This window comes from Mesorhizobium sp. 113-1-2, assembly GCF_016756475.1.
GTDB lineage: Bacteria > Pseudomonadota > Alphaproteobacteria > Rhizobiales > Rhizobiaceae > Mesorhizobium > Mesorhizobium loti_C.
Genome location: NZ_AP023242.1, coordinates 7167129 through 7281335, shown reverse-complemented (window position 1 = coordinate 7281335; position 114207 = coordinate 7167129). Strand labels below are relative to the sequence as shown.

The window sequence follows — 114207 nt, the reverse complement described above, 5'->3', positions numbered from 1 at the left end:
GTCTGGACGCGTCGAAGAGCCAATGCCCTGATTTCGGTCAGCCTCCAGCACGGACAAACTGCCGCAAGGATTTCTCTGCCATCGCTTGCTATCCTGTCGAAACTTGGGATCGGTAGCGCGAGCGTAATGACAGTACGGCAAGACATTCACAGTTCCGGCATTCCCGTTCTTTGCCTGTCTTGCGCAGCACGACTTCGCGGCGTCTGCGCTGCGCTCGATCCAAACCATTTGGTTGGGCTCGCCAAAACTTCGTCGCGGCACAAGCTCGAGCCGGGGGTCGAACTGATCGCCGACGCCGAGGCCGTCGACAGCTATTCAAACTTGCTTTCAGGCGTTGTGAAGCTGACGAAGTGCCTTTCGGACGGCCGCCAGCAGATTGTCGGTCTTCGGTTCGCACCGGATTTTCTGGGACGGCCCTTCAAGGTGAAAAGCACGATCAATGTGGAAGCGGCAACCTCCGTCTCGCTGTGCTCGTTTCCGAAGGCGGCCGTTGAACGGATAATGAAGGAATCACCGGGACTCGAGCATCGCCTGCTCAAGCAGACGCTGGACGAACTCGACGAGGCACTTGAATGGATGGTGACTCTCGGGCGCAAGACCGCACCGGAGAAGGTGGCGAGCTTTCTCCTCATGATCGCCCGGAATATGGATTCCAGTATCGACCCGGCGGCTGGGTCGGCATGCTTCGATCTGCCGCTGACACGTGCCGACATCTCTGATTTCCTTGGACTGACGAACGAGACCGTGAGCCGCCAGCTTACGCGATTGCGGGCTGACGGCGTGATCCGGATCGAGAACAAACGCCATGTAACGGTCGACAGCATGAGCCGGCTGGAGCAGCGCTGCGGCGGCCGAGGCGCGCGGCAACCGGCCTTTGAATGAGACCTAAGCGTCGGGGCCTTCGTCGCTTATTACGATCCGCGGCAGGACATGCTCGCGTTCGAAAGCGATGTGTCGCCGCAAGCCTTCGAAGAAGCCGCGTAGCATGAATCCGACAGCTTCCGCGCTCTCTATCGGATCACCATGACCGATCGCTAGGAGCGTTTCGGCCACCTCGCCAGCGAAGCATTGATCCTCAAGGTGCTCGATGCGCAACCGGCTGGTAGAGGCAAGTTTGGCCTCGGCCGGGGTCAAGTGCGCCTCATACGCAGGGAAAATCACCCTCTCCTCAAACCCATGAATGTCACGGAGCAGCGGAACGATCTTCTTGGCCGTTCCAAGACATTTGAGGCGGTCGACGTTCGGCAGTGCATCGGCAATGCTTTCCAGCGAGAAGCAGAGCTCCAGCTTTTCCCGATGGGCAAGCTTCATGACCTCGCCCGGAATCGCCTCTGTGCCGGCCTGGCGCGAGAAAGCCGCACTTGTCCATGAGCGGGTTGGCCCGTGCTGCGTTTCCTTGTTCAAATCGCCACCTTCTGATTGCACCGAACTCGATGCTGCCCGAAGCAAAATCGTGCGGCTCTGACATGGATCAGGGCGAGCAGGCGGCAACTACGGAATTAATGCACCGCGGATTTGGCGTCCGCGCATTGGAATCCTGGTCGGGGACATGTCATGAAATTCGGCACGGAGATCGTCGTTCTAAGCCTGTTTGCTTTTGCGGCCCTGGTGGCTGCCGGCTTCGGCGTAGAAGGACCTTTTCGCCAGCATATGGGGGTTTTGTTCGTCGCCGTGGCTGGCTTTACCGCGATCCTGCTGCGCAACACAGATTTCAAGCCGGCGGCTCCGGTCGACACCTCCGCTTACATGGATGGCCCAATCCGCTACGGAGCCATTGCAACGGTATTCTGGGGCGTCGTCGGCATGCTCGTCGGTGTGATCATTGCCCTGCAGCTGGCATACCCTCACCTCAACATCCAACCCTGGTTCAATTTCGGCCGGCTGCGGCCGCTGCACACATCCGGCGTCGTCTTTGCTTTCGGCGGCAACGCTTTGCTTTGCACGTCTCTCTATGTCGTGCAGCGCACGTGCCGCGCCCGGCTGTTTGGCGGCAAACTGGCCTGGTTTGTCTTCTGGGGTTACCAGCTGTTCATCGTCATGGCCGCGACCGGCTACCTGCTCGGCATCACCGAGAGCCGCGAATACGCGGAACCCGAATGGTATGTGGACATCTGGCTTACCATCGTCTGGGTCGCCTATCTCATCCTGTTCCTCGGCACGATCCTGAAGCGCAAGGAGCCGCATATCTACGTCGCCAACTGGTTCTACCTGTCCTTCATCGTGACCATCGCGATGTTGCATGTGATCAACAACCTGTCGATGCCGGCCTCCTTCCTCGGCTCGAAGAGCTACTCCGCCTTCTCCGGCGTCCAGGACGCCTTGACGCAATGGTGGTATGGCCACAACGCCGTCGGTTTCTTCCTCACCGCCGGGTTCCTCGGCATGATGTATTATTTCGTGCCCAAGCAGGCGAACCGGCCGGTCTATTCCTACCGCCTGTCGATCGTCCACTTCTGGGCGATCATCTTTCTCTACATCTGGGCCGGCCCGCACCACCTGCATTACACCGCCTTACCCGACTGGGCGCAGACGCTCGGCATGGCGTTCTCGATCATGCTGTGGATGCCGTCATGGGGCGGTATGATCAATGGCCTGATGACGCTGTCTGGCGCCTGGGACAAGCTGCGCACCGATCCGATCATCCGCATGATGGTGATGGCAGTCGCCTTCTACGGCATGTCGACCTTCGAAGGTCCGATTATGTCGATCAAGACGGTCAATTCGCTGTCGCACTACACGGACTGGACCATCGGCCATGTCCATTCCGGCGCGCTCGGCTGGGTTGGCATGATCTCGTTCGGCGCAATCTACTACATGGTGCCGAAACTGTGGAATCGTGAACGTCTCTATTCGCTGCGGCTCGTCACCTGGCACTTCTGGCTGGCGACGCTCGGAATCGTCGTCTACGCCGCGGTGATGTGGGTTTCCGGCATCATGCAGGGCCTGATGTGGCGCGAATACAACGAGCAGGGTTTCCTCGTCTACTCCTTCGCCGAAACCGTCGCCGCCATGCATCCCTTCTACGTCATGCGCGCCATCGGCGGTGCGATGTACCTCACCGGCGCCCTGCTCATGGCCTGGAACGTGACCATGACCATTCTTGGCCACGAGCGCGAAGAGCAACCAATGCCAGGTTCCGAGCCCGCCCTCCGGCCTGCCGAATAGGGAGCCAGACAATGGGCTTGATGGACAAACACGCGATCATCGAGAAGAACGCCACGCTTCTTCTCGTTGGCTCTCTTCTTGTGGTGACCGTCGGCGGCATCGTCGAGATTGCGCCGCTCTTCTATCTCGACAACACGATCGAGAAAGTCGAAGGCATGCGGCCCTACTCGCCACTGGAACTCGCCGGACGCAACATCTATGTGCGCGAGGGCTGCTACCTCTGCCACAGCCAGATGATCAGGCCTTTCCGGGACGAGGTCGAGCGCTACGGCCACTACAGCCTGGCCGCCGAGTCGATGTACGATCATCCCTTCCAATGGGGATCGAAGCGCACCGGGCCCGATCTCGCCCGGGTCGGTGACCGCTATTCGAACGCATGGCACGTCGCACATCTTTCCGATCCACGTTCCGTGGTGCCGGAATCGATCATGCCGAGCTATGCGTTCCTGAAGGACGCTCCGATCGAGGTGAAGGACTTCTCGACGCATCTGGTTGCGAACGCGCGTGTTGGCGTCCCGTACTCCGATGACATGATCGCGCACGCCAATGCCGATCTGATGGCCCAGGCCGACCCGAATGCCGATGCCTCCGGCGTCGAGAAACGCTATCCGAAAGCCAAACTCGGTGATCTGGACGGCAATCCGCAGCAGGTGACCGAGATGGATGCCCTCGTCGCCTATCTGCAAATGCTGGGAACACTGGTCGATTTCAAGACCTATGACGATGCAGCCGGCTACCGCTGAGGGGGACGCAATGAGCTATAATTTGATGCGGGAATTCGCGGACAGCTGGGGTCTGCTTGCCATGGCGCTCTTCTACGTCGGCTGCATTGCCTTTTCCTTGCGTCCCGGCGGCAAAACACAGGCCGATCAAGCCGCCCAGATTCCACTCAAGGACGACTGATCATGAGCAGCGAGCATATCGATGAAGTCTCGGGCATCTCAACGACCGGTCATGAATGGGACGGGATAAGGGAACTCAACAACCCATTGCCCCGATGGTGGGTGATAACCTTCTACATCACCGTCGCTTGGGCGGTGGCTTATACAATTGCGTATCCGGCTTGGCCGATGCTGTCTTCCGCGACCAAGGGTGTGCTTGGCTATTCTAGCCGCAACGCTGTCAAGATTGAGCTGGCGGCTGCCGAAGCCGCCAAGGGCAAATATGTCGCGGCCATCCAGCAGAAGACCGTATCCGAGATCGCAGCCGACGACGCGCTGCGTGAATTCGCGGTAGCGGCCGGCGGAGCTACCTTCAAGGTCAATTGCGTGCAATGCCACGGCTCGGGCGCCCAAGGGTCGAAGGGCTTTCCAAACCTGAACGACGATGACTGGCTGTGGGGCGGCACGACCGAGCAGATCCAGCAAACGATCGCGCACGGCATCCGTTTCGCATCCGACCCGGATACTCGGCAGTCGGAAATGCCCCCCTTCGGTGACATCATCACGCCCGAACAGATCGCACAGGTCGGCGCCTATGTCGCCAGCCTCTCGGGCAAGGTCCAGGATGCAAGTCTTATCGAGCCCGGCGCCAAGGTATTCGGGGAAAACTGCGTCGCCTGTCATGGCGATAATGCGAAAGGCAACAAAGAGCTCGGCGCGCCCAATCTGACCGATGCGATCTGGCTCTACGCACCCGGCGAGACAGCCATCGCCGTCCAAGTCCGCGCGCCGAAGCACGGTGTCATGCCGGCCTGGATCGGGCGTCTCGGCGAGACCAAGGTTAAGGAACTTGCGGTTTATGTCCATTCGCTTGGCGGCGGAGAATAGGAACGGAAGCCTATTCTCGGCCCTCCCCGCCAAGCGACGGGGCCCGGCACGAGTCGGGCCCCGACACCATTCCGGCATGCGGCGATTGACCTGCAGCAAGGCGGCGCGGCCCACACGGCGAAGCGGGCTCACTGCAGACCGGACGTCTGTCGAAGCAGACAAGTCCGTCGCACAACGATGTCATAGGCCGCGCGCGAGTGGAGATGCACGTGCTGGATAAAACGCAGATGGAGCGGCTCGAGGCAAAAGCGGTCAACTCCGCCAAGACACGACAGCCGCTCTATGCTCCGCGCAAGAAAATCTTCCCTAAACGCGCCTCGGGCAGCTTTCGCCGCTTCAAATGGCTGGTGATGGCGATCACGCTGGGCATCTATTATCTGATGCCCTGGTTGCGCTGGGATCGAGGTCCGTTTGCTCCTGATCAGGCCGTGCTGATCGATCTTGCCAACCGCCGTTTCTACGTCTTCTTCATCGAGATATGGCCGCAGGAATTCTACTATGTCGCCGGCCTTCTGATGATGGCCGGCATCGGCCTCTTCCTGATCACGTCCACCGTCGGCCGCGCCTGGTGTGGCTATACCTGCCCGCAGACGGTATGGGTCGATCTTTTCCTAGTTGTGGAGCGGGCGATCGAAGGCGATCGCAACGCTCGCATGAAGCTCGACGCCGGCCGCTGGACCGCGCGCAAACTGGTGCTGCGTGTGTCGAAACACGCCATCTGGCTGGTCATAGCGGCAGCTACCGGCGGCGCCTGGATCCTCTATTTCGCCAATGCGCCGACGCTGATCGGCGACGTATTCAACGGCACCGCCGCTTCGGTCGCCTACGTCACCATCGCGGTGCTAACGGCGACCACCTACACGTTCGGCGGGCTGATGCGCGAGCAAGTCTGCACCTACATGTGCCCGTGGCCGCGCATCCAGGCTGCCATGCTCGACGAGAATTCGCTCACTGTGACCTACAATGACTGGCGTGGCGAACCTCGTTCGCGGCACGCCAAGAAGGTCCAGGCTGCGGGGCAGCCGGTCGGTGACTGCGTCGACTGCAATGCCTGTGTCGCAGTCTGCCCGATGGGGATCGACATTCGCGACGGCCAACAACTCGAATGCATCACTTGCGCGCTGTGCCTTGATGCCTGCGACGGCGTCATGAACAAGCTCGGCAAGGAGCGCGGGCTGATCTCCTATGCGACGCTGTCCGACTACAACGCCAACATGGCGGTGGCGACCGCAAGCGGCTCCGGTCCCGTGAACCCTTCACTCGTCAGAACGGCCGACAGCACATTCTCCGCCAGGTTGGCGCATTTCCATATTCGCAAGATCTTCCGGCTGAGGACCTTCTTCTACATGGGCGCGTGGACGGCGGTCGGGCTTGCCTTGATCTATTCGCTGCTGACGCGCGACCGACTCGAGATCAACGTCCTGCACGACCGCAATCCGCAATTCGTGACCCTGTCAGACGGCTCGATCCGCAACGGTTACACCGTCAAGCTGCTTAACATGATCCCCGAGCCAAGGACGATCGTCGTCACGATGCAGGGCTTGCAGGGAGCCGAAATGAGCGTCGTCGGCAGTGATCTGCCGGCAGCTCGCTTGTTCGCCATCGCGGTCGAACCCGACCGGCTGAACATGCTGAAGGTTTTCGTGCGCCAGCCAGCGGGTGAGGTTCGGCACGCTGCACAAACCTTCAAGTTCCGCGTCGAGGACAGAGCGAGCTTCGAATCGGACGAATACACCGCCACCTTCAACGCACCGGAGATCGCCAGATGAGCACCAATACGCAAAAGACGCGTGAGTTCACCGGCAGGCACATGCTGCTCACCATTCTCGGCTTTTTCGGCGTGATCATCGCGGTCAATCTCACGATGGCGACACTCGCCAGCACGAGCTGGACCGGCCTTGTCGTCGAGAACACCTATGTGGCCAGCCAGCAATTCAACCGAAAGGCCGAGGAAGGGCGCGCGCAGGCGGCACTCGGCTGGACCGGCAAACTGACGATCGCTCGGGGTGAGGTCCGCTACAGCTTGAGCGATACCACCGGCAAGCCGGTCCCGTTGCATGGCGTCAAGATACTGTTTCGTCATCCCGCCTACGAGGCTGGGGACAAGGCCGTCACTCTCGCCCTCGTCTCGGACCAGGAATTTGCCGCGCAGCACTTGCCAAGGGATGGCGTCTGGATCGTCGAAGTCGACGCCGATGCCGGTCTGACAGAGCCCTATCGCGACGTTCGCCGGATCATGATTTCGCAAGGAGCCCTGCAATGAGCTGTTGTGCACCCAGCGCGGAACTGGCGCTGGATCTGACCAGTACCACATCGGTCCTGCCGTCTAGCCAGGAGATCAGGTTGGCGAGCCGATCGCTTGGCGACAATCTTTGGCAGACCGACCTTTCAGTGCCGACGGTTCACTGCGCGGCGTGCATCCAGGCCATCGAGACGGCTCTCGGAAGGCTCGATCGCGTCGAAGGCGCTCGTGTCAACCTGTCGACGAAACGGGTCGCGATCCGGTGGCGTGGGGACTCTGTGCCTCCGTTTGTCGCCGCGCTGGGACGGCTGGGCTTTCAGGCGCACCTGTTCGAAGCCGACCCTGATAAGAAGGACAAGACGCTTGCCGAGCTGATCCGCGCGGTCGCGGTCGCCGGGTTCGCCGCCGGCAACATCATGCTTCTTTCGGTCTCGGTCTGGTCCGGCGCCGAAGGTGCTACCCGCGACCTGTTTCACTGGGTCTCTGCATTGATCGCCATCCCGGCGCTCACCTTTGCCGGCGGCATCTTCTTCCGCTCGGCCTGGAATGCACTGCGCCACGGCCGCATGAACATGGACGTGCCGATCGCGGTTGGGGTGTCGCTCGCTTATGCCATGAGCCTCTACGAGACGATCAATCATGGCGATCACGCCTATTTCGACGCGTCCGTATCCCTGCTGTTTTTCCTGTTGATCGGCCGCACCCTGGATCACGTCATGCGCGAACGGGCACGGACCGCCGTGAAAGGCCTGTCCCAGTTGGCCGCACGTGGCGCCATGGTGCTGCGCGGCGATGGCGCGCGCGACTACCTGCCGGTTGGCGAGATCGAACCGGGCATGCAACTGCTGGTCGCCGCCGGCGAAAGGGTGCCTGTCGACAGCAGGGTCATTCGCGGCGCGTCGGATCTCGACTGCTCGCTGGTTTCCGGCGAGAGCACACCGAAAACCGTGGCGTCCGGGGAACAGGTTCAGGCCGGCACGCTCAATCTTACCGGCCCGCTGACCATCGAAGCGACCGCTGCCGCAAAGGACTCCTTCCTGGCGGAAATGGTTCGGCTGATGGAAGCCGCCGAAGGTGGTCGTGCGCACTATCGGCGGATCGCCGACCGTGTCTCGGCGCTCTACGCGCCGGTGGTCCATCTCACCGCCTTCGTGACGTTCCTTGGCTGGATGGCGGTAACCGGCGACTGGCACCGGGCAGTGACGATCGCGATCGCCGTTCTCATCATCACATGCCCGTGCGCGCTCGGTCTGGCCGTGCCGATCGTGCAAGTGGTCGCGGCGCGCCGCTTGTTCGAAGCCGGCATGATGGTCAAGGACGGATCGGCCATGGAGCGCCTGGCCGCGATAGACGTGGCGGTATTCGACAAGACGGGCACGCTAACGCTCGGTCAGCCCAGGCTGGTCAACGCGTCGACCATCGATCCGGCGATGCTGGCGATCGCAGCCGACATGGCGGCGCACTCCCGTCACCCGTTCTCGAAGGCCATCGCCGCATTCGCGGGTTTTGCCGGCCAGCCGAAGCTGGAAGCCGTCAGCGAGCACCCGGGTCTCGGCATCGAAGCGACGACCGCGGACAGCACCTGGCGTCTTGGCCGGCGCGGCTGGGCCGGATGGAAAGCCCGGACCGGTGGCGAAGGCAAGTATGGCGGCTATGGCGGGACGGTGCTCTCGAAGAATGGGAGGATCGTCGCCTCCTTCACGTTCGAGGACGCTACGCGCGCCGACGCCAAGGCGGCGGTCGGGCAATTGAAGAATGCCGGCGTGTCGGTCGAAATGCTGTCCGGGGATATAGCCCATGCCTGCGGCGAGGTTGCCGGGACGTTGGATATCGAGAGTTTCGTTCCGGCGCTGCTTCCCTCCGGCAAGGTTGAGCGGATCGAGGTGCTGGCCAGGGCGGGCCACAAGGTTCTGATGGTGGGCGACGGGCTCAACGACACGCCGGCCCTCGCTGCCGCGCATGTCTCGATCGCGCCGGCAACCGCCGCCGATATTGGCCGCAACGCGGCCGATTTCGTGTTCCTGCGCGAAAGCCTGCTGGCGGTGCCCCTGGCGCTGGATGTCTCGCGGCAAGCGGGAAGGCTGATCCGGCAGAATATCGCCATTGCGATCGTCTACAACGCTGTCGCCGTGCCGATTGCCATTCTCGGGCACGTCACGCCGTTGATCGCGGCGATCGCGATGTCGGCCTCATCGCTGCTGGTCATCGGAAACGCGCTGCGCCTGCAGGGCTTTAGGCTCGCCGAGCTGACGAGGGCTTCTTCGGCATCGCATTCCGGCATTCACCCATCAGCGCGGTCATCATGACGATACTCGTCTACCTCATGCCAGTCGCCCTATTTCTTGGCGCACTGGGGCTGACTGGCTTTCTGTGGGCGTTGAAGAGTGGCCAATATGAGGATCTTGACGGAGCCGCTGAGCGCATCCTCCGGGACGACAAGCCGGAACGCTGAGCCAGACCGCTGTTCCTGACGCTGTGCTGACGCCTCCCGTCAGCCGACTCGGAATAACGATTGAAGCTCCACAACCAGTTAAGTCGCTTGACGTAGATTTGTGAAAAGCCCCTGTCCCTCGAAGGACTGCGTCGCCGGTTCCGCCCCAACATAGACGCGGCCATTGTCATAACGTACGCAAAGCTGATGTTCATGTTCACGATAGGTGCGGACACGGGGTTGCAGTTACACTTGTTTGGGTTCAACTGCAGGTTTCGTGCACCCAATTTCGTCCAGATAATCGGCCCACCACTGCATCATACTGACGCGCTTTTCCCAGTGCTCTGCCCTGGCGTAAGTGCGCCGAACGTCGTTCTTTTCAATATGGGTCAGCTGTCTCTCTTGCGTCTGGATGCCACTTGCCGCATTCATTCAACAGAGTTGATGCCGTTGCTCGGAAACCGTGAGCCGCTGCTTTTTCTTGCTGTAACCCATGCGACGCAGGGCGGCGTTAAGTGTATTGTCGGAAATCGGACGAGAACCCGATCGCACACTTGGAAACAGCAGCGCCTCGCCGCCGGAAATGTCTCTGAGATCGGTCAGGATTTTGATGACCTGCCTCGAAAGTGCAACGCGGTGCGGCCGCCGCATTTTCATGCGTGCTTCCGGGATGGTCCACACCGAACCTTTGAAGTCGAACTCTTCTTATCCGGCGGCTCGCAACTCGCCGGGGCGGGGAAACAGTAGGCGCAGTTATGCGACGCTAAGTTTCCGGAAATAGCTTAGGAAACAGTTCGTCCAACGTGTCGACCGGGAAGCGTAGCGATACCGGTCCTTTCGGGGTATCGGACGCAAGCAGGCCAAGCTCGAGCACCTCGGTAAACACGCGGCGGGCCGTACGTTCCGGCAAGCCAGCGATACGTGAGGCCTCACCGCGATCGAACTCGCCGCGCAGAAGCGCCTCCTCGAGCAGCCGGAAAGCTTCGGGCTTCAGGTCGTAGCGTTGAACGAACCGCTGCAGGCGCCGGGCTAGTTGGTTCAAATCGAACAGGCTCGACATGAAACTGACCTGGTCGATGCATACGCGTAGAAACCATAAGGTAAAATCCGCCAGCGCCCGCATAGAAAGATTGCCGCGGCCGTCGCGATCGCCTTGGCGTGGCATGTCGGCGTGATCCATCATGCGTTTATAGTCGCCGCGGCTTTCCAGACCCCGCGCCAGGCCTCGGGAAATCGACCACAGCCCATGCGCGGCGATTCCTGCCTCATGGGCCATGGCGTGACTCATCAAGCGGCTGACGCGTCCATTGCCGTCTGGGAAGGGATGAATGTAATTGAACCGATGATGCGCGGCCGGAATCGCCAATATCCTAGCCGCTTTGCCCGTACGTTGGAAGCGGTACCGGCTAGCGAAATGCTCCATGAACGCTTCGACGCGATCGCTTGACGGCGGCTGGTGGCGGCCGACAGTGACATCATGTTCAGGCTGTGATCGCCACCGACCCGGAACCATCAAGAATTCTCTGTCTGCGCCGCGAATGCGCAACATCGCCTCATCGGCGTCACGGTAGAATTCCGCATGCAGCCAGCGCAAAAAATCAAGCGAAGCCGGTTCTGGGAGCTGACCCTCTGCGGCCAGGCGATCGATTTCCCCCTGCAGTCGAACATGGGCCGCGGCTTCCACCTGCAGGTTGCGTCGTTCCTGGTCTTTGTCGAATTCGCCGGCGAGGGCGCGTTCGATGTCGCGCGGGCGTGTGTTGTGGCCCTCGATCAGGTTGCTGTAATAGGTGTTCATGATGCGCACGAGATCCGCCAGGTTCGCGGCCGTGCGCGGATGCAGCTTGGCGCCGAGAACCGCCGAGCTTGCTGACAGCTCAGCCAGCGCGTCGGAGATAGGCTCCGCAACGTCTTCCAGGCGCGCCGGCTCGATGCGCTGTACGGTCTCTTCCATGATTGGCCGATGTTAGATCGCGCTAAGTACGTATATGTCAACTGAAATTTTAGCTGAGCGCCCATAACTGGCCGATCATTTGGCCGATGTTAGGCGCTACCTCGGCTTCACCGAGACGGTTGATCGACGACGCCAATGCCGATGCCGATGATGGCCGATATTCGCTATGCTTAGCGCATTGATAGCATGTACAAATTTGCGATCGGTAGGTCGATTTGGCCGATCGCTTGGCCGAACTTCGTCGGTCGCGCTGACTAGAATATACGACCAGGAAAATACAGGCGACTCCAAATGATTTCTCCAGAGATTGCGGAAGCACGCGACGCTGCGACCCGGCTGCGCGAGGACTCGAACGAGGCAGCCCAATACCGCTGAGCTCTGCGAGAGCGTGTGGAAGCCCGATGCGGGCCGCCAGGTTCTCCCGTTTGCGTTTTCTGCATGAGTTTTAAAAAACAAGTATGGAATTACCACGGTTCCGGTCGTCGGTTACGTCAATGACGGAACCGACGACATAATGATTTCCCACGCCTGGCTGGAGTATGACGGTAAGAAGACCGATGTTAGCCTCGCCGTGACAGCACATCCAGATGTCTCGCCTGCAGGACAACTCATAATCCTCGATCGGGTGGTTAAGCGTGGACACGAGTATTCCTACCATCGCGAGATGACGACGGCTTGGCTGCTTCAGCTGCAGAAAATGCGTATGGTTGGCCAGCAAGCGCTCGTTGATCATAAGATGGAAGAGCACTCGCTCATGACAGCCCGGAGCACGCAAACTGACTTGATCCGCTCCTACCTTGACGGCGAGCCGAACGGTTTGACCTATGAGAAGATCGTTGCGTTTATCGAGTCCTGATCGGTTACCGATAAGGCCAAACTTCCATCTGTGAATCTTTTTACAGGGCGCCGCCTGGTTGTGCGTTCTATAAGCGATTGAGGCATATGCCGCGACAGTCTTGCTGCGCCATGTCATGGCACAGCAAGAACTGTGAAAAAGTAGGATAGTTCATAGCCCCGGCGCTTACTTCGTCACATCAGCTTGCCACCAAGGAGATGCGTGAATGTCGAGGGGAGATGCCAAGCAGCGCGGGCAGTGAAAAAGGTTCGCGGCAACTTCAACCCCGGTAGACGACTGGTCGCAATGCAAGCAAAACCAGATGTCACTTACCTCATGACCTAGGGGGTGTTCGGCACGGCCGGTGCTGTCTGGCACCGTTGAGCGACGAGGCCAGTCTGACGCGATTCGCGCGTGAACCAGCTTGCGCCAACCCGAAGCTATTTCGAGCGCGGCATTTCGGAAGTTTGTGTGGTCAATCGGGTTCGCTTTGAGCCTGCGATCTGTTACTCGAAAACGAGCAGGAGCTAAGGGGGCCTCGGGTAAGGTCACCTCCCAACCTCGTCCCCACATGCGAACATCGTCCGAATGCGTGCTCACCCGATAGCTGTGCCCTTGCAGTTCGCCCTCGAACTTGTCAGGGCCAAGCACGCTCCAGGGATCAGTATCTATGGAAATCAGCGGATTTTCGGCAAGCACCAGCGCCCGAGCGATAGCCAGATCCGCCTCAGACGGACGCCATCCCTTCCTTTCTGCATTGGTCAGCGCGTTCCAATGCGGGTAGCCCAATGCCTGCGCAATCACTTCCAACGCGCCTACGTGTTTTATTCGCCTGGCGCGGGCAATGTTTCGCGCAGCGGTCTTCAGTTCTTTCAGTTGATCGCTATTGCTCATGATCCATTCCTATCGTGGTAACGGATCCACCATGTGCCCACTGCTGACAGACCCGTCCCAGGAGGGAATGGTTGGTTTAATCTCAGCGACAGCGCACTGCGAGGCTTTGCATGGTGGGCACACTGGCCTGTGCGGGAGGCCATCACCAAATTGCCTTCAGCCACAAAAAACGTCAAGTCATTTACCGAGACTTGGAACGGTTGCCGCCGAATGAGTCAGGGCTGCCTCGCGTCACATACTCGGCATAGCGTCAATCGTTCAATGCCTCGCAAGCAGGCGTTCGGGGCAACGGCAGTCGAACTGTGACAGACGAGGGTGGTCACCGAATCTTAGACGAATGAGATGGCCGTTCGATCGGCGACCATGGAGACTTCAAGCGTCCCGAGACCGCTCTTCTCCTGCCTCATGTTATGATCCCTTGAAACGAAGGGGCGGCCGTGTAGCGGCCGCCCCTTCGCACCCCTGCCTAAGATTCCTCCCGCACTGTTCCTATGTCGGCGGCCTTGTGTTCTTGTTTTGTTCTGATATCCTTCCTTAACCCGCTCAGAATAATATTCTTCAATATTTTCGAAGGGGGATCGAGTTTTGCTTGTAGAGAATCTTTCTATCGGCCGAGTCGTTATGCATGAGGTATTCCAGAGGAAAGACGGGCCCAATGTAGTGCCGCCATCCTACGGGAAGGATCTCGAAATACTGGATGCCAAGGCTCTCAGTCATTTTGGGATGCGTATCACCGACGCGCTCTCCGCACAGTCCAAGAGCATAGAGATGCAGATAGTGAAGACCAATGACGCGAGCGTGGTTGGGACTGCTCGACGTCTTGTTCTCGCAACCGACACCGATTTCCCTAGCATCTCCAATCACATGGCCGATGCCCTCGCTGACGCACAGAAATCACGAGGGATTCCCGGTGGAATGCTTCTAGTCTTCGATGGGAAAGTCGGTGGCGACGGAAAGCCCTTCTTAGGGGTGATTAAAGCGGAGATGCAGTCCGGCTTTCAACGCCGACTGGCTGCGGCAAAAGTTGTGACCGAATTCCTCGAGAACATCTTCCTGACGCCAGCCACGAGACTTTACAAGCTTGCTCTGTTCATCTCTGAAGATGCCGCTGTCACGGCGAGCACAAATTGGCGATGCTTCGTATTTGATAGCAATATCACCGCCGCCCGCCGAGAGAACGCGGCCGTATATTTCTACGACGGCTTTCTTGGCTGCGCCTTTCCTGAGAGCGGGAAATATGAAACCGCGAAGTTCTTCGACCTCACGAAGGAATTCGTTCGCACCTTGGTAAATGAGCGAGATCTCCGAAGGGACCTGGGCGACGCGCTGTTCGCCTTCGTCAAGGTAGATCAGGCACCCACGTTCACCTCGCAACAGTTCGGCGACACGTATCTGCCACCCGAATTGCGTGACCCGTTTAACAAGTTCCTCGAAGCCAAGAAATTCCCGACCAATAGAGCTGTGGTTCGGGACATCAGCGAGATGGGTGGAAGGTTGCGGCGCCGGAAGTACAAGTTCGGTCCAGACATCGAGTTCTCTGCGTCCCCGGACGCGATACGGAATGGCACCGTGACAATCGAGGATGTGCCGGCAGGCGATGTTTCCGAAGGCGAGGCTGCAAGCTGGACCAGGATCACGGTCCGCAGGCCAGTCACCGAACAGCTATGACCACCGAGCTCGAGATCCTGCGACGCTGGGAGGCGGAGCAGCAGTACTACGATGCCTGGGGTAGGTTCGTCATCCACGCGGTCATCGAGGGGCTCTCGACCCAAGTGGAGGCGCCGGACCTGTTCTTGCGCCTTCCGGTTAAGCAAAGGCTGAAGGAGAGCAAGTCGCTCATCCAAAAGGCACTCTATCGCGGCAAGGGCTACGCAAGCCCGTATGACGACATGGAGGACAAGGTGGGCATCCGCTTCGTCGTGCTCACATCCGACGAAATACCCGTTGTCGAGAAGGCGATCGCCGAATTCGGCGACAAGTACTGGTTCTGGGAAAAAGCCCGGGACTTCGCCGAGGAGCGAGCCCGAAAGCCTTGGGAGTTCGGATACCAGTCGGTCCACTACGTGGTTCGGGCAAAGGCAGGGGTCGTATTCGAAGGCGTCCCTATACCGCTGGACATTCCGTGCGAGATCCAGGTCCGCACGCTGCTGCAGCATGCCTTCAGCGAAGTCACCCACGACACAATCTACAAGCCGAGCGTCAAATCGACGCCTGAGATGATGCGGGCTGCGGCAAAGGCGATGGCGTTGATCGAAGCGACTGACGACTACTTCCGCCAAGTCGGCAACCTCATCGACGCATCGGTCAAGAGCGTCAAGGCTCTGATCGACGCCTTGTCCGTGTACTACCGAGACAAGATCGGTGTGGACGCGACTGTCACCACTCTCGACGGTGAGTTGATCGACGCGTACCTCCCACTGGCCGGCGAGAGCTCAATTGAAGACATCCTCCTTTGGCTGAACACCAAGGATTTCATCATGGAGCGCATCAAGGGCCGGCGAGAGGCCCAGACCCTGTTCGCCTTGCCCTCGATTTTGTTGCTCTACTTCGTGGTGGGCAATTTTCCGAGCATCGCCACCTCGCCAGGTTTACTGACCGATGAGGAACTCGGGCCGATATACTCCGACCTTGGCTTGGCCCTTCCGCAGTAGGCCACAAAGCAGTCCAAGGCGTCGACGCTCAAGTCAAGAGAGGTTGGCCTTGAGAAAAAATCGTCGCTCAGAACGGAACCTGCGCTGGAGCACCGGCTGATCAGTCGCCCATTTCCCGCTGAGAGACGCTCACCGAAGAGTTGTGTCGACAGAAGTTCGCCAAGCGTGACGTTGACGGGCGGCCACTATCTTGGTTCTCGAATTTGACGGCGAGTAACCACAATGAGGTCGCCTCCAGAACGGCTGCTTATCGCTAATCCTAGCCGAAGCCCGCCAGGCTGGTAACGGCCCTAAACCAGCCACGTTCGTCACGGGTTAATCGACCCTTCTTGTGGGACGACGAGACACCGCAGAGGGAATACTAGTCCTCCTCCTGGTCCTTAGGTTCGCCGGACCACAGGAGAGAATACGAAGGAAATGTGTGGCCAACTTATTGATTTCCTGTGGAAAACGATGACCCTCCGGCATGCAACATTGGTCGCCCAGTTTCGGTGTTTTCGACGGGGTTCAGTGTGATTTTCGGAGGTTGGAGGTTCGTCTCGTCGTTTGGCGAACCGTCGCTGTTGGCTTCCAAACTAGACCCTCGCGAGGATGTATGGACAGCAGGCTTGCCTCGTGTCCCTCGATTGAGATCACCCGCGAGTTTTTGCTCTCGAGTTCATCCAGATAATCGGCCCACCATCGCATCATTCTGACGCGCTCTTCCCAGTGCTCTGCCCGGGCGTAGGCGCGCCGAACGTCGTTGTTCTCAATGTGGGCCAGCTGCCGCTCTACGGCGTCCGGGTGCCACTTGCCGCATTCGTTTAGCAGAGTTGATGCCGTTGCTCGAAAACCGTGCGCGGTAGCTTCTTCCTTGCGGTAGCCCATACGGCGCAGGGCGGCGTTGAGCGTGTTGTCAGAAATCGGGCGCGAACCCGATCGAACACTAGGAAACAACAGCGATCCACCACCAGAGATTTCTCTAAGTGAGGTCAGGACGCTGACGGCCTGCGTGGAAAGAGGTACGCGGTGCGGCCGTCGCATCTTCATGCGTCCTTCAGGGATGCTCCACACCGAGCTTTCGAAATCGAACTCGTCCCATCCGGCCGCGCGCAGCTCGCCGGGGCGGGGAAATAGCAGGGCCATCAGCTTCAGAGCGGCTCGGGTTGTAGGCTGTCCGTCAAATGCATTAATCGCCCTCAGCAAGCCTCCCAAGGCCTTAGGATCGGTAACCGCGGCACGGGGCGTGACCGTCGGACCGACGAGTGCGCCCCTCAGGGCGATCGTCGGATCTACATCGGCGCGTGCGGTTGCGATTGCATATCGAAACACGCTGCCGATGGTGGAGCGCATTCGCCTGGCCGACTCGTATCGACCACGAACCTCCACGCTGCGGAGAGCGGCAAGAATTGTAGCCGGATCGATCTCCCGAACGCTTTTGTCCCCAAACGTTGGATAGGCAAAGTCGAGCAGCCATTTGACCTTGGTGATGGTCCGGTCGGCACGTCCCTCCTTCTTCAGCTTGTCGACATAGTCCTCCGCGATTGAGCGAAAGGTGTCCTCCGCCGAAGCCTTTTGCGACTTACGCTCCTGTGCGGGGTCGATGCCACGTAGGAGGAGACGTTTGGCGGTATCGCGCGCCTCGCGTGCCTCAGCGAGGGAGATGAGGGGATAGCTGCCCAACGCCAGAAGCTTCTGCTTGCCGCCAAAACGATAGGCGAGGCGCCATAGGCGAGATCCGGTAGGCTGCACCCAAAGCTGGAGCCCGCCACCGTCAGACAATTTCACGAGCTTGGAAGCGGGTCGGGCATTACGGCATTTTACGTCGGAAAGAGCCATTTTCGGGACCTCCATTTGGCTGCATCGATACCATCAGGATCTCCAATACCAGCGAAAATACCAGCCCCCCGCCTCGTTGGACCAACTGCGCCGAAATTCCACGAAACCCGACCACCCGCGCTTTGGGAACCGAAATCAGTAAGTATTTCAGCTAGTTGCCGAGACAGAAGCGTAGAGCCTTCGGCGAAAGAGACTGTCGGGAGAAGAGGGGATGGTGCCCAGAGGCGGATTCGAACCACCGACACGCGGATTTTCAGTCCGCTGCTCTACCAACTGAGCTATCTGGGCCTGTTCCGGCAAACGAAAACGCGTAAACCGGATTTCATCAAGGCGCCGTGGGCGCCCCTTGAAAGCGCGTGGGTTATAGCACGGGAATTTAGCCTGTCCAGCGCCCAGCTGTCGATTTCCGGCAGGAAAAGCGAGGCTGTGGAAAGGCCGGCTTTGTCAGGCGCTTTCATTGCCGGAATGGCGCCCGCAAGCTGGTCCTTTGGTCTCCAGCGTCTTTATCCACGCCACCAAGGCGCGCGGAAATTGGCGCAATCCGTTCTTAGCCGACGATCGAGATGCCGCAGTGCCAAAAGGCAAGGGCAACGGCCTGTGGCCTCTACCTGGCGCCTCCGGCCACACCCTTGCGAAAATCAGACGGCGTCATGCCGGCCAGCTTACGGAACGACTTGTTGAAGGCGCTGAGCGAGCCGAAACCGGAATCCATGGCGACGCGCAGCACATTGGCGTCCTGATGCATAAGCAGCGCCTGCGCGTAGCTCAGTCGCAACAGGTTGACATATTCATTGAGCGTCATGCCGGTCGATTTCTTGAACAGGCTCATGGCGTATTTGGGATGGATATCGGCGGCGGCCGCGATGTTCATGCAATCGATGTCGTAGAGGAAATTCTCGGCGATGAAATCGCACATGCGCCCGACATTGCGCGACGATTGCTGGTCGAAGGCACTGCCGGCTTCCTGTCCGGCCGCCGTTTCGGGCACCAGCCGGTAAGGCTCGAACCGCACCCGCTCCAGCCGCAGCAGAAGCTCGTTGACGGCGTGCTCGGCCTTGGCCGGATCGCCCGAGCGGGCGTAGCGGTTCCAGCGGGCGAAATTATCGTTGTCGGATTGATCGGTGGCGGCGGTCACCAGCGTCGCGCCCGTCATCAGCCGGTGGCGCACATCCGCCGGCAGATGCAGCCGGAAGAAATGCACCAGGGGCAGATGCGCGCCGGCATAGATGGCGTCGTCGCTGAGATCGTCCATCTGGTGCGGCAGACCGCCCCAGAAGAAGCACATCTCGCCGGCCGAAAGCGAGATTTCGTGCTCGTTCATGCGGTAGTGCACGCTGCCGCGCACGATGAAATTCACCTCCACCTGGGCATGCCAATGCGGCTTCAGCATCACCAGCGGAGCGGTGTGAAACATCTGCAGGAGCAGCGGGAGGCCTTCGACGCTGCTGGCGCCCGGCTGGTAAAACGGCCGTTCGGGCATCTTACTTTCCGCCAATTTCGTATTCCCTTTGTCGGCGACAAGCCTTCCGCGCTGCATAGTCTAGCCACGCTCGCAGAGAGAGCAAATGAAATGGGAGGATTTCAATGCGCATCACACTGACCTGCGCCGCGCTCGCGCTTGCCCTGGGCTCAGCCCCGGCCTTTGCGCAGTCCGGCGAAATCACCATCTGGAGCTGGAATGTCGCCGCTTCGTCGCTGAAGGCAACGGTGGCCGGCTTCAACAAGCTGCATCCCGACATCAAGGTCACCGTCCAGGATCTCGGCAACCAGCCGACCTACGACAAGTCGATCGCCGGATGTGCCGCCGGCGGCGTCGGCCTGCCCGACATCGTCACCATCGAGAATGGCGAGGCGGAGAATTACTGGAGCCAGTTCCCCGACTGCTTCGTCGACCTGCACACGTTGGGCTACACGGCGGAAGACCAGAAGAAATTCCCCGATTTCAAACGCACCGAGCTCGAGGTCGGCGACAAGGCCTATGCCATGCCGTGGGATTCCGGCCCGGTCGCCGCCTTCTATCGCCGCGACTTCTACGAGAAGGCCGGTGTCGACCCGGCGTCGATCAAGACCTGGGACGATTTCATCGCCGCCGGCAAGAAGATCCAGGCCGCCAATCCGGGCGTCTCGATGACCAACGCGGATTTCAACGGCGACAGCGAATTCTTCCGCATGATCTCCAACGAACAGGGCTGCGCCTATTTCTCCGAGGACGGCCAGTCGATCACGGTCAACCAGCCCAAATGCGTCGACGCCATGATCAAGGTCAAGGAGATGAAGGACGCCGGCATCGTCTCGTCCGCCGACTGGGGCACCAAGATCACCAACAACACGGCCGGCACTGTCGCCACCCAAATCTATGGCGGCTGGTATGAAGGCACCATCCGCACCGAATCGGCCGGTGAAAACGGCAAATGGGGCGTCTATCTGATGCCGAGCCTCACCGCTGACGGCCCGCGTGCTGCCAATCTCGGCGGGTCGTCGCTGGCCATCACTTCGGCCTCGAAGAACAAGGAAGCGGCCTACGAGTACCTGAAATATACGCTCGGAACCAATGAAGGCCAGATCACCATGCTGAAGGAGTTTGGCCTCGTCCCCTCGCTGGTCTCGGCGCTGAACGATCCCTACGTGAGCCAAGGCCTGCCCTATTGGGGTGGCCAGGCGGTGTGGAAGGATATTCTGGGCACCTTGCCCAAGGTCGTCCCCAGCCGCGGCACGCAGTTCCAGAGCGACGCCGAAATCATCGTTCGCGCTGTGCAGACCAAATATCTGGGCGGCGGCTATCCCGATGCCAAGGCAGCGCTCGACGACGCCGCAAAACAGATCGCCGCGGCGACCGGATTGCCCGTCAAATCATAACCTCCCAGGGACGGGGTCCGGGACGGCTCGTGCCGCCCGGACCCTGCGCCTGCGAGCTTGTCTGAAACATCGGATATGAAGGAGGAGGAGGAAGATGCGCAACCGCAACGCCACGGCCTATCGTTTCCTCGCCCCCTATCTGCTGATCTTTTCCGTCTTCTGGGTGTGGCCGATCATCTCTTCGTTCATAATCTCGTTCCAGGCGACACGCACCGTGCCCTGGCGCTTCGCGCCCGGCTTCAACTGGGGCCGGCTGATCGGCGATCCGGCCTTTTTCAATGCGCTGAAGAACACGCTGCTCATCCTGGTCATCCAGGTGCCGGTGATGATCGCGCTCGCCATGGTGATGGCGGTGCTTTTGAATTCGCCGCTGCTGAAGGCGAGGGGTCTCTACCGCTTCGCCTTCTTCGCTCCGGTGGTGGTCGGCGAGGTCGCCTATTCGGCGGTGTTCCGGCTGATGTTCAGCCTCGATTTCGGCATCGTCAACAAGCTCCTGAACAGCGTCGGGCTGCCCAAGATCGACTGGTTCTCCAATGTCACGCCGGCCATGGCGCTGATCATGATCGCGGTCACCTGGCGCTGGGCCGGCTACAACGCCATCATCCTTCTGGCCGGCATGCAGTCCATCCCCGAGGATGTCTACGAGGCGGCGACGCTCGACCGCGTCAGCAAGCTCAAGCAGTTCTTCTACATCACTCTGCCGCTGTTGAAGCCGGTTATCGTCTTCTGCCTGGTGCTGTCGATCATCGGCACCATGCAGCTGTTCACCGAGCCCTTCCTGATCACCGAGCGCGGCGGGCCGGGTGGCGGCACCGAGACACTCGGCCTGCTGCTCTATCGCCAGGGGTTCCGGTCGCTCAATTTCGGCTATGCCTCTGCCGTTGCCTACACCATGGCGGCGCTGGCGATCGCGATCACGCTGGTGGAGCTGTGGCTGACGAGGGAAAAGCAATGAGTTCGCTCTCTTCCGCCCGCCTGCGGCGCAGCATCGCATTGCATCTTTTCCTCACCCCGCTGGCACTGATCTGGCTGTTTCCGCTGTGGATGATGGTGGTGTTCTCGACGATGCCCGACAACGGCATTTTCAGCCCCGGTATCGAGCTCCTGCCGCACGGCAATTTCGTCGACAATTTCAACAATCTGCAGCGCGACACCAACTTCGTCGGCGCCATCGGCATCTCCGTCTCGGTGGCGGTGACCTACACCATCCTGTCGGTGCTGTTGACGTCGATGGCCGGCTGGGCGCTGGCCCGCTACCAGTTCTTCGGCAAGGGGGTGGTCGTCGGCATCATCTTCGGCACCATCACGCTGCCCTATGCGGTGGTGCTGATCCCGCAATTCATCATGGTGGCGCGCGACTTCCAGCTCGCCAACACCTGGGTGGCGCTGATCGTGCCGCCGCTGTTCAATTCGCTCGGCGTGCTGTTCATGCGCCAGAGTTTTTCGATGATGCCGGACGATCTGTTCGATGCCGCCCGCGTCGAAGGCGTGAAGGAATGGCGCATCTTCCTCTTCGTCGCGCTGCCGCTGGCGCGGCCGATGCTGGCCGCGCTCGCCATCATCCTGTTCCTGGCTTCCTGGAACAATTACCTCTGGCCGCTTTTGATCAACAGCCAGCCTGGTTCGATGACGGCGCCGGTGGCGCTCGGCACGCTGATCGGGCTCACCAAAGTGTCGTGGGGCGGCATCATGGCGGGCGCGGTCATGCTGACCGTGCCGATGCTCATCGTCTTCGTGCTCCTGCAGCGCCATTTCATCGCCGGCATCGCCGCCGGCGCAGTCAAGTAAGAGGCAGCATGGCAACCGTTACGCTGAGCAATGTGGTCAAGCGCTTCGGCGCCTTCGAAGTCGTTCATGGCGCCAACATCGACATCAAGGACGGCGAGTTCGTTGTCTTCGTCGGCCCGTCCGGCTGCGGCAAGTCCACTTTGCTCAGGATGATCGCCGGGCTCGAGGACATCAGCGGCGGCGAGATCGCCATCGGCGGCAAGCTGGTCAACGATGTCGAGCCGGCCGACCGCGGCATCGCCATGGTCTTCCAGTCCTACGCGCTCTATCCGCATATGAGCGTCGAGCAGAACTTGTCTTTCGGCCTGCGCATGACCGGCAACCCCAAGGCCGATACCGACCGGCGGGTGAAGCGCGCGGCGGAAATCCTGCGCATCAGCGAATTGATGGACCGGCGTCCGAAGAAACTCTCGGGCGGCCAGCGCCAGCGCGTCGCCATAGGCCGCGCCATCGTGCGCGAGCCGCAGGTGTTCCTGTTCGACGAGCCGCTCTCCAATCTCGACGCCGAACTGCGCGTCCAGATGCGGGTCGAAATCTCGCGCCTGCATAAGGAACTCGGCGCGACGATGGTCTATGTCACGCACGACCAGACCGAGGCGATGACGCTCGCCGACCGGATCGTCGTGCTGCGCGCGGGCCATATCGAGCAGATCGGCCGGCCGCTCGATCTCTATGACGATCCCGACAATCTGTTCGTGGCCGGTTTTGTCGGCTCGCCGAAGATGAACTTCATCAAGGCGCAAATCGTCGGGCACGATGCGCGCGGGGTCGTGATCGAACTGGCGGGCCAGCAGAAGACCCGTATCATCCAGCCGCTGACAGGCCCTGCGCCTGACGCGGACAGCAAGGTCATCGTCGGCGTGCGGCCCGAGCATTTCGGCAGTGCCGGGGAGGGCGACACCGACCTTGTCGTGACCATCGACGTGGTCGAGCACCTGGGCGGCACGAGCTTTCTCTACGCCCGAACGGCCCATGGCGAAGATGTGGTGATCCAGCGCGACGCGGCGAAGGTTCCCACCACCTCCGAGGTCACCGTCTCCATCCGCAAATCCTATCTGTTCGACGAAAACGGGTTGCGGCTGCGCTGACCGGCCGCCCCTTCCAGCTTTCAAGGAGAATGACAATGACCGTAACCACGCCCATTCGCTGGGGCATTCTCGGCCCGGGCAGCATCGCCCAGGCCTTCGCCGGCGGCGTGGCCGCTTCGCGCACCGGAAGACTGGTCGCCATCGGCGCGCGCAATCCCGGCAAGCCGGGCCTCGCCGAGAATTTTCCCGGCGCCCGCATCGTCGACGGGTATGAAGCGCTGCTCGCCGATCCCGACATCGATGCCGTCTACATTGCGGTTCCGCATCCCGGCCACGCGCAATGGGCGATCCGGGCGGCGGAAGCGGGCAAGCACGTGCTGTGCGAAAAGCCGCTGGCGCTGACCGCCTTCGAGGCCGACGCCATGATCCATGCCGCGCGCAAGGCCGGCACCTTTCTCGGCGAAGCCTTCATGTACCGGCTGCATCCGCAGACACTGAAGCTGGTGGAACTGATCACGTCCGATATCATCGGCGAGATCAGGATGATCAAGTCGAGCTTCGGCTTCGCCATGCCGCGCTTCATGCCGGAGCACCGGCTCTATGCCAACGAAGCTGCCGGCGGCGGCATTCTCGACGTCGGCGGCTATACCGTCTCGATGGCGCGGCTGATTGCCGGGGCGGCGGCAGGCCTCCCCTTTGCCGAGCCGGACAAGGTGGTTGGCACGGCCCATCTTGGCCAGTCCGGCGTCGATGAATGGGCTTCGGCGCTGCTGCACTTTCCCGGCGGCATCCTCGCCGAGGTCTCCTGCAGCATCTCGCTCAACCAGGACAATGTGCTGCGCATCCTCGGCACCAAGGGCCGTATCGAAGTGCCGGACTTCTGGTTCGCCGGGGGAAATCGCGATGTCGGCCTCGGCCGGATCGACGTGATCGGCGCCGACGGCGCGCGCCAGACGATCAGCGTCGACGAAAAGCGCCATCTCTATTCCTTCGAGGTCGACGGCGCCGGCGAGGCCATCCTCGCCGGGCGGCAGGAATTTGCTTGGCCGGGCATGGACTGGGCCGACAGTCTCGGCACCTTGCGCGTGCTCGACAGATGGCGCGCTGCGGTCGGACTGGAATATGAGATCGAAAAGGCCCCGCTGCGCACCAGCACCATATCCGGCCGGCCTCTGCGATCCGGCGGCACGGCGATCGGCAAGCGCGCCATTCCGGGCCTGGCGAAGCCGGCATCGGTGGTGGCGCTCGGCTTCGAGGATTTCCGCACATTCTCCTCGGGTTCGATCCTGCTCGATGCCTTCTTCGAGGCTGGCGGCAATCTGTTCGACACCGGTTTTGTCTACGGCGCCGGCTACACCGAAAAGCTGCTTGGCGAATGGCTGAAAAACCGTGGCGTGCGCGAGCAGTCGGTGATCATTGCCAAGGGCGCGCATTCGCCGCTCTGCTATCCCGACGTGATCGGCAAGCAGCTTGCCCAGTCGCTCGACCGCCTGCAGACCGACCATGTCGACATCTATTTCATGCACCGCGACAATCCGGACGTGCCGGTCGGCGAATTCGTCGATGCGATGGATCAAGAGGCTAAAGCAGGCCGCATCCGTGGCCCGTTCGGCGGCTCGAACTGGACGATGCAGCGCATGGACGAGGCGATTGCCTATGCCGAGAAGAACGGCAAGCAGAAGCCCGGCGCACTCTCCAACAATTTTTCGCTGGCCGAAATGCTGGAGCCGATCTGGGCGGGTTGCGTCACCTCGTCCACTGATGACTGGAAGGCCTGGCTGACATCCAGGCAGATGCCGAATTTCGCCTGGTCGAGCCAGGGACGCGGCTTCTTCACCGAGCGCGCCGGGCGCGACAGGCACGACAGCGAGGAACTGGTGCGGGTCTGGTATTCGGAGCGCAATTTCGGCCGTCGCGACCGCGCCATCGAGCTCGCCGCCAGGCTGCATAAAAGCCCGATCCAGATCGCTCTGGCCTATGTGCTCAACCAGCCCTTCCCGTCGGTTCCGCTGATCGGGCCGCGCACGCTGGGTGAGCTGGAAGACAGCCTGCGGGCGCTCGACATCGCGCTTTCGCCTGCCGATCTCGAGTGGCTGGACGGCGGCAGCCTGCACGCGGCCTGATAGAACAGGCCGCAAAGCGGCGTCAGGTTTCGTCGTCCGGCACCTTGACGCCGCCCCTGGTCGGGGTTCGCAGACTGGCATACATGCCGGTGGTGCGGAATTGGCTTGGCGTGGTGCCGTAGAGGCGGCGGAAGACCTTCGAAAAATAGTTCGCATCCTCGAAGCCGCACAGGATGGCGACTTCCTTCACCGGCAGGAAGTCCGCCTTGGTCAACAGCTTTGCCGCCCGCTGCAGGCGCTGTTGCAGCACGAATTCGGCCGGCGGCAAGCCTTCGCTCTCAGCGAAGCAGCGCGAGAAATGGGCGCGGCTGAGGCCGCTGATCTGGACCAGCTCCGCCACCGGCAGCGGCTTGTCGAGATTGGAGTTTATATGGTCGATGACCGGCTGCATGGCGCTCTGCTTCTCGGCAAAGGCGTGCGAGCCGAAGACATCGTCATAGAGCGCCATCGCCGCCTCGTAGGCTACGGCGGAAGCGGCACCTGGCGAAGCGGCCCCCTTGATGAGGCGCAGGCTGCAATCGGCAAGGTGGTCGACCGTCGCCGGCTTAAGCCGAAACACCGGACCGGAGACGCTGAGGATCGACTTGTGGATGCGCAGCGCCTCTTCGCCGTTCATCGAAATCCAGAAATATTCCCAGCGCTCGTCCTTGGCCAGCCAGTAGCGGTGGTTGTGCGGCACCAGCACCAGCAGCGTGTCGTTCTCTTGCAGGCGGTAGTTGCGGTTCTCGTAGCGCAGCCGGCCTGTGCCGCTGATCGTGTGCTGGAGCACGGTGAACGGCGTCTGGCCGCGTTTGCGTCCGTCCCAGTCGTAGGTCTCGTCCTCGCGCACCTCATAGCCCGTGCTTGTCGGCATGGCATGCAGGCGTTGCCGGCCGCGCGGCAGCGAGATCGTGCGCATCGACTGTCCGTTGGTGATCAAATCTCGTAGCACAAAATTACCCTTGAAAGCATAATCCTTCTCTGGTCGCGCTCATGAATAAGGGCATAATCCCCCTCGAAAAGCGAGAGAGATCCGCAGGCGAGGAGCGGACAGGGAGGTTGGCAGGCCGGAATCCGGCTTGTCGCGCGCACATGCCATGGCATGCGGCTGCAACCCACCCCTGTCATTCCCGACCTGTCATTGGAATAGGATGAGGTGCGGCTGATGAGTTTCAAAATCGCTATCATCGGCGCCGGCAGCGTCGGATTCACCAAGAAACTGTTCACCGACATACTGTGCGTGCCCGAATTCAGGGATGTCGAATTCGCGCTGACCGACCTCAGCGAGCACAATCTCGGGATGATCAAGGCGATACTTGACAGGATCGTCGAGGCGAACGGATTGCCAACAAAAGTGACGGCGACAACGGATCGCCGCAAGGCGCTGGAAGGCGCACGCTATGTCATCAGCTGCGTGCGGGTCGGTGGTCTCGAAGCCTATGCCGACGATATCCGCATCCCGCTGAAATATGGCATCGACCAGTGTGTCGGCGACACGATCTGCGCCGGCGGCATCCTCTATGGCCAGCGCAACATTCCGGTGATCCTCGACTTCTGCAAGGACATACGCGAGGTCGCCGCGACGGGCGCCAAATTCCTCAACTATGCCAACCCGATGGCGATGAACACCTGGGCGGCGATCGAATATGGCAAGGTCGACACGGTCGGCCTCTGCCACGGCGTCCAGCATGGCGCCGAGCAGATCGCCGCGGTGCTGGGCGCGAAATCGCCCAAGGAGCTCGACTATGTCTGTTCGGGCATCAATCACCAGACCTGGTTCATCGATCTGCGGCTGAACGGCCGCAAGGTCGGCAAGGACGAGCTGGTTGCCGCCTTCGAGGCGCATCCGGTTTATTCGCAGCAGGAAAAGCTCCGAATCGATGTCTTGAAGCGCTTTGGCGTCTATTCGACCGAAAGCAACGGGCATCTCTCCGAATACCTGCCCTGGTACCGCAAGCGGCCCGATGAGATCACGCGCTGGATCGACATGTCGGATTGGATTCACGGCGAGACCGGCGGCTATCTCCGCTACTCCACCGAAACCCGCAACTGGTTCGAGACGGAGTATCCGCAATTCCTCGAAGCGGCGTCGAAGCCGCTCGATCCCACGAAGCGCTCCAACGAGCATGCCAGCCATATATTGGAGGCGCTGGAGACCAACCGTGTCTATCGCGGCCATTTCAACGTCAAGAACAATGGCGTGATCACCAATTTGCCGCAGGACGCCATCATCGAATCGCCCGGCTTCGTCGACCGTTTCGGCATCAACATGGCCGCAGGCATCACACTGCCCGAAGCCTGCGCGGCGACCTGCATGGCCTCGATCAATGTCCAGCGCATGTCGGTCCATGCCGCGATATCGGGCGACATCGATCTCTTGAAACTGGCTGTGCTGCACGACCCGCTGGTCGGTGCGGTGTCGACGCCGGAGGAGGTCTGGCAGATGGTCGACGAGATGGTCGTCGCCCAGGCCGCCTGGTTGACACAATATGCGCATGCGGTTCCGGCCGCCAAGGAACGGCTATCGAAATCGCAGGTGAAGACCCGCGAATGGGCCGGCGCCGCACGGCGAAACGTGCGCTCGATCGAGGAATTGCGCGCCGAAAAAGCCGCGCTCAAACAGGCCGGCTGAAATCTCGGGCGCAGCGACGGACCTTGGGAGGCAGGTCCGCCGCAGTCAGCCGTCCAGGCAGAAGACGCGCAGCAGCAAACGTCTGAACACGAGGGAGGAGATAGATAATGAGGAATCTACGCAGCATTGGCATTGCCGCCGGACTGGCGCTGAGCGTCTCCGTTCCGGCACTCAACGCTTTCGCATCAGAGCCGACAGTCCCGCCGGTGCCGGCGACCTTTCCGGCCGAGGGCAAGATCAAATACGTGGCGCGCGACTCCATTCTGGAGTTCAAGGCGTTGCCCGAATATCACGAGCCGGATTGGGTGACCGAAAAATACGTCAAGACCGGCAAGCTGCCGCCGGTGAAGGACAGGCTGCCGAAGGAGCCGCTGGTCTTCAAGACGGCCAACATGCCCGACGGCATCGGTGTCTATGGCGATACGATGCGCCATGTCATCGGCGGGCGGCCGGAAGGCTGGAACTACGGCGCCGGCCAGACGCAAGGCTGGGGCGGCATCGATATCGGCCTCTCCGAATGCCTGACGCGCACCGCGCCGCTGTTCCAGGTCGAGGCCAAGGATACCGAGCCGCTGCCGAACCTCGCCAAGAGCTGGGAGTGGTCGAAGGACGGCCACAAGCTGACCATGCATCTCATCGAAGGCGCCAAATGGTCCGATGGCGTGGCCTTCAACGCCGACGATGTCATGTTCTACTGGGATGACGAGGTGGTCGACCCGAACGTCTCGCCGCTCAATGGCGCGACCCCGGAAACCTTCGGCGTCGGCACGACGCTGAAGAAGATCGACGACTACACCGTCGAGTGGACGTTCAAGGATGCCTTCCCGAAACAGTACCTCTACGCCATGGCCTACGGTACCTTCTGCCCCGGCCCCGCGCACATATTGAAGCCGCAGCATCCGAAATACTCGAAGAACACCTACGACCAGTTCAAGAACGCTTTCCCGCCGGAATATATGAACATGCCGGTCATGGGCGCCTGGGTGCCGGTCGAATACCGGCCGGACGACATCATCGTCATGCGCCGCAACCCCTACTACTGGAAGGTCGACGAGAAGGGCAACCAGCTGCCTTACCTCAACGAGCTGCAGTACAAGCTGTCGACCTGGGCCGACCGAGACGTCCAGGCGGTTGCCGGCTCGGGCGACTTCTCCAACCTCGAGCAGCCGGAAAACTTCGTCGCTTCGCTGAAGCGCGCGGCGGAGGCCAATGCGCCGGCACGGCTCGCCTTCGGTCCCCGGCTCATCGGCTACAATCTGCGCCTGAACTATTCCGCCAATGGCTGGGGCAACCCGGACGAGCGAAGCCAGGCGGTCCGTGAGCTGAACCGCAATGAGGATTTCCGCAAGGCCGTCACCATGGCGCTCGACCGCAAGGCGCTGGGCGACTCCCTCGTCAAGGGACCGTTCACCGCCATCTATCCCGGCGGCTTCTCCTCGGGCACCAGCTTCTATGACCGCAAGTCGACCGTCTACTATCCCTTCGACCTCGCGGGCGCCAAGGCCGAACTCGCCAAGGCCGGCCTGAAAGATACGGACGGCGACGGTTTCGTGAACTTCCCGGCCGGCACCGCGGGCGGCAAGAACGTCGAGATCGTCATGCTGGTCAACAACGACTACGGCACCGACAAGAGCCTCGCCGAAGGCGTCGTCGCGCAAATGGAAAAGCTTGGGCTGCGGGTCGTACTGAACGGCCTCAACGGCACCCAGCGCGATGCCTCGCAATATTCCGGGCGTTTCGACTGGCTGATCCGGCGCAACGACCAGGAACTGACCTCGGTCGTGCAGAACACGGAGCAGCTCGCGCCCGTCGGTCCGAAGACCAGCTGGAACCACCGCGCGCCGGAAAGCGGCGAAGTCGACCTGATGCCTTTCGAAAAAGACCTTGTCGACATCGTCAACAAGTTCGTCGCGTCAGAGGACAATGACAAGCGCGCCAGTCTGATGAGGGAGTTCCAGAAGATCTCGACCGAACATGTCTACAATGTCGGCCTGACGGAATATCCCGGCGCGCTGATCGTCAACAAGCGCTTCTCGAACATTCCGCAGGGCACGCCGATCTTCATGTTCAACTGGGCCGAGGATTCGATCGTCCGCGAACGCGTCTTCGTCGCGGCCGACAAGCAGGCCAAATACGAGTTGTTCCCGCAAGAGCTCCCCGGCAAGCCTGGAGACAAAGGTCCGATGTAAGTTTACCTCCCCTGACCAAGAGAGACCCGGCCGCGCTGCTGGCGCGGCCGGGTGAACCAACCCTCCGAACGGCCCTCAACGGGAGCGTCCGGCGAAAACGAGGAAGCAGACCGACCATGTTGCGATTCTTGGCTATGCGCATAGCGTCGGCAATTCCGGTCCTCGCCATACTGAGCCTCGTCACCTTCGCCATCATCCAGGCGCCGCCTGGCGATTATGCCGACTACATCCGCTCGCAGCTGATCAACCAGGGCGGCGCTTCCTTCGCCGAGGCCGATGCGCAGGCACAGGCCTACCGTGTCGAACACGGCCTCGATAAGCCGTTGCCCGTTCAGTATCTCAACTGGATCGGCGGCATCATCACCCGAGGCGATTTCGGCTACAGCCTCTACTACAACAAGCCGGTGGCCGATGTCGTCGGCGAACGGCTGCCACGCACGCTGCTCCTGGCGCTGGTCTGCCATCTGCTCGCCTCGGTGCTGGGCATCACCTTCGGCATATGGGCGGCGACAAGGCAATACTCCTGGATCGACTCGACACTGTCGGCCATCTCCTTCCTCGGCATGACGGTGCCGCGCTTCCTGATGGCGCTGATCATCGTCTACCTGCTGGTCTTCCAGTTCAACGTGTCGGAGATCGGCTCGTTCTTCTCGCCGCAATATGGCGGCGCGCCATGGTCGTGGGCGAAGTTCGTCGACCTCGTCAAGCATGTCTGGCCGGTGGTGGCGATCGCCACTTTCGGCGGCCTCGCCTACAATATGCGCGTCATGCGCGGCAATCTGCTGGACACGCTCAACGCGCAATATGTCGAGACCGCGAGAGCCAAGGGCCTGACCGGCAGCGCCGTCGTCATGCGCCACGCCGTGCCCAATGCGCTGCATCCGCTCGTCATGTATCAGGGCGTGGTGTTGCCCTACATGCTCACCGGCGAGATCGAGACGGCGATCATCTTCGCGCTGCCGACCGTCGGCCCGGCGGTTGTCGGCTCGATGGCGGTCGGCGATGTCTATGTCACCGCCACCTTCATGATGGTGCTGGCGGCGACGCTGATCGTCGGCAACATCATCGCCGACATGCTGCTCGTCCTCCTCGACCCGCGCATCCGCCAATACGGAGAGAGCTAGATGCTGGCCCGCGATCCATCGCCCCCGCCGCTGCCGGCCGAAGGACCCATCGTCGCCAGACCGGCGCGCGGCAATGAGAGCTATATCGCGCTCGTCTGGCGCCGGCTGAAGCGCTCCTGGACCGGCATGGCCGGGCTTTGGCTGGTTGTGCTGCTGCTGGTGATGGCCGTCTTCGCCGAGTTCCTGGCGCCGATGGATCCAAAGGCGACCGATGTCGGCTTCGCGCCGCCGCAACTGCCTTCCTTCCACGACAAGGACGGCAATTTCGTCATGCGGCCGCGGGTCTATGCGCTGGCCGATTCGGCCGACCTCGATCCGGTCACCTTCCAGCCCGTCGTCGGCCCCGACTATGACCATCCAAGGCTGCTTGGCTTCTTTGTCGAGGGTGCACCCTACAAGCTCTTCGGGCTGATCCCGGCGGACCGGCATTTCTTCGCCTCAACGGACGGCCAGCCGGTGCATTTCCTCGGCACCGACAAGTTCGGCCGTGATGTGCTGTCGCGCGCCATACATGGCTCACGGGTCTCGCTGATGATCGCGCTGACGGTGGTCTTCATCATCACCGTCATCGGCACCACCGTCGGCATGGTTTCGGGCTATTTCGGCGGTCGGTTCGATATCTGGACGCAGCGCTTCGTCGAACTGGTGCTCGCCTTCCCGCAGCTGCCGCTGTATCTGGCGCTGACGACGCTGATCCCCGTCACCGCGCCGACCAATGTCTTCCTCGCCTTCGTCATCATCGTCATGTCGGCGCTGGGCTGGGCGCAGATGTCGCGCGAGGTGCGCGGCAAGACGCTGGCGCTGGCGCGCATCGAATATGTGCGTGCCGCCATGGCGGTCGGCGCCACCGACCGGCGCATCATCCTGCAGCACATCTTGCCCAATGTGATGAGCCACGTGATTGTCGCGGTCACCTTGGCGATTCCGACCGTGGTGCTGCTCGAATGCTTCCTCGGCTTCCTCGGCTTCGCGGTCAAGCCACCGCTGATCTCTTGGGGCCTGATGCTGCAGGACACCGCAACCTATTCCGTCATCGGCACCTATCCCTGGATCCTGTCGCCGGTCGGTTTCGTGCTCGCCACCGTCTTTGCTTTCAACGCGCTGGGCGACGGCCTGCGCGATGCCGTCGATCCGTATTGAGGTGGCTGGGATGACCGTCGTGCTCGCCGAGTCCTTCGCACCCATCGTTCGTCATGACCATGACGGGCGCCAGGACCAGCCCATCATCGACGCCCGCAACATTGAGGTCGCCTTCAAGGTCGAGCACGGCGTTGTCGAAGCGGTCAAGGACATCTCGTTCCAGCTCTATCGCGGCGAAACGATCGCCATCGTCGGCGAATCCGGTTCCGGCAAGTCGGTGACGGCACGCGCCGTCATGGGGCTGCTGTCGAGGCGGGCCACCGTGTCGCCGAAATCGAGCATCTGTTACGACGGCCAGAACATCCTGCAATTCCCGGAGAGCGAGCGGCGCAAATTGCGTGGCAACCGCATCTCGATGATCTTCCAGGAACCGATGAGCTCGCTCAACCCGATCTATACAGTCGGCAGCCAGATCGTCGAGGCGATCCGGGTGCATCGCAAGGTGGGTCGCAGGCAAGCCTGGGCACGGGCGCTTGAACTGCTGCGGCATGTGCAGATTCCCGAGCCGGAAGCGCGGCTCAAACAGTACCCGCACCAGCTCTCGGGCGGTCAGCGCCAGCGCGTGATGATCGCCATGGCGCTGGCCAACAATCCCGACGTTTTGATCGCCGACGAGCCGACCACCGCGCTCGACGTCACCGTTCAGGCGCAGATCCTCAACCTGATCCGAAACCTGCAGAAAGAGCTGCGGATGGCGGTGATTCTGATCACCCACGATCTCACCGTGGTGCGCAAATTCTCCGACTATGTCTATGTCATGCAGCATGGCGCGATGTGCGAGCACAACGTCACCGAGCGGCTGTTTGCAAACCCGCAGCATCCCTACACGCAGCGGCTGCTCGCCTCCGAGCCGCGCGGGCGGCCGCAACCGCTTCCTGAGGGCAGCGGCGCCATCCTCGAGGCGAATGATGTGCGCGTCTGCTTCATGCTGCGCCACGGCAGTTTCCTGAAGCCGGACTGGCGCGAACTGGTCGCCGTCGACGATCTCGGCCTCAAGCTTTGCCGCCACGAGACGCTGGGGCTGGTCGGCGAATCCGGCTCCGGCAAGACCACTTTCGGCCAGGCGCTGCTGAGATTGACCGACGCCAAGCGCGGCGAAATCCGCTTCGACGGCCAGCCGATCCACGGCCTGTCACGCAACGAGATGCGGCCGTTTCGCTCGCGTATGCAGATCGTCTTCCAGGATCCGTTCTCCTCGCTCAACCCGCGCATGACGATCGGCCAGATCATCGAGGAAGGGCTGATCGTCAACAGCATCGGCGCGACGCGGGCCGAGCGGGTCGACCGGGTGCGCGAGGCGCTGGTCAGCGCCGGCATGCCCGGCGATATCCTGTCGCGCTTTCCCCACGAATTCTCCGGTGGCCAGCGGCAACGCGTCGCCATCGCCCGCGCCATCGCGTTGGAGCCCGAATTCATCCTGCTCGACGAGCCGACATCGGCGCTGGACCTGTCCGTGCAGGCGCAGATCATCGATCTGCTGCGCAAGCTGCAGGATGAGCGTGGGTTGAGCTACCTCTTCATCTCGCACGATCTCAAGGTGGTGCGCGCGCTGTGCCACCGCGTCATCGTCATGCAGAACGGTAAGATCGTCGAGCAAGGCCCTGTCGACGAAGTTCTCAATAATCCCAAGACCGCCTACACCGAACGGCTCGTCAGGGCCGCATTCGACGTGGCGTAGCAAAGTGCCGGAGGTTTAAAGTGGCAAGAAATCCCAGGATCACGTTCATCGGCGCCGGCTCGACGGTGTTCATGAAGAACATCGTCGGCGACGTGCTGCAGCGGCCAGCACTCTCGGGCGCGACGATCGCGCTCATGGACATCAATCCGCAGCGGCTGGAAGAGAGCGCCATCGTCGTCAACAAGCTGATCGCGACGCTCGGCGTGAAGGCAAAGGCCGAGACCTATTCCGACCAGCGCAAGGCACTTGCCGGGGCCGATTTCGTCGTCGTCGCCTTCCAGATCGGCGGCTATGAGCCCTGCACCGTCACCGATTTCGAAGTGCCGAAGAAATACGGCCTGCGCCAGACGATCGCCGACACGCTCGGCGTCGGCGGCATCATGCGCGGCCTGAGGACCGTGCCGCATCTGTGGAAGATCTGCGAGGACATGCTCGCCGTCTGCCCCGAAGCGATCATGCTGCAATACGTCAATCCGATGGCGATCAACACCTGGGCGATTTCGGACAAATACCCCGAAATCAAGCAGGTCGGGCTCTGTCACTCGGTGCAGGGCACGGCGATGGAACTCGCTCACGACCTCTCCCTGCCTTATGACGAGATCCGCTACCGGTCGGCCGGCATCAACCACATGGCCTTCTACCTGAAATTCGAGCACCGCCAGCCTGACGGCTCCTACCGCGACCTCTATCCGGATCTCGTGCGCGCCTATCGCGAAGGCCGCGCGCCCAAGCCGGGCTGGAATCCGCGCTGCCCCAACAAGGTGCGCTACGAGATGCTGACCAGACTCGGCTATTTCGTCACCGAAAGCTCGGAGCATTTCGCCGAATACACGCCCTATTTCATCAAGGAGGGCCGCCCCGATCTGATCGAGAAATATGGCATTCCGCTCGACGAATACCCCAAGCGCTGCATCGAGCAGATCGAGCGTTGGAAGGATCAGGCGCAGGCCTATCGCTCGGCCCAGCGCATCGAGGTTGAGGAGTCCAGGGAGTATGCCTCCTCGATCATGAACTCGGTTTGGACGGGCGAGCCGTCGGTGATCTATGGCAATGTCCGCAACAATGGCTGCATCACCTCGCTGCCCCGCGACTGCGCCGCCGAGGTGCCGTGCCTTGTCGACGCCTCCGGCATCCAGCCGACCTATATAGGCGACCTGCCGCCGCAATTGACGGCGCTGATCCGCACCAACATCAATGTCCAGGAACTGACGGTGCGGGCGCTGATGAGCGAGAACCGCGAGCACATCTACCATGCGGCGATGATGGATCCGCACACGGCGGCCGAGCTCGACCTCGACCAGATCTGGTCATTGGTCGATGATCTCCTGGCCGCTCACGGCGACTGGCTGCCAGCCTGGGCGCGCGTGAGCCGGAAGACCGAGGCCGCCTGACGGGCGATCTCAGTCTTACTTGGGCTCGTCGGCGTCGGGTTCTTCCTCGTCGTCGCGGGCCTTGATGACATAGGCGCCCTTCAGCCAGCGGTTGAGGTCGATGTCCTTGCAGCGTGTCGAGCAGAACGGAAAGCTGTCGCGCGCCGACGGCTTGCCGCATTCGGGGCACGGGCGTTTGGGGCGCAGCGGCGTGACTTTGGAGTCGGAATTCATGGCCGTGCGGACAGCCAGCTCTGATGGGTCTTGAAGCCTTCGCCCGACAGCAGCGCCACCGTCTCATAGAGCGGCAGGCCGACGATGTTGGTGTAGGAGCCGACGAGCTTGACGACGAAAGAGCCGGCGAGGCCCTGGACGGCATAGCCGCCGGCCTTGCCGCGCCATTCGCCCGAGGCGACATAGGCGTCGATCTCTTCGCGCGGCAGCCGCTTGAAACGTACCCGCGTCTCGACCAGCCGCTGGCGCAGCTTGCCGCCCGGCGTGATCAGGCAGATGCCGGAATAGACGCGGTGCGAACGGCCGGACAACAGCCCGAGGCAGTTGGCGGCATCGTCCAGCGTTTCGGCCTTGGGCAGGATGCGTCGGCCGACCGCCACCACCGTGTCGGCGGCCAGCACGAAGCTAGGCGCATAATCCGTCTCGGTCTTTAGCGACGTGAACGCCTTCTCGGCCTTTTCCTTCGACAGTCGTTTGGCCAGCGAGCGCGGATGCTCGGCACGCAGCGGCGTTTCGTCGATATCGGCTGGCAGGATACGGTCCGGCTCGATGCCGGCCTGCTGCAACAGTTCGATGCGGCGCGGCGAACCCGAGGCAAGCACCAGCTTCTGCAAAATGCTCATCGCGTTTCGGCCGAGCCTTGATCTTACTTGAAGCGGTAGGTGATGCGGCCCTTGGTCAGGTCGTATGGCGTCATCTCGACCAGAACCTTGTCGCCGGTCAGCACGCGGATGCGGTTCTTGCGCATGCGGCCGGCCGTATGGGCGATGATCTCGTGTTCGTTTTCGAGCTTCACCCGGAACATCGCGTTGGGCAACAATTCCGTCACGACACCCGGAAACTCGAGGACTTCTTCCTTCGGCATTCGATACCTTTGCTTGGATGGCAGTTCCAGCGCCCCGGCTGGAATTTCGGCGGAACCTATATGATAATCGTCCGCTTGTGAACACGCTTAATCCGTCGCGTTTTTTGCTTCTGGAAGCAAAAAACGTCGGCTTATGCGCAACTTCAGCCGCTCGCGCACGTCGCGGTAGGCCGCCATGATCTGCTCGCGCGTGCCGCCAGCATTGGTCGGGTCCTGTGTCGGCCAGTATTCGACCTCGACGGCGAGCGAGCGGGTGAGTTCCAGCGCGGCATGGTGCGCCTCCGGCGCCAGCGTGACGATCAGGTCGAAATAGTCATCCTCGAGGTCGTCCAGCGTCCTGGGATGACGTTCGCCCAGCGTGAGACCGTCTTCGGCCAGCACGGCATCGACGAACGGGTCGCGTTCGCCGGCGCGCACACCGGCAGAGGCGACGAATATGGTGGCGGGCAGCATCCGGCGCGCCAGTTGCTCGGCCATCGGCGAGCGCACGGCGTTCATGCCGCACAGGAACAGGATCGAGCGGGGCAGGGCGCCGGGTGCCAGGGCTAGCCCCGCCAGTGCAGCACGCAGACCAGCGTGAACAGCCGGCGCGCCGTGTCGAAGTCGATGTCGATCTTGCCGGAAAGCCGGTCCATCAGCGTCTGCGAACCTTCATTGTGCAAACCGCGCCGGCCCATGTCGATCGCCTCGATATGGCTCGGTGTCGAGGAGCGGATAGCATCGTAATAGCTCTCGCAGATCATGTAGTAATCCTTGACGATGCGCCTGAGCGGCGTCAGCGACAGGATGTGGGTGACCACTGCGGCGCCGTCCTCGCGCGCCACGGCGAAGACCAGGCGCTGCTCGGCCAGCGACAGTTTCAGCCGGTAAGGACCCGTGCCGGCGTCGTTGACGGGCTGAAAACTGTTCTCCTCGATCAGGTCGAAGATTGCCACCGCCCGCTCATGCTCGACATCGGGCGTCGAACGGCCGATCGATTCATCGAGTTCGACATCGATCAGCTTTGCGCGGGTTTGATCGGAGCCCGTCATCTCAGCCTACATGTTCAGCCGGATAGCGACGGAGCGGCCATGCGCGTCGAGCCCTTCCGCCTTGGCGAGCGTGATCGCTGCCGGCGCCAGCACGCGCAATTGCTCCGGCCCGAGCTTCAGGATCGAAGTGCGCTTGACGAAATCGAGCACCGACAGGCCCGAAGAGAAGCGCGCCGAGCGCGCGGTCGGCAGCACATGGTTGGAGCCGCCGACATAGTCGCCGATGACTTCCGGCGTATGCCGGCCGAGAAAGACGGCGCCGGCATTGCGCATTTTCGCCAGGAAGCCCTCGGCGTCGTCGATAGCCAGCTCGACATGTTCGGCCGCGATGCGGTCGACCAGCGGCAGCGACTTTTCGATTGCCGGCACCAGGATCACCGCGCCGAAATCGCGCCAGCTTGCGGCAGCCGTCTCGGCGCGCGGCAGGCTCTGCAACTGGCGCTCGACGGCGGCTTCGACTGCTTTGCCGAAGGCTGGATCGTCGGTGATCAGGATCGACTGTGACGAGACGTCATGCTCGGCCTGCGCCAAAAGATCGGCGGCGATCCAGTCCGGATCATTGCTGCCGTCGGCCACGACAAGCACTTCCGAAGGGCCGGCGATCATGTCGATGCCGACGGTGCCGAAGACCTGGCGCTTGGCCGCCGCGACATAGGCATTGCCGGGGCCGACGATCTTGGCGACCGGCTTTATGGTCTCCGTGCCGTAAGCAAGTGCTGCGATCGCCTGCGCGCCGCCGACGCGGTAGATCTCCGAGACACCGGCGATATCGGCTGCCACCAGCACCAGCGGATTGATAATGCCTTGCGGCGCTGGCACCACGATGACGATGCGCTCAACGCCGGCGACCTTGGCCGGCACGGCGTTCATCAGCACCGAGCTCGGATAGCTCGCCGTGCCGCCCGGCACGTAGAGCCCGACCGCCTCGATCGCTGTCCAGCGCCAGCCGAGTTCGACGCCGGCGGCATCCGTGTAACGATCGTCCCTGGGCTTCTGCCGCTCGTGATGCGAGCGGATACGGTCGCGCGCGAAATGCAACGCTTCGACTGTCGGTGGATCGGCCTCGGTATAGGCTCTGGCAATGTCGTCCCTGGAGACGGCGATGCCCAGCGTGCTGAGGTCGCCGCCGCCGAATTTCTGCGTGTAGTCGATCAATGCCCTGTCGCCCTCGGCGCGGACGCGCGCGATAATGTCGCGCACCACGGCGTCGACATCGGTGGACACTTCCCGCTTGGTCGTCAGGAAGGCCGCGAAACGCTGCTCGAAATCGGCATCGGATTGGCGAAGCGTGATGGCCATGGGACGCTCAAGCCTTGTGGACGGGGCGTGACGTGGCTTCCCACGCGCCGCCTATATCGGCAAGGCGGGCCTCGATGCACTCGACATCGAGCATGATGGTGCCGCCGCCCGAAAAGATCAGTTCGACGATGCCGGCTGGCTTGCTGATTTCGATGAAGCTGATCGCCAGCAGGGACAGCACCTCGGCCGGCTTGTTACGGGCGATGCCATTGGTTTTGGCGCCCAGCACCCGGTCGAAATGCAGCACGGCCTGCCGCCGCTCATTGTGCTGGCGAAACAGGCCCGACTTCGCCTCCCAGACGAAACGGTTCATGGTCAGCACGAAACGCTTGGCCGCAGGCAGGTATTCGAGGTCGCTGACTTTCAAGACGGCGTCCTGGACATGGGCCGAAACGATGCTCAGGTCCTGGTCGTCGAGCGCGATAAGCTTGAGGGCCATGCGGAATTTGCACCTAAGGTTGGTTTCAGCCCTCTGTTAGGCGGTCTTGGCGATCGGTGCAACCGCGCCAATATCTTCGGTTTGCGCTGCCCCTCGTCGCCCTGTCGGGTACTTCTCCCCGTATGGTGACGGGGAGAAGGACTCCTTGACCGAGGATTTCGCCGATATTCGGCGTTGCAGGACGCCTGGAATCGTGCCGATTGGCCTAAGCCGAAATCCGCTCGATCACCGCACCGCAATTGGACAGCTTTTCTTCCAGCCGCTCGAAGCCGCGATCGAGGTGGTAGACCCGGTTGACGGTGGTCTCGCCTTCGGCCGCGAGGCCGGCGATGACCAGCGAGACGGAAGCGCGCAGATCGGTTGCCATGACCGGCGCGCCTTTCAGCTTCGCCACGCCGTCGACAATCGCCGTCTGGCCCGAAAGCGTGATGTGGGCGCCGAGCCGGGCCAGTTCCTGGACGTGCATGAAGCGGTTCTCGAAGATCGTCTCGGTGATGCGCGACTTGCCCTTGGCCATGGTCATCAGGCCCATGAACTGCGCCTGCAGATCGGTCGGGAAGGCCGGGAAGGGCGCGGTCGTCACGTCGACCGGCGAAATGCCTGCGCCGTTGCGCTTAACGCGGATGCCGGAATTGGTCTGGGTGATCTCGGCACCTGTCTGCGAAATCACGTCGAGCGCGGTCTGCAATAATTCGGGGCGGGCGCCCTCGAGCACGACGTCGCCGCCGGTCATGGCGACGGCCATCGCATAGGTGCCCGTCTCGATGCGGTCGGGGATGACGCGCACGCGCGCACCCGACAGCGATTCGACGCCATCGATGGTGATGGTCGGGGTGCCGGCACCGGAAATCCTGGCGCCCATGGCGTTGAGGCATTCAGCGAGATTGACGATTTCGGGCTCGCAGGCGGCGTTTTCCAGCACCGTCTCGCCCTTGGCCAGCGAGGCCGCCATCATCAGCACATGGGTGGCGCCGACCGAGACCTTGGGGAACACATAGCGGTTGCCGACCAGGCGGCCATTCTTGGTCTTGGCGATGACATAGCCGGTGTCGACGTCGAGATCGGCGCCGAGCGCCTGCAGGCCTTCGAGGAACAGGTCGACCGGGCGCGTGCCGATGGCGCAGCCGCCGGGCAGCGACACCTTGGCCTCGCCCATGCGGGCCAGCAGCGGCCCGATCACCCAGAATGAGGCCCGCATCTTCGAGACGAGCTCGTAAGGCGCCGTCGTGTCGACGATGTTGCGGGCGGAGAAGTTGATGGTGCGCGAATAGCCCTCATTCTGCTTCTCGCGGCGGCCATTGACCGAGTAATCGACGCCGTGATTGCCGAGGATGCGGATCAGCTGTTCGACATCGGCCAGATGCGGCACATTTTCCAGCGTCAGCGTGTCGTCGGTCAAGAGCGAGGCGATCATCAGCGGCAAAGCGGCGTTTTTCGCGCCCGAGATCGGAATGCTTCCGGCAAGCTTGTTGCCGCCGACAATTCTGATGCGATCCATTGGAAAACGTCCCTCTCGGCCAAAAAGACCGGTTCAATCGTTTGAGTATCGGCCCGTCTAGACCATCGGCCGGCTTGGTTCAAGAAATAGGATTTCCGAGCATCCGGGCCAAGAGTGGCTGATTTGAGTTAATCTTTCTGTATTTCCTTGGCCGAACCGAGCCCGTCTGGCCTCTGGTCGGCTTCCCCTGTACGGCGCGAGCGCGATTGCGCCTTGCGTTTCTGCAGATTGGCGCGCAACTGCTCGGCGAGCCGGTCCTTGCGGTCGGTGCCGCCCTTTTTCGGTGATATCGTCTTGTCGCTCATCGTCCCGTCCCGGCCGGCGACCGGCCAAACCTGCCGTTCAGGGATAGCCAACATTGTGGCGCCGCCATGTCATTGAAAGCTATCCGGCAAAGGCTTTCACAGAAGCGTTGTTCTTGGCCTTGCGCTTGCCGGTTCGATATGGCAGAAGCCCCGCCATCAGCGGCTGCGGTAGCTCAGTGGTAGAGCACTCCCTTGGTAAGGGAGAGGTCGAGAGTTCAATCCTCTCTCGCAGCACCATCCTATCCCATTGAAATTATTGAAGTCGTTGACATGCAACGGTTTCTGTCCATTCTGACGTTACAAATGCCGTAACAGATCGGATGGACTTATGACCGGCCGAGTTCGAAATCTCCTAAATCGGGACGGCCGCTATTTTGCACGGCTTGTCGTTCCCAAAGAGCTACGGCCGTATATCGGGAAGGCCGAATTGCGAAAAGGGCTCGGCCCTGACTACCGGGCAGCCCTGAAGATGTTGCCGGGTGCTGTCGCCGTCCTACAGCACGAGATTGCGCTTGGCGAGCGCCGCGCCGTTGCCGCTGGCGAACAGTCGATCACAGTCGGCCGATATCCACTTCTTCCACCGCAAATAGCCAGCCGAGACTATCAAATGCGGTTGGCCGACGATGCGTTGATCCGGTCGCAACATTATCAGTATGCGGGCTTTGAGGTCGACTGCGAGGGAGCTCGGCGGTGACGGTCGCGCACGCCATGCGATTGCTGGACGCGGTTTGGCAGGAATGGAAGCAAGTCCGCTAGCCGCCCATCCAAGGCATATCGATCGCCCCGAGCGATACAACGATCCCGAGGGCCACTAGCGCCACGCCCAAACTACCTTCGAAGCGGCGGCCACGGGGCCGCAGCTTCTCGACGAAGACGACCAGGGTCAAAAGCAGCATCCAGGCGACGCTCATGACGCCGGTCGCGACCAGCACGGCAAACAGCGCCCAGCAGCAGCCAAAGCAATAGAAGCCGTGGCGCAGCCCCATCTTGAGTGCGCCAACACGCCCGTCGCGCCAGTGCTGCGCAACGAAAGCAAGCGGCGAACGGCAATGGCTGAGGCAAATGTGCTTGAAGGTCGTGAATTGGTAGAGCCCGGCGACGCCAAGCGTGGCACCCAGCGCGAGCGGTGCCCATTTCGACCGCTGGGGTGGATCGAGGCTCGTTGCAAACTCGCTGCCGATCTGGACCAGGACATACACGATGAGGCCCGCCGCCGCCCAGACGAGCATATAGCCCACGACGAAGATCCATGTCGGGATGGCCACGTGCTGTTCGCGCCTCGCCTGCGCCGCCGCGAACATAAAGATCATGGGCGCCGCAGCTGGCAGCATCATGGCCGCCATCATCACGGTCCACACAGCGAGAAAGGCGGTGGCGCCGGCAAGTGACCAGCCGTCGGCGGCAATTCCGGCCATCGCCATGCCGGCCATGCCCTCCATACCCTCCATCCCGCCGCGCACCGCAATGCCCATGGGCATATCCATGCTGAAGGTCTGGTAGAGGGTGAGCGCCCACGCCGCCAATGTCAGCACGACGAGCGATGCGAGAAGGCCGCGCGGCATGCCACGCAAACTCCGGAGCCGCCACGTTTTCTTGGGGAACGCGTCAGGCATCGGCGCACGCCCTAGTTCGGGCCGGTCCAGTCGAATGGAATGTGCTTGCTCGAGCGGGCCGTGCCCGTCCAGTCGAGCCCGAAGCCTTTGGTGGTCACCTCGACAGAACGCCCCCAGGTGGCAACCTGGCCCGGGCCGACCTCTGAGCCGGGCGGGTTGATTGTCTGCACCCGCTTGCCCGGCGGTGTTGTAGGACCGGAAAGCGCTTCAGCGCGGCCGACGACGAGGCCAGTAATCTCGACTCGCCAGGTGGCCAGGTCGCCCGCCACCTCGAAAGTGATTGGCACGAACTCCATGCCGCGCATCTCGCCGATATTGGCGGCAAAGCCCGCCGGCCAGCCGCCGGCGTGGCCGCCGAAGATCATCTGCAGTGCCTCGCGCTGCGGCTCATTAGCCTTCTCGTCGAGATACATGCCCATCACGGCCTTTGCCTCGCCGGCCCATAGATTGCCTTCGAACTCGCCGAGCGCCACCAGCGTCAGGCCGTCGAGCTTCACCTCGCCATACTGGCCCTCGCGCACATGCCAGGCGAGCACGCCCTGGCAGTGATTGCCGGTTGGCCGCTGGGCGAACTCACAAGGGCAAGGGATGTCGCAGCTGCAGATGTCGAACCAGTCGCCCGCGAGCCGCCATTGAGGCACTGCGTCCATGGCGCTTCCTCCCCGAAACTAAGGGCCATTTATACGCCGAAGGCCGAGCGCACTCCACTAATTCGTGCGTCGCTCGCTGATTTTGATGGGCGGGCTCCCACATTAATGGTTGAGGGGTGCACACAGCCGCAGCTGGGCCCCTTCAGGTCCTGATATCGGCGACGACCGTTCCGGAGACAGGATCGGTCACGCCGAGGTCGCCGCCGAGATCCTCCAGCATGTCTCGCATGGTGTCCAAAAGGCCGATCATCTGCGGCCGTGCCGTCGCGAGGCTGTCCAAGTCGTTCCATTCACCGACGACGCAGAAGGTCCGGTCGCCGGTCTTGATCAGAGCGGCCTTTCGGAAGCCCGTGGCGTCGAGGCTCGCTTTCTTGTGTGCATCGATGAATGCCTGTTCCTTGCCCGGCTTGGTGCGGAACCGAACGACGTTGTAAGCAGTCATGCCTTCCTCCAATCGATTGCGAAGACTCTCTTGCCTGGCCAGCCTTACGGGCGTGCCTCGAGAACCATGTTGAACGGGGTTTCGGTGGCGCGGCGGAACCGCTTGAACCCGCCACCCGACACGACCTTGCGAAGCCTCGCCTCGCCGGCCTGGGCGCCGAGGCCCAGCCCGACCTCCTGGGAGAGCGACGCAGGCGTGCAGATGAAGGTCGAGGCGGCGTAGTAGATGCGACCAACCGGGTTGAGGTTGGCCGAGAGCTTGTCGTGGGCGAAGGGCTCGACAATCATCCAGGTGCCGTCCGCCTTGAGCGCGTTGTGCACATGCCTGGCAGCACCCTCCGGATCGCCCATGTCGTGCAGGCAGTCGAAGAATGCGACCAGATCGTAGGTGCCTGGGAAATCCTTGGCCGCCGCAATTTCGAAGTTGGTGTTGCCGGCGACGCCGGCCTCCTTCGCGGCGGCGCGGGCGCGCTCGATCGACGGGGCGTGATAGTCGAAGCCGGTAAAGCGCGAGTTCGGGAAGGCCTTGGCCATCAGCACGGTAGAGGCGCCATGGCCGCAGCCGACATCGGCGACGTCTATGCCGCGCTCCAGCCTTTCGACAACACCATCAAGCGCCGGCAGCCAGGAGCCGATAAGATTGGCGTTGTAGCCTGGCCGGAAGAAGCGCTCTGTGCCGCGGAACAGGCAGGCGCTGTGATCGTGCCAGCCAAGACCTTTGCCAGAGCGGAAGGCCTGCCTGACCTTCTCCTCGTCGAGCCACAGTGTCGAGACCACCTCGAACGCGCCGGCCATGAAGGCCGGGCTGTCCTCATTGACGAAAACCTGTTCCTGCTCGGGGCTGAGGTAGAAGCTGTCGCCAGCCTCGTCATACTCGACATAACCTGCCGCCGCCTGCGCCGAGAGCCATTCGCGGACCAGCCGTTCTTGGGTGCCGGTCCTTTTGGCAAGCTGTGCGGCGGTCATCTTGCCGCCAGCGCTCATTGCCGCGAAAAGGCCGAGCCTGTCTCCCAGCAGGACCGCAGCCCCGGTGGTGATGGCGCCGAGATCGCCGACCATCCTTCCTAGCAGGGCCTCCAGCTTTTCCTGATCGGGCAGTTTTTCCTGATTGCGCTTTAGCATCGGCTTTCTCCTCCAGCTCGATCCCAAACACTCGCCATGGGCGACAAGCCATATCCCGTCTCCGGGGAAGGCCTGGCCATAACAGTCCACTATTCGCCCCGTAGCGATTGACTGTTACAGCTTCACAGGAACGTGACCGATGCCTTGGAGTTCTCAGAGAGAGCGGGCCTATACGCCGGCAGAACATCGGAGCGAATGTGCTACCTCAGGGTCGTTTGGCTCATTGCGTCAAAGGGATGCGAATCCTCATGCTAAGGCGCTCAAGTTTCAGAAAGAACAAGGCGCATCGCACAACGTCGGCTTGCTGGCATCCCGTGTTCGACTTCTCGACGCAGCACCTGACGAAGCCACTCTCCCGCTTGCGCATCGTCCAGCATCTGGAATCCCAGCTTTTGGTAAAATGGAGCGTTCCAGATCACGTCGCGGAACGTGGTTAAGCTGAGGGCGACAAGGCCGCGGCCCCCCGCATCCGTGATTGCATTTTCAAGCAAGGCGCGCCCGATACCCCAGCGTTGTCGTTCCAGGCGAACGGCAAGTTCCCAGACGTGCAATGTGTCGTCCTGGATCTCCGCGCTCAGGAACGCGACCGGCCGGTCGTCGTGGCCCACCGCGACCCAGCACGTGCCCTTGGCGATGAGTTCACGGTGGCGCTCGACGGTCTGGTTGTCGTCATCGGCGATCCAGGCAAGCTCTGCAATTTCACGGTAAGCCTCACCAGCCGACTGTTCGATATCGGGTAGTGCTTCCGCGTCAGCGTCTTGCGCAATTCGAATGGTGATCATGGGGTTGCCGTCGTGGCTTCCAGGGTTCTGCAGAGAATGACGTTGGAGTGTCGCTCGGGCCAATCTGCAAACTCTGCTACACGCACGAAACCGGCTTTTTCATACAGTCCTGGCGCCTGGAAATCATGGCTCTGCACCCAGATCCGCCGAACGCCTCGAGCGACGGCTTCGGCGGCGAAGGCGTTCAACAGCTCTCGCGCATAGCCGCGTCCCCTAAACGCCTCTTCGATCCACATCTGTTTGAGTTCGGAAGTGCCTGCCCAGGAATATCCTGTTGCGACACCGATGATGCGTCCCACCTCGTCGCGGATCACAAAGCCAAGGCCCTGGGCGTCATCGCGCCCTATCGCATCCCGGTTGTAGCCGTAGATCCTGTCTTCGATGGCGTCGATTTCAATCGCAGAAAGATCGTGCTTGGGCTGGGCAAGGGTAGTCATCTCGATCGCTCGATTCCCTTGGGTCGAGGCAAGACCGTCTCAAGCGATAAACGGCCAGGACCACCTACTGCAAGCGTTGCAAGGCCGCCCAGGTAAAGCAGGATTATTTCGTAGCCGACAGGCCCGAACCGGATCCCTCTGGCGGTCACTTCGGCAAACTTCACTGAGAAGAATCCGTATTGGGAATGGACTGTGAACAATGCAGTCAAAAGCACGATCGCCATCGGCACACTGGCGAGCGGAATGAACGCGCCCGCCAGCACAGCGCCACCGCCGACAAGTTCAACCAGCGTAGTCAGCCATGCCAGCAATTGAGGCACTGGGACTCCCAATGTCTGAAGCACGACGCCAAAGCTTTCCGGCCCTCTGCTGAGTTTGGCGTAGCCATGGGCCAGAAAGCCAAGGCCTACGATCAACCTTATCGGCAACGGCGCCCACCCGGCAGCAGCACTTGAAGGGGAGAATGTGGTTCTTGAGAAAAGTTGACGGAAACGCATCCTGCGAACTTTCTTGTATGTGCGGTGTGTGAGAAGTCGGCACCGTCGGAAAGAATCCGAGGTGGACGACGTTGACAGTTCGTTGTTCGCTCCGCGTCGGCTGACTGTTACGGGGCTCACAGCAACGTGACCGCCACCTGAAAATTCTCAACAAGAGTAGGACCTCAAATCGCCGGTGCATCAGACAAACGTGCGAGCTCAGGAATCGCGTGTGTGGCGTCCAGGCCGGTGAGGACAAGGCTTCTGTCACGCCGATTTCAAAACATAGGCCTCGTCGAAGTCCGCGAGCTTCGGATACGCGATGGTAGGGGCATATGCGAGGCTGAGGACGCGCTCACGGTAACGATCGAGCTGCATCCGGCGCTCGCCACCGCTGATGCGAACTGGTGCATGCACCAGGAATGGCTCGATCACCGTGAAGCCAACAAAGTAGAGTATCCCGTGGTTGATTGGGAACAGGATTTCATTGATAGGCCCGTTTAGTCCGCGGTCGGAATAGATCGGCTGCGGTCCGCCGATTGTGACGGAACACATTGCGCGCTTGCCTACGAAAACGCCGCGATCATACCATTTGCCGCCGCCATAGATGCGGCCGCCTGACGCGAACACTCGGTCAACCCAGCCCTTGAGGATTGCCGGTAGTCCGAACCACCAGAGCGGGAACTGCAGGATCAGCGCGTCGCACCAGAAAAGCTTGTCCATCTCCGCCTGGATGTCGGCAGCAAATCCGTCAAAGGCTGCCGCATTCGCCTCCTCGGCCTGCTGTCGGTAGTAGTTCGCGTCGCGCACGGTCGTAAAGTTGCGGCGATCCGACACCGGATTGAAGCCCATGGCGTAAAGATCGGAGACGACGACCTGATGCCCTGCCGCAGACAGCGCCTCTTGTGCTGCGCGGGTGAGGGCGCCGTTGAAACTGTTGGGCTCGGGGTGGGCATGAATGATGAAGACGCGCACCGTGTGCCTCGCTACTCAGTTGAAATGTTCACTTTCCGAACGCCGAGAAAGCCCGCTCGGCGACATGGTCGAGGGAGAACACGCCGGCGCCACGTGTCAGCACCAGAAGGAGCAACGAGGCCCACAGAAGATGCTCGGCCCAGTTTTCCGGAAATACGAAGATCTGGATCACCGATACGACACCGAGCAGCATCAGAGCGCCGATGCGCGAAAAGAGCCCTAACAAAAGCAGCACCGATCCGGTGATTTCGGCGGCTGTCGCCAGCGGCGCCGCAATCGACGGATCGATGAACGGTAGGTTGTATTCGCTGGCGAACAGCTGCAGCGTCACAGGCCAGGACGCCAGCTTGCTCTGCGCCGATTGCCAGAAGACATGCGCCACCGCAATACGGGCGGCGAGCTGGATCAGCGAGAATGGAATGCTTTCAGGCAATTTGATGATGCGCCTGTAGACACCAACAAGGCCAGTTGGGCCAGTCGAGGAATGATCTGAAATTGCGGTCATGACAGTCTCCATCAGTTTGAGAGGGGATGTATCGGGATATGCACGTCCGTAACGAGCCCGTCGCCAAACAGACGCACGAGCGCGGACACGAGATCGAATGACGGATCGAGAGCGAGGGCGCGGCCCATGGCGTGTTCGAGGCCGAGGCCGTGCTTCAACGAATGCCGGAACGCAAAGTTCGCACGATCGAGAAGAACCAGACGAACATTATCCCCGGCCCGCCACAACGCCACGCGTTGAGGGCGCCTTATCCAGGCACTCTGCTGGTCGATAGTCGCCTCTTGCTGGTGCGCCGTCCAAACGGACAGGATCGACCAGTGCGAAACGATCAGCCGCAGGGAGGGCTGCAACAGGATATCGGGCGAGGGTCCCAGATTGGTGCTGTCATATTCAGACAGGGTTCGCGACGGCAGGCAAACTGCGTCGAGCGCTTCTGCGATGGTCCATTCGAGCCGTGCGGTCTCGGCCACGATCGGCATGTCGGAAAGTGTGTCGATCGTCTTCAGGAAGCGCGGGAAGCCGGCGCCATAACGCGCCAGCCGCGACTCCACCGGCGGATGCCGTCGAATGAACTCGCTGGCTACGAAACGGAAGAACCGTTCATCGACAAGGCGAACCGTGACGGGAAACACCGCCATCAGGACCGAAGTGAGCGAACTGCGAGTGTTGTTTTGGTAGATACGCAGGCGCGCCAAAGGATCGGCCTTGCCGGCGGTCAAAATTTTTGCGGCAACCAACGGCTCCATGGCAAGCACCGAGCGCGCGATGGTGGTCTGCAAGTCTTCAAGCGGCAGCATGATATCCTCCCTGTATTATTGGCGGCAACGCTAACGGCATGACCTGTCCGGCCTTGGCGACAGCAAATGCCGCAAGCACGGGCATGCCTGTCCTTGCCTCGGTTTCGAAGGAAACGAGGGTGGACTGTGGTCGGGGTTTTGCGGCCGCCGTTTGTCTCGCGGCCTGCTTGCGGTTGAACATGATCGAAGCGGAAAGCATGTCGGCCCACATCGCTTCGCCGAGCAGCACATCGAGAACAGGAACATCGGTGTCCCATTCGATCAGGGTAGGGCGCGGTCCAAGCCGACTTATGGCATGCTGGTAGAGCGCCCAGACAACCGGTGGCACGCGCGAGCCATGATCGTCGATGAGCACGGTGTCGGTCCCGACGTGATTGGTCGCATGTCCGGCAAGATGGATCTCACCGATAGCCTCTACTGGCAGCGCATCGATGAAGGCTTTTGGATCATATTGGAGGTTGTGCGCCGAAACCTGGACATTGTTGACATCCAGCAGCAGGCCACAGCCGGTCCGCGCGACGAGCTCGGCCAGGAATTCGGCCTCGTTCATAGAGGAATCCACAAAGGCGACATAGGCAGACAGATTTTCGATCAGCACCTGCCGCCCCAGCGCGCCCTGGACAGTCTCGACATTGCGCGCCACGATCGCCAGCGCCTCTTCGTCATAGCGCAGCGGCAACAGGTCGTTCAGGTAGGCGCCGTCGGCCACGCTCCAAGCGAGATGTTCCGAGACGAGATCGGGCTGGAAGCGCTCGCAGACCTTGCGCAGCCTTTCCAGATGATCGCGGTCCACTCCTCGCGCGCTGCCCAGCGAGAGGCCAACGCCATGAACCGATAGCGGATAGATTTGGCGCAGCCGGTCCAACGCTTCGACGCCGGCGCCGTGTCCCATGTAGTTCTCGGCATGAACTTCGAGCCAGCCAGCGGAGGGTCTGCGGGTCAGCATCTCGCTGATGTGAGGTGAGCGAAGACCGATGCCCGCTGATGCGGGGATCGAGAGGCGCTGAAATGCACGGGACATCGGTCTGCTCCTTCCAATGGGGTTGGCTCGAAGTCTGATCGGTTAGGCCTTAGGCTTGTCGCTGCCGCCAGCGATCTTCGCGCAGCTGCCGGCGGGCACGTAGAGCCACGAATCCGGCTGGTTGTCGGCTGTGGAGGTGCCGGCGCAGGAATGCGTCGCGGTCTGGCAGTCGTTCTGGCCAGCCTTGACGACGCCGTAGCACTTTTCGAAGGCGAAGGCGGGCTTGGCAGCTGGGCCGCTATAGGCGGCCGTTGTGGCCAGCGAAGTGGCGGCCGCTAGGGCCGATCCGATGAGGGTTTTGGCGTTGATCACAGACGTGTCTCCTGGTTGCGTTTCGAGGGAAAGACCGACCTTGCGGCCTGTCTGCAAGCAGTGTCCCCGATCCGGCGGCCGAGCTGAAATGCTGTCTCGGCATGGATTTGATACGCGGTCACTATGTTGAAGCCCCTGCCAAGCAAAAGCCCTCCGGCGGGGAACCGGAGGGCTTGGCGCCTGCGTTAGTGAGCGGGCGAAGCAGGCGCGGCTAGGCGGGAGGGAGGCGCCTAGACATATTTCCCTTTTTCTCGACGGCGGAGCGGTCGTCCGCGAAATGGTCGGCCATAAGCCAGTCCTCAACTTTCTTCCGCCCTCTGTCGCGCATGGCGGTCAGTTCACCCCAGTCGGTCCAGGGCCTTAAAAACATCGTTGCGCCAGCCCGGTGCGCAGTGTCGAAGATGGTCTGTGTCCGGGCCAAATTCGGGGTGCCGGGCATGGCGGCGACGCGATGATCCGAACAGGGCGTCATGGACCCTGAGGGCTTGCCGGCGATGATCAACTGGGCACCTGGTTCAATGGCCTGGAACGATGGCAAAACCGAAACGTCCCCGTCACCCCAGTAGGTGTCACCGTCGATCTCCACGGCCGGGAACAGGAATGGGACCGTCGCCGCTGCTAGGATAATATCGATCGACAATTGATCGCTTGGGAAGACCTTCACAGCATCGGTGCGGGCATTCGAAGCCACGATGTTGAGTTTCACAGGACAGGTCTTCTTACGGATCTCCGCAATTTCGATTGTCTGCTCCAGGATGGATCTCAGAGGGCTGGCCTTCTCTGCCATCAACATCGATGCGTGACTGACGCGTCGCCAGAAATTGGTGAGTGCCGTGCGTGCACCACGCTGGCCGCCCAGGGCCAGACCATAGGCGAGAACCGCGGCTTCCATCGCGCCGAACCCGGACGCTGTAATGTTGCCGAAGCAAAGGTCGGGCTGATCCAGCAAGCGGTCGAGAACGCCCCAGACAAACGCGCCGTGTGCATCGTTTGCCACGACAATGTCGACAGGTTGCCGGTCGTCCATCGCACGGCCTGCGCCGCCTACGGAGGTTCGGCTGGTTTCGATTCCGGTCTGGATATGCATCGTGTTGGTCTCCATCCCATAACGCCGCTAGGGGCGTTCGATGAAGAGACTGCCGCATCATCTGCTGCTGGCGAAATGCCAAGCTGGCATGAACTCCATAGGTAGATTGCATTGGTCGCCATCGCGTGCCCGTCGCAAGTTTGGTTGCCAGGCAAACCAGAGGGGTTGGTTGTTTTGACCAGCACGACGATCGTCGCCTAGGCAATCGATCGACAGCCAAAGGAATGCGTCATGAAAATACGAGCCTTGTATGTAGGGGTGATTGCTCTCGGTCTTCTTGCGGGAGGCGCCTCCGCCGACCCCCTCAGCGATCTGGCATCTTTCCCCTCGTTCTACAAAGATGCCGGGATGAAAACGATGAAGCCGATGGCTGAGTTCAAGAAGGCGTGGCGAGCCACGCCAAAGCGAGATCGGGCCGCAATGAAGAGGGCGTGCAACGACCCGGCGATGAGCAAGGCACATGCGCCGTTCTGCGCAAACGTCCTGGCGCTTGGTGGCGCCAAATAGCTGCAAGTCAGGCCATCAGTGGCTGGCTACAGAACCGGCATAAACTCCATACGCAGATGGCATTGGCAACTCCCACACCGATTGCAGCAAAGTGCATCCCGGCAAGGAGGGACCACAGAGTTCTAAATTGCTGTCGATAATTACTGCAGTCCTCGATGGGACGATTGCTCAACTCCAGAGAAGGATCATACCATGAATATCAAAGCTATCTGCCTCGGCGCCTTCGCACTTTCCGTTCTGAGCGGCGTTGCTTTCGCCGGCGTGCTCGACGAGCCGTCCAATATGCAGCCTTTCTTCACCGACGCCGGCATGAAGACGATGAAATCGGATGCCGACTTCAAAGCAGCCTGGGGCGCCATGTCGAAGGACAAACGGGATGCCATGAAGAAAGAATGCAACGACGCAGCGATGAGCAAGCCCCATGCCGAATTCTGCGTGAAAGTTCATCAGCTCGGCGGCAACAGCTGAACGTCACCCTGGCTTTCCAGAGCGCGACGGCGAGCAAGTTGCTCGCCGCCGTCCCCTATGTCCCGCCAAAGCCTTTCAGTGGCGCCAAACCGCGCCAACCCATGACGATATGCTATGAACTTTATAGCAGCGGTGCATTGGAACGTTGATGTCGTTTGCGGCAAGGTTCGGTTGAGCAAAAAAGGACTACGCAACGGGGACAAATCGGCATGGACATTCATCACATCCGCTACTTCCTTGCCGTGTGCGAGACGCGAAATTTCACGCGCGCCGGCGAAAAGTGCAATGTCACCCAGCCAGCGCTGTCTCGCGCCATCCAGCAGCTCGAAGACGAGGTCGGCGGCCTGCTGTTTCGCCGCGAGCGAAACCTAACCCACCTTACCGATCTTGGCGTGCTGCTGCGCCCTCGTTTCCAGCAGATCCTCGACGAGCTGACCGGAGTGCGGCAGGAAGCGTCGAGATTCTTGTGCCTGGAAAATGCCAACCTCAAAGTTGGCGTCATGTGCACCATCGGGCCGCGCCGCTTCACCGGCCTGCTGACCGACTTCAACCGACGCCAGCAGGGCATCCAGCTGCAGCTGGTCGAGGGCGTGCCAGCATCGCTCTCTCAGCTGCTTGAGTCAGGCGAGATCGACGTCGCCATCATGGCGTCGAGCGACAGCTTTCCGGACCGATTCGATGTCACGCCACTTTATCGCGAACGCTTTGTTCTGGCCTTTCCAAACGGCCATCGGCTGGCTCGCAACGACAATGTCGCCATCTCCGAACTCGACGGTGAAAACTATCTCAGGCGGCTCAACTGCGAGTATCGTGATCACCTCGCCGGACTGTGCACCGACCGCGGCGTGAAGCTCAGGATCTCCTACGCCAGCGAGCGCGAGGACTGGATCCAGAATATGGTTTCAGGCGGACTTGGGATCTGCTTCATCCCGGAGTTCAGCGCAGTGATCCCGGGCTTGCAGGTCCGGCCCGTCATCGATCCCGAAGTCTGGCGGGAAGTGTCCCTGGTCGTCGTCGCGGGACGCAGGTTCTCGCCGGCGGCATCGGCCTTCGTCAACAGCGTCAAGGCGCATGGCTGGCCGGAAAGTGCCATAGCCCAGGCACTCCACAAGACCGCAGCCTGAAACAAACTCCAAGAAATTCTGGCACGGCGTGGCATGTGATGCCATGCGTCTGCGTGCAGCCATCATGGCTCACGATAGTTTTCAGGTATCGAATTGAAAGCCAGTCAGCATTTCTCTTTCTTCGCGGCTCCGATCACTCTCCCTGTCATGCCCCGCCTCCCGCGTTTGGGCACCGACAAAGGAGAAATACAAGATGGCTACCAAGAAACTCAACCTCGCGTTTGCGGTCGGGCTGCTTTCCGCAACTGCTGCCTTTTCCGCTGCTCCGGCCTTCGCCGGCGACTGCCCTGCCGGCCAGGCCGCCACGACCGACATCCAGGAACATCCAAGCAAGCCGGTCGGCGTCGTCGACACGATTCTCTCCGCGATCGATCTGAGCAGCAAGGGCGAGGCCTGGAAAGGCAACATGCTGCGCCTGCGCAAGCTCGTCGTGCAGCCGGGCGGCGTCGTGCCGTGGCATGAGCACAATGTCCGCCCAGCTAACATTATCGTCGTCGAAGGCTCGATCACCGAATATCGCAGCACCTGCAAGGTCGGCATCGAGCATCCGGCTGGCGACGTGACCGCCGAGTTCGGCCAGCTCGCTCACTGGTGGAAGAACAACGGCAAGGTGCCTGCGGTGCTCTATTCGGCCGACGTCCTGCCACCGACAATGCACGAAGACCACATGATGTGAGCCGCTCGGCGCGGCGAACAGATTCCAGCATCAGCAACTGAAAGCGCGTCCTCGGGTGATCTCCTGGGGACGTGTGGCCACGGAGCCTTGTCATGACGACCAGTGAACAGACTGAACCGACGCGGCTGCGCATGGTTGCCGCCGACAGCTGGCGCTTCGGCCTGATTGCCCTGATCGCGTTTCTCACGCTCGTCGATTTGTTCGCCACCCAGGCCATCCTGCCTTCGCTGGTGATAAAATTCGGTGTTAGCCGCGCGACCATGGGTTTTGCCGTTAACGCCAGCACGTTCGGCATGGCTGTGGCCGGGATCGCGGTGGCGCTTTTCGGCAGGAACCTCGATCGCCGCAATGGCATCTGGATCAGCCTTGCGGTGCTGGCGATCCCGACGACGCTTTTGTCGCAGACCGACAGTATCTTGGTCTTCGCCCTGCTGCGTGTTGCCCAAGGCTTGTGTATGTCGACCGCGTTCACACTGACCATGGCCTACCTGGCCGAGCATTTTTCCGCGCGGCAGACGACGAGTGCGCTTGCGGCCTATGTGACCGGTAACGTCGCCAGCAACTTCTTCGGACGGCTGATGTCGGCCGCCGTCGCCGACACATTCGGCATTTCCACCAACTTCCTGACATTCGCCGCCCTCAATCTGATTGGTGCGGCTCTCGTCTGGTTCACGCTGCAGAAGACATCCGCGATGATGCGTGCCGACACGATGGGCGGTCCGGCCCGTGCGGCCTGGAAGGGTCCGCTGAAGAACACCGAGCTCCGCGGCTGCTTCGCCATCGGCTTCCTGATCCTCTTCGTATTTATCGGCACTTTCACCTATGTGAATTTCCAGCTCGTCGCCGCGCCACTATCGCTGTCGCCGATGGCGCTCGGACTGGTCTATTTCGTCTTCCTGCCTTCCATGCTGACCACTCCACTGGCCGGGCATGTCGCCGCGGGCCTCGGTCCAAGGGTCGGCATCGGTTCGACGCTCTTGCTGGCGATCCTGGGTTTGCTTTTGCTGCTCACGACCAGCCTTCCGATCGTTCTTGCCGGGATGGCGCTGGTCGCAATCGGCACCTTCCTGGCGCAGGCAATAGCGACAGGACACGTCAGCCGCATCGCCTCGCACGACCGCGCCGCCGCAAGTGGAATTTACCTCGCCTCCTACTATGCGGGCGGGCTCGCCGGCAGCTTCGTCATCGGACAGATCTACGACCGGATCGGCTGGACCGCATGCGTGACCGTGCTCGCCGCGGTCCTCGCCGGCGCGATCGCAGTGGCGCGCGTGCTTCAAACTCCAAAGGCATGAGACTTAACGGCCGAGAATCTTGACTATCCAACAAAGGAGACTGAGATGACCAACTACCTGAAAACCATGATTGCCGGCGGCGCCATAATGATGGCGATCGTTCTCCCAGCCGCAGCTTCGGACGGTGTCGTGACGGTGAAGAGCGACTATTCCGTCGGCGAGACGGTCGCGCGCATCAAGAGGGATGTTCTCAAGAAGGGCATCAAGTTCTTTGGCGTCATCGACCAGGCAAGACTTGGCAAGAATGCCGGCAACGATGTCAGGCCGTCGCGGCTGGTGATGTTTGGCAATCCGGCGCTTGGGACGACCTTCATCACATCAAATCCGGAAGCCGGGCTCGATTGGCCGGTGCGTGTTCTGGTCTATCAGACCGCGGATGGTGCGGTTTATGCGGCCTACAGCGATTTCGACTGGATCGCCAAGCGGCATGGAATTACCGACCGCGAGGCGCAGTTCAAGATGGCGACCGAAGTCATCCAGTCCGTCACCTCGACGATCAGAAAAAACTGAATGCGAACGATGCACCGGGGATCCGTAGCCCGGATATGCTAGGCCGGATGCTCGCCGCGACAAGGCTACTCGGCGGCGGACAATGCCTTCGCCCGCTCGCCGAACCACCTTTTCTGCGTAGCCTCGCGCACCAGCGCGCCAACCGCTGGCGAATGCCTGCGGCCGCGCACGGTGACAAGATTGACCTCGCGCCAGAATTCCGGGTCGGTGATCGGCAGGGCCACCACTCCCGGGTGCTTGACGGTATGCTCGGGCATGAAACCGAAACCAAGCCCGGCGGCGATCATCGCGAGTGTCCAATCGTCGCGATCGCTCCAGTAAACGGGGCTTACGGTGACGCCCTGCTCGGAGAGAACGGCGTCGGCATAGCCGGCAAATTCACAGTTGTTGCGGTGGATGTAACTTTCATTGCTCATGTCTTTCACTTGCACTCTGCGCTGGTTGGCGAGGCGATGGGTCAGATGGACCGCCATCACCATCTGCTCGCGAAAAAGCGGCAAGGAGTGCACTTCCTCGTCGGGAACGTTCGACGGCAATGCGTAAATGGCTGCCTCGAGATCGCCCTCGAGCAGCCGCCGCCGTAAACTCGGCGCGTCGGCGTCGCAAAGATGAAGCTCCACACCCGGGTGATGGCCGCGGATGGACGAGATGAGCTCGATGATCTCGTCGGGAGCAATCGTGCTCATGATACCGACCCTGAGCGGCGTCTTCTTCAGATGCACATACTGCTCGGCTATCTGCTTGGCCTGCCGGGAGTTCTCAAAAACACCCTCAAGATAGGTTTCGACCATGCGGCCGAGTTCCGTTAGATGGGTGAAGCGTCGCTCACGATGAAAAAGCGCGCCGCCAAATTCGTCCTCCAGCAGCTTGATGGCACGTGAAAGCGCGGGCTGCGTGACGTTGCACTCCTCCGCCGCCCGGGTGAAGTTCAATTCCTTCGCGACGGCCAAGAAATATCTGACCTGACTGATCTCCACTGCACGCTCCCCCAGCGGGCATGCATACGGCACGACCCGTGTTGCGGCGCGATCTTACTAGTTGACCCTACGTCAAACAAGCCAACGCGGCGAAGTCGATGGCTTCGCCGGCACCGAGCTTACGATCTGACCGTCAGCTATCGAATCCATGTCTCAACGGCATTTCCGCTGCTTCGTGCGTCTCGCCATACTCCGCGCAGAACTCCAGGACCTGGGCGCGCAAGCCCGTTGCTCGCAGCCGTCTGCCGGCCAATCCGGCCGCGGCTCCAACCGAAGGAAACGACGATGCTCAGCGGAAAGACAGCACTAATCACCGGCTCGACCAGCGGCATCGGCAAAGGCATCGCCGAGGCCTTCGCGGCCAAAGGCTGCAACATTGTGCTCAATGGTTTCGGCGATACCGATGAGATTGAACTGCTGCGGGCAAAGCTTGCCGCTGACCACGGGGTGACCGTTCGTTACGACAATGCGGACATGAGCAAGGGTGGCGCGATCACTGCGATGATGGACAAGGCGATCGCCGAGTTCGGCGCGGTCGACATCCTCGTCAACAATGCCGGCATTCAGCATGTCGCACCGATCGAAGAATTCCCGATCGAGAAATTCGAAGCAGTCGTGGCGATCGATCTCATGTCGTCGTTCTACACGATCCGGCGCGCTCTGCAGGCCATGAAAGAACGCAAATGGGGTCGTATCATCAACGTCGCGTCCGCCCACGCCCTTGTCGCCTCGCCATACAAATCCGCCTATGTCGCCGCCAAGCATGGGATCGCCGGCCTGACCAAGACGGTCGCGCTGGAAGTCGCCGAACAGGGCATCACCGTCAACGCAGTATGTCCCGGTTATGTGCTGACCCCGCTGGTTGAAAAGCAGATACCGGACACCGCCAAGGCACGCGGGATCACCGAGGAGCAGGTGATCAAGGATGTGCTCCTGGCCGCCCAGCCTACCAAGCAGTTTGTTACCGTCGCCCAGGTTGCGGCGCTTTGCCTGTTCCTGGCCTCAGACGATGCGGCATCGATCACCGGCGCCATCATGCCGATCGAAGGCGGCTGGACGGCGCATTGAATCCGGCAACGAGGAGCAAAAAGGCTATGAACAAGATCGCCCGAAATCCGTCAGCTTCGGACACTTTTCCAGAGACCGGCCATCAGGCCGATGGTTCGGTCCAGCGCCAGACTGTATTGGTGCTTCAGGGAGGAGGAGCCCTCGGAGCCTACCAGGCAGGTGTCTACCAGGCGCTCGCCGAAAGTGGGATTGAACCGGATTGGGTCATCGGCACCTCGATCGGCGCCATCAACGCCGCGCTGATCGCAGGGAACGAGCCGAAGGATCGGTTGCCTAAGCTTCAGGAATTCTGGGACGGCGTCAGCCGGAGCAGCCCGCTCGACGAGTTTTTCCGGATGATGGTTCCAAGCAACATCTTTGCCAATATGGGCACGGTCATGCGCGGCATACCGGGCTTCTTTGAACCGAACCCCAGCGCCATGTTCGGTGTGAACCGCGAAGTGGGTGTGGAGAATGCCTCCTACTACACCACCGATCCGCTCAAGAGGACACTGAATGACCTGATCGACTTCGACTATCTCAACCGGCGCCATACGCGGCTGACGGTCGGCGCGGTCAACGTCAACACCAGCGAACTCAGATACTTTGACACCCGTGAGATGACGCTGTCGGCGGCGCACGTCATGGCTTCGGGCGCCTTGCCACCAGCGTTTCCGGCGGTCTGTATCGATGGCGAGCCCTACTGGGATGGCGGCATCTATTCGAACACGCCCATCGAGGTCGTGCTCGACGCGCGGCCGCGGCGGGATGCGCTGATCTTTGCCGTGAACATGTGGCAGCCCCGCGCCACAGAGCCGAAATCGATCTGGCAGGTCATGGGGCGGCAAAAGGACCTTCAATACGCCAGCCGAGGAAAGAGCCACGTGGCTCGGCAGGAGCAACTGCATCGTCTGCGCCACGTGGTGCGCGAAATGGGGAGGCTGGTCCCCGAGGAGCGGCGCGAGGATCCGATGTTCAAGGAACTCGCTTCCTACGGTTGTCCTTCGGTCATGCACCTTGTTCGGCTGCTTTCACCACGCCTCGACGGCGAGGACCACACCAAGGACATCGACTTCACCCGCTCAGGCATCCGCACACGCTGGCAGGCGGGATACGAGCATGGGCAGCGCGTTCTCACGGAGAAACCCTGGCAATGCGACGTCGACATGCTGCAGGGCATCGTCATCCATGAATCGCAAGAGTGACTTGTTCGAGCGCCTCGGGACCGAGGAAAGAGACGGGGAATACCGATGCAGATCATCACTCCGGGAATGCGGCTGGTTCCGGAAGCCGTGCTCGCCAACAACGCCGCGCTTTTCCGCACGATACCGGAGACTCCATCGCATGCGGACACGTCACTGCATCGCGTGGTCATCGTCGGCGGCGGCGCGGGCGGACTGGAGCTCGCGACGCGTCTTGGCCGCAAATTCGGCAAGCGACGGCTTTCCGTCACGCTTGTCGACCGCAACCGCACGCACATCTGGAAACCGCTTCTGCACGAGGTGGCGTCCGGTGCCTTGAGTGCGTCGAACGATGCGGTGGAATACATTGCCCATGCCAGCCGCCACCATTATCGATATCGCATCGGTGAAGTCGTCGGCATTGATCGCTCCAGGCGCCAGGTCTTTGTCGCGCCAAGCTTCGACGACGATGGCAGGCAGATCATCCCGCCGCGTGTGTTGGGCTATGATACGCTGGTGCTGGCCGTAGGCAGTGTCAGCAACGACTTCGGCACGCCAGGGGCGGCACGCCACGCAATCGCGCTCGATACTGCTGAGCAGGCCGCCCGGTTCAACAAACGCATGATAGACGCGTGCCTGCGCGCCAATGCGCAATACGAGCAACTGTCGCCGAGCCAACTCCATTGCGTCATTGTCGGCGCGGGGGCCACCGGCGTCGAGCTGGCTGCGGAATTGCATAAGTCGATGCGGGAGATCGCATCGCACAATCTCGACAACATCGATTTTGAAAGGCTGATCCGCATCACCCTCATTGAGGCAGGGCCGCGCATCTTGCCGGCGTTGCCGGAACACCTGGCACGCGCTTCGGCGCGTCTGCTTGTTGATCTGGGCGTCCAGATACGGTGCGGGATCAGGGTCACCGAGGTGACGGGGGAAGGCATCAAGCTTGGTGAGAAATTATTTGTGCCTGCCGAACTCGTTGTCTGGTCCGCTGGGATCAAGGCCCCGGATTTCCTGAAAACGCTTGATGGCCTCGAAACGGACCGCATCAACCGCCTGGTCGTGGATGAGACACTGCAAGCCAGAGGGGACGAAAACGTGTTTGCGATCGGTGACTGCGCGAGTTGTGTTTTGCCCGGCGGGGGCGACCCATTGCCGCCGCGCGCCCAGACCGCTCATCAGCAGGCCGATCACCTGGTCAAGGTGATTGCCGCGCGCCTCGAGGGACGGGCCGCGCCGGCTTTCCGCTATCGAGACTTCGGATCCCTTGTTTCGCTCGCCGACTATGGCTCGTTTGGCAGCCTGATCGGTGGACTGAAGATCGAAGGTCTGCTCGCCCGGCTGATGTATCGCTCGCTCTACAAGCTGCATCTCAAGGCAGTGCACGGACTTGCGAAGACCACCCTGGACTCGATTGGCGAGATAGTGGCGCGGCGCAGCAGGCCTCGGATCAAGCTCCACTGAACCTGTGCAGGCGGCGCGATGAAAAAGTATGATGTCGTGATCCTCGGCGGCGGCAACGCCGGAATGGGCGTGACGGTGGCTACTCGCGCTGCGGGGCTGTCGGTGGCCATGATCGAGGCACGCGACCTCGGGGGCACTTGCCCCAATCGTGGATGCACACCGAAGAAGGTGCTCGTAGCGGCGGCTCATGCGCTCCACGAGATCGAGCGGGCTGATCGGCACGGGATCACGATCGGCAAGCCGAGGCTCGACTGGCGTGCCCTGATCGAGCGCGAAAAAGACATTATCGATGACATTCCGTCCCGCCTGTCCGGATTGATGGCCAAGCGCGGTGTCGATGTCATCGTCGGGGAGGCCGCTTTCATCGGGAGCAATGCCATCAGTGTCGACGGTCGCGAGCTTGAGGCCGGGAACATTGTCATCGCAACCGGTTCGAAGCCGCGATCACTACCAATTCCTGGTGCCGAGCACCTGACGGTTTCCGACGATGTCCTGAATGATCCGGTGCTCCCTCGCGCGGTCGTCTTCGTCGGCGGCGGCGTCATTGCCTTCGAACTGGGCCACGTTTATGCGCGTGCCGGCGTTGACGTGACGATCCTCGAAGCATTGCCACATCTGCTGGGAGCATTCGATGCCGATGCCGTGGCCCAGATCCGTAGCGAGAGCGAACGCATAGGCATTCGAGTCCGCACGCTTGCCTGGGTCAAGAAGATCGAGAAGGCCGAAGGACGATTGCGCGTCACCTTTGTGGCGGATGGCGTCCAGCACGCAGTGGACGCGGACAGAGTTGTGAATTGCGCTGGACGAGTGGCCAATGTCGAGGGGCTCGATCTTGGCGCTGGCGTCATCGTGCATCGTGAAGGCCGCATCGAAATCGACGATCATCTGCGTTCGCGGTCGAACCCTGACGTCTATGTCTGCGGCGACGCGGTATGGAATTCTCCGCAGCTTTCACCTGTCGCGACTTACGAGGGCGGCATCGTTGGCCGCAATATCGTCGATGGACCGAGACACCGGCCGGACTATGGCCAGATACCGTCGGCTCTCTACACGGTCCCCGCCTTGGCCAGCGTCGGGCTGACCGAGGCCAGGGCGAAAGAGCAAGGCCTTGGCGTAAAGGTCCATGTGAACGATATGCTGGGCTGGCTTTCCGCCAGGACTTATGCCGAGACAGTGGCGTGGTCGAAGATCATCGTCGAGGAATCTACCGACAGGATCGTTGGCGCCCACATGGTGGGCCACGCGGGCGAAGAGCTGATCCATCTGTTCGCGCTTGCCATGAAACATGACATCACGGCGTCGCAGCTGTCCGATACGGTATACGGCTTCCCGACCTTTGCCTCGGATATCAGGAACATGATGTAACGAATCGAGGAGAGGCTGCGAACAGAATACGAACGTCTCCTGCGGTGATGCACGCGCGGCATCAAAACCATGCGAGAAAAACATGGCCGTGGCGGCGGGGCTTCGATGATAGGCTACATCCGACCTATGAAAGCGCGGAAATGGGCGTCGACGATCAATCAATGACATTTGAACAGTCCGTCCAGGCTGCCATAGAACTCGATGCCCCTCTGAACGAGCGGCTGGCGGTGATTGCAACCGCGGTGCGCCGGCTCAACCCAGGTTTCGCCGATGCGGTGGACCGCCTAGTGGCGCGCCTGGAACAGCAAGAGGCCGGAGCGATGGCGCCGGCTCCCGGCGAAGTCATGCCGGCATTCCTGCTACCTAACGACGAGGGCAGACTGGTTGGTCTGGGCGAGATCCTTCTCCAAGGACCAGCGGTGATCACCTTCCAGCGCGGGCATTGGTGCCCCTATTGCCGCTTGAATGCGATCGGAATCGTCGAAGCTCAGCAGGAGATTGCGACGCTGGGCGGGCAGGTCGTGGCAATCATGCCCGAACGGCGCAGGTTCGCGAAAGCCATGAAGGCGGCCGTGGGTGCCAACTTTCCGTTCCTGACCGACATGGACAACGGCTATGCCCTCTCGCTTAATCTTGCGATCTGGATCGGGACCGAAATGGAACGGTTGATGGGGGTTGCGTATGATCTGCCAAACTACCAAGGCAACGCCAGCTGGTTCCTGCCGATCCCCGCGACTTTCGTCGTTGGCACGAACGGAGTGATCACGGATCGCTTCGTCGATCCTGACTACCGTCGGCGCATGGACATAGATGACTTGATCGCGGCGCTCAGGCGGGCTCGCTGACGCCGAAGGTCGACCAGTCGGTCGACCGTAAAAGGTTGAGCAACGTCGTAGCCACTGGTGACCGGTGTCGGCCGGCGACCGCGTATGCGGCGACGATCCGCGAAATGTCCAAGTCGCGCAGCTTGAGCCTGCGGACATTGGGCGAATGCGGTGCTGTCGCCGAGACAAAGCCTACCCCGGCGTTGGCCTCCAACAGTGCGAGCAAATCCTGATCGGTCTCCACCTCATGTGCGGTTCGAGGCGCCACCCCCTTTGCCGCAAAGTTGCGCGACAACTCCTCGCTCGTTTCCCAGTCGATTCGGCTGAGGACAGGTTCCGCTGCCAGTTGGCTCAGCGCGACCTCTGCCTCGTTGCGGCGGGCCAGGGGGTGATCGGAATTGACGACAAGCTCTATTCCCTCCTGGAAGAGCGGCCAGGCGTCGAGCCGGTCCCAGGCTTGCCCCAGAACACCGGCAACCGCCAGTTCGGCCCCGCCGTTCTTGAGGGCTTCGACGACAGCGGTCGGCGAACCGCGACTAATCTTGAGATGCACTCCGGGGTAGGCCCGGAAAAGCTCGGTGAACGGTGAAACCAGCAGCGCTATGTTGACGCTATTGGAAATGGTGACGTTGAGAGGAGCTACGTCGCTGCTTTGCACGGCCTTGGCGAGGGACTTGGCAGACGTGGCGGCATCGTAACATTGCTGCAGCAGGGGGAGCATGCGTCGACCGAGTTCGGTCAGGTGCGAGTGCTGGCGCTCGCGCCGGAGGAGCTCTCCGCCAAGCTCCTCCTCAAGCGTCTTGATCGCTCGCGTCAGCGCGGGTTGGGTGACGTTGCACTCTTCGGCAGCTCTGGTGAAATTAAGCGTGCTGGACAGGGCCAGGAAATAGCGGACCTGCTGCATCTCCATGAAATATTCGCCCCCTTAGCGAAATGGTCTATCAGCGATGGTGCATATTTGAAGACTAACGCAATGGATCGCGCTACACCATAGGTGCGCATGGCAGCGGCGCCTAGGCGAGCGTTGCTCTGACAAACCCGGAGTCATGATGAGCTGAGCGATTTGCTCAGCCAATCGGCGAAGCCCCTGGCGCGTCTGCTCGGCTGGCGCCCGGCCGGGAACAGGGCATGGATGGGTATGGTCGGCAGGGGAAAATCCGGCAGCAGCCGGTGCAGGCGGCCGTCCTGCAGTTCAGCGTTGAACATCCAGCCAGAACCGAATGCCACGCCAAGGCCTGCGACGACGCATGCGGTGACGCCGGCCGAGCTCGAGACCCTGATACGCGGGCTTTCAGGCAAGACGAAATTGACCTGGGGATCGACCAGTTCCTGGAACGTTGCGCCGGAGCTGTCGGAAGGCCCGAAGATCATCTGGTGCTGCCCCAGATCGGCCGGGCTGCTCGGCAGGCCATGCCGCGCAATATAGTCCGGCGCTGCAACGAGCAGCCGCGGCGTATGCCCGACCTTGCGCGCCATCATGCTGGAATTGTCGAGCTGGCCAAGCCGGATCGCGACATCGGCACCCTCCTCGACAAGACTGCGCCGGCGATCGTCCATCATCAATTCGACGGAGAGGTTGGGGTGCTCGGCGAGAAGCCCAGGCAGGCGAGGAATAAGCGCACGCATCGCGAATGTGACCGACAGCTCGACGCGCAGAACGCCGCGCAATTCCTCATTGCCTGCAGCGGTGTCAGCCGCTGCCCCAAGGTCGGCAAGCACTGGCCGAATTTGGTCGAGATAGACTTGCCCAGACTCGGTCAGCCCGACCTTGCGGCTGGTGCGGATGAGAAGACGGGCGCCGATGCGCGCCTCCAGGTCATTCAGGATCCGCGACACCGATGGCTGCGAAAGGCCGATTTCGCGGGCGACCTGGGAAAGGTTGCCGCGCTCGGCCACCCGCACGAAAACCTCGAGTTCCTGGAGTCGGTCAGCCATTCGTTTTCCGGATGATTGCTATCCCATCCGGCAAGCTACCCCTCCTTTTGGAAATAGGCGAGGACATTCCGCCGCAAACAATGCGGTCAAGATTTGGAGTGTCCCATGTCTCTTCAGGAAAAGCTCGATGCCTTCAAAGCCGACTTTGAAGGCAAGGCCCCCAAGCAAGCGGTCGAGATCATGCATCGCGCGACCGCTGATCTCATAGCGTCGGGTCAGGCCGACCAGGCTTTGACGGCGGGCGCCGTTGCCCCGGCCTTCACATTGTCGGAGGCAGATGGCGGTTCTGTCAGATCGAGCGATCTGCTTGCCCGCGGTCCGCTGGTGATCAGTTTCTACCGAGGTGTCTGGTGTCCCTATTGCAACATCGAACTAGGCGCTTTGCGGGAAGCCTGGCCGGCAATCCAGGCCACAGGCGCGCAACTGATCTCCATCTCCCCGCAGTCGCTGGCGAACGGCCGCAAGGCCAAGCGCGACAAGCAGATAGATTTCCCGATGCTGAGCGATCCCCACGGTGAGGTGGCTGACGCCTTCGGTCTGCGGTTTCGCCTGCCGGACGACCTGATCGCGCTGTATCAGAGCTTCGGCGTCGATCTGCCGGCGATCAACGAGGACCCCTCATGGAAATTGCCGATGCCGGCTCGCTTCGTGATCGGACAGGACGGCGTCATCGCCTATGCCGAAGTCAGTCCAGACTACACGCGTAGACCCGACCCGGCCGACCTTTTGCCCGTCCTCATGCGACTGCAGGGCTCAATCGCGGCCTGATCCGATGGATATCGACGACATGGCGATCGCGAACGTCACCGCTGCCAGCGCCGCCCGGCGCTGGTCGATGCTGGTCGTGATCTCGATCGGCGCCTTTCTGCCGATGACCACATGGTTTTCCGCGACGGCGATCGCACCGCAACTGACACGGCTCTGGGACCTTTCTCCTGAGCAGGCAGCCTGGGTCACTGGTGCCGTGCAAATCGGCTTTGCGATTGGCGCATTGGCTTCCAGCATGGCCGGCCTTCTGGATATTATCTCGCTTCGCAAAGTGATCGGCGTCAGTGCCTTGGCGGCGGCCGCAGCCAACCTCTGTCTGTTGTTCGCGCCCTCCGTCGGCTTGCTGCTGGCGGCCCGTTTTGTCACCGGCATGGCGCTGGCGGGCGTCTATCCACCGGCGCTGAAACTGGTGTCGACCTGGTTCAGCCGCGGGCGGGGAACCGCACTTGGCATTCTCCTCGCGGCGCTGACGCTTGGTTCTGCCTTTCCTCATCTAGTATCAGCACATGCCGCCGAACTGGCTTGGCAAGACGTCATCGTCGCGACCTCCCTTGCGGCAATGGCGGGTGCGTTGTTGATCTTCTGGCTCGGCGAGGAGGGGCCTTATCCTTTTGCCAGGTCGACATTCGACCCTCGCCACATCAAAACACTGCTACGCAACCGCGCGCTGATGCTCGCCAATCTAGGCTATCTAGGCCACATGTGGGAACTCTACGCCATGTGGGGCTGGATACTGGCCTACATCAGGGCGGGCGGCCCTGGTCTTGGCGTTGGTGGCCCGGGAGCGGCCTCCCTGCTGGCGTTCTTGGTCGTGGCATCGGGCGGGATCGGCTCGATCATCGGCGGTATCGTGGCGGATCGGATCGGCCGCACCGCAACGGCGGCCGCGATGATGGCGGTCTCCGGCCTCTGCGCACTGACCATAGGCCTGACCTTCGTCGGTCCGCTCTGGCTGTTCGCCGCCGTCGCCATTCTCTGGGGAACGACCGTCATCGGCGATTCCGCGCAATTCTCGGCGATGGCGACCGAATTGAGCGATCCACGCTATGTCGGCACGGCCCTTTCCCTGCAGTTGAGCATCGGCATTGCGCTTACCTTTGTCTCCATCCACCTGACAGGATCGATGGCGCAGACCGTTGGCTGGCGCTGGAGCTTCCTGGTTCTGGCGCCTGGCCCGGTGCTCGGTGTCGCGGCAATGCTAGCGCTCCGGCGCATACCCGCAGCACGACAAATAGCGCATGGGTTAAGGTAATGGCGTTCAGTGCGTGTTGAAACTAGTTTAGCTACAAGTGCTTTCACGCGCTGACGTTCTGATCACGAGCCGTTCGGATCAATGTGTGGTGATGGCCAACGCGCCTTTTACAAGCGAACGTTCCTCGCGCTCGGACAGGGCACTCGATGCTGATTGAGGCGTCCTCGGCAGCCGTCTTCTTTTGATCATTTCGCGGGTCGTCACAACGTTACAAAACAGTCCGTAAGTAATTGAAATCGTTAATCTGAATCAGAGTTCAATCCTCTCTCGCAGCACCAGTCTTTTCCGCGCGAGCGCGGCTGACCTTCAAACTCCTCACCGCGGCGTGATCTATCCGATGTGTGATGAGGTTCCAGCGGCCTTGATCAATTCGTCCTCGCTCCTCACCCCATGTCGGTATGCGGCAACGATTTCCTCCGCTATGATTTCCGCCTCCAGCGAATGGTCGTCTACCAGGCGTTGACGACATGCCGTGTCGAACGCACGACTCAATAGAGCCAACTCCTTGGCACTTAGGATGCCGTATCTTAGTGCTTGGTCGGTAACGGACATCGCCTAGTCCTCCGCAACCTTGGTTGAGGACGGTCCCCTGTCCTCAAGGCCCGGCTCGGAGGGCCAGTAGGAGGAGCGTCGCGGAGGGGGAGGCGACGGATAGGCCTGCACTGGGGGGGTGCGGTAGGCCTTACTCCTCCTACCTGTTGCCGAGCCTGAGCTAAACAACGGCTGATTATACCCCTGAATGGCGGTAGCGCCAGTATTGTTTCATAGCGTTATAATTGTTGAACGCAGAGAGCGGGCTCATGCGGCGGGGGGCTCGATGCCCGCCCGCTCGCAATACCACTTTATTAGGGGATGGCCTCAGGCGACGGACGAGTTCACCGCGCTGTGTGGCAGCGAGAGCGCTTACTTCGTGCCACGAAGAATATTGCCTCAAGGCTGCCCGTGGAGGATCAAACTCAGCACCGTAGTGCCGATCCACAGCGGGATGGGCGGGATTGTCAAATCGAGCAGCCGCCCCCAAAAGCCCCCAGCGGGTCGTCAGCTGTGGAGATGCGTCAGTTCAAACCCCGCGTCATCCTGCGTGTCGGACAGGTGCTGTTCGGCGGACCGGAACATGTCCGAGAACTCCATCTCGTTCTCCAGCATCACGCCGCCGACCTTGATGGTGAGGACATCCTCGGTGCCTTTTGGCGCAAAGTAGACTTGCGCGATACGCGTGCGGATGCGCTCGCCGATCTCCTTGGCTTCTGCTTCCGTCGCGCCCGAGAGGAAAACCCCGAACATCGAGGCGCCGATGCGTCCGATCAGATCCTCCTCGCGCACCGACGACTGTATGGTCGAGACGATGAGCCGCAAGGCCTCGTCGCCCCATTCAAGGCCAAAGCGCATGTTGATGGAGCGAAGGTGTTCCGGATGAATGATCAGGAAGGCGCCCGAGCGCGGTCCTGGCCCCGATCGCCTGGCTGCCCGCCGTTCAACCATCGACGTGAAGACCGGCCCGTTCAGGCAGCCCGTCAGCCTGTCATAGGTCCCGGACCTGTTGAGTTCCTGCCGGTAGCGGTGGATTTCGACGCGATTCCAGCCGATCAGCGCGAAAAGCGGCAGGCCGATGATCACCGGCAGCAGGCCCGCGGTGATCATGCTGCGGGCGAACGGCGTCAGCGCGTCGCTGAACAGCAGCAGGTAGTTGAGGCCAAGGGAAAGGCCGAGGCTCCCGGCGGTCCCCAGCAATGTCAGCCATGCGACCTGCTTCCAGGGCTGGGCAGTGGTGGTCGCCATTGGTCTCGTCATTGGCCGATCTCCTGTCAGGTCGGCTGGTATAAGGCCTGCCTGCCGTAATTTCGGTTTCGCCGAACCGTACAATTTTATGGAAACGCCGGATGGCGTCTTCCATATGCCCCGACGAAGCCGGTTTGTGAGAAGTTCTGCGTTTTGACGGTCAGCTGCTGCCTATTGCGGCGGTCCAAAGATACCCATCCCGGCATTCCTGGCAATTGCTTCCGCCTTGCCATAGATGCCGCCCGGCAGCGCCATCGCCCAGCCATTGGCGACGAGCCAGGCGCCGACATCCTGCTTGCCCAGCCGGCACGATGCGGCGATGGCAAAACGCTCGGTTTCCGGCGGCAGGAAACAGTTCAGCGCGCGCCCCCGCAGCCAGGCATTGAAGGTCGCGCGGGCTCGCTGGCCGCAGGGCCAGGCCTCGTCGCGAAACGAACAGGTCTGGTCCACGCCGATGTCCTGGACCCCGCTGATGACCACTTTCCACCCCATCGATTCGAAAGTCGCCGACGACGTTGCGATCGGACGGAAGAGCAGGGTTTCGCGCCAGTCCTGCGGCATGGGTGTTTTGGGGCGGACGGCGAGGCCGAGTTCCCCGAGCGGCGGCCGGGCTTCGACCCGCTCGATTTCCGACACGTCAACCGGCGGCGGAGCGATAAGGCTCTCGGCAATCCGCCGTGCGGGTTCCCGCGATTGTCCCTCGATGATGGCCGCGGCCACCTGATTCGCTTGCTTGCCGGCAATTTGCAGGGACGGCGCAGGGACCGACTGGTCGAGAGAAATCAAGGTTCCGGCCCGCATGATCAGGGCGATCCCGACCATGAGCTCGAGGCCCCCGATCGCGATCACGAGGCGGGCATGCCAGCCCATCAGGTCAGCGCGGCGTTCGCGCAAGGCCCCGCCGGCAGCCGGTCAGAAACCCGACGTCGATTTGGCAACCAGTTTGAGCGCACCCTTTTCTATCCGATAGAATGGCATCGATCTTTGGCTCGATCCGTCAGCGCGAAAACGGAACAAACCGGTCGATCCGCGAAACCCGTTCGGGTTTTCGAGCACCTGTTTGCTGAAGCCGTCAGGTCCGACCGCGCTGGCAATCCCCGCCGTCAAGGCAACCATATCATAGGCATAGGCCACATTGACGTCGGCCTGGTAATTGTATGTCGTCCTGAAGCGGTCGGCGATCGGTCCGGTTTCGCCTGGATCGAGCGTGGCGATGTATGCGCCCTCGAACAGTGGATCCATGGGGTGTTCCAGCCAACGGTCCGTTCCGACGACAGAGATTGCTTTTCCCGGAATGCCCTTTGATTTGAGGGCGGCAAGGACAGGCGCGGGGCTGCCGTCGCCGCTGGCAATGATGACCGCGTCGGGAGCGTCCACGAGTGAGCCCATCTGGTCGACCGCCTTCGTGCCACTATCGCCGGCCGAATAAGGCACAGTGACCGCGAGCGTCGCCCCATAGATGCTGAGGCCGTTCGCCACCCGCTTCTCCACGGCACTGGCGTTCGAGCCTTCCGCGACGAGCAATACGAACTTCTTGCTGCCTTTCGCGGCGAGCCCCGCTGCGCCCGCCGCGGCGCTGTCGGCTTCGCTGAGGCGCACGGCATAAACCCCGGCGCCGCCCGCGAAATTGTCGGCAAGCGCCAGAACCGGTGGCCGCTTCGATCCCGACAGCGTGGCGATATGCTGGGCCGAAGGCAGTTCGGTCGGGCCGATGACCACCTTGGATCCCGTCGTGATGGCTTGCACCGCCAATTTGCTGGCCTGCGCACTGTCGCCTTTCGTGTCCTCTACCGTCAGCGTCAGCAATCCATTGCCGATATCCGTCATCGCCAGCTTGGCGCCGTCGAGCATCTTCCGGCCGGTTTCCCCTGACGTCCCAGGAGCGGACAAGGGCAGCAGCATCGTGACTTTGGCGGAACCGGAGCCGAGCGACTGGCTCGCCTGGGCCGGACCGGGGCCGGCAGCGCCATTCTGTCCCGCAGGCGCGGCGACCGCCGCCGGATCGAGCACTTCGGAAACGCCGCCTTTCGACTGGCAGCCCGACAAGGTCATGGCGAGCGCCAGGGCGATTGCCCAAATCTGCGGACTGCAGCCCTGCCGGACAGCTTCCATGATTGCTCCACCCCGTCTGCCGCCGGATTTTCCCGGTCTGGTCCTCAACTCATGTTACGGCGGACTTGCCGCGCCGTCTTGCTGTTCTTTAGCCGTCGAAAGCCGGGAGCCGGCGCCTCGATGCGCCTGGCGGTGCATAGTCGGTTGCATTTCATCTGTCGTGGCCCGGGCGCGAACACGCTGTGCCCGCAAACGGCAAAGGCCCAGCCGGTTGGCGCCGGCCTGCGCGGCAGACAGATCAGCGCCGAACAGGGCGATCGTTGCGGCGATCGCCCATAAAATTGATCCGTCCGATGTCATGATGGCCAACAGGCGCGGCCCATCCGGTCAGTGCATGTATTCGACCATGCGGTCGTGGAAACACTCACATTTGTTGAGCGTGTCTTCGTCCTTGTAGTTCGTCTTCAGATAGCCATAGGCCATGCCGCAGGCGACCTTGGCTTCCGAGGCCCAGACGAAGGCAGGCCGGGATGAGTTGATCCATTCCGGGCTGTTGGCTACGGCAACCGATTCGTCCATCAGCTTCACCACCTGCTCCTTGAGATCGACGATGTTGTCGTTCAACACCAGGTTGGACGTCCCCACGACGCGGCAATAGTCGCCCGTTGGACCCTCGATGATGTCGGCGGCTTCAAGCCCCGTCGCAACAATCGACAGCAGCCCGGCCCCGAAAGCCACACGCAGAATTCTGTTCATGCTCGTCACCTCGTCCCTTTCGCCCCTTAGGCCACGTCCGTCTTGGTGCCGTGGCTGTCATCGTAAAGTATTTTCACCGCTTCGGCAGCGCTGTGGAACGTATAGTTCTCCAGCACGGCGACCGTATGGTAGTTGTCGCCACCGCCATTCGTGTCGACCTTGACTTCGGCATTCGCCGCATTGGCCAAGGACTGCGAGATCTCCACAAAGCCGCCGGCTTCGAGATCGGTAACGCCGGCCAGGCCTTTCAGCAACGAGGACAGATCGATCTTGTCGCCGTTGGCGCCATCGTGGAAGTCGGCGATCAGATCGGCGACTTCGAGCGAGCCGATGGCGAATGTCCTGGTGCCATCGGAGGCCACCGACGGCTGCGCCGGGGCAACCAGCGACGTATCGAGTTCCACCTCGATATAGTTGCCGCTCGTGCCGTCGGCCATCTGGAAGGTGCCGTTGCCGGTCACGGTCTGCCCGTCGATTTCGCCGACAGCCGGGTGTGCCGCCGTGCTGATGGAAGCAACACCGTTGTCGGCGAGGCTCGACAGTTCCCCGGCGTCGCTGGTGCCGTTGGCATTGGCGTCCTTCCAGATCAGCAGGCTGCTGAACGCCGCGTCGTTGTGGTCGATGACACCGTCATGGTTGCTGTCGAGCGATGCCAGTGCCGCCGCCCCGCTGGCGAAATGGCCGCCGCCGAAGTTCGGCGTGAACAGTTCGGTGCCGTCATCGATCTTGCCGTCATGGTTGAGGTCGACCGCCAGCATGCCGTCGTTCGAGGTGTTCCAGGCCAGTTGCTCCTTGGTGCCGTCGCCGTTCATGTCGAACTGAGCACCGTGGCTGACGTCGGAGAATGTAAAGCCATTGTGGTTCAGGTCGAGGATGACGGGATCGACCGATCCACCGATCAACGTGTTCAGGTTCGCCACGGTGACGCCCTGAAGGTCAACGAATGCTCCCACACCGGCACTCGCGGTTGCTTGAGTGTAGACGAAGGTATGATTTACCCCTGCGATCGTCCCTGTGAAAGCGAGCGTCGCCCCGGCGTCTCCGATATCTGTAAGTGTCAGATACTGGACCACCGCCGCCAGGCTTGCAGCAGAGGTGACCGCCAATGGCGCGGTAAAGGTGTCGGTGCCGAAGAAGCTGGCGATGCCGTTCGTCACCGAATGGGACTGAACCGTGTCCCCGCCGATCGTCAATGTGGAGTCCCCGCCATTGACGTTGCCGGTGGTGGCGGCCACCAGTGTTCCAGGCAGGCTCAGCTTGTCGGCCACGGTTGCGAAGTCCGTAATGATATCGTAGCCGGAGATCGTGCCGGCGTTGCCTGATCCGCCTATGACCGGCGTCGAATCGCCCGTTCCGATCACGAAGGTGTCGTTGCCGCCTCCACCGGTCAGGAAATCGTTGCCGCCCCGTCCGACAATGATGTCGTTTCCACCGCCACCAGACAGATGATCAATACCGGACGTTCCGTAAATCTGGTCGGCCTGTGTGGCGTCGCCATTCACGGTGATCCCGGGATCTCCCGGGTCATGCGAGAAGAAGGAGAAGCTGACGTTACGGGCTTGGTAGTTGCCGCCGTTGTTGTCGAAATAGGACAAGGTCCATGAATCGCCGGCTGTCGGCGGGTGCGCGATCAAATAGGCGGCAAGCGTCGTGGACGTGGCGTTGCCAGCGGCGTCGAGCAAGAAAACATGGTCGTAGTTGACAGTCGCCTTCATCAGGCCGGTAGTCGCATCAAAGAACCAGCTCTGCTCGAATGTTGCGGCAGTCAGATCGTCTTCGACAACCGCGAAGTGGTTGGTGCCAATGACGATCTCGACCTGAACTTCCTGCTCGCGGTGCGATCCTGCGCTGCTGTCCCCGAAAACGCCGGGATTCTGCTCCGACACAGGGATGGGCGTGGCGAAAGGTGTCTGCTGGAAGTCGGTATAGACCACCACTGTCGCGCCATGTGGATCGGCGTTTATGGCGTTGACCGTGGCTGCAGACAGGGTCAGCGTCGAGACCTGGTCATTTCCGGACGTAAGCGGACTGCTGCCATTGCCGATCTGCGACGTGTCGCTAGGCAGGCTGGTCGGGGGCACTTCGTGGATGCCGACAGTCTGTGTGACATGGACGGTACCGTCAAAGACATCCAGCGACAGGTTGTTGTTGACCGTATCGGTCACCGTCGCGGTCGGTCTGTAGACTAGGTCATCCAGCAGGTTGATGCCGGCGGACGGATTGTAGAGCACCGTGCCAGTGGTCAGGGCGACATAGCTCACGCCGTTGAAATAGAACGTGCCGGTGGGGATCGTCCCTGTCGCGGTGACGATGAGATTGTCGCCATCGGCATCCGTCGGGATTGTCACCAGCAAAGGATATCCGTTGGGATAGGTAGGGGTGCCGAGCGTCTCCTGCCCTGGATCGCTCGACATCCAGTTCTGGGTGTTGGCGACAACTGGTGGGTCGTTGACGTCGGTCAGGTTGATGGTCAGCGTCGTCGTCGACAGGTCGCCGTCACCGTCCTTGATGGTATAGACGAACACGTCCGTGGTGTTCGCGTTGATGCTGTGGGCCGTCGACTGGTAGGTGTAGGACCCGTCCGCGTTGAGGTGCAACGTACCATGCAGGCCCGTTATGTCAGCGCCTGCACCAGTCGTCACTGCCGTCGTGGTGTCGCCGCCTGCGGCACGGGCACCCACAACTCCGCCGCCGGCAGCAAAGCCGTCGGCGCCGGCCACGTCGTTGACCAACACGCCCGCCGCCGCCGTCACGCTCAGCAGCGCGCCTTCGTTGACGTTGCCGGTGTCGGCATGTGCGAAGGGCACGTCGTCGACGATGTTGATGACCAGGCTGCCGGCCGGAGCGGTGTCGCCGTCGGCGTCGGTGACGACGACCGCGAAGGCGGTGCTGGTGTTGTCGCCCGTCGTGTTGGTGGTGAGCGTATAGGCGTAGCTGATCGAGCCGATGCCGGTGTTGGCGTCATAGACATAGCTGGCCGTCATCGAGCCGGTGGCGTCGGTGAAGGTCTGCGGCGCGCCGGTCAGGACATGGCCGCCGAGCGAGACGGTCTGGATGCCGTCAGGCGAGGTGAAGCCGATGGTGCCCGAGGTGGTCTCGGAGGTGTTGGAGTTGTTGTTGGGATTGCCGTCGGCGATCTCGCCGGAGCCGGCCGGCAGGCCGCCATGCGGCGGCAGGCCGGCTTCATAGACGGTGGTCGAGGCAAGGCCGGGCGCCGGGATGTTGTCGCTGGGCGTGGAGTCGCCGACCGAGATGGTCAGCGTGGTGTGTGACAGGTCGCCGTCGCCATCCTTGATGGTGTAGGTGAAGACGTCGCTGACGCCGCCTTGCGAGCCGGGATTGCGGACGTAGCTGTAGTCGCCATTGGCGCCGAGCGTCAGATCGCCATAGGTGCCGTGGATGACCGAGCCGATCGTTGCGGCGCTGTCGAGATTGGCATTGGTGTTGCCGGCCGCGACGCCGGCGACGGTTGCGCCGTCGGCGCCGAGCACATCGACACCGGTGACGGGCGAGGTGGTGCCGACCGCGGTCAGCACGTTGCCGGTCTCTGCGGTGAACTGGTTGGCGGCGAGGCTGTCGGTGTCGGCATGTGCGAAGGGCACGTCGTCGACGATGTTGATGACCAGGCTGCCGGCCGGAGCGGTGTCGCCGTCGGCGTCGGTGACGACGACCGCGAAGGCGGTGCTGGTGTTGTCGCCCGTCGTGTTGGTGGTGAGCGTGTAGGCGTAGCTGATCGAGCCGATGCCGGTGTTGGTGTCATAGACATAGCTGGCCGTCATCGAGCCGGTGGCGTCGGTGAAGGTCTGCGGCACGCCGGTCAGGACATGGCCGCCGAGCGAGACGGTCTGGATGCCGTCAGGCGAGGTGAAGCCGATGGTGCCCGAGGTGGTCTCGGAGGTGTTGGAGTTGTTGTTGGGATTGCCGTCGGCGATCTCGCCGGAGCCGGCCGGCAGGCCGCCATGCGGCGGCAGGCCGGCTTCATAGACGGTGGTCGAGGCAAGGCCGGGCGCCGGGATGTTGTCGCTGGGCGTGGAGTCGCCGACCGAGATGGTCAGCGTGGTGTGTGACAGGTCGCCGTCGCCATCCTTGATGGTGTAGGTGAAGACGTCGCTGACGCCGCCTTGCGAGCCGGGATTGCGGACGTAGCTGTAGTCGCCATTGGCGCCGAGCGTCAGATCGCCATAGGTGCCGTGGATGACCGAGCCGATCGTTGCGGCGCTGTCGAGATTGGCATTGGTGTTGCCGGCCGCGACGCCGGCGACGGTTGCGCCGTCGGCGCCGAGCACATCGACACCGGTGACGGGCGAGGTGGTGCCGACCGCGGTCAGCACGTTGCCGGTCTCTGCGGTGAACTGGTTGGCGGCGAGGCTGTCGGTGTCGGCATGTGCGAAGGGCACGTCGTCGACGATGTTGATGACCAGGCTGCCGGCCGGAGCGGTGTCGCCGTCGGCGTCGGTGACGACGACCGCGAAGGCGGTGCTGGTGTTGTCGCCCGTCGTGTTGGTGGTGAGCGTGTAGGCGTAGCTGATCGAGCCGATGCCGGTGTTGGTGTCATAGACATAGCTGGCCGTCATCGAGCCGGTGGCGTCGGTGAAGGTCTGCGGCACGCCGGTCAGGACATGGCCGCCGAGCGAGACGGTCTGGATGCCGTCAGGCGAGGTGAAGCCGATGGTGCCCGAGGTGGTCTCGGAGGTGTTGGAGTTGTTGTTGGGATTGCCGTCGGCGATCTCGCCGGAGCCGGCCGGCAGGCCGCCATGCGGCGGCAGGCCGGCTTCATAGACGGTGGTCGAGGCAAGGCCGGGCGCCGGGATGTTGTCGCTGGGCGTGGAGTCGCCGACCGAGATGGTCAGCGTGGTGTGTGACAGGTCGCCGTCGCCATCCTTGATGGTGTAGGTGAAGACGTCGCTGACGCCGCCTTGCGAGCCGGGATTGCGGACGTAGCTGTAGTCGCCATTGGCGCCGAGCGTCAGATCGCCATAGGTGCCGTGGATGACCGAGCCGATCGTTGCGGCGCTGTCGAGATTGGCATTGGTGTTGCCGGCCGCGACGCCGGCGACGGTTGCGCCGTCGGCGCCGAGCACATCGACACCGGTGACGGGCGAGGTGGTGCCGACCGCGGTCAGCACGTTGCCGGTCTCTGCGGTGAACTGGTTGGCGGCGAGGCTGTCGGTGTCGGCATGTGCGAAGGGCACGTCGTCGACGATGTTGATGACCAGGCTGCCGGCCGGAGCGGTGTCGCCGTCGGCGTCGGTGACGACGACCGCGAAGGCGGTGCTGGTGTTGTCGCCCGTCGTGTTGGTGGTGAGCGTGTAGGCGTAGCTGATCGAGCCGATGCCGGTGTTGGTGTCATAGACATAGCTGGCCGTCATCGAGCCGGTGGCGTCGGTGAAGGTCTGCGGCACGCCGGTCAGGACATGGCCGCCGAGCGAGACGGTCTGGATGCCGTCAGGCGAGGTGAAGCCGATGGTGCCCGAGGTGGTCTCGGAGGTGTTGGAGTTGTTGTTGGGATTGCCGTCGGCGATCTCGCCGGAGCCGGCCGGCAGGCCGCCATGCGGCGGCAGGCCGGCTTCATAGACGGTGGTCGAGGCAAGGCCGGGCGCCGGGATGTTGTCGCTGGGCGTGGAGTCGCCGACCGAGATGGTCAGCGTGGTGTGTGACAGGTCGCCGTCGCCATCCTTGATGGTGTAGGTGAAGACGTCGTCATGGCCGCCTTGCGAGCCGGGATTGCGGACGTAGCTGTAGTCGCCATTGGCGCCGAGCGTCAGATCGCCATAGGTGCCGTGGATGACCGAGCCGATCGTTGCGGCGCTGTCGAGATTGGCATTGGTGTTGCCGGCCGCGACGCCGGCGACGGTTGCGCCGTCGGCGCCGAGCACATCGACACCGGTGACGGGCGAGGTGGTGCCGACCGCGGTCAGCACGTTGCCGGTCTCTGCGGTGAACTGGTTGGCGGCGAGGCTGTCGGTGTCGGCATGTGCGAAGGGCACGTCGTCGACGATGTTGATGACCAGGCTGCCGGCCGGAGCGGTGTCGCCGTCGGCGTCGGTGACGACGACCGCGAAGGCGGTGCTGGTGTTGTCGCCCGTCGTGTTGGTGGTGAGCGTGTAGGCGTAGCTGATCGAGCCGATGCCGGTGTTGGTGTCATAGACATAGCTGGCCGTCATCGAGCCGGTGGCGTCGGTGAAGGTCTGCGGCACGCCGGTCAGGACATGGCCGCCGAGCGAGACGGTCTGGATGCCGTCAGGCGAGGTGAAGCCGATGGTGCCCGAGGTGGTCTCGGAGGTGTTGGAGTTGTTGTTGGGATTGCCGTCGGCGATCTCGCCGGAGCCGGCCGGCAGGCCGCCATGCGGCGGCAGGCCGGCTTCATAGACGGTGGTCGAGGCAAGGCCGGGCGCCGGGATGTTGTCGCTGGGCGTGGAGTCGCCGACCGAGATGGTCAGCGTGGTGTGTGACAGGTCGCCGTCGCCATCCTTGATGGTGTAGGTGAAGACGTCGCTGACGCCGCCTTGCGAGCCGGGATTGCGGACGTAGCTGTAGTCGCCATTGGCGCCGAGCGTCAGATCGCCATAGGTGCCGTGGATGACCGAGCCGATCGTTGCGGCGCTGTCGAGATTGGCATTGGTGTTGCCGGCCGCGACGCCGGCGACGGTTGCGCCGTCGGCGCCGAGCACATCGACACCGGTGACGGGCGAGGTGGTGCCGACCGCGGTCAGCACGTTGCCGGTCTCTGCGGTGAACTGGTTGGCGGCGAGGCTGTCGGTGTCGGCATGTGCGAAGGGCACGTCGTCGACGATGTTGATGACCAGGCTGCCGGCCGGAGCGGTGTCGCCGTCGGCGTCGGTGACGACGACCGCGAAGGCGGTGCTGGTGTTGTCGCCCGTCGTGTTGGTGGTGAGCGTGTAGGCGTAGCTGATCGAGCCGATGCCGGTGTTGGTGTCATAGACATAGCTGGCCGTCATCGAGCCGGTGGCGTCGGTGAAGGTCTGCGGCACGCCGGTCAGGACATGGCCGCCGAGCGAGACGGTCTGGATGCCGTCAGGCGAGGTGAAGCCGATGGTGCCCGAGGTGGTCTCGGAGGTGTTGGAGTTGTTGTTGGGATTGCCGTCGGCGATCTCGCCGGAGCCGGCCGGCAGGCCGCCATGCGGCGGCAGGCCGGCTTCATAGACGGTGGTCGAGGCAAGGCCGGGCGCCGGGATGTTGTCGCTGGGCGTGGAGTCGCCGACCGAGATGGTCAGCGTGGTGTGTGACAGGTCGCCGTCGCCATCCTTGATGGTGTAGGTGAAGACGTCGTCATGGCCGCCTTGCGAGCCGGGATTGCGGACGTAGCTGTAGTCGCCATTGGCGCCGAGCGTCAGATCGCCATAGGTGCCGTGGATGACCGAGCCGATCGTTGCGGCGCTGTCGAGATTGGCATTGGTGTTGCCGGCCGCGACGCCGGCGACGGTTGCGCCGTCGGCGCCGAGCACATCGACACCGGTGACGGGCGAGGTGGTGCCGACCGCGGTCAGCACGTTGCCGGTCTCTGCGGTGAACTGGTTGGCGGCGAGGCTGTCGGTGTCGGCATGTGCGAAGGGCACGTCGTCGACGATGTTGATGACCAGGCTGCCGGCCGGAGCGGTGTCGCCGTCGGCGTCGGTGACGACGACCGCGAAGGCGGTGCTGGTGTTGTCGCCCGTCGTGTTGGTGGTGAGCGTGTAGGCGTAGCTGATCGAGCCGATGCCGGTGTTGGTGTCATAGACATAGCTGGCCGTCATCGAGCCGGTGGCGTCGGTGAAGGTCTGCGGCACGCCGGTCAGGACATGGCCGCCGAGCGAGACGGTCTGGATGCCGTCAGGCGAGGTGAAGCCGATGGTGCCCGAGGTGGTCTCGGAGGTGTTGGAGTTGTTGTTGGGATTGCCGTCGGCGATCTCGCCGGAGCCGGCCGGCAGGCCGCCATGCGGCGGCAGGCCGGCTTCATAGACGGTGGTCGAGGCAAGGCCGGGCGCCGGGATGTTGTCGCTGGGCGTGGAGTCGCCGACCGAGATGGTCAGCGTGGTGTGTGACAGGTCGCCGTCGCCATCCTTGATGGTGTAGGTGAAGACGTCGTCATGGCCGCCCGGCGAGCCGGCGTCGCGCACATAGGTGTAAGAGCCGTCGGCGCTGAGCGTCAGCTTGCCGTAGAGGCCTTGGATCTGGGTGCCGACATTGGCGTCTCCGCCGCCGACCGTGGTACCAGCCGCAACACCCACGACACCGCCCGCGGCATCCTTGCCGTCGGCGCCGAACACGTCGTTCACGAACACATCGCCGTTGATCGCGGCATGGCTGCCGGACGGCACGTTGCCGATGTCGGCATTGGCGGTCGGCACGTCGTCGATGATCTGGACGGACAGCGTACCGGGAACCGAGGTGTCGCCGTCGCTGTCGGTCACCGTCACTGTCATGTTGTCGAAGATGGAATCGGTGCCCGCACCCGGGTGAACCACGCCATGGACGAGCGTGTAGCTATAGCTCACCTGGCCGGTGCTGGCGTCGTAACCGCTGATCGTCAGCGTGTTGCCGAGCGGCGTGGTGATATTGATCGGCGTCGATGCGCTGTCGGCAAGGGCAGCGCCCGAAATCACCTGGCCGGCGATGGTCAGCGAGCCGATGCCGTCTGGCGAAGAGATGGTGAAGGTGCCGGTGTTGTGTTCGGAGGTGTCGCCGTCGACGCCTGGCGCCGCCGCCTCGCCCGAGCCTTCCGACCCCGAGCTTGCCGGTATGCCTTCTTCATTGACGATGGTGTCGCCGCCATCGACGGAAGGCGTCAGGTCGCTGATCGACGGCGTGGAATTGGGTCTGAGAAGAGACGGGAACAGTTCGCGATGTTCCGGCTGGCCGAACGCCAGATCCGTCGGCGGCAACAGCGCCGACAGGCCGAACCCGTCGCCGATGCCGCCAGGGGGAACCGAGAAGTCTCCGCCGGCACTCGCGGGTGAACCGCCGGGGCCTGCCGATATCGATCCGTCGGCGCCAAAGGCGACGTCGACATGGCTTGCTTCCAACGCCGCGATCAAGGCAACACGCGGCACTTCGACGTCGCCGATGACGAAGGTCGGCACGTTGAGGGCGCCGTCCTTGATGACGATTACCGAACCGTCCGCCTGCTCGAGCACGAGGTTATGGCCGTCGACCTTGATGTTGTCGATCGAGACATTGGCGGGAAGTTTCACCACATTGCTGGCGTCGGCCACATATTCGTGCGGCGCGGCTGCCGCTGGGGCCTTGGCCTCCGCGGGTGCTTCCGGTTTGACCGGCGTGCCGCTGCCGACATCGACGGGAACCGGCTCAGTGGCTGCCGGGGCGGCCTTTTGCGCCGGGCTGGCTTCCGCGACCTGGATCTGCGCCTGCGACGGCAGGCCGTTATGTTCAGAATGCTCGTCCCAGGAATGAGAGACGGTGTCCAATTCGTTACTGGTGGTCATAGCCAAACCCCTCCGGCATTTCCCGGAAACAGACAGTGACCACTTCTACTTTGCAACTATGCCGCAATCCGTTTCATATATTCGGATATGCTGGCTTCGGCATTTTTTATGCGTGGTAAACTCGAAACATATAACCCGATATACATTGGCTGGTATGATGAGGGTTGGCGTCCGCCGCTTGGTAAACAGAAGTATAAACTTGTATAAAATTTTACATAAAATAGAGGGCATCAAGTGCAGGAAACTTATCCACCTTCCTTTTCAATAATTTGAGACGAGATTGGTAGCGTCCACAGTCAAAGGTGGGCGTTATGACAAAAGAAAAATCTGCCCAAGGGGCAACCAGGCTCAAAGCGCTGCTGCTGGCAATCGGCATTATGGGCCTGCCGCAGCCATTGTCCGCGAGCGCTTTGCCGGCACGGATCGATTCGGCCGGCTCGCTGTTGGCGGAGGTCGAAGCGCCTCCCACTCTCGGCGGCATTTCGCTGCTGCGGCCGCAGCCTTGGCAGCCCGCCTCGACCTACCGAATCGGCATGGTTCTGGGCAGCTATGGTCCTGCCTCCATCGATCAGCAAACCGGCTCTTCGACGGCACTGGGCAATGCCGGGATCGATCCCATCCAGACGGCGGCGATCATTCCCGGCGTGTTCGGATCGGTTGCTCTGTCCATGCATAATTTTCCGGTTTCCGCGCGTTGGGCACCGGTCTACAAGGCAATCGTCGACTGTTCCGCCGGCAGTGGGTGTGATGGCAAGAACAGCATCTTCACCGCGATCGTCAATGCTGCCAAGGACAAGCGGTTTATCGACAAGCTGTCCTTCATCAACTCAAGCATAAACCACGCCATCGCCTACAAGAAGGACAGCGTGGTTTACGGCAAGCTCGACTACTGGGCCAAGCCTTCGGAAATTCTCGAGCATCGGGCGGGTGACTGCGAGGATTTTGCCATTCTCAAGATGGCGGCGCTGCTGCGTGCCGGCATTCCGGCGCAGAGCATGTCGCTCGTTGTTCTGCAGGACCGCAAGCGCGGTTTCTTTCATGCCGTGCTGTCCGTCAGCACCGGCAGCGGGGTCTTCATTTTGGACAGCCTGAGCAACGTCGTCTCGCGCGACAGCGATCTTCCCGACTACGTGCCATTGTATTCGTTCAGCACCGACCGCGCGTGGATCCATGGCACCAGGCCCGGCGCGGCCCAGGTCGCCGATGTCAAGGGCGGTCTTGCGACTGTTGCACCCGGCGAGGGCCTGCAGCCGTAGCATTCCCAGGACAAGGCGCCCGTTAAGGGACGCCTCCGTTCTTCGATATCGCCCCCTGAAGCGAGGTCACGTTCGGGCGATATGTGTTAGCCGCCAAAAACAAAGGCCATCAGCAGCTCCGGCTCTAGCACCGGCGCCCGCGCAGCATTCAATTGTCCCCGGTAGCGGCGGTCGCCTGCACCGATGACGAAACCGGTGGCGACCGGTGTTTCGCCATTGGCGTCGAGCCGCGCGAATATGTCAGCGACATTGAGATCCAGGGCAAGCTTCAGGTCGTGGCGCGCATCTTCGCTTGGCGCGACCGGCAATTGACGCCTGACCAGTTGCTGGAACGGCGCGTTGAAAGTCAGGATCCTCTTCGACGACGAGAGCGCAAAAGCCGGTGACGGACAGGCGACCAGAATGGCGTTGATCGTCTTGATCGACGCAAGCCTTCGCAAGGTCTGGTTTTCATCGGCCAATCCGCGCATGCAGGCCACCCGGATTGCCGATGTCAGGTTTCCTGTGTGGGCATGGCTTTCGGCGATCTCGTCGATCAGCATGCCGATCGTGCATTTGCGGCTTTCGGCCATCTGCTTCAGCGCGGTCCAGAACGCCCGCTCCAGACGAATGCCGCGTCGCGTGCCGCCACGCGCCACGACCCGGAACTCCAGGCCGAAATCCTCTGTCGCCATGGGTGGGAGCAGCCGCTCGCGATCGGCAAGTGGGGAGGTCGCGCTATCGTTCACTCATTGCCTCCTCCCGTGCCTTGTTGATAGGCTTCAGCAGATAGGTGAGGATGGTTTTGTGTCCGGTCTTGATGTCGACCGAACAGATCATCCCGGGAATGATCGAATAGGTCTTGCCATCGCGCGTCAGCGTCGACCTCTCGGTTGCGACGCGCACCTGGTAGTAGGGCTCGCCCGTCTTCTGGTCGACCAGGCTGTCGGCGGTGATGTTGGAGACCTTGCCTTCGATACCGCCGAAGATCGAGAAATCATAGGCGGTTATCTTGATCAGCGCGTCCTGGTCCGGCCGGATGAAGGCAACATCGCGTGGTGAAACCCGCGCTTCGACCAGCAGCGTCTCGGAAGTCGGCACGATGCCGGCCACGACCGCGCCGGGCTGCACGAAAGCGCCGACCGTGTTGATATCAAGCGTGTTGACGATCCCGTCGACAGGCGAGCGGATGTCCGTGCGCGCCACCTTGTCGGTGGCGCCGCGGATGGTCTCATCGACCACCGAAAGATCGGCCAGCGCCTGCGTCAGGTCGCTCAGCGCCTCCTGCTGCAGCTGCAGGCCGAGCTCGTTGACTTGAAGCTTGGCTTCGGCGATGGCCGCCTTGGCTTTCTTGATGGTTTCACCGGCGAGGTTCAGCTGCCCATGCAGTTCGGTCTGCTCCCGCTCGACGCGGATCTGCTCGGTCTTGGCCATCAGCCCCTTCTTGACCATGGACTCGACCAGCGCCGTTTCCCGGTCGCTGACTTCGAGATTTTTGGTGAGGCGATCAAGGTTGGCGGTGGCTTCGTCCAATTCGTTCTGGCGCTGATCGAGACGCGATTTGAGGACCGACAGCTTGACTTGGAAGTTGTCGCGACGTGCGATCAGCAGCTTCTGCTCGTTGTCGCAGATTTCCGGGGCGACCTTCTGGATTTCGGGCGGACAGGGAAATGGGCCATCAATATTGCCGCTCTGTTCGAATTTGAGCCGCGCAATGCGCGTCTGAAGCGCCCGTGCCTTGGCTTGCTGCTCGCCAAGGCTGGACGTGTTCATCGTATTGTCGAGGCGGATGATGAGATCGTTCTTCTTGACGACCTGCCCGATCGTCACGGCAATTTCCTGAACGACGCCCGGCTCGCTGGATTGGATGATCTGGGTTTTGGAAGCCGGTATGACCTTGCCGTCGCCACGCGCGATTTCGTCGACCTCGGCAAAGGACGCCCAGGCGACAGAGGACACAAAAAGTGCCCCTATGATGAACAAGGACGCCGACGCGAAAAGCGGCGGCCGGTCTTCCCTTGCAAGCATGTCCTACAACCCCAACGCATTGAATGCGTTCAATAAGTCTGTTTTTCAGGCGTTTGTTTTCTGCAGCGCCTGTATCACTTGATCCTTCGGTCCATCGGCAACGATCCTGCCTTGCTCGATGACGATAAGACGGTCGGCCAGTTCGAGCATGCTGAAGCGGTGTGTTGAAACGATCAGTGTCGTGTTCCGGTCGAAGGCCACTTTGAGCTGCTTGATCAACTGCCGCTCGGAAGCCAGGTCCATCGATCCCGACGGCTCGTCCAGGAAGACGATTTTCGGTCTGGTCAGCAAAAGGCGGGCAATCGCCATCGTCTGCCTCTGGCCGCCCGAGAGATTGGTGCCGCGCTCGCCGACATTCATGTCGTAGCCACGCGGATGACGAGAGACGAAATCGTCGACGCCAGCAGCCTTGGCCGCTTCGACGATCTGCTCATCGGTCGCCTCCGGACATGCCATCAGGAGGTTCTCCTTGATGGTGCCCGAAAACAGATCGTTGGCCTGCGCGACGATCCCGACCGCGGCGCGAACCTCCGAAGGGTGGTATTGGCGGATGTCGATGCCGTCCAGCAGCAGCTCGCCTGATGTCGGCAGGAAGAGCCTGCCGATCAGCCGGCCCATGGTTGTCTTTCCCGAGCCGATACGGCCGATGATGCCGATCCGCTCACCGGGCTTCACCGAGAAATTCAGACCGGTCAGAACCTCGTTCTCGGAGCCTGGATAGACAAAGCCGACATTCCTGAACATCATCGCGCCATTGCGGATGGGCCGGTTGACGAAACCCACCGTATCCGGGCGATCTTCCGGCTGCGCCATGATCGAGTTCACCATGCGCAAGGAAAGCATGGCCTGGCGAAGTCTGGACAGGGTAATGGCGATCTGGCCGAGTGGAGACACCGCCCGGCTGGCCAGCATGACGGTGCCGATGATGGCTCCGGTGGAGACGTGTCCTTCCGAGAAGGCATAGGCGCCGGCCACGATCAAGGCGACGGTCACCATCTGCTGGATGGCCTGCGTTATGTTGCCAGCGGCCGCCGAGAGCTGCTTGATCTTCTCGGACGTGTTGGACGCGTTCTTGGAATGCTCCCCCCATTTTCGCAACAGATACGCCTCGGCCCGCAGCGATTTGATCGTCTCCAGCGTGGAGATGGATTCGACCAGCAGGGCCTGCCGTTGCGAGGCCTCGTTCATGGAGGCCGCGACACGCTTGCCGATACGCCGCTGCGTGATCAGTCCGACGATCACGGACGCGACGAAGGCCAGCGCGGGGATGATCACCAGCCAGCCGCCTATCGCATAGATGACCAGGAGAAAAATGAAGACGAAGGCCGTGTCGATGAACACGCTGATGGTGTTCGAGGTGAAGAATTCGCGAACGAATTCATACTGCGTCACCCGATTTGCGTATTCGCCCGTTGAACCTGGCCGTGCCGACAGGGACGAATTCAGCACTTTCTCGAACAGCAAGTAGGAAATACGCAGATCCGCCTTGCGCCCGGCGTAGTCGATGAGGGACGCCCTGGCGGTCTTCAGCAGCAGGTCGAACAGGATGACCGCGCTGATGCCGATCGACAGCACCCAGAGCGTCGATATCGCCTTGTTCGGCAGGATCCTGTCGTAGACGTTCATGGTGAAGATCGGCGAGGCTATGGCCAGCATGTTGATGAATATTGCCGCCAGGATGACCTTCGAATAGGTGCGCCAGAACGGGCCCATCGTTCCCGTCAGCCAATGTCGCCGCTCGATCTTCGGCGCCGAACCGACGTTCATCCCCTCGGCGGCGTTGGCATAGGTTATCGAGAAGGAGACGCCGCCACTGATGTAGCTGGCGGCCAGCTCGGATCTCGTGATGGTTATACGACCGTCTTCCTGGGGAGCGGTGGTGAATGCGCCGTCCTCGGTTTCGGCCAGCAGGGCAACCGGCAATTGGCTGACGCGAAACACAATAGCGGGGAGGTCGATGCGCCCCCGAAGAAAGTCACGATGGCTGAACTCGGTGATTTCAAGGCCAATGCGCTCGGCAATATGCCGGATGGCATCGATGTCGATACGGGTGTCCGACAGCGGCACGCCGGCGAACAGCACCGTTTGCGCGCTCGGCCTGCCGAGATAGCCAGCAACAGCCGAGAAGCAGGCCTTGAACGCCTCCTTCGGGGAGAGGATGTTGGGTTGCTGGTTCACGATCCGCCCACAGGGACTTTCGATCGACCCTTACATCCGCTTACTTTTTCCTGACCGGTGCCAGGATATCGAACGGCAGGTCATTTTTCTGTTCCGAAGGCGTCCGCGCATAGGTTTCGGTGTCGGCCGTTTCCGGTGCCGCGAACTCGGTTCGCGCGTAGGCCGCGGCCTGCTTTGGCGGATGGATATCCATGGTTTTCAGCAATTGCCCAGTCGCCGCCAGAAGCCGATATTGGGCAAAGAGAGAGGCGTAGGATGCGGTGTCCGCCAGGGTCGCCGTGTTGAACCGCGTATTCTGCGCATCCAGCACATCGAGCAGTGAGCGCTGACCGACCTTGAATTGCTCGCGATAGGACGCGACCAGCTTCTCGTTGGAGGCGGCTTGCAGCTTCAGGGTCTTTGCCAGGTCGGCTTGCCGGAAACGGCGATCCCACGATGTGCGGACGGCCTCTTCGATTTCCCGCAGCACCTGATGCATCGCAAGCCGCTGCTCACTCGTGCGACGGATCTGCTCCTGTTCATTGGCCTTGTCGATGCCGCCCCGGTACAAGTTCCACCGCAGCACCAGGCGTGCCTGCAGGTCGGATGTGTCTCCATTGTCGCCGTCGATGTCATACCCAGCCCGAGCGACGCCTTCAGCGACGATCGAGGGGCCGTATTTCGCCCGGGCCGCGTCCACCAGCGAGGCCGCCGCGGCGATATCGCTATCGGCCATATGAACACGCGGATTGCTCTCCCGCGCAAGGCCGATCGCATCGTCCAGCGACCTTGGCAGCGCGCCGGAAACATCGGCCGGCCTCGATGCATTGGTCAGCGGCTTCCCGACGGTCTTGAAGAACCGTATCCTCGAGGCCTCCAGCTCCTCCGAGGCTTCCTGCATGCGGGCCTTGGCCGCAAACAGCCGCTCCTCGGCTTGCTGCCGGTCGGCTTCGTTCAACCCGCCGCCGGCAATGCCTTCCTGGATGTCGTGGAGGATTGCTTGATGGAAGCCCAGGTTCTTCTTTGCCTCGGCCACGATCGAAGCCTGAAGCATGTATTCGAGGTAGTCCTGGACGACCGAGAGCCCGATGAATTCCGACCGCTCCAGCACACGAAAGGACGCGCCGTCGACGCGCGAGGCTTGGCGATTCAACTCGGCTCGCCTTGCGCCGCTGTCATAGAGCGTTTGCGAAACCGTCAGATCGGTTTCTGCCGGATAAAGTGCGTCGTCCTCTATGGAGAGCGCGCGTCGTGAGGAATTGTCGAGACGGCGAGCGCCAGCCGACGCTTCCAGGTCGACGCTGGGAAGATAGAGCCCCTTGGCCTGCCGCAATTCGAACTCGATCGCTTCGCGATTTTCTATGGCCTGGCCGATCTCGGGATTGGATTCGACGGCAACCGCCACCGCTTCCTTGAGCGAAAGTGCACTCGCACTTACGCAGCTCAGCATCGTGGCCGCCATCAAAAGACCCAGGCGCCTGCCCATGGCTGACATGCTTGTCGTATTCATCTAACCCGCCCCAACGTTTTCCGTGCGCCTTTTCCCACAGCGCTACAACCAAGCCTGAGCTTGCCGTCACACATTATCCGACAGTTTCACGAAATATGTGAGTGATTATTAAATTAGATAGTCCTGAAGGAGCATTTCCGATCATAAGGTTGAGAAATGTAGCAAAAATGGCACAACACCCGGTCCGTTGCGGTTGTATCCAGCCGCTGCCGGGAGCTGAAAAGACAAAGGGGCAATCGCTCCTGCAAGCAGCGTCCTGTGAAGTGCGGTGAACTGGCTGGCATACTGGCAGCGTCGAACGGATCGTCGCCGGAATTTGGCAATTGTTTTTCGACCACTATGGTGCCAGCGGGAGGAACGACGGCTGGACCGAGGCTGAATTGCCGGTTACTGCTGCTAAACCCAGCGCCCAAGCAGCAGTAACGCTCCTCCGTTAAGCCTTGCGCAATCTCTGCAATCTATGCTGACGCCAGATTGTCGAGGGCAACATGAAGCGCAAGTCGATATTACTCTTCGCTTTTCCCGCATTCATCCTGACGACTATGGCAGGCGAGCGAGCAGCAACGTTCCTGCTCGGAACCTATCCCGCCAGCCCCGCAATGTGGTGGATCTGGCTTGAACTGCGTCCCTTGTCGGCGATGTTCTGGCAAAAGGTCGACCTTTATCTGGGCAGTTCGATGGTTCTGGATGCAGTCATCCTGATTGCCGCAGCGATCGCCTGCTGGAGCGCTTGCAGTGCCGGGAGGTCAGCCGCCTTCTTTCTTGCCAATCATCTGGCCCTGCTTTTCGCCGGGCTGATGATCGCCGTCGGTAGCCATTCGGAAACGGCGAGCGCGATTGCCGCATTTACGGCACCCAGCGGGTTCTCGTTTTCGCTGATCGCCGATCTCACTTGGGAGAACAGCCTCGTGCTGGTTCTGGGCTTTGCGGCCTGCGCCTACTGTCATGTCGCGTTCCTTCGCGAAACCCGACAGCGTGGGGAGGCATTGGCCGTTCGCCTCATCGCTTTGCAGCGCGATTTCTAATCCAGCGGACTTGGGCGTTTCAAGAGAGCGCCAATATCGCTGGCCCTCACGCCCGCCTTCCTCTAATTGATCTTGCGATAGTAGACCTTGCCGTCCGGCGTTTCCGTTCGCTGGTATCCCGGATTAGGGGCAGGGGGCGCGGCGGCAACCCTTCTCTTGGGTGGCCGGGGTGTATCGACAATTGTGGGTTCGGCCGCGACTTCCGTACTGGAAGACGCTTCCATCACGGTACCTGTTGCCGCGACGGGTTCCGACACGCTTGAGGTACCGGCACCGTCGGTCGGTGGCGGGTTCTGTTCCAACCGGGCTATGCTGCCGTTGATTTCGTTGAAACTGCCCTGCAATTGGCTGTCCAGCTTTTCAAATCGGCTTTGAAAACCGTTGTTGACCGTGTCGAGCCGGGCAACGATCCGCTGCTCGAACGTGCCGAGCTCCTCGAGACGTCCCTCCACGGTGCGCAGGTCGCTAATGCCTCGATAGAGGTAGATGGCGGCGGTCGCGTTCAGCACGGCAAACAGCGTCAATCCGACGCCGACCACGACGGCCAGCCGCGACCGGCTCGCGTCTCTGTCGAGCAGTTGCGGTTCAATGGGCTCGGCGGAGACCGCCGGTACATGCGGGTCGCTGATCGTCGTCATTGAACCACCACCTTGGTGCCAATTGGCACGCGCTTGAAAAGATCGATCACGTCCGTGTTGGTCAGGCGAAAACAGCCCGATGTGCCGTCGAATCCTACGCCCGAAGGATCGTTGGTGCCATGGATACGATAGAGCGTGTCGTGCCCGTCCTGAAGCAGATAAAGCGCCCGCGCGCCGAGCGGGTTGTATGGCCCCGAGGGCACCAGCTCCGGCAGTTCCGGCTGGCGGGCGCGCATTTCCCTGGGCGGGCGCCACTGCGGCCATTCGGTCTTGGCCCCGACCTTGACGACCCCGGTCCAGCCAAATCCGTCACGCCCGACGCTGATCTGGTAGCGCAGGGCCTGGCCCTGGCGGGTCACCAAGTATAGCGCCTTCTCGTTCTTGCGGATGACGATCGTTCCCGGCTGCTCCGTGGTCGTGAAGGCTACCACCTTGCGCAGGCTGGGGCCCATTGCCGGCAGCGGCGGCCGGTCCGAAACCCCCGACCGCGCCTGCGCGAAGCCCTGGACCGACAGCGCCAGCGCCAGGCTGACCACGCAGGCCCCGGCCAGCCTGGCGACGGTTCCATGTCTACCGGGCAGCGTCATCGAGCCGCTCTTTGAACATCCGCTTCAGATCCTTGTTGAAGCGCGCCCGCCCATCCACTTCGGAAGGCAGGATCGCCCGGTTCAAGGCATCGGTCAGAAGGGCGTTGTCCAGCGCGACCGATTTGATGTGCGGCGCCTTGAATATCTTCTCGAGCTCACTGCGCGAAAAATGGTTCCCGAACCATTTGCGCTTGTGCTTGTTGGCGACGAGCGTGACGTTGACCGCATTGCCGCGCAGCTCGCGGATTTTTGTATAGAGCCGCTTGCCTTGCCGCAGCGACGCGACGTTGAGTTCGAAGACGATGAAGATCTCGTCGCTGGTCGAGAGCACTGAATTGTACCAGGGCGTTTCGATATTGGGCAGGTCGATGACGATGTCGTCGAAGCGGTAGGCGACAAGGTCGAGAAGCCGGAAGACGAAATCGCCGCCTTGCGGCTCGAACGGCAGTTGCGGCCTCTCGAACGCATAGAGGGTGAGACCGGACGGGCGCGAAAGCTTGATGACATCCATCAGCTCGACATCGAGCCGTTCCGGCTGGCCGATGATACCCGCCAGGTCGAACTGATTGAACAGATTGAGGTAGGCCCCGCAATTGGCGCTCTGGAAATCGAGATCGACCAGACAGGTGGAGGCCGCGCGTTCGGCCGATTTCGAGGCCAGGTGCTCGGCCGCCGACAGCGCCAGCGTCGTGGCGCCGGCGCCACCGCTGGCGCTGATGAAGGTGATGATGCGGCTTTTCGTGCCCTGGCTGCCAGTATCGTGGAAAGTCACCGCGTTGAGCAGTTCCTTGCCGTCGAGCGGCTTGTGCAGCCAGTCCGAGGCGTTCATGCGCACCAGCACGCGCGTCTGTTCCGACGTCAGTTCGTTGGAAACCGCGATCAGCGGCACCGATGCCCACAGGGCGCGCCCCTCGACGATGCCGGGCCTGCCGAGCAGTTCGCCATTGCCGAGATCGAGGATGACGATGCCCGGGCGCGTATCCGCGGGAGGGCCTTTGAGAAAGTCATCCGTCTCGGAGATCCGGACGTCATAGATCGCCAGCGCATCGAGCCGTGTCGCCACCTCGCGCTTGAAATTCGCATCCGACGAGAACAGCGCCACCTGCTTTCGCTTGGTCGGCAGAACCTTGGTGTTGATGGCATTCATGGCCAGGTGCTCTTGATGTCTTCGCCCGTAACCGTGCTCAGCATGGAGGGCATGTTGATGTTGGCGAAACCCATCAGTCCCTGGAGGAAGAAGAACTGGAAGGTCCTGTTCTGCAGGCTGACGGTGATGGTCGGCACCGGCCCGCCAAGCCGGGTCTGATAGCCAAGGCCGGTGGCCGTGTAAGTGATGACGACGTTGCTGCGCAGCAGGCCCGGGAAGAAGTGGCACATGCCCGCCCGCTGGTTTGTCGCCAGCGCCGGGCAGACATCGTCATTGGTGTTTGCGGTGTCGCCACGAAAGATGCGGCTGAAATTGGCGGCGCTGAAGCCGCCGCCGTTGCTGCAGCCGCCCGTGCCTGCGGTGTAGGTGCAGACGAAGGGACCATAGGCGCCCGCGGCAACCGGGGCGCCGGGAGACGAGATCGGGGGCGCGGTCGCGAGGTTGGTTGCCACCGCATCCGATATCGAAGCCAGCCGCGCGCCGATCTGCACCGCCTTGGTCGCCGCATTCCATTGATAGAACGCATAGCCGAAATCGACGAAGCCCAGGACAAGCGAGAACAGCAGCGTCGATACGATGGTCATTTCCACCATCGCCGCACCGTCTTCCGATTTTGCGAAACGCTGGATCATGGTCAGAACCGGATCAACCGCTCGTCGTGGGAGCCCTGCAGCGTTATCGGACTGATGCCGATGAACGACAGCATCCCGACGCCGGCGTATGGGTAGGTACCGGACGCGCGCACGGTGCAGACTTGTGCGGTGGTGGAGCGATATTGGGTAACGCCGCCCACCACGGTGTCCTGGCAGGAGTTGTTCGTCGTCACGGTGACATTCGATGTCTGCCAGCCGCTGACGCGTGCGCTACCGGTGCCGGCCGGGTTGCCAAACACAGCGATGTTCGCGGCAATGGCGGTACAGTTGATCGCCGCCAGCCCGGAGTCGGTATACAACTGACTGTTGCATCGCGCGGCATAGCGAGCGGCGTCTGTAAGTCCGGCCTCCATCAGCAGTTTGTCGTGGATCAGATTGCCGAATTCGAACACCCCGGCCGACAAGACCAGCATCAGCGGCGTGATGATCGTCATTTCGACAAGCACCGCGCCGCGCTGGTCCTGCCGAAATCGATCAATATATCGGGACAGCATCTTGAGCATCGCGGTCACCGGTAGAGCTGCGCTTCATCGCGCAGGTAGTTGTCGAGCGTTCCGTTGCCGCCCTTGCCGGTGATGTCGACCAGCTCGACGTAGATATTCTTCCCGTCCTTGATCGGCTCGGTGATGAAGAAGCTGGCGAATCTCCTCACCGGAATGCCCGTCTGGCGGCCGCTGAAATTCGTGCCCGAAGCCGCGAGCGCATTGCAGTCCAGGACTGCGCCGTAAAGCAACCGGCGGTCCGGGATCGAGATCGGGGTGCCCGCCGCCGCAGGCGGGATACCCGTTTCGCCATCGACTGCTGCGTCCTGATAGATATTGTTGTCGATCTCGTAGCGATAGACCTCGTAACGTGTCGGGAGATTGGCGCCGGTTCCTGATAGAGCCGCTGGCACGGCACGTGTGGGATGGTTGGCGGCCCAGTAGCGCGCGAAATTCCAGTTACCGTCGCCCATGCGGCCGCTCATCATGGTGCAATTGCCGGCGATCTGGCACGCATCGCGCTCGAGCCCGACACCCTGTGTCGGGTCTGTTTGATAGTTGACCTTGTTGCTCGCGACGTACTGGCTACCGTTCGTCGCGCCCTTGCGCACATTGACGCCAGGTCCGTCCGAGTAGTTTGACGAATTGATGCCGAAGCGCGAGTTGATACCATTCTCCACAGGGCCGGCATTCTGGCCCGGTTCGGTGTCGACGCCGTCGCGCGAATAACAATTCTGCGGCTTGGAGTCGGCGAGCATCTTTTCGAGCTGGTTGGCGCCGTTGCCGAACGGAGAAGCCAGGAAAGCGAAGTTGCCGGGAAAGTAGTATCCGTCGCCGCGCAGAACGATCTGGCGGCGGCGGTATTGCCTGCTTTGCGCCGCCTGTTCCAGCGTGACGCCGCCGGTGATGCTTGTGTCCTCATACGGGTTGCACATGAAAACGGGCGTGTAATCGCAGACGCCCGATGTAAACCCGGCAGTCGCCTTGGCAGCGACGTTGAAACCGTTGCTGGCCGAATTGCCGGTCAGAAACGACGCCGGGAATATCGCGGCGAAACCGGTCGGCGCCACCGTCACTTCGACGAATACGGTTTCATCTTCGCCGATGGATTGCGTTGCATTGGCATAGTTTGCACTGCTGACCGGAGTTGCGTCCGATGCGGGTATGGTCTTCAGGAAGCACCACGAAATGTTGCCGGCGCTGTTGCAGCGTGAGGTGCCGCCTGGTTGCCCGGATGTCAAGGTGAACCGGCCATTGGCGCCAACGGTCGAGAACGCGGCCTGATTGGTAACCAGTGTCGCCATGGCGCGTTCGGCTCTGGCCCATGAACCGGGCAAGCCGTCAAGCTCGGCGGCTCCTGCCAATGCAAAGGCGTCCGCAGCCTTCTGCAAATCATTGTGCAAATTGTTGACCCGGCTCATGTCGATGGCCAACAGGGAAAAGCCGATGAGCGCCGGCAGTGTAACGCTGACGAGGATCAGCGCTATTCCCCTCTGATCGTGCCAGAACGCGCGAATGGTTCGCAGCATGGCCTTACTCTTTGCTCCCTGGCACCAGGTTCCTCGTTTGGCCTGGCGCGCTGAAACCGCATCCTTCTGTTTCAGTTTACGGCGTCGTCGTCGTCACAGCCGACCCTGCCCCGCCGACATTGACCGTGATGGCTGGTGGCGGCGGCGGCGGCGGCGGAAATTTGTAGTTTTGAGCCACAGTGGCGGCGCGCTGGCCGTCACCTTCTATATGCGTGTTTCTCGAGGCCGGATTGAGCGGGTCGACTGTCTGCAGCAGCGAATTGTACTTCTGCGTGTCGCCGGCGGCCAAAGTCACCGAATCGTAGTGATTCAGATAGTCCGCCGCGCAGCCCGTCAGCAGGCCGGTGCAAAGAATGAGGATCAAGGCGCTATTTCTTGACATAGAGCATCTTGTCCTTCGATTTGAAGTTCAACATATGGCCATAAGGGCCGGTGACACCGTCGCCCGTTTCATATTTTCGGATCATGTCCTTGTTCACCTCGAGCTGACCGAGCACGAAGAATTCCGGATCATTGGCGGGCCGCGTCTTGTCGAACGGCGTCTCAAGCTGTTCGCCGGGCTTCACCGGCCGCACGATATGCGGCGTGACGATGACGACCAGCTCGGTTTCTTCCTTCTGGTTGCTCGAATTACGGAACAGCGTCCCGATCACCGGCACTTGACCGAGCCACGGCACCTGGTTCTGGATCTTCGTGGTCTTGCTCGACAGAAGTCCACCGACAGCGAAGCTCTGACCGTCGCGCAGTTCGACGACGGTCGACAGTTTGCGATTGGTGAAAATCGGGTCGCCGGCGGTGGTGAAGCCGGTCAGATCGCTGACTTCCGGCGCCAGGTTCATATGGATCTTACCGTCGTCGAGCACGACCGGCGTGAACACCAGATTGACGCCGAATTGCTTGTAAACGATGCTGATTTCGTCATTTTTGTCGAGCGTGCGAATAGGGACTTCGCCACCGGCGTTGAAGCTGGCCTGCTCGCCGGAAAGCGTGGTGAGATTGGGGTTGGCGAGCATGCGCACCGCGCCCTTGGCCTCAAGTGCCTCGATGTACAAATCGACTTTGATGTTGCTGTCGATGACGCGGGTGAGCAGTGCTCCGAACGGAGTGGACTCGGATAGGAGGTTGCTGAGCAGAGCGCCCGGTCCGAGCACCACTTTGTCTTTGTCGACGGCAGCTATACCTGTTCCGACTTTAGTCGTGCCGTCGCCGTTCGTGCTCTTGATCGACACGCCGAGATCCCGGCCAGCATTGCGTTTGGCCTCGAGCACCCTCACTTCGAGATTGACCTGCTGACTGTCGTCGACAGTGACGGAATTGATGATGTCGTCGGGGCCATATTGCTTCGCCACTTCCAGGATGGCCGCCAGCGTGGCGCCGTCCTTGACATGACCGCCGAGCCTGACCCTGCCGTTGATCGAGCCGATTTCGATGCGTGACTTCGGCGCCACCTGGCGGATCGCCTGCGCCATGTCGCTGACGTCGACGCCGACCTCTATCTGGATGACGCCGAGCGAGCGCTTTTCGGGCGAGAAGAGATTGACCGTGGTGGTGCCGGCACTCTTGCCGATGACATAGAGGGTGCGGTCGGTCATCGGCTGGGCATCGGCGATCTTTTGGTCGCCGACGACGATGTCGCCGAGATTGGCACTCACCTGGATCGTCACCGATTGCGACGACGGCAGGAAAATACGGTGGACGGTCGGATTGGACACGTCGATGAAGCGGTCGGCTGCATCGGCCGCCAGACTCCACGTCAACAGAGCCGCCATACAGGATAGCGCGGCACCGACCAATCTCACCCAAACCCCCCGCATCCCCATCTCCCTACTTCCGCCACCGGCAGCCTTGCTTCCGCCACCGGCAGCCCTGCTTCGCCACACTCTAGCTTATTATTGTTGTCGCGGCACTTCATAAGATTCAAGCGTTATCCCCCGATAGACGCTGACAGTTGCCCGCGCCGGCGGCTCCGGCTGGACGTATTTGACCACTTCCTTCGTGACCTCGTGCACCTCCGGCGCCGGGGCTGATACCACGACCGGAGCCGGCGGCTTGACCTTGCTCAGCTCGTCGAGCTTGTTTCCCACGCGGTCCACGGCCTGGGCCAGTCCCGCGATCTTGTCGTCCGCGCGCTTACGAGCGTCTTCCGCGCTCTGACGTTCGGCCGCGGCTGCGGCATCGGCTGCTGCCTGCCTGGCCAGTTCTGCTTGCCGTTTGGCGACGTCAGCCGGCATTTCGCCGGTCAGATCGGAAAGCGTCACGCGCTCGGTCGTTTCGCCCTTGCTGGCGGCCGCCTGGCGAAGCGCCAGCGACAACTGGCCGGCGCCCGCCGCCAGGGTCAGCTTCTGCGCGTCCTTGGTGCTGGCCTCGAGCGTCACTGATTTGACGACGGTCGGGCTGTCCTTGCTTTCGTCGGCCACCTGGTCGACGGCGAGCACCCTCATGCCTTGCAGCAGCACGTCGACAAAACTCTGATCCGCGCCATCGTTGCTTCGCACGGTCCGCGTCAGCAGTACGTCCACCCGGTCTCCCGGGAAGACGAAGCCGGCGACGCCAAGCACGTCGTTGACACGGATGGAAACGGCCTTCATGCCTTCGCCGAGCACCGCCGAAAGCGTGGCGCGCTGGCCCGGGCCGGTGATCTTGGTGGCGAGTACGGGTTCATTGACGCCGATCGCCTGCAATGCCTGCTTGGGGGCTCCGCCAGGGAGGACGTCTTTCGTCAGGAGTTCTTGCGTTGTCTTGAAGGCACCGGCCGGAACCGCGCCCGCCGGCCATGCGACTTCGCGCAACTTGTCGGCGGACAGCGTGTCGCCGAACTTCAGCGCCACCGCGGCCACCACGACCGTATCGCGCTGGACATCATTCGTCTGCGCAATCGCGCTGCGCTGGTTGGCCAGCCAGATATTGGCGAGCACCACCGCCAGGACGCCGAACACGCCGGCGAGAACGATCATGATTACAGTATTTGCACGCACTTGTTTGCCCACCCAACTGCATCTGTGTTGCTTGCTGCATTCATCGGCGTCGGAACATGTCCGACACCGATGAAATCGATGACATCACGGCAGCGCCGCCTGAAGTGTCGTCCACTGACCGGTGATCCAGGCACCAACCAGAATCACGGTGGCGATGACCGCTACTGTGATGATGCCGAGCAGCACCGTATATTCGACCATGGCAGCGCCCGTTTCGTCGTCGCGGAACTGCCGGGTCATTGTCATGAACTTTTTCATGCCAATCTCTCCCTTTTGAGGTTGAACCGACGAGCCGAGCCGAGGATGAATTCCATACTCGAGCACCCCCCCGTCATAGAAAGGCGACCAAGATCGCACACGTAGAGGCGACCGCTCTTTCGGAACCGGCCCAACCTTTGTCGGCTGGGCCAGTTCCAAGTCTCAAATCACGGCAGCGCTGCGTTAAGCGCGGTCCACCTGCCGGCGACCCAGGTGCCGACCAGAATCACGGTGGCGATGACCGCAACCGTGATGATGCCGAGCAGCACCGTATACTCGACCATGGCAGCGCCGTTTTCGTCGTCGCGGAACTGCCGGGTCATCGTCATGAGCTTCTTCATGTCAATTTCTCCCTTTTGGAGTTTTGAACCCGACGAGACAGAGCCAAGGATGTACCCCATACCCAGCATCCCCCGTCATCTCGATCCTAGGTCCCGAGAAATTGCGGTGTCAAACGGGATTAATGGTTCCTTAACTTTCCAATACATGAACTTTCGATTTCAGCGTGCTTGTAAAATTCAGCAAGAGCTTGATTCGTCTAATTTTTCAAGCGCTCTTAACCATTCGTTCACAATTGTGAGGTGCTGCTAATTAAGTTGCGCCTACTTTAGCGATTATGTATATTCCTTTATATCTAAGGGTTTATAGCCGATTATGGAGTGGGTTTCCGATATCGGGGCGCGCAAGGCGCAGGGCCCTGCAAAGCTTAGCGCACCACCCGTCTCCGGCAGCGGGGCGAACCGAAATAAAAACGATATTTTTTCGCGCCACTTCTTAACTATGTTGAAAGTATTGCCCGGCGGTGAGGCGTCCGGGCGCTTGTGCGGCGCTTGGTTAACGTTTAGTTTCCGCTAATATGCGCTGGAGGGGTATAAGGGATTATGCTGGGGCGATTCATCAAGGGTGGCGAGGCGCGCGTAGAGCCGAGGGTGGAGTCGACCGCGGTCCTCCCGGTTGCCAACGGCGCCCCGCCTGTCGCCGATTTCGAACCGCATGGCGACGAGTTCCTGGCGCTGAAAGTCGATCTGCATCGACATCTCATCGATCGGTTCAACCTCGCGTCGCTCGAAACTGCGTCCAAGGACGAGATCCTGAACGAAATCCGTCCCATCGTGCGCGAGTTCGTGCGCGCTCGCAACGTTCCGCTGAACGCGCGCGAGCTCGATCAGCTGACCAGTGACACCGCCGATGAAATGCTCGGCCTGGGGCCGATCGAACCGCTGCTCAAGGATGATTCTATCGCCGACATTCTGATCAACACGCACAAGAGGGTCTTCATCGAGCGATATGGCGTGATCGAGGAGACCGCGATCCGCTTCCGCGATGAGGCACACCTGCTGCGCGTGATCAACAAGATCGTCTCGGCGATCGGCCGGCGCGTCGACGAATCGGCGCCGATGGTCGATGCCCGGCTCGCGGACGGCTCCCGCGTCAACATTGCGGTGCGGCCGATCTCGGTGGACGGCCCGCTGGTTTCGATCCGCAAATTCTCCAAGAACCCCTATTCGCTGGAACGTCTGATGGCGTTCAACTCGATCCGGCCGCCAATGGTCGATCTGCTGCGCATCGCCGTACAATCGCGCAAATCGATCCTGGTTTCCGGCGGTACCGGCAGCGGCAAGACGACATTGCTCAACGCGCTGTCGAGCTACATTCCGTCCAAGGAACGTCTGATCACCATCGAGGATGCAGCGGAACTACAGTTGCAGCAGCCGCATGTCGGCAGGCTGGAGACGCGTCCGCCCAATGTCGAGGGCAAGGGCGAGGTTCGCCAGCGCGAATTGCTGAAGAATGCGCTGCGCATGCGGCCGGACCGCATCATCGTCGGTGAGGTTCGCGGCGAGGAAGCCTTCGACATGCTGCAGGCCATGAACACCGGCCATGAAGGCTCGATGACCACCATTCACGCCAACACGCCGCGCGATGCGATCTCGCGGCTCGAGCAGATGGTCGGCATGGCCGGCATGCCGATGACCAATGATTCCATTCGCGCGCAGATCGCCTCGGCCATCGACATCATCGTGCAGACGCAGCGTCTCTCGGACGGCGGGCGTCGCGTCACCTCCATATCGGAACTGACCGGAATGGAAGGCAATGTCGTCCAGCTTCAGGAAATCTATCACTTCGTCCGCCGCGATGTCCGCGCCGATGGTGGCATTGTCGGTGACTTTCGCGCCACCGGTGTTCGGCCGCGCTTTGCCTCTGAAGCCGCGGCGATGGGGCACCATTTCGCGAAGGACGCTTTCAACCCGCAGGTCCCGCTCTGATGCCGACCGGTCAGACCCTTCTCTATTTCATCTATGTGCTGGCGGCGGCGTCGGTCATTCTCGCCGCCGAATCCTTCTTTCTTTCAATCGCCGGGCGGCGAGCGCGGGCAGGCATCATAAATCGGCGCTTGCAGCGGCTGGGTGAAGAAAAGCCGGCCGAGCAGAGTTTGCAGGGGCTGCTGCTGGAACGCGGGCTGACGGCATCAGGCGACTTCATTTTCGGCGCAATCAGGCTCAACCGGCTCTATACGCAATCCGGCATCACCGGCAATCCACTGGCTTTCCTGGCTGTATTCGTGCTCGCCGGCCTCGTGCTGGCGCTCCTCTTGCCGTTGTTTTTGCACTTATCCATCATTGTCGCCATCATCGTCTTCCTGATTGTCGGATTTGGTCTGCCTGTTCTCGTTTTACGAAGGGCTCGGAACAAGCGCATCAATAAATTTGCACTCCAGCTTCCCGATGCACTCGATATGATCGTGCGTTCCCTGCGCGCTGGTCACCCGACCACAGTCGCGATAGGGCTTGTCGCGCGCGAAATGCCTGATCCTCTTGGCACTGAATTCGGCATCGTTTCGGACGAAATCAGTTTTGGGCTTAGTCTGGAGCAGGCTGTTCGAAAACTGTCGGAGCGGGTCGGTTTCGAAGGTCTCCATCTGCTCTCGGTGTCGCTCTCCATCCAGGCAAAGACTGGCGGAAATCTCACCGAAATACTGTCGAACCTGTCATCGGTATTGCGTGAACGCCGGAAATTGCGCATGAAGATCAAGGCGCTTTCCGCCGAGGGTCGTATGTCCGCCTGGATAATCTCGCTATTTCCACTTGTGATGCTTGGGGTGCTGTCAGTACTCGCTCCGAGTTATTACGGTGACGTCTGGAGTAGCCCGATCATCTTTCCTGTGTTTGTGATCTTTGGATCGTGGGCACTGTTGGGCGACTTTATAATGTACCGAATGGTCAATTTCGATTTCTAGTGGCGGGCATGGACGTGTTTAGCAATCTCGGGAATTCGGCCACACTGCTCTCTCTCGCCATCTTCCTGGCGGCGGTAGCCTTTTTTCTGCTGGGTGCCTTTATCCTTATCCCGGTATTCCAGACGAGAAAGCTGGTTGCACAAACCCTCCTGTCTGAGGGCATCACCAGTCGCCGATCGCTCTATGCCCAGCAGGAACTCAACAGGATTTCCGCGCAGCGGCCTGTCGACGCCTATTTCCGCGGTCTGGAAAAGGAACGGGGCGAGCCGAATGCCCTGGAAGCGAAACTGTTCCGTGCGGGCTTCTATCAATCAAGCGCGCCGGTCATTTACACGCTCACTCGCCTCGGTGCGGTCTGCGTCGGCTTCCTGGCCTGTTACGCCCTTCTATCGCGGGCGTTGCCGCCGCAACTGCCCGGTTTCGTGGCATTTGCAGGTTCAGCCTTGATCGGGCTTGGCTGCCTTGTCATTCCCAGCATCGCTCTCGATCGCTTCGAGAGCGGGCAAAAGCAGATCTATAGGCGCGGCTTTCCCGATTTCATGGACATGATGATCACTTGCGCTGACGCCGGGATGAGTCTGGAGGCGGCAGTGGAGCGCGTTGGCGCCGAATTGGCCGGCACCCACAAATGGCTCGGCATCCAGCTCTCGATCGTGACCCTGCAGTTGCGTGCAGGCAAACCGTTGCGCGAGGCACTGCGCGACCTTGCCGACCGCATCGGGCTTGACGAGGCGCGCGCCCTGGCCGTTCTGTTCCGCCAATCGGAAGAGCTGGGCACCAGTCTGACCGACGCCCTGCGCACTTATAGCGACGAAATGCGCAACCAGAGAATTATGAACGCCGAGGAACGTGCCAATGCCTTGCCGGTCAAAATGATGATCCCGCTGGGCCTCTGCATCTTTCCGGTCGTGATGATGGTCGTCATGTTGCCTGTGCTCATCCGCATGAAAGGCGTTTTCTTCTGATTCGGTATATGCTTTGGTTCTAAACAGGAGTCGGGGGACCCTTGGGAGACAAAATGACAGGGCCAATGCGCCTCGCAGCCGTAGCCACAGCCAGTTTGCTGATGGCGCTTGCCGGTTGCCAAACGAACGGTGCGGACGCCACCGATGGTGTCGTGCGCACCAATGAGCCGTCGAAAGGCGACGTGACCGCCTTTGGCGATGCCTTCGACGGGCTAAAGACAGTCGGCAACGTCGAGTACTACGCGTCGGATCAGGCCGTGGCCGAAGCCACGAACCAGTTCCGGGCGGAAAACTACGGCAATGCCGGCGCCTTGTTCTTCAAGGCGACGCAACTGGCGCCTAATGACGGCGGCGCCTGGATGGGGCTGGCCGCTTCGTGCGATCGTATCCACCGCTTCGACCTTGCCGACCGGGCCTATAGCAGGGCCTTCAAGCTGGTTGGCGCATCGCCCGAATATTACAACAATATCGGCTACTCCTATTTGCTGCGCGGCAAGCTGCAGGACGCACGCGCGAGTTTCCTCAAAGCCTATGAACTGGCGCCCAACGATCCGACCGTGGCCAACAATCTGAAGCTGCTGTCGTCTAGCGTGCAGAACATCGAGCGCTAATATGCTGCTTGTCGAAGTGCTGCTGCTGAAAGCACTCGCCATACCCTTGCTCGCAAGGATTGCGTGGCTCGACTTCACGACACAGAAGATAGCCAATCGCGACGTGCTGCTGCTGCTCTGCCTGGGGGCGGGGTCGCAGCTGCTTTTGTCGCTCCAGTCCGGATCGTGGTGGGACATGGGGCTGAGCGCCATCGCCGCGCTTCTGCTGTTCGTGGCGCTCTTTCCGTTTTGGGTGCTGCGAAAGGTCGGCGCGGGCGATGTCAAGCTGATGGCGGTCGTGCCGTTTCTGGTCGGCGGAAATGATCTGGTCGGGTTTTCCATCTTGCTGCTGCTTTTCGCCCTCGCCACCGCCATGGTCGTGAAAAATCCTCTTTTGCTGCCGCAAGGCGCCTTTCGCCTTTACGTTCAACACCTTGACAGAAAGGGTGTCGTCCCGTTTGGCGTGCCGATTTCGATGGCATCCATATGCATGATTGCCTTGCAGGTCGGATACGGCTTGATGGTCCCCGGCTCTCTATTGATGTGATAACCCGCGCAGGATATTAACCTTTCGGAAACCATTAGCTTGCGCTAAAGTGGGCAAAATGGTTGGATTGGACGTTCGTGGCGGGGCGTCGTATGATTTACTTCAATCTTAAAGCGCTTTTGATCGCGGTTCTGATCTTCGTTCCGCTGGAATATCTGTTCGCGCTAAGACCAGACCAAAAGATACTGCGGAAGGCATTCTTCAACGATGTGCTTTACGCGATGTTCAACAGCGTTCCGGCAACCCTTGGCCTAGCCGCTATTGTCACCCTGGTGATGAGCACCATCGGTAATCTAGTGCCGCCCTTCATTGGAAACGCCGTCTCATCACAGCCGATATGGCTCCAGGTGGCAGAGATCATCGTCATCGGGGACATAGGCTTTTACGCGGCTCACCGAACCTTTCATGCCGTCCCGTTTTTGTGGCGCTTTCATGCGATCCACCACAGTATTGAAGAACTGGATTGGCTGGCTGCGCACAGGAACCATCCGGTCGACTTGGCTCTGTCGAAGGCCGCTTCGCTCGTGCCTGTATATTTGCTGGGTTTCAGCAGCCCGGCGATTGCCTTGTTCGTGTTGATTTTTCACGCTCACGGCCTACTGCTGCATGCGAACATCAAGCTGAACATCGGCCCGCTTCGGTGGATAATCGCTTCCCCCCAGTTCCATCGCTGGCACCATGCTCAGGAACGCGCCGCATACGACAAGAATTTCGCGGGTCAGCTTGCATTCATCGACGCATTATTTGGAACGATGCATTTGCCCGGCAATACAGTCCCGGAGCGCTACGGCGTTGACGATCCTATCCCGCCGACTTACGTCGAACAGCTCGCTTACCCATTGATCCCGAAGGGCAAAGCCAATGAAATTCCCGCCACAAGAGACGCGTGATTTCATCGGGCGCGCGGTGATGACATTTTACTTCACCATCTGTGCGACCTTGAAGGCCGGATCTCTGATTGCAGTTCTGAGCAGGCCGGAATGGACCACGGCGCAGACGATCGATGTCGTTGCGGACGTCGCCGCGCTCGGCTTCCTCTTGCTCATTGTCGCGACAACAGTTGGGCGTCTCCCCCCTATAAAAACGGCGCAAGGAATAGAGCCGCGGGTCTCGGCGCTGATAGGGTGCTTCGCCACGGTGACTTTGATTGCTGTGCCTCGCACTCAGACATTTCCGCGTGTCGAACTCATTGCCGACCTAGTCACCATTGTCGGTTTCACGCTCTGCATCTGGTGCCTGTGGTGGCTTGGCAGATCCTTCAGCATAACTGCGCAAGCCAGGCGGCTTGTCACAGGGGGCCCCTACCGAATCGTGCGGCACCCACTCTATGCCTGCGAAGCGATTGTTCTGCTCGGCCTTGTTCTGCGCAATCCGACATGGATCACGGTTGCGATCGGCGCGACTGCGCTCGCCTTCCAATATCGGCGGCTGATCAACGAGGAGAAGGTCCTGCAAGCGGCTTTCCCCGAATACGACGCCTACCGCCAGGCAACCCCGATGTTCGTGCCTTCCATATTCCGATAATAACGATGCCGGCGCGATCAGCTTCGAGCCGCGACGACTGGATCTGTGACCGCGAAGCGATTGAACATCGCCACAAGCGGCTTCTCAAATCTGATGTGGATGCGCCAGCCGAAAAGCACGCAGGCCGCCGTGGTGACCAGGATGATGAGATCGGGCTCAATCGGGTAGGCCATCCACAGCGGCAGCATCGCCGAGGCGATCAGCGTGTGCGTGAGGTAGAGCGAGTAGGATGCGTCGCCTTGCTCGGTCCAGATGCCCGGCTTCGCCTTGATCTGCATCGTTCCATAGACGATCAGCGCTGCGGGTAGGCCATAGACGAGCACGCGCCGGAAGCCGTCGGTCCCAACGAGGAAATCGAGCGTGCCGCCGCCGGGCGCTATTCCGAGCGGGCCGGCCATCACCAGCGCCACGGCCCCGAGCGGGATGCCCAAGAGGCCAACCCGCCGCATCGGCGCATTGGCGATGGCAACGCCCATCAGAAATTCGAGGATGATGGGGTTGCCAAGGAACTGGAACACCGGGCCGAACGGGCGCAGCAGCATCGCCACGCCATAGAGGCCGATCAGCACGTAAATCGATCGGCGATTCCAGAGAACCAGGGTCGCGGCTGCATAGAACAGCATCTCGAAACACAGCGTCCACGCGACCGGCAAAAGCGGCTCGGTCATGACGTCGGTTGCCGGCCAAAAGAGGAACGTGGCGACGACGCTGCGCCAGCCGAAGCCCGTCTTCGCCGCGATCAGCAGCGTAGGGATACAGACCAGGAAGTAGATCGGTACGATGCGCCGCCAGCGCCGCCAGGCGAACCCGCGCCAGCTCAAACCTGCCGCTATCCGCGCGATGATGACGCCCGAGATGACGAAGAAGATGTCGACGCCGGCACGGCCGACAAGCTGCACATCTTGCGGCAGCAGTCCGTTCGATCCTGTCGCGACGGCCGCGATCTCGGCCGAATGGACGTAGACCACCAGCAGCGCCGCGACGAAGCGAAGGATCTGCAGCGACCAGATCATAGCAGCAACTGCGCCACTCGAACCGGCCAGAGACAATCGGTGAACATCCTCAGGACCTGCCTCAAGGAGTGCCTTTCAGTGCGAGCTAATGAACCATCACTTCGGCGGCCATGCAAGGCGATGGTTTCCAGGCGGTTAATGCTTGCGACCGCCTTCCAGGAGACCGCGCCCACCATGCTGGCGCGGCCTTCCTGATCATAATTCAGTTGGCTGTGGTCCATCCGGCTTGGCATTACGGGATTGATGGATATGCTTTGGTGCTGGCGACCCGATTATATAGGGGCCGTTGCCGGACGCGTGGTGAAACGCTCGCCGCAGGCCAACCGACGGCCCATTCTGTCGTCACGAGTTGCGTAGGACCTCATTCAGCAGAGCGTCGATGGCTAGATAAACGATCACAGGGGAAGGTAATATGGCACTTCACCTATCGGCGGATGCCCCGGCTTCAGCAGCAGTCACGCCGCAAAAATATCTCTTTGGCCCGTTCATCGACTTTTTCATGCTTGGCGGAAGCGCGCTTGTCATCCTGCCGGTCCTGTATTTTGTGCCGCTCCGGTACGAAGCTGCCCTGACGCTGACGATGTTCTTGCTCTCACATCTCATAAACCAGCCGCATTTCGGTCATTCCTACCAGATCTTCTACCGCAATTTCGCGCGCAAGGTGCGCGGCGAGGGTTACGGCCGCAGCCTCCAGATCCGCTATATCCTGGCAGGCATTGTCGTCCCGTTGGCCATGATTGCCTTCTTTGCCTATGGCGGACTGGCGGGGAACGCCCGGCTGCTCGGCAACGCAACCAACGCGATGGGCTTTTTCGTGGGCTGGCACTACGTCAAGCAAGGCTACGGCATGCTGATGGTGGATGCCGTGCTGAAGCGCAAATTCTTCAGCGATCAGGACAAGAAGGTGTTGCTGTTCAACGGCTACGCCGTTTGGCTGTTCGCCTGGCTTCAGACCAATGTGGTGATCACCCAAAGGCAATTCTGGGGCTTGGATTATTACACCTTCGCGGTCCCGCCATGGCTCATCACCATCGCCATGTCGATCGCCGCCGCCTCCTCGGCGGCCACCGCCGTGATGTTCATCAATCGCTGGCGCAAGCATGGTGGGGCGCTGCCCTACAATGGCGTCGTCGCCTATGTCGTGTCGCTTTACGCCTGGATCCTGTTCGTGACGCTGAACCCGCTCTGGCTGCTCGTGGTACCGGCGATGCATTCGCTGCAGTATCTGGCTGTGGTCTGGCGCTACCAGACCAATGTCGAGCGCGATCGAGCCGATGCCGTCGAGCGGTTGGGACCGAAGGTCCTGTCCACGCTTGGACCGGTGTACAGGCTGCGCGTGCTGGCGTTTGTCGTCTTCGGCGGAATTCTCGGAGCGCTCGGTTTCTGGCTGGTGCCGATGGCGCTGACGGCCATGGTTCCCTACGACAAGGCGGTGCTCGGCTCGTCGCTTTTCCTCTTCATCGCCTGGATTTTCATCAACGTGCACCACTACTTCCTGGACAATGTGATGTGGCGGCGCGGCAATCCGGAAGTCTCGAAATATCTGTTCCGCTGACGCGATCGGTTGAATTCAGCGAAGGCCCATTCCCGGCGCGAACACGATTCATTAACCAAGATGCTGTTCATCGACAGGACGAGTTTGTGCGACAGATGCCCGTCTGCCTGGTCAAGCCTGCTTGTCCGGTCGAGGCTCGAAAAGAAGGCTCCGCAGCCGGCGAGGACGTCAAATCGCCCGAAACAGAAACAATGTGCAAGGCATGAATGTGATCGAAAGCGAACAGAACGCGCCTGGCGCCTCACAGCGTTGGACATGGTTGCCGGCCATTGTCGTCGCGCTCTTTTGCCTGTGGGTCACCAGCGCGTCCGCCGAGACGCGCGCCTTGAAGATCCAGCACCTGCATACGGGCGAGAAGGCCGAGATCGTTTTCAAGCGCAACGGGCGCTACGATCAGGCGGGACTGAAAAAGATCAATTTCATGCTGCGCGACTGGCGCCGCAACGAGCCGACCAGGATGGATCCGCGCCTGCTCGACCTCGTCTGGCAGGCTTATCGCGCCAGCGGCTCGACGTCCTATATCCATGTGGTCAGCGCCTATCGCTCGCCGGCGACCAACGCCATGCTGCGCAGCCGCTCGAAGGGCGTGGCGCGGGAAAGCCAGCACATGGTTGGCCGCGCCATGGATTTCTTCCTGCCTGACGTGCCGCTGAAGAAGCTGCGCGACATCGGCCTCAGGATGCAGGGCGGCGGCGTCGGCTATTATCCGACCTCCGGTTCGCCTTTCATTCACATGGACGTCGGCAATGTGCGGCACTGGCCGGGCATCAGCCGCCAGGAACTGGCCAGGGTCTTCCCGAACGGCAACACGCTGCATGTGCCGAGCGATGGCCGGCCGCTGCCCGGTTATGACCAGGCGCTTGCCACCTACAAATCGCGCAAGGCCGCCGGCACGCCCAACATCGAGCTGGCAAGCGCCGACAGCGGCCAGCGCAAGTCGCGGGGTCTGCTGGCGACACTTTTGGGCCGCGGCGCGGACGAGGCGGATGATGTCGCGGAAGCGGCCCCGGCGCCGCGCAAGCCGGCCAAGTCGGTTGAGACCAAGGCGCCAGGGCAGGGCATCGCCATCGTGCCAACGGAGTCAGCCCAGCGCGCGGACATCCAGATGGCGTCCGCCGGTGCGGCCGAAGAGCCGCTGGCCGAGCAAAAGGTGAAGACGCCCGAAGCGATCGTCACGGCGATGGCGCCCAGCGCGGTGCCGTTGCCGGCCTTCGCCCCGCGCGCCGCCCTCGCGGCCAGCATCCCGACCCCGCAAACTGCGCCGTTCGTGATCGCCAGCGCGTCCACGGCGCAAGCCGAACTCTCCGCGACCAAGCCGGCGGTAGCCAATGCCGAAATGGGCAAGACAGACACCGCTGCCGCGAGCGTCGCGCTCGACATGGTGGCGCTGAACATCCCCTTGCCGACGTGGCGGCCGCAGAGCCAGACGAGCCCGTCGCGTCAGCCGGAAGCGGCCAAATCTGCCGATGCCATCGCTGCCTTGCTGACCATGCATCATCCTGATGACGGCCTCGGACTGGCCGGTAAGCGGGTTGCAGTCCCCGCATCGAAACCCGAAGATCGTGTCAGGACCAGCCCCAAGGCCGATCGTGTCCAGCCACGTCTCGGTCCCGAAGCCACCGCCGTGATTGTGCCCGTGGCGTCAACCGGCCGTCCGCTTCAGGCAGGTCGCGGCATCGCCGGCGGAACCGCGTCGACCGCGGCGCCGGTCATTGCCGCCAATTTCATCCGCACGGCGCCGGAGCAGGTCTATCTCGACGGATTCCAGCCACGCGGACAGACGTCAGATCACCGCCGCTTCACTGGCTCCGCGGTGACATTCCTGCCCATCGCCAGCTTCAAATAGGGGGCGAACGCTCCCGTTCGATCCGCTATAGTGTCGCGCGATGTGGATGGCCTGTGCCGTCACGCCATTGCGCAATCCATGCCGAGGTCGTTCACACGGCTCTGTAAAATATTTTCCAAATTTGACAATCGTGCATGAAATTGTAAGATAATCGTCTTTCTGTCAGCGAGAGGCGATGACCATGTCGATCCGCGAAGAACTGGCCAACACCACCTTGGCGTTCACCTCGGCGGAAGAAAAGATCGTCCAGGTCCTGCTTGCCGATTATCCGATGTCGGGGCTGGGAACAGCAACCCGGCTGGCACGCCGGGCCGGGGTCAGCGACCCCAGCGTGACGCGGCTGATGACCAAGCTCGGCTATGTCGGCTTTGCCGATTTCCAGGCGCGCCTGCTCACCGAAGTGGAGTCCAGGCTGCATTCGCCGCTGCTGATGATGGAGGCCAAGCGTCCGGGCGGCTCGAGCGAAGGCACGGCGCTCGCCTATTTCCACTCGGTTTCCGACAGCCTGGAGCGCACGCGCACGGCGGTGCCGCTGCAGGCCTATACGCGCGCGGTCAATTTGCTGCTCGAGACCAAGGGCCAGGTCGTGCTGCTGGGCGGCCGTTTCAGCCGGCATATCGCCTCCATGCTTGCCGGCTATCTCCTGCAATTCCGCTCCGGCGTACGCGACATCGGCTCGCTCAGCCCCGCCGATTTCGATCTTCTGATCGACCTCGGCAAGCGCGACCTTCTCGTCGTCTTCGACTACCGGCGCTACCAGTCGGACGTGGTGCGCTTTGCGCAACAGGCGCATGAACGCGGCGTCTCCATCCTGTTGTTCACCGATGTGTGGCTGTCGCCGATATCAGAGATTGCCGACCTGACCATGGTCGCGGCGATCGATGCCAATTCGCCGTTCGACACGCTGGCCACCGCCGTCGCCCAGATGGAAACGGTCTTTGCCCATGCGCTGGAAGGCCATGGCGCCGGCGTGCGCAAGCGCATCGAGGATATTGAGAAGATCCGCAGCGCCAATGCCGTCACGCTCGATGCCGCCCTGTCGCCGGACAGCGAGACCGCCAAACCCAAAGCCCCAAGGAAATAGCGTCGATACGCCCGATGCGGCGATGCGAGGAAGGAACAATCATGCCTGATATCAAGACCATCATCGACGCCGTGCAGGCCGGGATCGAGGCCGACCGCGACTGGCTGATCGGCTTGACCCGCGACATGGTCCGTATCCCTTCGGTCAATCCCAAATTCGAGCCCAAACCGGCGATCAACCGCGAGGCGGATGTCCAGGCGCTGCTCGAACCGATCCTCAAGCAGGATGGCTTCCGCACCGAACAGTGGGATGCCTTGCCCGGCCGGCCCAATCTGGTCGGCGAATGGGCCGGAAATGAAGACCGCAGCCTGATCCTGTGCGGGCATATCGATGTCGTACCAGTCGGCGAGATGAAGGACTGGTCGGTTGATCCGTTCGGCGGCGAGATCACCAATGGCCGGCTCTATGGCCGCGGCGCGGTCGACATGAAGGGCGGCGTCGCGGCTTGCGTCGCCGCCGCGCGTGCGATCAAAAAGGCCGGCATCACGCTGCAAGGCCGGCTGGCGATCCACTCCGTCGTCGACGAGGAGGCCGGCGGCTTCGGCGCCATAGATGCGGTGAAGAGGGGCAAGCTCGCCAAGGCGGTGCTTGTCGCCGAGCCGACCTGGGGCGATGTCCTGCCGGTCGAGGGCGGGCTTGAATGGGCGCGGGTGACGATCCGTGGCCGCAACGCGCATTCGGCGCTACGCTACAACGAGATCTATCCGCAGCGCCACGACAAGGACCGGCTGAAGCCGGGCGTCAACGCGATCGAGATCGCCGCCCGCTTCATCGCCACCGTGCGCCAGTACGAACTCGACCGGACGCGGGCAAAGTCGCATCCGCTGCTGCCGATCGGCATGAACACCATCAACATCGGTGTCATGCATGGCGGCACCGGTCTTGGCGAGCACGGCCTGCCGACGGTGATGACCAACCCGGCCATCATCCCCGATGTCGCCGTGCTCGACCTCGACATGAAATTCCTGCCGGATGAGAATTCGGCCGACTATCGCCGCGACTTCGAGGCGTTTGTCCATCATTTCGCGCAGACCGACGCCTGGCTGCGCGACAACCCGCCGACCATTCAGTGGGAACTCGGCGGGCTGCATTTCCCGCCGATGAACACGCCGGTTGACCACCCGCTGGTGACGTCGCTGATGAAGCGCAAGGCCGCCATCGGCAAGGCGCCGCAGGCGCGCGGCTTCGTCGCCGTCTGCGATGCCGCGCACTACGCCGGCGCCGGCGTCGACGGCGTCATCTTCGGTCCCTCGGGCGACGGTTTCCATGGCGCCAACGAATATGTCGAGGTCGAGTCCGTCGTCGAGACCGCCAAGGTGATCGCCGCTTCGGTGATCGACTGGTGCGGCGTGCGCTGAGCGGAATTCCTGTTTCCGGCGCTCAGGCCGGGCGTTTGATCCGCCCGGCGACAGCGCCCCATGCGGCCTTGATCATGCCGGCCAGCCCGCTGGGATAGGCCAGCATCACGCCGATGATCAGCACCGCCGTGATCATCGGCCGCCAGGCGCCGAAATTGGCCATCCACTCGGCGAAGATGGTCAGCACGAAAGAGGCGATGATGGCGCCATAGATGGTGCTGGTGCCGCCGAGCAGCACCATCGACAGGATGATGGTGGCGAGACTCATGCCGAACACGTCGATCGAGGCATTGCGCTGGTAGGCGGCGTAGAAGGCGCCGGCAACGCCGGTGAAGAAGGCGCTTGCCGCCAGCGTCAGCATGCGCTGGCGCACGATCGAGACGCCGCGGCTGATGGCGTATTCCTCATTGTCGCGCAACGCCACGATGCTGGCGCCGGCGCGTGAGCGCACGAAGACGCGCAGGAACAAGGTGCTTGCCACCAGCAGCGCCAGCGCGATGTAGAAATAGGCGAACTTGGCGTCGCGGACCATGTTGTGGTCGAACCAGTAGAGGCCGGGGATGCGCACGATGCCTTGCGTGCCGCCGGTGATGTCGGACTGGCTGAGGATTACCTGCATCACCAGCTGCGCGAAGCCGAATGTCACCAGGATGATGTAGATGCCTTTCAGCCGCAGGATCGGGATGGTCACCAGGATCGCCGCCAGCGTGGCGATGACCCCGCTGGCAAACAGCGCGATCCAGGGGTCGAGGCCGGCGAGCTTGGTCAGCAGGCTGTAGGCATAGACGCCGATGCCGAACAGCGCCAGATGACCGAAATTGAAGACGCCGCCATAGCCGAGGCTGAGGTCCCAGTTCGAGGCGACGATGGCATAGATGAAGGCCATGATCAGGATGTGGCGGGCATAGCTATCGCCGAAGACCAACGGCAGCAGCGCCAGCAACGCGAAGCCGAGCACGAAGCCGACGGCCTCATGCTTCCACGGCGTGCGGCCGGGCGCGATCGGGGTTGCCGCTGCGGTGCGGATCCGCGCGATCGGCGAGGTTATGTCGGTCATGCGAGGCCTCGTGAGCGGCTGGCGAAAATGCCCTCGGGGCGCACCATCAGGGTCAGGATCAGCACGCCGAACAGCAATGCCGGCGTCCAGTAGAGGCCGAAATAGTAGCTGCAGGCGGCCTCGAAGAAGCCGATGAGATAGGCGGCGAAGATCGGTCCCGATATGCTCGATATGCCGCCGAAGACCACGACGATCAGCGCCTTGAGCAGCGGGTCGCTGCCCATGACAGGCGACATGAAGCGATAGCCGCCCATGAAGATGCCGGCGAGCCCCGCCAGCGAAGCGGCGATGGCGAAGGCCAGCCCATAGAGCGCCGTGACGTTGAGGCCGACCAGATGGCTGGCATCCTCGTTCTGCGCCACGGCGCGCAGCGCCAGCCCAAGCCGGGTGCGGTTGAGGAACATCCACAGCGCCGCCAGGATCAGAGGTGTGATGACGATGATGGCGATCTGGTGCAGCGAGACGCCGACGCCGCCTATGGTGGCGTTGCCGTCGATCAGCGCCGGGATCTGCTTCGAACGCGGCCCCCAGATGGTCAGGGCACCGTTCTCGATCAGCGATCCGGCGGCCAGCGTGGTGATGACGACGACCAGCACGATGTTGGGCCGGCCGATCAGCGGCCGCACGACGCTCGCCTGCAGGATCCAGCCGACGCCGGCCATGACGACGACGGCGATTGGAAAGGCGACCGCTGCCGGCAGGCCGAGTTCAACCAGTTGCCAGGCGATGTAGGCGCCCAGCATCATGAACACGCCATGGCTGAAGTTGAACACGCCGATCGTCGTCCAGACCAGGGCCAGTCCGACCGCCATCATAGCGTAGAGCGAGCCCTGGAACAGGCCGCCGAACAGGATTTCCGCCAATGCGCTCATGTCCTGATTCCTCAAGCATTTTGCAGCCAAGCGACATCGCTTGGCGTCGCAGAAATGCGGCAAAAACAAATCACTAGAGCGGGATGCATTTTCAATTCAGATGCATCCCGCTCTAGTGGCCAAAATACATTGACATGATCTCGCCGTGGTCGAGGCTTTCGCCCGGCTTGATCTCGGTCGCCACCGCGCCGTGATTGACGAGGTAGAGCTGCTGCGTCAGCTCGAGCAGGAATTCGATGTCCTGCTCGACGACGATCAGCGGCACGCCGCCGCGCGAAATGTCCATCACCGAGGCGCACAGCTCGTCCTTGATCTTGGGCGCCAGCCCCAGCGTCGGCTCGTCGAGGATCAGCAAGCGAGGGTGGCTCATCAGCGCCGTGCCGATCGACACCATCTGGCGCTCGCCGCCCGACAGCGTGCGCACGCGCTGGCGCCAGCGTTCCGCCAGTTTCGGGAACAGCTTGATCACCTTCTCGCGGTTTTCCGCCTCATGCGGCCGGGCACGTGGCGAATAGGCGCCGAGTGCCATGCAGTCGGCGATGGAGAGATCGGGAAACAGCCGGTTGCCTTGCGGCACATGGATCAGCCCGGTGCCGACAATGGCGCGGGCGCTGCGGCCGGCAATGTCCTGCCCATCGAAAAGGATGCGGCCGCTCTTCGGCTGCAGCAGCCCAGAGATTGCCCGCAGCAGCGTCGTCTTGCCATGGCCATTGGGTCCGAACAGGCCGACATTGCCGAAGCGGCCGGCCTCCAGCGAAATGTCGTTCAGTACGGTAACGCGGCCATAGCCGGCGGTGACGCCTTCGACGGTGAGGATGGGATTCACGCCACCGCCCTCCTGGTTCCGAGATAGGCTTCGATGACACGCGGGTCGGCGATCACATCGGCCGGTTTGCCGGCGGCGAGCACGCGGCCATTGTTGAGCACCAACAGATGCTGCGATAGGCTCATCAGGAAGGTCAGCACATGTTCGATCAGGAGAATGGTGATGCCGCGCTCGGCGATGCGGCGGATCAGCCCGATCGACGTCTCGATCTCCGGCTTGGTCAGGCTTGACGCCGGTTCGTCGAGCAGCAGCATGCGCGGCTGCATGGCGATCGCGGTGGCAAGCATCAGGCATTTACGCTCGAAGACGGAAAGCTCGCCGGCCAGCCGCCCGAACGACGCGGATCCCAGTCCGACGAATTCAAGCGCCTCGGCGGCGGCTTCGCGGGCCGTCGCTGCCGCTTTCTCCTGCTTGCCGTAGCTGGCGCCGATCAGCGCGTTTTCGAACACGGTCAGTCCATCGAAGCTGGTCTCGCGCTGAAAGGTGCGGGCAAGGCCGAGGCGTGCGATGGCATGCCCTGACTTGCCGTTGAT

General features: G+C 61.6%; 107 protein-coding genes, 2 tRNA genes and 1 pseudogene (1 of these 110 cut by a window edge). 51 read left to right on the top strand and 59 right to left on the bottom strand.

Annotation, left to right across the window (positions count from 1 at the left end; genetic code table 11):
- Positions 1–126: 126 nt before the first annotated feature.
- On the top strand, positions 127–882 hold the full coding sequence (locus JN279_RS35055; RefSeq protein ID WP_010914028.1) for a Crp/Fnr family transcriptional regulator: 756 nt from the start codon (positions 127–129) through the stop codon (positions 880–882).
- Between the two features lie 3 nt (positions 883–885).
- Here JN279_RS35055 and JN279_RS35050 read toward each other — a convergent pair whose 3' ends face one another.
- A complete protein-coding gene (locus JN279_RS35050) occupies positions 886–1425 on the bottom strand; it encodes a hemerythrin domain-containing protein (RefSeq protein WP_010914029.1) in 540 nt (179 codons plus the stop codon).
- 129 nt (positions 1426–1554) lie between these two features.
- Between JN279_RS35050 and ccoN the strand changes: the two genes are divergently transcribed.
- The 8 genes from ccoN to ccoS all read left to right on the top strand — a co-directional run bounded on the left by ccoN (position 1555) and on the right by ccoS (position 9628).
- The gene (gene ccoN, locus JN279_RS35045; RefSeq protein WP_010914030.1) at positions 1555–3165 is read left to right on the top strand and encodes a cytochrome-c oxidase, cbb3-type subunit I; all 1611 of its coding nucleotides are present in this window, start codon (positions 1555–1557) and stop codon (positions 3163–3165) included.
- An 11-nt stretch (positions 3166–3176) separates the two neighbouring features.
- Complete coding sequence (gene ccoO / locus JN279_RS35040; RefSeq protein ID WP_010914031.1) at positions 3177–3908, top strand: cytochrome-c oxidase, cbb3-type subunit II; 732 nt, start codon at positions 3177–3179, stop codon at positions 3906–3908.
- A 10-nt stretch (positions 3909–3918) separates the two neighbouring features.
- Positions 3919–4068 carry a cbb3-type cytochrome c oxidase subunit 3 gene (locus tag JN279_RS35035; protein WP_096453980.1) on the top strand — a complete coding sequence of 50 codons (150 nt, stop codon included), beginning with the start codon at positions 3919–3921 and terminating at the stop codon, positions 4066–4068.
- Between the two features lie 2 nt (positions 4069–4070).
- Positions 4071–4934, top strand: coding sequence for a cytochrome-c oxidase, cbb3-type subunit III (ccoP, locus tag JN279_RS35030; RefSeq protein ID WP_010914033.1), 864 nt, complete (start codon positions 4071–4073; stop codon positions 4932–4934).
- 203 nt (positions 4935–5137) lie between these two features.
- Positions 5138–6703 carry a cytochrome c oxidase accessory protein CcoG gene (ccoG, locus tag JN279_RS35025; protein ID WP_446720383.1) on the top strand — a complete coding sequence of 522 codons (1566 nt, stop codon included), beginning with the start codon at positions 5138–5140 and terminating at the stop codon, positions 6701–6703.
- The gene (locus tag JN279_RS35020; RefSeq protein ID WP_006329246.1) at positions 6700–7197 is read left to right on the top strand and encodes a FixH family protein; all 498 of its coding nucleotides are present in this window, start codon (positions 6700–6702) and stop codon (positions 7195–7197) included. Before ccoG ends, JN279_RS35020 begins: the two co-directional genes overlap by 4 nt.
- Positions 7194–9482, top strand: coding sequence for a heavy metal translocating P-type ATPase (locus tag JN279_RS35015; RefSeq protein WP_202351459.1), 2289 nt, complete (start codon positions 7194–7196; stop codon positions 9480–9482). Before JN279_RS35020 ends, JN279_RS35015 begins: the two co-directional genes overlap by 4 nt.
- Complete coding sequence (ccoS, locus tag JN279_RS35010; RefSeq protein WP_006329249.1) at positions 9479–9628, top strand: cbb3-type cytochrome oxidase assembly protein CcoS; 150 nt, start codon at positions 9479–9481, stop codon at positions 9626–9628. The genes JN279_RS35015 and ccoS overlap by 4 nt, the downstream gene beginning before the upstream one ends.
- Positions 9629–10039: 411 nt before the next feature.
- Here ccoS and JN279_RS38770 read toward each other — a convergent pair.
- Both JN279_RS38770 and JN279_RS35000 read right to left on the bottom strand, forming a co-directional pair.
- Positions 10040–10294 (bottom strand): annotated as a pseudogene (locus JN279_RS38770) (tyrosine-type recombinase/integrase); the annotation flags it as partial.
- A gap of 76 nt (positions 10295–10370) precedes the next feature.
- Complete coding sequence (locus JN279_RS35000; RefSeq protein ID WP_006329252.1) at positions 10371–11558, bottom strand: Fic family protein; 1188 nt, start codon at positions 11556–11558, stop codon at positions 10371–10373.
- A 514-nt stretch (positions 11559–12072) separates the two neighbouring features.
- Between JN279_RS35000 and JN279_RS34995 the strand changes: the two genes are divergently transcribed.
- Positions 12073–12414, top strand: coding sequence for a hypothetical protein (locus tag JN279_RS34995; protein WP_096453986.1), 342 nt, complete (start codon positions 12073–12075; stop codon positions 12412–12414).
- A gap of 165 nt (positions 12415–12579) precedes the next feature.
- On the opposite strand, the gene JN279_RS34990 is transcribed toward JN279_RS34995, so the two are convergent.
- Positions 12580–13287, bottom strand: a complete 708-nt coding sequence (locus JN279_RS34990) for a hypothetical protein (RefSeq protein ID WP_202351458.1) — start codon at positions 13285–13287, stop codon at positions 12580–12582.
- A gap of 585 nt (positions 13288–13872) precedes the next feature.
- Between JN279_RS34990 and JN279_RS34985 the strand changes: the two genes are divergently transcribed.
- Together JN279_RS34985 and JN279_RS34980 are read left to right on the top strand one after the other, a co-directional pair.
- Entirely contained in the window at positions 13873–14955 is a 1083-nt protein-coding gene (locus JN279_RS34985; protein WP_202351457.1) for a nucleoid-associated protein, read from the top strand.
- A complete protein-coding gene (locus tag JN279_RS34980) occupies positions 14952–15938 on the top strand; it encodes a GTP pyrophosphokinase (RefSeq protein WP_096453992.1) in 987 nt (328 codons plus the stop codon). The genes JN279_RS34985 and JN279_RS34980 overlap by 4 nt, the downstream gene beginning before the upstream one ends.
- A gap of 507 nt (positions 15939–16445) precedes the next feature.
- Here the strand turns inward: JN279_RS34980 and JN279_RS34975 are convergent.
- From JN279_RS34975 to JN279_RS34965, 3 genes are all read right to left on the bottom strand, one after another.
- On the bottom strand, positions 16446–17756 hold the full coding sequence (locus JN279_RS34975) for a tyrosine-type recombinase/integrase (RefSeq protein WP_096458592.1): 1311 nt from the start codon (positions 17754–17756) through the stop codon (positions 16446–16448).
- Between the two features lie 212 nt (positions 17757–17968).
- Positions 17969–18044: transfer RNA gene (locus JN279_RS34970), tRNA-Phe, on the bottom strand.
- 316 nt (positions 18045–18360) lie between these two features.
- Entirely contained in the window at positions 18361–19236 is an 876-nt protein-coding gene (locus JN279_RS34965) for a helix-turn-helix domain-containing protein (protein WP_096453994.1), read from the bottom strand.
- Positions 19237–19340: 104 nt separating this feature from the next.
- Here JN279_RS34965 and JN279_RS34960 point away from each other — a divergent pair, with 104 nt between their 5' ends.
- The 5 genes from JN279_RS34960 to JN279_RS34940 all read left to right on the top strand — a co-directional run bounded on the left by JN279_RS34960 (position 19341) and on the right by JN279_RS34940 (position 25551).
- Complete coding sequence (locus JN279_RS34960) at positions 19341–20612, top strand: ABC transporter substrate-binding protein (RefSeq protein ID WP_096453996.1); 1272 nt, start codon at positions 19341–19343, stop codon at positions 20610–20612.
- A 94-nt stretch (positions 20613–20706) separates the two neighbouring features.
- Positions 20707–21567, top strand: a complete 861-nt coding sequence (locus JN279_RS34955; protein WP_096453998.1) for a carbohydrate ABC transporter permease — start codon at positions 20707–20709, stop codon at positions 21565–21567.
- Positions 21564–22400, top strand: coding sequence for a carbohydrate ABC transporter permease (locus tag JN279_RS34950; RefSeq protein ID WP_096454000.1), 837 nt, complete (start codon positions 21564–21566; stop codon positions 22398–22400). Before JN279_RS34955 ends, JN279_RS34950 begins: the two co-directional genes overlap by 4 nt.
- Before the next feature lie 8 nt (positions 22401–22408).
- A complete protein-coding gene (locus JN279_RS34945; RefSeq protein WP_096454002.1) occupies positions 22409–23488 on the top strand; it encodes an ABC transporter ATP-binding protein in 1080 nt (359 codons plus the stop codon).
- A gap of 35 nt (positions 23489–23523) precedes the next feature.
- Positions 23524–25551, top strand: coding sequence for an aldo/keto reductase (locus JN279_RS34940; RefSeq protein WP_096454004.1), 2028 nt, complete (start codon positions 23524–23526; stop codon positions 25549–25551).
- Positions 25552–25573: 22 nt separating this feature from the next.
- On the opposite strand, the gene JN279_RS34935 is transcribed toward JN279_RS34940, so the two are convergent.
- Positions 25574–26449 (bottom strand): AraC family transcriptional regulator, encoded by an 876-nt coding sequence (locus JN279_RS34935; RefSeq protein ID WP_096458595.1) that lies wholly within the window; start codon positions 26447–26449, stop codon positions 25574–25576.
- A 246-nt stretch (positions 26450–26695) separates the two neighbouring features.
- Here JN279_RS34935 and melA (JN279_RS34930) point away from each other — a divergent pair, with 246 nt between their 5' ends.
- From melA (JN279_RS34930) to melA (JN279_RS34905), 6 genes are all read left to right on the top strand, one after another.
- Positions 26696–28162, top strand: a complete 1467-nt coding sequence (gene melA / locus JN279_RS34930; RefSeq protein WP_096454006.1) for an alpha-glucosidase/alpha-galactosidase — start codon at positions 26696–26698, stop codon at positions 28160–28162.
- Positions 28163–28269: 107 nt separating this feature from the next.
- On the top strand, positions 28270–30351 hold the full coding sequence (locus tag JN279_RS34925) for an ABC transporter substrate-binding protein (RefSeq protein ID WP_096454008.1): 2082 nt from the start codon (positions 28270–28272) through the stop codon (positions 30349–30351).
- 116 nt (positions 30352–30467) lie between these two features.
- On the top strand, positions 30468–31475 hold the full coding sequence (locus JN279_RS34920; RefSeq protein WP_096454010.1) for an ABC transporter permease: 1008 nt from the start codon (positions 30468–30470) through the stop codon (positions 31473–31475).
- Entirely contained in the window at positions 31476–32615 is a 1140-nt protein-coding gene (locus JN279_RS34915; protein WP_096454012.1) for an ABC transporter permease, read from the top strand.
- Positions 32616–32625: 10 nt separating this feature from the next.
- Positions 32626–34293 (top strand): ABC transporter ATP-binding protein, encoded by a 1668-nt coding sequence (locus tag JN279_RS34910; protein WP_096454014.1) that lies wholly within the window; start codon positions 32626–32628, stop codon positions 34291–34293.
- A gap of 20 nt (positions 34294–34313) precedes the next feature.
- On the top strand, positions 34314–35684 hold the full coding sequence (gene melA, locus JN279_RS34905; RefSeq protein ID WP_096454016.1) for an alpha-glucosidase/alpha-galactosidase: 1371 nt from the start codon (positions 34314–34316) through the stop codon (positions 35682–35684).
- A gap of 15 nt (positions 35685–35699) precedes the next feature.
- Here the strand turns inward: melA (JN279_RS34905) and yacG are convergent, their stop codons facing one another.
- The 9 genes from yacG to JN279_RS34860 form a co-directional block, all read right to left on the bottom strand.
- The gene (yacG, locus tag JN279_RS34900) at positions 35700–35897 is read right to left on the bottom strand and encodes a DNA gyrase inhibitor YacG (protein WP_095198259.1); all 198 of its coding nucleotides are present in this window, start codon (positions 35895–35897) and stop codon (positions 35700–35702) included.
- Complete coding sequence (locus JN279_RS34895; RefSeq protein WP_096454018.1) at positions 35894–36520, bottom strand: Maf-like protein; 627 nt, start codon at positions 36518–36520, stop codon at positions 35894–35896. The genes yacG and JN279_RS34895 overlap by 4 nt, the downstream gene beginning before the upstream one ends.
- Before the next feature lie 23 nt (positions 36521–36543).
- Positions 36544–36762: a translation initiation factor IF-1 gene (gene infA / locus JN279_RS34890; protein ID WP_006200926.1), complete on the bottom strand. Its 219-nt coding sequence runs from the start codon at positions 36760–36762 to the stop codon at positions 36544–36546.
- A gap of 87 nt (positions 36763–36849) precedes the next feature.
- Positions 36850–37320, bottom strand: coding sequence for an arsenate-mycothiol transferase ArsC (locus JN279_RS34885; protein ID WP_096454020.1), 471 nt, complete (start codon positions 37318–37320; stop codon positions 36850–36852).
- Positions 37308–37793, bottom strand: coding sequence for a UPF0262 family protein (locus tag JN279_RS34880; protein ID WP_096454022.1), 486 nt, complete (start codon positions 37791–37793; stop codon positions 37308–37310). Before JN279_RS34880 ends, JN279_RS34885 begins: the two co-directional genes overlap by 13 nt.
- Before the next feature lie 6 nt (positions 37794–37799).
- Positions 37800–39092 carry a histidinol dehydrogenase gene (gene hisD / locus JN279_RS34875; RefSeq protein ID WP_096454024.1) on the bottom strand — a complete coding sequence of 431 codons (1293 nt, stop codon included), beginning with the start codon at positions 39090–39092 and terminating at the stop codon, positions 37800–37802.
- 7 nt (positions 39093–39099) lie between these two features.
- Positions 39100–39531 (bottom strand): DUF2948 family protein, encoded by a 432-nt coding sequence (locus JN279_RS34870; RefSeq protein WP_095198254.1) that lies wholly within the window; start codon positions 39529–39531, stop codon positions 39100–39102.
- 205 nt (positions 39532–39736) lie between these two features.
- Entirely contained in the window at positions 39737–41029 is a 1293-nt protein-coding gene (gene murA, locus JN279_RS34865; RefSeq protein WP_010914066.1) for a UDP-N-acetylglucosamine 1-carboxyvinyltransferase, read from the bottom strand.
- A gap of 128 nt (positions 41030–41157) precedes the next feature.
- Positions 41158–41334: a hypothetical protein gene (locus JN279_RS34860; RefSeq protein ID WP_096458598.1), complete on the bottom strand. Its 177-nt coding sequence runs from the start codon at positions 41332–41334 to the stop codon at positions 41158–41160.
- A gap of 162 nt (positions 41335–41496) precedes the next feature.
- Between JN279_RS34860 and JN279_RS34855 the strand changes: the two genes are divergently transcribed.
- Together JN279_RS34855 and JN279_RS34850 are read left to right on the top strand one after the other, a co-directional pair.
- Positions 41497–41571, top strand: a tRNA-Thr gene (locus tag JN279_RS34855).
- Between the two features lie 91 nt (positions 41572–41662).
- Positions 41663–42028, top strand: a complete 366-nt coding sequence (locus tag JN279_RS34850; protein WP_202351455.1) for a DUF6538 domain-containing protein — start codon at positions 41663–41665, stop codon at positions 42026–42028.
- 58 nt (positions 42029–42086) lie between these two features.
- On the opposite strand, the gene JN279_RS34845 is transcribed toward JN279_RS34850, so the two are convergent.
- The 13 genes from JN279_RS34845 to JN279_RS34785 all read right to left on the bottom strand — a co-directional run bounded on the left by JN279_RS34845 (position 42087) and on the right by JN279_RS34785 (position 51552).
- Entirely contained in the window at positions 42087–42896 is an 810-nt protein-coding gene (locus tag JN279_RS34845) for a DUF2182 domain-containing protein (RefSeq protein WP_244734296.1), read from the bottom strand.
- A gap of 62 nt (positions 42897–42958) precedes the next feature.
- Positions 42959–43597 (bottom strand): DUF1326 domain-containing protein, encoded by a 639-nt coding sequence (locus JN279_RS34840; protein WP_096454028.1) that lies wholly within the window; start codon positions 43595–43597, stop codon positions 42959–42961.
- Positions 43598–43739: 142 nt separating this feature from the next.
- Positions 43740–44039: a putative quinol monooxygenase gene (locus tag JN279_RS34835; protein ID WP_096458601.1), complete on the bottom strand. Its 300-nt coding sequence runs from the start codon at positions 44037–44039 to the stop codon at positions 43740–43742.
- Positions 44040–44083: 44 nt separating this feature from the next.
- Complete coding sequence (locus tag JN279_RS34830) at positions 44084–45160, bottom strand: class I SAM-dependent methyltransferase (protein ID WP_096454030.1); 1077 nt, start codon at positions 45158–45160, stop codon at positions 44084–44086.
- A 260-nt stretch (positions 45161–45420) separates the two neighbouring features.
- Positions 45421–45942 carry a GNAT family N-acetyltransferase gene (locus JN279_RS34825; RefSeq protein WP_202351454.1) on the bottom strand — a complete coding sequence of 174 codons (522 nt, stop codon included), beginning with the start codon at positions 45940–45942 and terminating at the stop codon, positions 45421–45423.
- Complete coding sequence (locus JN279_RS34820; RefSeq protein WP_244734294.1) at positions 45939–46379, bottom strand: GNAT family N-acetyltransferase; 441 nt, start codon at positions 46377–46379, stop codon at positions 45939–45941. Before JN279_RS34820 ends, JN279_RS34825 begins: the two co-directional genes overlap by 4 nt.
- Entirely contained in the window at positions 46376–46876 is a 501-nt protein-coding gene (locus JN279_RS34815; RefSeq protein WP_096454032.1) for a DoxX family protein, read from the bottom strand. The genes JN279_RS34820 and JN279_RS34815 overlap by 4 nt, the downstream gene beginning before the upstream one ends.
- Positions 46877–47122: 246 nt before the next feature.
- Complete coding sequence (locus JN279_RS34810) at positions 47123–47830, bottom strand: NAD(P)H-dependent oxidoreductase (RefSeq protein ID WP_096454034.1); 708 nt, start codon at positions 47828–47830, stop codon at positions 47123–47125.
- Positions 47831–47858: 28 nt separating this feature from the next.
- Entirely contained in the window at positions 47859–48335 is a 477-nt protein-coding gene (locus JN279_RS34805) for a DoxX family protein (protein WP_096454036.1), read from the bottom strand.
- Positions 48336–48346: 11 nt separating this feature from the next.
- A complete protein-coding gene (locus JN279_RS34800; RefSeq protein ID WP_096454038.1) occupies positions 48347–49132 on the bottom strand; it encodes an HvfC/BufC N-terminal domain-containing protein in 786 nt (261 codons plus the stop codon).
- A complete protein-coding gene (gene bufB / locus JN279_RS34795; RefSeq protein ID WP_096454040.1) occupies positions 49119–50153 on the bottom strand; it encodes an MNIO family bufferin maturase in 1035 nt (344 codons plus the stop codon). The genes JN279_RS34800 and bufB overlap by 14 nt, the downstream gene beginning before the upstream one ends.
- A gap of 42 nt (positions 50154–50195) precedes the next feature.
- Positions 50196–50465 (bottom strand): BufA1 family periplasmic bufferin-type metallophore, encoded by a 270-nt coding sequence (locus JN279_RS34790; protein ID WP_096454042.1) that lies wholly within the window; start codon positions 50463–50465, stop codon positions 50196–50198.
- A 211-nt stretch (positions 50466–50676) separates the two neighbouring features.
- Positions 50677–51552, bottom strand: coding sequence for a patatin-like phospholipase family protein (locus tag JN279_RS34785; protein ID WP_202351453.1), 876 nt, complete (start codon positions 51550–51552; stop codon positions 50677–50679).
- A gap of 231 nt (positions 51553–51783) precedes the next feature.
- Here JN279_RS34785 and JN279_RS34780 point away from each other — a divergent pair, with 231 nt between their 5' ends.
- The 6 genes from JN279_RS34780 (at position 51784) to JN279_RS34755 (ending at position 56132) form a co-directional block, all read left to right on the top strand.
- Entirely contained in the window at positions 51784–52059 is a 276-nt protein-coding gene (locus tag JN279_RS34780; protein WP_096454046.1) for a hypothetical protein, read from the top strand.
- 192 nt (positions 52060–52251) lie between these two features.
- The gene (locus JN279_RS34775; RefSeq protein WP_096454048.1) at positions 52252–52527 is read left to right on the top strand and encodes a hypothetical protein; all 276 of its coding nucleotides are present in this window, start codon (positions 52252–52254) and stop codon (positions 52525–52527) included.
- 209 nt (positions 52528–52736) lie between these two features.
- Positions 52737–53651, top strand: a complete 915-nt coding sequence (locus JN279_RS34770; RefSeq protein WP_202351452.1) for a LysR family transcriptional regulator — start codon at positions 52737–52739, stop codon at positions 53649–53651.
- A gap of 193 nt (positions 53652–53844) precedes the next feature.
- Positions 53845–54327 carry a cupin gene (locus JN279_RS34765; protein WP_096454052.1) on the top strand — a complete coding sequence of 161 codons (483 nt, stop codon included), beginning with the start codon at positions 53845–53847 and terminating at the stop codon, positions 54325–54327.
- A gap of 92 nt (positions 54328–54419) precedes the next feature.
- On the top strand, positions 54420–55622 hold the full coding sequence (locus JN279_RS34760) for an MFS transporter (RefSeq protein ID WP_202351451.1): 1203 nt from the start codon (positions 54420–54422) through the stop codon (positions 55620–55622).
- Between the two features lie 45 nt (positions 55623–55667).
- Entirely contained in the window at positions 55668–56132 is a 465-nt protein-coding gene (locus JN279_RS34755; RefSeq protein ID WP_096454056.1) for a DUF302 domain-containing protein, read from the top strand.
- Positions 56133–56197: 65 nt separating this feature from the next.
- On the opposite strand, the gene JN279_RS34750 is transcribed toward JN279_RS34755, so the two are convergent.
- Positions 56198–57109 carry a LysR family transcriptional regulator gene (locus tag JN279_RS34750; RefSeq protein ID WP_202351450.1) on the bottom strand — a complete coding sequence of 304 codons (912 nt, stop codon included), beginning with the start codon at positions 57107–57109 and terminating at the stop codon, positions 56198–56200.
- A 285-nt stretch (positions 57110–57394) separates the two neighbouring features.
- Here JN279_RS34750 and JN279_RS34745 point away from each other — a divergent pair, with 285 nt between their 5' ends.
- The 5 genes from JN279_RS34745 to JN279_RS34725 all read left to right on the top strand — a co-directional run bounded on the left by JN279_RS34745 (position 57395) and on the right by JN279_RS34725 (position 63011).
- Positions 57395–58177, top strand: coding sequence for a 3-hydroxybutyrate dehydrogenase (locus tag JN279_RS34745; RefSeq protein WP_202351449.1), 783 nt, complete (start codon positions 57395–57397; stop codon positions 58175–58177).
- A gap of 26 nt (positions 58178–58203) precedes the next feature.
- Positions 58204–59361, top strand: a complete 1158-nt coding sequence (locus tag JN279_RS34740; protein ID WP_202351448.1) for a patatin-like phospholipase family protein — start codon at positions 58204–58206, stop codon at positions 59359–59361.
- A 45-nt stretch (positions 59362–59406) separates the two neighbouring features.
- Positions 59407–60801, top strand: coding sequence for an NAD(P)/FAD-dependent oxidoreductase (locus tag JN279_RS34735; RefSeq protein ID WP_096454064.1), 1395 nt, complete (start codon positions 59407–59409; stop codon positions 60799–60801).
- An 18-nt stretch (positions 60802–60819) separates the two neighbouring features.
- Positions 60820–62166, top strand: coding sequence for a dihydrolipoyl dehydrogenase family protein (locus JN279_RS34730; protein ID WP_202351447.1), 1347 nt, complete (start codon positions 60820–60822; stop codon positions 62164–62166).
- Positions 62167–62306: 140 nt separating this feature from the next.
- Entirely contained in the window at positions 62307–63011 is a 705-nt protein-coding gene (locus tag JN279_RS34725; protein ID WP_096454068.1) for a peroxiredoxin-like family protein, read from the top strand.
- Here JN279_RS34725 and JN279_RS34720 read toward each other — a convergent pair.
- Together JN279_RS34720 and JN279_RS34715 are read right to left on the bottom strand one after the other, a co-directional pair.
- Positions 62995–63900 carry a LysR family transcriptional regulator gene (locus JN279_RS34720; RefSeq protein WP_202351446.1) on the bottom strand — a complete coding sequence of 302 codons (906 nt, stop codon included), beginning with the start codon at positions 63898–63900 and terminating at the stop codon, positions 62995–62997. The two genes, JN279_RS34725 and JN279_RS34720, sit on opposite strands and share 17 nt — an antisense overlap.
- A gap of 134 nt (positions 63901–64034) precedes the next feature.
- Complete coding sequence (locus JN279_RS34715) at positions 64035–64925, bottom strand: LysR family transcriptional regulator (RefSeq protein WP_202351445.1); 891 nt, start codon at positions 64923–64925, stop codon at positions 64035–64037.
- 105 nt (positions 64926–65030) lie between these two features.
- On the opposite strand from JN279_RS34715, the gene JN279_RS34710 reads away from it, so the two are divergent.
- Positions 65031–65693: a peroxiredoxin-like family protein gene (locus JN279_RS34710; RefSeq protein WP_096454074.1), complete on the top strand. Its 663-nt coding sequence runs from the start codon at positions 65031–65033 to the stop codon at positions 65691–65693.
- A gap of 19 nt (positions 65694–65712) precedes the next feature.
- The gene (locus tag JN279_RS34705; protein ID WP_096458610.1) at positions 65713–66945 is read left to right on the top strand and encodes an MFS transporter; all 1233 of its coding nucleotides are present in this window, start codon (positions 65713–65715) and stop codon (positions 66943–66945) included.
- Between the two features lie 1038 nt (positions 66946–67983).
- On the opposite strand, the gene JN279_RS34700 is transcribed toward JN279_RS34705, so the two are convergent.
- From JN279_RS34700 to JN279_RS34675, 6 genes are all read right to left on the bottom strand, one after another.
- Positions 67984–68736: a GGDEF domain-containing protein gene (locus tag JN279_RS34700; protein WP_244734293.1), complete on the bottom strand. Its 753-nt coding sequence runs from the start codon at positions 68734–68736 to the stop codon at positions 67984–67986.
- 159 nt (positions 68737–68895) lie between these two features.
- Entirely contained in the window at positions 68896–69618 is a 723-nt protein-coding gene (locus JN279_RS34695; protein ID WP_244734292.1) for a thermonuclease family protein, read from the bottom strand.
- Between the two features lie 18 nt (positions 69619–69636).
- A complete protein-coding gene (locus JN279_RS34690) occupies positions 69637–70836 on the bottom strand; it encodes an ABC transporter substrate-binding protein (protein WP_096454080.1) in 1200 nt (399 codons plus the stop codon).
- A 54-nt stretch (positions 70837–70890) separates the two neighbouring features.
- Positions 70891–71145 (bottom strand): hypothetical protein, encoded by a 255-nt coding sequence (locus JN279_RS34685; protein WP_202351444.1) that lies wholly within the window; start codon positions 71143–71145, stop codon positions 70891–70893.
- An 18-nt stretch (positions 71146–71163) separates the two neighbouring features.
- Positions 71164–71532, bottom strand: a complete 369-nt coding sequence (locus JN279_RS34680; protein ID WP_095198248.1) for a hypothetical protein — start codon at positions 71530–71532, stop codon at positions 71164–71166.
- 26 nt (positions 71533–71558) lie between these two features.
- Positions 71559–80975, bottom strand: a complete 9417-nt coding sequence (locus JN279_RS34675) for a tandem-95 repeat protein (RefSeq protein WP_202351443.1) — start codon at positions 80973–80975, stop codon at positions 71559–71561.
- Between the two features lie 311 nt (positions 80976–81286).
- Between JN279_RS34675 and JN279_RS34670 the strand changes: the two genes are divergently transcribed.
- Positions 81287–82231 (top strand): transglutaminase-like cysteine peptidase, encoded by a 945-nt coding sequence (locus JN279_RS34670; protein ID WP_096454084.1) that lies wholly within the window; start codon positions 81287–81289, stop codon positions 82229–82231.
- A gap of 86 nt (positions 82232–82317) precedes the next feature.
- Here the strand turns inward: JN279_RS34670 and JN279_RS34665 are convergent, their stop codons facing one another.
- The 4 genes from JN279_RS34665 to JN279_RS34650 are packed head-to-tail and all read right to left on the bottom strand — an operon-like array spanning position 82318 to position 87905.
- Positions 82318–82959, bottom strand: coding sequence for a ribbon-helix-helix domain-containing protein (locus JN279_RS34665; RefSeq protein ID WP_096454085.1), 642 nt, complete (start codon positions 82957–82959; stop codon positions 82318–82320).
- Positions 82949–84238: an HlyD family type I secretion periplasmic adaptor subunit gene (locus JN279_RS34660; RefSeq protein ID WP_096454087.1), complete on the bottom strand. Its 1290-nt coding sequence runs from the start codon at positions 84236–84238 to the stop codon at positions 82949–82951. Before JN279_RS34660 ends, JN279_RS34665 begins: the two co-directional genes overlap by 11 nt.
- Before the next feature lie 45 nt (positions 84239–84283).
- Positions 84284–86416, bottom strand: a complete 2133-nt coding sequence (locus JN279_RS34655) for a type I secretion system permease/ATPase (RefSeq protein ID WP_202351442.1) — start codon at positions 86414–86416, stop codon at positions 84284–84286.
- Positions 86417–86456: 40 nt separating this feature from the next.
- Positions 86457–87905: a TolC family protein gene (locus tag JN279_RS34650; protein WP_096454091.1), complete on the bottom strand. Its 1449-nt coding sequence runs from the start codon at positions 87903–87905 to the stop codon at positions 86457–86459.
- A gap of 488 nt (positions 87906–88393) precedes the next feature.
- Here JN279_RS34650 and JN279_RS34645 point away from each other — a divergent pair, with 488 nt between their 5' ends.
- Positions 88394–88930, top strand: a complete 537-nt coding sequence (locus tag JN279_RS34645; protein ID WP_096454093.1) for a hypothetical protein — start codon at positions 88394–88396, stop codon at positions 88928–88930.
- Positions 88931–88992: 62 nt separating this feature from the next.
- Here JN279_RS34645 and JN279_RS34640 read toward each other — a convergent pair whose 3' ends face one another.
- From JN279_RS34640 to JN279_RS34590, 11 genes are all read right to left on the bottom strand, one after another.
- Complete coding sequence (locus tag JN279_RS34640) at positions 88993–89568, bottom strand: hypothetical protein (RefSeq protein WP_096454095.1); 576 nt, start codon at positions 89566–89568, stop codon at positions 88993–88995.
- Positions 89565–90155 (bottom strand): L,D-transpeptidase, encoded by a 591-nt coding sequence (locus tag JN279_RS34635; protein WP_096454097.1) that lies wholly within the window; start codon positions 90153–90155, stop codon positions 89565–89567. Before JN279_RS34635 ends, JN279_RS34640 begins: the two co-directional genes overlap by 4 nt.
- Complete coding sequence (locus JN279_RS34630; protein WP_202351441.1) at positions 90139–91302, bottom strand: AAA family ATPase; 1164 nt, start codon at positions 91300–91302, stop codon at positions 90139–90141. Before JN279_RS34630 ends, JN279_RS34635 begins: the two co-directional genes overlap by 17 nt.
- Complete coding sequence (locus JN279_RS34625) at positions 91299–91934, bottom strand: TadE/TadG family type IV pilus assembly protein (RefSeq protein ID WP_096454101.1); 636 nt, start codon at positions 91932–91934, stop codon at positions 91299–91301. The genes JN279_RS34630 and JN279_RS34625 overlap by 4 nt, the downstream gene beginning before the upstream one ends.
- A 2-nt stretch (positions 91935–91936) precedes the next feature.
- The gene (locus JN279_RS34620) at positions 91937–92458 is read right to left on the bottom strand and encodes a TadE/TadG family type IV pilus assembly protein (RefSeq protein ID WP_244734291.1); all 522 of its coding nucleotides are present in this window, start codon (positions 92456–92458) and stop codon (positions 91937–91939) included.
- A 5-nt stretch (positions 92459–92463) separates the two neighbouring features.
- Positions 92464–93966 carry a TadE/TadG family type IV pilus assembly protein gene (locus JN279_RS34615; RefSeq protein ID WP_202351439.1) on the bottom strand — a complete coding sequence of 501 codons (1503 nt, stop codon included), beginning with the start codon at positions 93964–93966 and terminating at the stop codon, positions 92464–92466.
- A gap of 76 nt (positions 93967–94042) precedes the next feature.
- Positions 94043–94330 (bottom strand): hypothetical protein, encoded by a 288-nt coding sequence (locus tag JN279_RS34610; protein WP_244734290.1) that lies wholly within the window; start codon positions 94328–94330, stop codon positions 94043–94045.
- A gap of 4 nt (positions 94331–94334) precedes the next feature.
- Positions 94335–95780, bottom strand: coding sequence for a type II and III secretion system protein family protein (locus JN279_RS34605; protein ID WP_202351437.1), 1446 nt, complete (start codon positions 95778–95780; stop codon positions 94335–94337).
- 75 nt (positions 95781–95855) lie between these two features.
- Positions 95856–96941 carry a Flp pilus assembly protein CpaB gene (gene cpaB, locus JN279_RS34600; protein WP_202351436.1) on the bottom strand — a complete coding sequence of 362 codons (1086 nt, stop codon included), beginning with the start codon at positions 96939–96941 and terminating at the stop codon, positions 95856–95858.
- Positions 96942–97025: 84 nt separating this feature from the next.
- Positions 97026–97199: a Flp family type IVb pilin gene (locus tag JN279_RS34595; protein ID WP_202351435.1), complete on the bottom strand. Its 174-nt coding sequence runs from the start codon at positions 97197–97199 to the stop codon at positions 97026–97028.
- Positions 97200–97366: 167 nt separating this feature from the next.
- The gene (locus tag JN279_RS34590) at positions 97367–97540 is read right to left on the bottom strand and encodes a Flp family type IVb pilin (RefSeq protein WP_202351434.1); all 174 of its coding nucleotides are present in this window, start codon (positions 97538–97540) and stop codon (positions 97367–97369) included.
- 540 nt (positions 97541–98080) lie between these two features.
- On the opposite strand from JN279_RS34590, the gene JN279_RS34585 reads away from it, so the two are divergent.
- The 7 genes from JN279_RS34585 to JN279_RS34555 all read left to right on the top strand — a co-directional run bounded on the left by JN279_RS34585 (position 98081) and on the right by JN279_RS34555 (position 104063).
- Positions 98081–99466, top strand: a complete 1386-nt coding sequence (locus tag JN279_RS34585; RefSeq protein ID WP_202351433.1) for a CpaF family protein — start codon at positions 98081–98083, stop codon at positions 99464–99466.
- Positions 99466–100437 carry a type II secretion system F family protein gene (locus JN279_RS34580; protein WP_202351432.1) on the top strand — a complete coding sequence of 324 codons (972 nt, stop codon included), beginning with the start codon at positions 99466–99468 and terminating at the stop codon, positions 100435–100437. Before JN279_RS34585 ends, JN279_RS34580 begins: the two co-directional genes overlap by 1 nt.
- Before the next feature lie 8 nt (positions 100438–100445).
- Entirely contained in the window at positions 100446–101402 is a 957-nt protein-coding gene (locus tag JN279_RS34575; protein WP_202351431.1) for a type II secretion system F family protein, read from the top strand.
- 53 nt (positions 101403–101455) lie between these two features.
- Positions 101456–102013: a tetratricopeptide repeat protein gene (locus tag JN279_RS34570; RefSeq protein ID WP_202351430.1), complete on the top strand. Its 558-nt coding sequence runs from the start codon at positions 101456–101458 to the stop codon at positions 102011–102013.
- A 1-nt stretch (position 102014) separates the two neighbouring features.
- On the top strand, positions 102015–102539 hold the full coding sequence (locus JN279_RS34565; protein ID WP_202351429.1) for a prepilin peptidase: 525 nt from the start codon (positions 102015–102017) through the stop codon (positions 102537–102539).
- Between the two features lie 92 nt (positions 102540–102631).
- The gene (locus JN279_RS34560; protein ID WP_202351428.1) at positions 102632–103429 is read left to right on the top strand and encodes a sterol desaturase family protein; all 798 of its coding nucleotides are present in this window, start codon (positions 102632–102634) and stop codon (positions 103427–103429) included.
- A complete protein-coding gene (locus tag JN279_RS34555) occupies positions 103401–104063 on the top strand; it encodes a methyltransferase family protein (protein ID WP_202351427.1) in 663 nt (220 codons plus the stop codon). Before JN279_RS34560 ends, JN279_RS34555 begins: the two co-directional genes overlap by 29 nt.
- Positions 104064–104080: 17 nt before the next feature.
- Here the strand turns inward: JN279_RS34555 and JN279_RS34550 are convergent, their stop codons facing one another.
- Positions 104081–105076 carry an acyltransferase family protein gene (locus JN279_RS34550; protein WP_202351426.1) on the bottom strand — a complete coding sequence of 332 codons (996 nt, stop codon included), beginning with the start codon at positions 105074–105076 and terminating at the stop codon, positions 104081–104083.
- Positions 105077–105488: 412 nt separating this feature from the next.
- On the opposite strand from JN279_RS34550, the gene JN279_RS34545 reads away from it, so the two are divergent.
- From JN279_RS34545 to JN279_RS34530, 4 genes are all read left to right on the top strand, one after another.
- Positions 105489–106631, top strand: coding sequence for a hypothetical protein (locus JN279_RS34545; RefSeq protein WP_202351425.1), 1143 nt, complete (start codon positions 105489–105491; stop codon positions 106629–106631).
- A gap of 202 nt (positions 106632–106833) precedes the next feature.
- Positions 106834–108477, top strand: coding sequence for a DUF882 domain-containing protein (locus tag JN279_RS34540; protein ID WP_202351424.1), 1644 nt, complete (start codon positions 106834–106836; stop codon positions 108475–108477).
- A gap of 181 nt (positions 108478–108658) precedes the next feature.
- Positions 108659–109561 carry a MurR/RpiR family transcriptional regulator gene (locus JN279_RS34535; RefSeq protein ID WP_202351423.1) on the top strand — a complete coding sequence of 301 codons (903 nt, stop codon included), beginning with the start codon at positions 108659–108661 and terminating at the stop codon, positions 109559–109561.
- A 41-nt stretch (positions 109562–109602) separates the two neighbouring features.
- Complete coding sequence (locus tag JN279_RS34530) at positions 109603–110919, top strand: M20 family metallopeptidase (protein ID WP_202351422.1); 1317 nt, start codon at positions 109603–109605, stop codon at positions 110917–110919.
- 22 nt (positions 110920–110941) lie between these two features.
- Here the strand turns inward: JN279_RS34530 and JN279_RS34525 are convergent, their stop codons facing one another.
- The 4 genes from JN279_RS34525 to JN279_RS34510 form a co-directional block, all read right to left on the bottom strand.
- A complete protein-coding gene (locus tag JN279_RS34525; protein ID WP_202351421.1) occupies positions 110942–111976 on the bottom strand; it encodes a branched-chain amino acid ABC transporter permease in 1035 nt (344 codons plus the stop codon).
- Positions 111973–112848, bottom strand: coding sequence for a branched-chain amino acid ABC transporter permease (locus JN279_RS34520; protein WP_027045159.1), 876 nt, complete (start codon positions 112846–112848; stop codon positions 111973–111975). Before JN279_RS34520 ends, JN279_RS34525 begins: the two co-directional genes overlap by 4 nt.
- Positions 112849–112960: 112 nt before the next feature.
- Positions 112961–113674 (bottom strand): ABC transporter ATP-binding protein, encoded by a 714-nt coding sequence (locus tag JN279_RS34515; protein ID WP_202351420.1) that lies wholly within the window; start codon positions 113672–113674, stop codon positions 112961–112963.
- Positions 113671–114207, bottom strand: the 3' portion of a protein-coding gene (locus tag JN279_RS34510) for an ABC transporter ATP-binding protein (RefSeq protein ID WP_202351419.1). It continues 201 nt past the right edge of the window; 537 of the gene's 738 nt are visible here — the last part of the coding sequence; its start codon lies off the right edge, out of view; its stop codon occupies positions 113671–113673. The genes JN279_RS34515 and JN279_RS34510 overlap by 4 nt, the downstream gene beginning before the upstream one ends.

Excerpts from the sequence above, each read along its gene's own strand:
- JN279_RS35055 (WP_010914028.1), top strand. The coding sequence starts at position 127 with ATGACAGTACGGCAAGACATTCACAGTTCCGGCATTCCCGTTCTTTGC.
- ccoN (WP_010914030.1), top strand. The coding sequence starts at position 1,555 with ATGAAATTCGGCACGGAGATCGTCGTTCTAAGCCTGTTTGCTTTTGCG.
- ccoO (WP_010914031.1), top strand. The coding sequence starts at position 3,177 with ATGGGCTTGATGGACAAACACGCGATCATCGAGAAGAACGCCACGCTT.
- JN279_RS35035 (WP_096453980.1), top strand. The coding sequence starts at position 3,919 with ATGAGCTATAATTTGATGCGGGAATTCGCGGACAGCTGGGGTCTGCTT.
- ccoP (WP_010914033.1), top strand. The coding sequence starts at position 4,071 with ATGAGCAGCGAGCATATCGATGAAGTCTCGGGCATCTCAACGACCGGT.
- ccoG (WP_446720383.1), top strand. The coding sequence starts at position 5,138 with ATGCACGTGCTGGATAAAACGCAGATGGAGCGGCTCGAGGCAAAAGCG.
- JN279_RS35020 (WP_006329246.1), top strand. The coding sequence starts at position 6,700 with ATGAGCACCAATACGCAAAAGACGCGTGAGTTCACCGGCAGGCACATG.
- JN279_RS35015 (WP_202351459.1), top strand. The coding sequence starts at position 7,194 with ATGAGCTGTTGTGCACCCAGCGCGGAACTGGCGCTGGATCTGACCAGT.
- ccoS (WP_006329249.1), top strand. The coding sequence starts at position 9,479 with ATGACGATACTCGTCTACCTCATGCCAGTCGCCCTATTTCTTGGCGCA.
- JN279_RS35000 (WP_006329252.1), bottom strand. The coding sequence starts at position 11,558 with ATGGAAGAGACCGTACAGCGCATCGAGCCGGCGCGCCTGGAAGACGTT.
- JN279_RS34995 (WP_096453986.1), top strand. The coding sequence starts at position 12,073 with ATGATTTCCCACGCCTGGCTGGAGTATGACGGTAAGAAGACCGATGTT.
- JN279_RS34990 (WP_202351458.1), bottom strand. The coding sequence starts at position 13,287 with ATGAGCAATAGCGATCAACTGAAAGAACTGAAGACCGCTGCGCGAAAC.
- JN279_RS34980 (WP_096453992.1), top strand. The coding sequence starts at position 14,952 with ATGACCACCGAGCTCGAGATCCTGCGACGCTGGGAGGCGGAGCAGCAG.
- JN279_RS34975 (WP_096458592.1), bottom strand. The coding sequence starts at position 17,756 with ATGGCTCTTTCCGACGTAAAATGCCGTAATGCCCGACCCGCTTCCAAG.
- JN279_RS34965 (WP_096453994.1), bottom strand. The coding sequence starts at position 19,236 with ATGCCCGAACGGCCGTTTTACCAGCCGGGCGCCAGCAGCGTCGAAGGC.
- JN279_RS34960 (WP_096453996.1), top strand. The coding sequence starts at position 19,341 with ATGCGCATCACACTGACCTGCGCCGCGCTCGCGCTTGCCCTGGGCTCA.
- JN279_RS34955 (WP_096453998.1), top strand. The coding sequence starts at position 20,707 with ATGCGCAACCGCAACGCCACGGCCTATCGTTTCCTCGCCCCCTATCTG.
- JN279_RS34950 (WP_096454000.1), top strand. The coding sequence starts at position 21,564 with ATGAGTTCGCTCTCTTCCGCCCGCCTGCGGCGCAGCATCGCATTGCAT.
- JN279_RS34945 (WP_096454002.1), top strand. The coding sequence starts at position 22,409 with ATGGCAACCGTTACGCTGAGCAATGTGGTCAAGCGCTTCGGCGCCTTC.
- JN279_RS34940 (WP_096454004.1), top strand. The coding sequence starts at position 23,524 with ATGACCGTAACCACGCCCATTCGCTGGGGCATTCTCGGCCCGGGCAGC.
- JN279_RS34935 (WP_096458595.1), bottom strand. The coding sequence starts at position 26,449 with ATGCGCACGATCTCGCTGCCGCGCGGCCGGCAACGCCTGCATGCCATG.
- melA (WP_096454006.1), top strand. The coding sequence starts at position 26,696 with ATGAGTTTCAAAATCGCTATCATCGGCGCCGGCAGCGTCGGATTCACC.
- JN279_RS34925 (WP_096454008.1), top strand. The coding sequence starts at position 28,270 with ATGAGGAATCTACGCAGCATTGGCATTGCCGCCGGACTGGCGCTGAGC.
- JN279_RS34920 (WP_096454010.1), top strand. The coding sequence starts at position 30,468 with ATGTTGCGATTCTTGGCTATGCGCATAGCGTCGGCAATTCCGGTCCTC.
- JN279_RS34915 (WP_096454012.1), top strand. The coding sequence starts at position 31,476 with ATGCTGGCCCGCGATCCATCGCCCCCGCCGCTGCCGGCCGAAGGACCC.
- JN279_RS34910 (WP_096454014.1), top strand. The coding sequence starts at position 32,626 with ATGACCGTCGTGCTCGCCGAGTCCTTCGCACCCATCGTTCGTCATGAC.
- yacG (WP_095198259.1), bottom strand. The coding sequence starts at position 35,897 with ATGAATTCCGACTCCAAAGTCACGCCGCTGCGCCCCAAACGCCCGTGC.
- JN279_RS34895 (WP_096454018.1), bottom strand. The coding sequence starts at position 36,520 with ATGAGCATTTTGCAGAAGCTGGTGCTTGCCTCGGGTTCGCCGCGCCGC.
- infA (WP_006200926.1), bottom strand. The coding sequence starts at position 36,762 with ATGCCGAAGGAAGAAGTCCTCGAGTTTCCGGGTGTCGTGACGGAATTG.
- JN279_RS34880 (WP_096454022.1), bottom strand. The coding sequence starts at position 37,793 with ATGACGGGCTCCGATCAAACCCGCGCAAAGCTGATCGATGTCGAACTC.
- hisD (WP_096454024.1), bottom strand. The coding sequence starts at position 39,092 with ATGGCCATCACGCTTCGCCAATCCGATGCCGATTTCGAGCAGCGTTTC.
- JN279_RS34870 (WP_095198254.1), bottom strand. The coding sequence starts at position 39,531 with ATGGCCCTCAAGCTTATCGCGCTCGACGACCAGGACCTGAGCATCGTT.
- murA (WP_010914066.1), bottom strand. The coding sequence starts at position 41,029 with ATGGATCGCATCAGAATTGTCGGCGGCAACAAGCTTGCCGGAAGCATT.
- JN279_RS34860 (WP_096458598.1), bottom strand. The coding sequence starts at position 41,334 with ATGAGCGACAAGACGATATCACCGAAAAAGGGCGGCACCGACCGCAAG.
- JN279_RS34850 (WP_202351455.1), top strand. The coding sequence starts at position 41,663 with ATGACCGGCCGAGTTCGAAATCTCCTAAATCGGGACGGCCGCTATTTT.
- JN279_RS34845 (WP_244734296.1), bottom strand. The coding sequence starts at position 42,896 with ATGCCGCGCGGCCTTCTCGCATCGCTCGTCGTGCTGACATTGGCGGCG.
- JN279_RS34840 (WP_096454028.1), bottom strand. The coding sequence starts at position 43,597 with ATGGACGCAGTGCCTCAATGGCGGCTCGCGGGCGACTGGTTCGACATC.
- JN279_RS34835 (WP_096458601.1), bottom strand. The coding sequence starts at position 44,039 with ATGACTGCTTACAACGTCGTTCGGTTCCGCACCAAGCCGGGCAAGGAA.
- JN279_RS34830 (WP_096454030.1), bottom strand. The coding sequence starts at position 45,160 with ATGCTAAAGCGCAATCAGGAAAAACTGCCCGATCAGGAAAAGCTGGAG.
- JN279_RS34825 (WP_202351454.1), bottom strand. The coding sequence starts at position 45,942 with ATGATCACCATTCGAATTGCGCAAGACGCTGACGCGGAAGCACTACCC.
- JN279_RS34820 (WP_244734294.1), bottom strand. The coding sequence starts at position 46,379 with ATGACTACCCTTGCCCAGCCCAAGCACGATCTTTCTGCGATTGAAATC.
- JN279_RS34815 (WP_096454032.1), bottom strand. The coding sequence starts at position 46,876 with ATGCGTTTCCGTCAACTTTTCTCAAGAACCACATTCTCCCCTTCAAGT.
- JN279_RS34805 (WP_096454036.1), bottom strand. The coding sequence starts at position 48,335 with ATGACCGCAATTTCAGATCATTCCTCGACTGGCCCAACTGGCCTTGTT.
- JN279_RS34800 (WP_096454038.1), bottom strand. The coding sequence starts at position 49,132 with ATGCTGCCGCTTGAAGACTTGCAGACCACCATCGCGCGCTCGGTGCTT.
- bufB (WP_096454040.1), bottom strand. The coding sequence starts at position 50,153 with ATGTCCCGTGCATTTCAGCGCCTCTCGATCCCCGCATCAGCGGGCATC.
- JN279_RS34785 (WP_202351453.1), bottom strand. The coding sequence starts at position 51,552 with ATGCATATCCAGACCGGAATCGAAACCAGCCGAACCTCCGTAGGCGGC.
- JN279_RS34780 (WP_096454046.1), top strand. The coding sequence starts at position 51,784 with ATGAAAATACGAGCCTTGTATGTAGGGGTGATTGCTCTCGGTCTTCTT.
- JN279_RS34775 (WP_096454048.1), top strand. The coding sequence starts at position 52,252 with ATGAATATCAAAGCTATCTGCCTCGGCGCCTTCGCACTTTCCGTTCTG.
- JN279_RS34770 (WP_202351452.1), top strand. The coding sequence starts at position 52,737 with ATGGACATTCATCACATCCGCTACTTCCTTGCCGTGTGCGAGACGCGA.
- JN279_RS34765 (WP_096454052.1), top strand. The coding sequence starts at position 53,845 with ATGGCTACCAAGAAACTCAACCTCGCGTTTGCGGTCGGGCTGCTTTCC.
- JN279_RS34760 (WP_202351451.1), top strand. The coding sequence starts at position 54,420 with ATGACGACCAGTGAACAGACTGAACCGACGCGGCTGCGCATGGTTGCC.
- JN279_RS34755 (WP_096454056.1), top strand. The coding sequence starts at position 55,668 with ATGACCAACTACCTGAAAACCATGATTGCCGGCGGCGCCATAATGATG.
- JN279_RS34745 (WP_202351449.1), top strand. The coding sequence starts at position 57,395 with ATGCTCAGCGGAAAGACAGCACTAATCACCGGCTCGACCAGCGGCATC.
- JN279_RS34740 (WP_202351448.1), top strand. The coding sequence starts at position 58,204 with ATGAACAAGATCGCCCGAAATCCGTCAGCTTCGGACACTTTTCCAGAG.
- JN279_RS34735 (WP_096454064.1), top strand. The coding sequence starts at position 59,407 with ATGCAGATCATCACTCCGGGAATGCGGCTGGTTCCGGAAGCCGTGCTC.
- JN279_RS34730 (WP_202351447.1), top strand. The coding sequence starts at position 60,820 with ATGAAAAAGTATGATGTCGTGATCCTCGGCGGCGGCAACGCCGGAATG.
- JN279_RS34725 (WP_096454068.1), top strand. The coding sequence starts at position 62,307 with ATGGGCGTCGACGATCAATCAATGACATTTGAACAGTCCGTCCAGGCT.
- JN279_RS34720 (WP_202351446.1), bottom strand. The coding sequence starts at position 63,900 with ATGGAGATGCAGCAGGTCCGCTATTTCCTGGCCCTGTCCAGCACGCTT.
- JN279_RS34715 (WP_202351445.1), bottom strand. The coding sequence starts at position 64,925 with ATGGCTGACCGACTCCAGGAACTCGAGGTTTTCGTGCGGGTGGCCGAG.
- JN279_RS34710 (WP_096454074.1), top strand. The coding sequence starts at position 65,031 with ATGTCTCTTCAGGAAAAGCTCGATGCCTTCAAAGCCGACTTTGAAGGC.
- JN279_RS34705 (WP_096458610.1), top strand. The coding sequence starts at position 65,713 with ATGGCGATCGCGAACGTCACCGCTGCCAGCGCCGCCCGGCGCTGGTCG.
- JN279_RS34700 (WP_244734293.1), bottom strand. The coding sequence starts at position 68,736 with ATGACGAGACCAATGGCGACCACCACTGCCCAGCCCTGGAAGCAGGTC.
- JN279_RS34690 (WP_096454080.1), bottom strand. The coding sequence starts at position 70,836 with ATGGAAGCTGTCCGGCAGGGCTGCAGTCCGCAGATTTGGGCAATCGCC.
- JN279_RS34680 (WP_095198248.1), bottom strand. The coding sequence starts at position 71,532 with ATGAACAGAATTCTGCGTGTGGCTTTCGGGGCCGGGCTGCTGTCGATT.
- JN279_RS34675 (WP_202351443.1), bottom strand. The coding sequence starts at position 80,975 with ATGACCACCAGTAACGAATTGGACACCGTCTCTCATTCCTGGGACGAG.
- JN279_RS34670 (WP_096454084.1), top strand. The coding sequence starts at position 81,287 with ATGACAAAAGAAAAATCTGCCCAAGGGGCAACCAGGCTCAAAGCGCTG.
- JN279_RS34660 (WP_096454087.1), bottom strand. The coding sequence starts at position 84,238 with ATGCTTGCAAGGGAAGACCGGCCGCCGCTTTTCGCGTCGGCGTCCTTG.
- JN279_RS34650 (WP_096454091.1), bottom strand. The coding sequence starts at position 87,905 with ATGAATACGACAAGCATGTCAGCCATGGGCAGGCGCCTGGGTCTTTTG.
- JN279_RS34645 (WP_096454093.1), top strand. The coding sequence starts at position 88,394 with ATGAAGCGCAAGTCGATATTACTCTTCGCTTTTCCCGCATTCATCCTG.
- JN279_RS34640 (WP_096454095.1), bottom strand. The coding sequence starts at position 89,568 with ATGACGACGATCAGCGACCCGCATGTACCGGCGGTCTCCGCCGAGCCC.
- JN279_RS34635 (WP_096454097.1), bottom strand. The coding sequence starts at position 90,155 with ATGACGCTGCCCGGTAGACATGGAACCGTCGCCAGGCTGGCCGGGGCC.
- JN279_RS34630 (WP_202351441.1), bottom strand. The coding sequence starts at position 91,302 with ATGAATGCCATCAACACCAAGGTTCTGCCGACCAAGCGAAAGCAGGTG.
- JN279_RS34625 (WP_096454101.1), bottom strand. The coding sequence starts at position 91,934 with ATGATCCAGCGTTTCGCAAAATCGGAAGACGGTGCGGCGATGGTGGAA.
- JN279_RS34620 (WP_244734291.1), bottom strand. The coding sequence starts at position 92,458 with ATGCTCAAGATGCTGTCCCGATATATTGATCGATTTCGGCAGGACCAG.
- JN279_RS34615 (WP_202351439.1), bottom strand. The coding sequence starts at position 93,966 with ATGCTGCGAACCATTCGCGCGTTCTGGCACGATCAGAGGGGAATAGCG.
- JN279_RS34605 (WP_202351437.1), bottom strand. The coding sequence starts at position 95,780 with ATGCGGGGGGTTTGGGTGAGATTGGTCGGTGCCGCGCTATCCTGTATG.
- JN279_RS34595 (WP_202351435.1), bottom strand. The coding sequence starts at position 97,199 with ATGAAAAAGTTCATGACAATGACCCGGCAGTTCCGCGACGACGAAACG.
- JN279_RS34590 (WP_202351434.1), bottom strand. The coding sequence starts at position 97,540 with ATGAAGAAGCTCATGACGATGACCCGGCAGTTCCGCGACGACGAAAAC.
- JN279_RS34585 (WP_202351433.1), top strand. The coding sequence starts at position 98,081 with ATGCTGGGGCGATTCATCAAGGGTGGCGAGGCGCGCGTAGAGCCGAGG.
- JN279_RS34580 (WP_202351432.1), top strand. The coding sequence starts at position 99,466 with ATGCCGACCGGTCAGACCCTTCTCTATTTCATCTATGTGCTGGCGGCG.
- JN279_RS34575 (WP_202351431.1), top strand. The coding sequence starts at position 100,446 with ATGGACGTGTTTAGCAATCTCGGGAATTCGGCCACACTGCTCTCTCTC.
- JN279_RS34570 (WP_202351430.1), top strand. The coding sequence starts at position 101,456 with ATGACAGGGCCAATGCGCCTCGCAGCCGTAGCCACAGCCAGTTTGCTG.
- JN279_RS34565 (WP_202351429.1), top strand. The coding sequence starts at position 102,015 with ATGCTGCTTGTCGAAGTGCTGCTGCTGAAAGCACTCGCCATACCCTTG.
- JN279_RS34560 (WP_202351428.1), top strand. The coding sequence starts at position 102,632 with ATGATTTACTTCAATCTTAAAGCGCTTTTGATCGCGGTTCTGATCTTC.
- JN279_RS34555 (WP_202351427.1), top strand. The coding sequence starts at position 103,401 with ATGAAATTCCCGCCACAAGAGACGCGTGATTTCATCGGGCGCGCGGTG.
- JN279_RS34550 (WP_202351426.1), bottom strand. The coding sequence starts at position 105,076 with ATGATCTGGTCGCTGCAGATCCTTCGCTTCGTCGCGGCGCTGCTGGTG.
- JN279_RS34545 (WP_202351425.1), top strand. The coding sequence starts at position 105,489 with ATGGCACTTCACCTATCGGCGGATGCCCCGGCTTCAGCAGCAGTCACG.
- JN279_RS34540 (WP_202351424.1), top strand. The coding sequence starts at position 106,834 with ATGAATGTGATCGAAAGCGAACAGAACGCGCCTGGCGCCTCACAGCGT.
- JN279_RS34535 (WP_202351423.1), top strand. The coding sequence starts at position 108,659 with ATGTCGATCCGCGAAGAACTGGCCAACACCACCTTGGCGTTCACCTCG.
- JN279_RS34530 (WP_202351422.1), top strand. The coding sequence starts at position 109,603 with ATGCCTGATATCAAGACCATCATCGACGCCGTGCAGGCCGGGATCGAG.
- JN279_RS34525 (WP_202351421.1), bottom strand. The coding sequence starts at position 111,976 with ATGACCGACATAACCTCGCCGATCGCGCGGATCCGCACCGCAGCGGCA.
- JN279_RS34520 (WP_027045159.1), bottom strand. The coding sequence starts at position 112,848 with ATGAGCGCATTGGCGGAAATCCTGTTCGGCGGCCTGTTCCAGGGCTCG.